Raw genomic sequence first — 105,968 nt, forward strand, 5'->3', positions numbered from 1 at the left:
CTGTAGACCTCGACGTCGACCTTGATGCCGGGGTGTGTCTTCTCGAACGCGCGGGTGAGCTCGTCCCAGTAGTTCTGGGAGCTGCTGGAGCGGCTGTCGCCGTAGTCCGCCGCGATGAGCTTGAGCGTGACATCGCCGTCGCCCGAGCCGCTGCCGCAGCCGGTGAGAGTGAGGATCATGCCGGTGGCAATTCCCGCCGCCGCCAGGCTCAAGTACCGCCGCTGCACCGTTGATTACCGCCCTTGTCCCGAGTTCTTTGTCTGCCGGGTCCATCTCGGCTTCGGGGGTCACCCTCCACCGGCATGAACTGCGAGTTTCTCTCGCTCGTCTCCATAAGGTCTACACCACCGGAAGTCTCGCTTCGGTATCGCCCTTCCCACGCGAAGATCACGAGACCGGGCGCCGACCAGGCCAAACAGGCGCATGAGGCCATTCATACGGTGAGTGGACTAGACCTTTTGTGGCGGAGCGCGCAAAACTGTTGCCGTGAGAAACGTCATCGCCCTGGATGTGGGCGGCACCGGGATGAAAGCCGCCCTCGTAGGGGCGGACGGCACTTTGCTGTACGAGGCGCGCCGGCCCACCGGCCGCGAGCGCGGGGCCGAGGCGGTCGTCGAGACGATCCTCGGCTTCGCCGCCGAGCTGCGCGACATCGGCCGGACGCGGTTCGGCGCCCCGGCGGCGGCCGCCGGAGTCGCGGTCCCCGGCATCGTTGACGAGGCGTCAGGCACCGCCGTCTACGCCGCCAACCTCGGCTGGCGGGACGTACCGATGCGGTCCCTGCTGTCCGAACGGCTCGGCGGGGTACCGGTCGCGCTCGGGCACGACGTACGCACCGGCGGCCTGGCGGAGGGCCGGATCGGCGCCGGCAAGGACGCCGACCGGTTCCTGTTCGTGCCGCTGGGCACCGGAATCGCGGGCGCCATCGGCATCGGCGGCCGGATCGAGTCGGGTGCCCACGGCAGCGCGGGAGAAATCGGCCACATCGTCGTACGGCCCGGCGGGCGGGAGTGCGGATGCGGTCAGCGCGGCTGCCTGGAGACGCTGGCCTCCGCCGCCGCGGTCGGCCGGGACTGGGCGGCGGTCTGCGGCGATCCGCAGGCCAGCGCGGCGGACGCGGCCAAGGCCGTGGAATCGGGTGACGAGCGCGCCCTCGCGGTGTGGCACAACGCCGTGGACGCCCTCGCCGACGGCCTGGTCACCGGGCTCACCCTGCTCGACCCCCGGATGCTGATCATCGGCGGCGGGCTCGCCGAGGCGGGCGACACGCTGTTCGCGCCTCTGCGGGAAGCGGTCCGCCGGCGCGTTACGTTCCAGCCGGTCCCCTCGATCGTTCCGGCGGCCCTGGGGGACGCGGCCGGTTGCCTGGGCGCAGGACTGCTCGCCTGGGATCTTCTCTCCACGGAGGTAACCGCCTGATGGCACTGCACCGTTTCGCGGGACGGCCCTCGGGCCCCCGGCGCACCATCCTGGCGGGCGCCCGGATCGCCCGGTCGTACGGCGTCGCCGACAGCGGCCGGATCACGGTCGAGGGCACGCGGATCACCGACATCCACAGCCGGGACCTCGACACGGGCGGCGACCTCACCCGGAGCCGGGACACCGAGGTCATCGACCTCTCGGGCCATCTCGTCGTCCCCGGCTTCATCGACATGCACGTCCACGGCGGAGGCGGCGGCTCCTTCTCCTCCGCCGACCCCGAGGAGTGCCTGCGGGTCGCCCGCACCCACCAGCAGCACGGCACCACCTCCATGGTCGCCTCGACCGTCACCGGCACCCTGGACGACCTCGCCCGGCAGGCCGCGGTGCTCGCCGAGCTCGTCCAGCAGGGCGAGCTGGCCGGTATCCACTTCGAGGGCCCGTTCATCTCCCCCGGCCGCTGCGGCGCCCACCAGCCCGACCTGCTGCGCGCCCCGGACCCGGCCGCGGTCCGCAAGCTCATCGACGCCGCGCACGGCACCGCACGGATGATGACCGTCGCCCCCGAGCTGTCCGGCGGTATGGAGTCCGTACGGATGCTCACCGACGCCGGCGTGATCGCGGCCATCGGCCACACCGACGCCTCCTACGACGCCACCCGCGAGGCCATCGACGCGGGCGCGACCGTCGCCACCCATCTCTTCAACGCGATGCCCGGCCTCGGCCACCGCGCGCCCGGCCCGATCGCGGCCCTCCTGGAGGACGAGCGGGTCACCGTCGAACTGATCAATGACGGCACCCATCTGCACCCCGCGGTACTCCAGATGGCCTTCCGGGACGCGGGCGCCGAACGCGTCGCGTTCATCACGGATGCGATGGGCGCGGCCGGGATGAGCGACGGGATGTATCCGCTCGGCCCGATGCAGGTCGAGGTCAAGGGCGGCGTCGCCCGGATCAGCGAGGGGCCGACGGCCGGGTCCATCGCCGGGTCCACCCTCACCCTGAACCGCGCCTTCCAACGTGCCGTCACCGTCGATAAATTGACGGTGGATCAGGCGGTGCAGGCGCTTTCGGCCAACCCGGCCCGGCTGCTCGGCATCGACGACCGGGTGGGCTCCCTGGCCGCCGGCAAGGACGCCGACCTGGTGGTGTTCGATGCCGGATACGACCTGGTCGGCGTGATGCGCCAGGGCGTCTGGCTGGTGCGCCCCGGCGGTGCCTGACCGGCCGCCCCGCAGGGGTGCGGCCGGCCCGGATGCCCGCGTGCGGTGAACGGCCGGTGGCCCAGTGATGGCCGGTTCTCTGTCGCACGGTGGTTGGCCTGGGTCTGGGCCAACCACCATCGGCGATGGCATGATCGCTCGCGCACTTGTCCGTATGCCACCGCCGAACGCGGTCGCCCGACCTCGGCCGTACTGCGGCCAACGACTGCCCGGCCAACGGCTGCCGCCCACCGGCAACGGCCGTCCGAGCACGGCGCGGGAGGGGGAACCATGATCCTCACGGTCACGCTGAACGCCGCCCTGGACATCACCTATCGTCTGCCCCGGCTCCGTCACCACACCACGAACCGGATCACCGAGGTCGCCGAACGCCCCGGCGGCAAGGGCCTGAACGTCGCCCGCGTCCTGGCCGCACTCGGCCACCGTACGGTCGCCACCGGCTTCGCGGGCGGCGGCACCGGCGAGGCGCTGCGCGCCCTGCTCACCCAGGAGAGCGAGGTCACCGACGCCCTGGTCCCGGTCGGCGGCGCCACCCGCCGCACCATCGCCGTCGTCGACGAGGCCTCCGGCGACACCACCCAGCTCAACGAACCGGGCCCGACCGTCTCCCCCACAGAATGGGAAACCTTCCTCGGCACCTACCGCGAACTGCTCGGCGACGCACAGGCGGTGGCCCTGTGCGGCAGCCTGCCCCCGGGCGTCCCGGTCGATGTCTACGCCCGGCTGACCCGCGTCGCCCGCACCGCCGGAGTGCCGGTCCTGCTGGACACCAGCGGCGAGCCGCTGCGCCGCGGCCTGGCCGCCCGCCCCGACCTCGCCAAGCCCAACGCCGACGAACTCGCCGCCCTCACCGGCAGCACCGAACCGCTGCGCGCCGCCCGCGACGCCCGCCGCCGGGGCGCCCATGCGGTGGCCGCCTCACTGGGCGCCAAGGGCATACTCGCGGTCACCGCGGACGGCGCCTGGCAGGCCGCCCCGCCGCGGCATATCGCGGGCAATCCGACCGGCGCCGGCGACTCGGCCGTGGCGGGACTGCTGTCGGGCCTGGTGGAGGACCTGCCGTGGCCGGACCGGCTGACCCGCGCGGTGGCCCTGTCGGCCGCCACCGTACGGGCCCCGGCCGCGGGCGAGTTCGATCCGGCGACGTACGAGGAACTGCTGCCGCGGGTCGTGGTGACGGATCATCCGACGGCGGCGTGACAAGCGGGGCGTGCAGCGGGCGGGAAAGAGCCGCGGCGGACCGCGGCGTGCGCTTACTTCTTCTTCGGCGGCGCGAGCCAGACCTTGTCGAGGTTGACGTCGCACTGGTTGCCGGTCTCGCAGGACAACTTGACCGTGTTGGTGCCCTTGTTGAGCTGCAGGATCGACCAGGTCTCGGTCCAGCCCTTGTCCCAGGCGCCTTCCGGGGCACCCGCGAAGTTCTTCATGGAGACCGGCCGGGAGTCGGCCTTGCCGTTCACGGTCAGCGTGAGGTTGGCGTCCTTGCCGGGCACGCCGTAGTCGACGTAGAGCGCGTACGGGCCGGCGTTGTCGACGTCCACGGTCCAAGTGGCCGAGGCGCCGGGGGTGTTCATCCCCGCGACGTAGGCCCCGTTCGCCGAGCGCGCGCCGGGGATGTCCTTGGCCGTGGTGGCGCCGCCGTCGAGCCGCAGGCTGCCCGCGTCCTGCTTGGGGAGTTCACCGGCGCTGGGCTTGGTGGCGGGCTCCTTGCTGGGAGCCACCGAATCGCCGGCCGTCGGGCCCGGCTTCTTCGAGGTGTCGTTCTTGTCGTTGTTGCCATTGGTGAGCATGGCGACGCCGATGCCTATGCACACCACCGCGACCACCGCGACGGCACCGATCAGCAGCCCGTTACGGCCGCGGCGCGGCTCCTGGTCGTAGCCCTGGGCCGGGACGGAACGCGTCCGCTCACTGCCGGGCAGCGTCTCCGGGGCGGCGTAGTGCGCGTTCTGCTTGCCGTACGGCGGCTGCTGGGTCTGCTGGCCGCCGTACTGCCGCTCACCGACCGCGCGCACCTGGTTGTAGGAGGTTCTCGGGACCCCCGGCTGGCGCGCCGCGCCGCCGGCCGCCGAGCCCGGTGCGCCGTCCTCGCCGCCGTCCGAGCGGTAGAGGTAGGCGAACGGGTCGTCGTTCTCCGGCGTGTCCGCGCCGTTGTTGCCGGCCGTCATTCCGTGTCACTCCCAAGCGATGTGTACGCGTCTGTCAGCGTCGGTACGCGTCCGCGTCGTGTGTGCGAACCGTCTCTTTCGGGCCCCCGTCGGCAGCGCGCCGCATCGGCGCAGCCTACCCCTTCGGGGCATCCGCACACCGGGCCCGGACCGCCACAAGATCGCTACAGAACGGTGAACGGCTGGTGGGCAGGGGTGGAATACGCCGGGTGTGAGATGTGCGGCACATGGCTGCGTGGTATGGCCTCGGTACGGCCGCGGTATGGCCGCCGTACGGCTCAGCCCGCCCGGCGGTTGGCCTTCGAACGGGACCGCTTCTCGATGTACATCCGCTGGTCGGCCGAGGCCAGGACCTCCTCGGCGGTCATCCCGCAGCTCGCCCAGCCGATGCCGAAGCTGGCGCCGACCCGGACCGCCCGGCCGTCCACCCTGATCGGCGGGATGATCGCGTTCCGCAGCCGCACCGCGAGGTCCTGGGCGTCGGCCGTGCCCAGGCCGTCCGCCAGCACCACGAATTCATCGCCGCCGAGCCGGGCGACCGTATCGCCGTCCCGGACGCCGCTGGTCAGCCGGCGGGCGACCTCGATCAGCACCGCGTCGCCCGTGTGGTGCCCGAAGCGGTCATTGATCGATTTGAAGCCGTCGAGGTCGCAGAAGAGGACCGCGAGCCCCTTGGAGCCGTCGTCCGGCACGCCGTCCGGGGGCGCGACGGTGTGCACATGGTGGTCGTAGGCGGGCGAACCCTTGCCGTCGAGGCCGTCGAACGGCTCCTTGCCGCCCCGGAAGCCGTGCGGGTCGACCGGGTCCGCCGAGACGGTGGCCGAGGAGGCGTAGGCGTCGGCCGCCGAGCCCGGCGGGCGCGAGCACAGCCGGGCGCCGAGGCGGGCCCGCAGCTCGGCGCTGTTGGGCAGGCCGGTCAGCGAGTCATGGCTGGCGCGGTGCGCGAGCTGCAGCTCGTGCCGTTTGCGTTCCTCTATGTCCTCGACGTGGGTGAGCAGAAAGCGGGGCCCGTCGGTGGTGTCGGCGACGACGGAGTTGCGCAGCGATACCCAGACGTAGGTCCCGTCCCGGCGGGCCAGCCGCAGCTCGGCGCGCCCGCCCTCGGCCGATGTCCGCAGCAGGGTCCCGATGTCCTCGGGGTGGACGAGGTCGGAGAAGGAGTAGCGGCGCATCGCGGAGGCCGGGCGGCCCAGCAGCCGGCACAGCGCGTCATTGGTGCGCAGCAGCCGTCCGTGCTGGTCACCGCCCATTTCGGCGACGGCCATGCCGCTCGGCGCGTACTCGAAGGCCTGCCGGAAGCTTTCCTCACTGGCGCGCAGGGCCTGCTGCTCGCGCTCCAGGCGGACCAGGGCGCGCTGCATGTTGGCCCGCAGCCGGGCGTTGCTGATCGCGATGGCGGACTGGAAGGCGTACATCTGCAGGGCTTCCTGGCCCCAGGCGCCGGGGCGCCGGCCGTTGCGCGGCCGGTCGACGGAGATCACGCCGAGCAGCTCGCCGCTGCCGTTGGCCGCGGCGTACATCGGCGCGAACAGCCGGTCCATCGGGTGCCACTCGTCGGGGAACCGCGGCGCGGGCCCGGCCGTGTGCCACTGCGGGACGTCGTCGTCGTCCAGCACCCAGCCCTCGGTGTACGGGATGAAGCGCAGCTCGCCCCAGCGCTCGCCCATCGACAGCCGGCGGTCCCAGGACGAACGGGAGCCGACCCGCCCGGCCATCAGCGCCTCGGCGCCCGCGCTGCCGGCCACCGCGGCGACCACGAGGTCACCGTCCGGGCGGACGAGATTGACCGCCGCCAGCTCATAGCCGAGCCCGGCGATCGCGCCGTCGGCAACCGACTGCAAGGTGTCCGCAAGGCTGCGTGCGGTGTTCAGTTCGGCGACCACTTGGTGCAGCTGCCGCAGGGTCGCAAGACGGACGTATGGCTCCGACTCGGTCTCCATCGCTCGCTCTCCCTGAGACCTCGACAGCAACTCCAGGATTCTTCGATCGCCCGATTCCACGCTCTCTTCCTCGCTCACTGAATCACAGTGAGCTGTTCACTCGGTACACAGGGTCAACAATTATCGCGCCCTGTGACTCAAGTCACAAGCTCCGAAGGTCCGTTGATGATCTTCGAAAGGGCCTGATGAGCGGCGTCTTTGCGCTCCCGCACCGTCGGACCCGCCCTTTCTGAACGCAAATCCGGGCCCTCGCCGTCCTGGCCGCCGGGCCCACCTGCGGCCTCCGTCATCGGACCTAGGGCCCGCGTGGTCCCAGGGCCCGATGCGGGGCGGGGGCGAGCGACGTTAGCGTTCATGGCGTGTTCACGAAAACCCCTGCCGATGCGGCGGCCTCCGGCCCCGCAGCCCATGCCACATCCGCCGTCGCCCTCGCCTCCACGCCGGGCGGCGCGCCGATCCCGCATTCTGTTGGGGTGAGTGACGACGAATTCCGCGCCGCCCTGTCCCGCCTCGCCGCCGGTGTGGTGCTGATCACCGCGCACGACCCGGACGACGGCCCGCGCGGCGAAGACGTCGGCATGACCGCCACCGCCTTCGATTCCGTATCGCTCGAACCGCCGCTGGTGATGGTGAGCGTTCGCAACGACTCCCGAATGGACGACCTGCTGGCGCTCCAGCCGCTGTGGGCGGTCTCGGTCCTGGCGGAGAACCAGCGGCATATTGCCGGACGATTCGCCATGAAGGGCCGGATCAGCGACCGGCTGCTCTTCCAGGACATTGCGCATGTACGGGGTGAAGCGGCCGGTGCGCCGCTCATCGACGGGGCGCTGGCGACCCTGGAATGCCGGACCGAGCAGCGGGTGGTGGCCGGCGATCACACGCTCGTCATCGGGCGCGTACTGGCCGCGTCGGTGCCGAGCGAGGAAGCGGGGCCGCTCACCTATTTCCGGGGGAAGTACCGGCACTTGGGATGAGGGCGGCGGGCCCGGGGCTCAGCCCCAATCGCGGCCCGAACGGCCGCGCTTGGTGTCGCCGCGCTGCTTCTTCTCCCGCAGCCGCCGCTCGTTGATACCCCGCGGAATCCGCGACTTACGGCGCGGCTTGGGCGGCGGGGCGGTGGCCTGGGCGAGCAGCGCCGCCAGCCGGACGGCCGCGGTCTCGCGGTTGCGCCACTGCGAGCGGTGGTCGGAGGCCCGTACGGACAGCACTCCGTCGACCAGCCGGCTCGCCAGCCGCTCCAGGGCACGCTCCTTCCACACCTCCGGCAGCGCCTGCGTTGCTGCGAGGTCGAAGCGCAGCTCCACTTGGCTGTCGCTGGTATTGACGTGCTGGCCGCCCGGACCGGAGGACCGCGAGAAACGCCATACGAGCTCGGCCTCTGGAAGGACGACCGAACCGCGGATGACATGAGGCCCGGACATGCGTCCTATGATCTCGCGCTTTCCGGACTCCCGTCACCCGCTTTTCGGGTCCCTCGCCGGGCGCCCGCATCAGGATTCGGCAAAGTAAGTAAAGGCACCTGGAACCTGGTGGTCCCCTGACGGCGTTGTGGTGGGTGACGGTAGCTTCGTCCGCAGTACGGAGCCCGACGCTTCGACGAGTCGACAAGGAAAGGGACTTCCCATGGCTGTAAGCCTGTCCAAGGGCGGCAACGTCTCCCTCACCAAGGAGGCACCGGGCCTGACCGCCGTCACGGTCGGCCTCGGCTGGGACGTCCGCACCACCACCGGCACGGACTTCGACCTGGACGCGAGCGCCATCGCGGTCAACCCGAGCGGCAAGGTCTTCTCGGACCAGCACTTCGTCTTCTTCAACAACAAGGCGACGCCGGACCAGACCATCGTGCACACCGGTGACAACGTCACCGGCCAGGGCGAGGGCGACGACGAGCAGATCAACGTCAACCTGGCCGGCCTGCCCGCCGACATCGAGAAGATCGTCTTCCCGGTCTCGATCTACGACGCCGAGAACCGCAGCCAGAACTTCGGCCAGGTCCGCAACGCCTTCATCCGGATCATCAACCAGGCCGGCGGCGCCGAGATCGCCCGCTACGACCTCAGCGAGGACGCGGCGACCGAGACCGCCATGGTCTTCGGCGAGCTCTACCGCAACGGCGCGGAGTGGAAGTTCCGCGCGGTGGGCCAGGGCTACGCCTCGGGTCTGGTGGGCATTGCGCAGGACTTCGGCGTCAACGTCTGAGTTCCGCTGGTAGTCGTCGGCCCTGCACGGCCGACGGAGGGCCGGTCCCCTTTGGGGGGGGGCCGGCCCTCGGCGTGTTTCAGGCGGCCGTCTCCGCGGCCGCGTCGGGTGGCATGGCCAGCACCGCCACCTCGTCCAGCGACAGCCCGAGCGTCCCGGCCAGCGCGGCAACCGTGAAAAACGCCGGTGTCGGCGCCCGGCCGGTCTCGATCTTGCGCAGCGTCTCGGCGGAGAGCCCCGCCGCCGCCGCGATCTCGACCATGCTGCGCTCGCCGCGCGCCGAACGCAGCAGCGCACCCAGCCGCTCGCCGCGTTCGCGCTCCCAGGGGGTCAGTGGAGTTCGCACCATGCCCGTGATACTAATACCGGTAAATAAATACCGGTAAACAAATACCGGTGTGGTTCAGCTGCTACCGGCTCGGCTTACCGCTGCCGGGATTGCCGACGCCGGGTTCGCCGGTGCTGGGAGGCCGTACTCATGGTGGAGATCAAGACGGACGCGTCGCTGGACGCGATGCGGGTGGCCGGGCGGGTGGTCGCCGACGCGCTGGCGGCGGTGCGCGCGGCGGCCGCCCCCGGGGTGCGGCTACTGGACCTGGACGAGGCCGCCCGTACGGTCCTGCGCGAGGCCGGGGCCACCTCGCCGTTCCTCGGCTACCGCCCCTCCTTCGCCGCCACCCCGTTCCCCGCCGTCATCTGCGCCTCCGTCAATGACGCGATCGTGCACGGCATCCCGGACACCTACCGGCTGCGGGACGGCGACCTGGTGAGCATCGACTGCGGCGCGGTCGTCGACGGATGGGCGGGCGACGCGGCCACCAGCTTCACCGTCGGCACGGCACGCCCCGAGGACGTACGGCTGATGGACACCACCCGGCAGGCGCTGGAGGCGGGCATCGCGGCGGCCGTCGTCGGCGCCCGGATCGGCGATATCTCGCACGCCATCGGCAGCGTCGGACGGGCGGCCGGTTACGGCATCCCCGACGACTTCGGCGGGCACGGCATCGGCCGCGCCATGCACGAGGACCCGGCGGTCCCCAACGACGGCCGCCCCGGCCGCGGCTTCCTCCTGCGCCACGGCCTCGTCCTCGCCATCGAGCCGATGCTGCTCTCCGGCGGCCGCGGCGCCTACTACGTGGCGGACGACGGCTGGACGCTACGGACCGCGGACGGCGGCCGCGCCGCCCACTTCGAGCACACCGTCGCGATCACGGAGGACGGGCCGCGGGTGCTGACGCTGCCGTAGGGCGGTTCCGCAGAGCGGTTCCGCAGAGCGGCGGGCCGGGGACCGGCGGGCGCTTCCGGCGGGCGCTTCCGGCGGGCGCTTCCGGCGGGTGTTTCCGGCGGGTGTTTCCGGCGGGCGCTTCCGGCGTGGCTACTTGCCGAGCGCCTGGGCGCCGGCCTGCGCGAACTGCTCGTCGGTGGCGCCGCTCGGCGCGCCCGCCACGCCGATCCCGGCGATCGGTGCGCCCTGCGACTGCACCGGGGCACCGCCCGCCAGGAAGAGCGTGCCGGGGATGTCCTTGAGGGTGGGCGCCTGCTCGAGGCGCTTCACCAGCTCGGACGTCGGGGCGTTCCAGGAGACCGCGGTGTACGCCTTCTTCGCCGCCGACTCGAACGACTGCGGACCCGCGCCGTCGCCCCGCAGCTGGACCAGGGTGTTGCCGTTACGGTCCACGACGGCGACGGAGACCTTCTGGCCCGCCTTCTCCGCGGCGTCCACGGCGGCCTGTGCGGCCTTGGTGGCAGCGGCGAGGGTGAGGTGGGTGGAGTGGGTGAGGTTCTTGGTGCCGGACTCGGTGGTAGGCGCGGCGGCGCCGGGCGACGGGGCGGCGGTCGCCGATACGGCGCCGAAGGTGCCCGCGCCGACCAGGGCGACGGCGGCGGCACCGGTGACGATCCGGGCGCGGAGGGACAGCTTCTTCATGGCCGGGGCTCCTTGTGAGGTGTGAGGGGGGAAGCGGTGGTCTGTTCCCATCCTCGGAGCGGGCCGGGTGCGCAGGGATCGGCGTACCGGCTGTCGTGGCCGTGCATGATGGTGGATACCGGTGTCAGCCGATCGGTTGATACGGGACACTCCCCGCCCGGGTTACGACTAGGGCCTCGCTATAGGAGAGCACCGCTAGGAGATCCAGGCCCCGTGCACCACGCGCACCCCTCCGCACCGCCCGCGCCGCCGGACCCGAACCCCGACGCCCGCTGGCTGGGCCCCGTCATGCACACGGCGTTCTTCCTCCTCCTGGCCGCCTCGCTCGCCCGCTTCCTGATCCATCACCCCGGCGAGCCCCGCACCCCCTGGATCATCGCCCTCAGCCTCGTCCTCGCCCTCCTCTACGTCCTCGGCCCGGCGCTCGGCCCCCGTACGGACGACGAGCGCCGCCCCACCGCCCGCCGCCTCCTGTGGCTGGGCGCGGTCGTCGCGACCTGGGTCGTCCTCGTACTGCTCGCGCCGAGCTTCGCCTGGTGCGCGGTGCCGCTCTTCTATACGGGGCTGCGCACCCTGCCCGCCGGGGCCGCGTCGCTGCTGGTCGGCCTGCTCACCGCGTTCGTCGTCGTCGCCCAACTGCGCCTGTCCACCGGCTTCGACCCGAATCTGCTGCTCGCGCCGCCGGCCGTCGCCGCCCTCGCCACCGCCGCCTTCGTCCACATGGAGCGCCAGGCCGCCCGGCAGCGGGCGCTGATCGACGATCTGCTCCGCACCCGCCGCGAACTGGCCGCCACGGAACGGCGCGAGGGCACGCTCGCCGAGCGGCAGCGGCTCTCGATGGAGATCCACGACACCCTCGCCCAGGGACTGTCGAGCCAGCAGATGCTGCTGCAGGCCGCCGACCGCACCTGGGACGCGGCCCCGGACACCGCCCGCGGCCATGTCCGTACGGCGACCGAGATCACCGCCCGCAACCTCGCCGAGGCCCGCCGTTTTGTGCACGACCTCGCCCCGGCGGACCTCGCCGACGGCGCCTCGCTGCCCGAGGCCCTGCGCGAACTCGCCGCCCGTACCGGCGCATCGGCCTCCGGCACCGGCACCGCCGCACCGCTCGCCGTACGCCTCCACCTGGACGGCACCCCCGCCCCGCTCCCCGACCGGGTGCAGTCCGCCCTGCTGCGCATCGCCCAGGGCGCCCTCGCCAACATCCGCGAGCACGCCGCCGCGACCACCGCCGCCCTCACCCTCACCTACCTCGGCGACCAGGTCGTCCTGGACATCGCCGACGACGGCCGCGGCTTCACCCCCGCCGCTCCGGCCGGGCCCGCCCCCGGCCGCGAGCGAGGCCACGGCCTGCCCGCCATGCGCGCCCGGGTGCGCCAGCTCGGCGGCACCCTCACCATCGAGTCCGCGCCCGGCGAGGGCACCGTCCTGTCCGCCGCCGTCCCTCTGGAGCCCGCCCCATGACCACGCCCGAGCCCGTACGGGAATCTGTCCGGGAGTCCGTACGCATCCTGCTCTGCGACGACCACGCCGTCGTACGCGCCGGGCTGCTCGCCCTGCTCAGCAGCGCCCCCGGAATCGAGGTCGTCGGCGAGGCCGGGGACGGCGAGGAAGCCGTGGCGACGGCCGCCGAACTCCGCCCCGACGTCGTCCTGATGGACCTGCAGCTCGGCTCCGGCATCGACGGCATCGAAGCCACCCGCCGTATCACCCGTCTCCGCCCCACCCCCCATGTCCTGGTCCTGACCACCTACGACACCGACGCCGATATCACCCGCGCCATCGAGGCCGGCGCCACCGGCTATCTCCTCAAGGCCGAACGGCCCGACGAACTCTTCGCCGCCATCCACGCCGCCGCCCAGGGCCGCAGCACCCTCTCCGCGCCGGTCGCCCACCGCGTACTGGCCCAGATGCGCAGCCCCCGCCCCGCGCTCACCGACCGGGAACGCGACATCCTCGGCCAGCTCGCGCGGGGCCTGGGCAACCGCGAGATCGCCCGCGCGCTGTTCATCAGCGAGGCCACCGTCAAAACACACCTGGGCCGCATCTACGACAAGCTCGGCGTGGACACCCGCGCGGGCGCGGTCGCGGTGGCCAAGGAACAGCGGCTGCTGCCCTGAGCCGTACGGGCAGCGGCTGCCGCCCGTAGCCGCCCGTCATTACCGGTCAGCGGCCCTACGGACCGGTCCGGGCGGTCCCCCTCCCGGCCGGCGTGACACCATCAAGACGTGATCGACCTCGGCTATTCCCTCTCCCGCCGCTTTCCGGATCCCTCGCAGCTGGACTACCGGGCCGCGGACGTGCGCACCCTGCGCCACGACCTCTTCTGCGGGGATGTCTACATCGCCGACACCAAGACGGACCGCGAGCTGTCCACCGCCTGGGGATGGGTGCCCGTTCTCGACTTCGCCTGGGCGCTGTGCGACATCGTCGAGCAGCTCGACAGCGACCCCCGCGGCAGCCGCTCATCCCGCCCCGTCCATGCCGAGCTGGACTTCACCGAATCCGCCGACCGGATGCTCTTCGAGCGCCGCTTCGGGTGGGTGGACATCGCCGCCGACTGGATGCCGGCCGACGAGGCTCCGCTCACCTTCAACCACGCCGCGCTCCGCCGCGAGGCCCGCGACTTTCTGCACGATCTGATCGCCGACCTCACCGATATGCACGACGGCCTCGGCGACAACCCGGTCATCTGGGACCTCCAGGCCCGCTTCCCCCGCGTCTGACCGGGCCGGCCGGTCACTCCACCCGTACACCTATCTGCGCCGCGAACGCCGGGGCCAGATCGAGGAGTTGGGCCGCGCTGATCACCGCGCCCGACAGCCGGTCGATGCCCCGCGCGATGTCGACCGCGGCCGCGCCCCGCAGATCGACGTCCTTCATCCGCGCCTCGCTGAAGTCCACCCGCGCCAGGGTGCAGTCGTCGAACGTCACCCGCTCCAGCTGCGCGCCCGAGAAGTCCGCCTCGACCAGCACACACCCTTCGAAGGCGACATCCCGCAGCTTCGCCTGGCGCAGATTCGGGAAGTCGATCTTCCCGCCGCGCACCACGACCCGCTCCAGCACCGCACCGTGCAGCTGTGTCCCGCCGAGCCGGGCGTCCGCCACCTCCACATCGCGCAGCGACGCCTGCGACAGGTCCGTACCGACCCCGCGCACCCCGCTCAGCACGCTGTCGATGATCCGGACCCGGCTCAGATCCGTCTCGTCCAGCCCGCACCGCCGCACCGCGCAGTCCATGAACCGCGCCCCGCGCGCCGCCTGCCCCGCCCAGTCGGCCTCCGCGAACTCCAGCCCGTCATAATCCCCTTCGGACTCCAGCTCTCCGCCGTCGTACGGCCGCAGCTCCGGCAACCTCACCTCGGGCCGCCGCACCGCCCGCACCGTCTCCCTACCGCGCGCCGCCACGCGATCACCGCCTTCCGCCGACTCGTCCCCGCTCCCGCGGCCCCGGCCGGCCGACCTGCCCGGCCGACCCGCTCAACGCCTGCACACCCCATCGTGGACCACACCACTGACAACGCACCCTGACCAGCGGAAACACCCGTTCTCCGCCCACATGTCACAGCCACGGCAAGCAGCCGTTCCAGGGCCGGACCGGGACACCGGCGTCCGCCCGCTCGCCCCGGCATGCGCATGCGCGGGCGCCGCCCCGGCGAGCGGGAGCACCGCGCCCAGGACAGCTGCGGCGGCAACGGTCAGCGCGGCCAGAACGCCGGCGCGGGAGCTCTTGCTCGTCATGGCGGTTCTCCTTCGGGTTCGGTACGTGAACCGTGCACCTGAGGCCCACCGTCCACCACGCTACGAACCGCCCCCGCCCGCCCGCTTCGGCCCAACAGCCACTCCCGTATGGCCGGAAGTACGAGCCGCACCCCGGCCGGAGAGGACCAATGGCCACCGGAGCGGGGGCCGGAAGTCCCGCGCCCCCCCGGGTCGCCTACCGCACCACCGCCATCCTCCGGTCGGTCTCGTTCAGGCGCCGCCCGCCCGACTCCGTGCACGTCACGATGTCCTCGATGCGCACCCCGAAGCGCCCCGGCAGATAGATGCCCGGTTCGATCGAAAAGCACATCCCGGCCACCAGCGGCAGATGCTCCCCCTCGACCAGGTAGGGCGGCTCGTGAGTGGTCACCCCGATCCCGTGCCCGGTCCGGTGGATGAAGTACTCGCCGTATCCGGCCGCCTTGATGACCCTCCTGGCCACCCGGTCGATGTCCTGGCAGGCGACCCCGGGCCGGACCGCCTCGAACGCCGCCTGCTGCGCCTCCCGCACGATGTCGTGCACCTTGCGCTCCTCGGCACCCGGCTCCCCGACATGCACGGTCCGCGTGGTGTCCGACCCGTACCCGTCCTTGAGCCCGCCGAAGTCGAGTACGACCATGTCGCCGTCCTCGATGACCCGCTCCCCCGCCTCATGGTGCGGATCGGCGCCATTGGGGCCGGACCCCACGACCGTGAAGTCCACCTGGCTGTGCCCGTGCTCGATCAGCAGCCGCGCGAGGTCCGCCGCCACCTCGGACTCCCGGCGCCCGGCGAACCGTACGCCCAGGATCTTCTCGTATGTCGCATCCGCGGCCGCCCCGGCCGCCGCCAGCCGTGCCACCTCGTGCGTGTCCTTGACGGCGCGCAGCATCGGCAGCGCCTCCGACAGCGCCCGGTACTCGGTCCCGGGCAGCGACCGCTGCAAGCCCAGCAGATGCATCGCCCAGGTCGCGTCCGACATCCCGTAACGCCCTTGCGGGTCAAGCCACTTGGCCAGCTCGTCGTACGGGTCCGCCCCGTCGGTCCAGCCCGTCACGTCCATCGCGCCGCCCCCGGCGGCCCGCTCCGCATCCGGCTGTTCCAGTACGGGCACCAGCAGCCGCGGCCGCTGCCCCGGCGCGATCACCAGGGCGGTCAGCCGCTCGGTGGCGGCGGGGGGCCGGTAGCCGCACAGCCAGACCAGATCCGGGCCGGGCGTCACGATCAGCCCTGTCATCCCGAAGTGGGAGGCGGCCTGCGCCGCCCGTGCCATGCGCCGCTCGTGGTCGTCCCACGTCATCGAAGTCACCATGCCGGCGAATTTACGCCGGGGCGCCCCCTGCGGCCCATCCAAATCCCCGCCCGTCGCCGCCCCTTCCTCCGCCATCACCCGAGCGCCGACGATGTCTCCGACCGCCCGGCCGGCGCCGCCCGGAACGCCTCTTCGGACAGGGCCTGGTCACCCACGAGAACGGGCCCGCCGGCGAAGCGGAAGGCCGGCACGGACGGCAGGCCGAGCCGGCGGAACCGTGCGAGCTCGCCACGCAGCCGCGCCCTGGCCCGTTCCTGCTCCCCGGGATCCTCCGTCACCTCCACCCCCACCTCGGCGGCCGGCCGCCGCAAGGTGCCGGCGTCGGCGATATGCAGCCCGTCCGTGTAGTAGGCCCGGAACAGCCGCTCGGCCATCTCCTCGGCCATCTCCTCGCCCTTCCCCTGGGCGGACGCCCTGGCGAGCAGCAGGTGAGCGTCGAAGGTGCGGGTGAACACGACACGCCGCAAATTCAGTTCCAGACCGTCCGCCGCGCCCGTGGACGTGTCCGCGGCGACCGCCCGCGCGAAAGCCTCACCGCGGTCCCGCTTGTGCTCCTCGAACAGCGGCTCCCCGGCGGCCGGCGCCTACGGACGCAGCTGGTACGGCCGGAACACGGTCGTCACCTCGCCGCCGCCGTCCCGATAGGACCGCACGGCCCGCATGAGACGGGTGAACCCGAGATACCCGTGCACACACATCAGATCGGCGACGGTCTCCACCTGCCACTGACGCCGACGCCGACACCCACGCCGACACCGACACCGACACCGACGGAGCGTCAGTCCGCGACGACGGCCGGCGTGCCGGCAACCCCCGAAAAGCCGAGGACCGCAACGAACATCACGATCGCGACGCCCAGCACACCGGCGAGCGCCACAACGACAGCAATCCACGCCCGCCCACTCGCCACCTCAGCGCCATCGCCGTCCCACCATTCGTCCTTGCTCATGGCAGCCCCTCGCCCCACACCCCGGCACCAGAAAGCCCCAGGCCAGACGAGCTGACCCGGGGCTTTCCGCGGAGCCCCCTGTCGGATTCGAACCGACGACCTTCGCTTTACAAGAGCGGTGCTCTGGCCAGCTGAGCTAAGGAGGCGTGCGTGAAGAAGTGTACCCAGGCGTGCCGGATGCCTGTCCCCATATTTCGGTGTCCGGCGGGCCGGGGAAATTCGTGACCGCAGGGCTACTGACACCGGGCGCCGCCGACGGTAGCGTCACGGCCAGTCCATCACGGTGGACTACACCACTCCTTTTACTCGGATCGTCCGGCACGTTCCTGCCGGTGGAGGGACACATCACCATGGCTACGGTCACGTATGACCAGGCAACCCGCATCTACCCGGGTTCCGACAAGCCCGCCGTCGACAAGCTCGACATCGCCATCGAGGACGGCGAGTTCCTCGTCCTCGTCGGCCCCTCCGGGTGCGGCAAGTCCACCTCTCTGCGGATGCTCGCGGGGCTGGAGGACGTCGACGGAGGCGCCATCCGCATCGGGGACCGCGACGTCACCCACCTTCCGCCCAAGGACCGGGACATCGCGATGGTGTTCCAGAACTACGCGCTCTACCCGCATATGACGGTCGCCGACAACATGGGCTTCGCGCTCAAGATCGCCGGGGTGCCGAAGGCGGAGATCCGGCAGAAGGTCGAGGACGCGGCGAAGATCCTGGACCTCACGGAGTACCTGGGGCGTAAGCCCAAGGCGCTCTCCGGCGGTCAGCGACAGCGGGTCGCGATGGGGCGGGCGATCGTCCGGGAGCCGCAGGTCTTCCTGATGGACGAGCCGCTGTCCAACCTGGACGCGAAGCTGCGCGTCCAGACGCGTACGCAGATCGCGGGCCTGCAGCGGCGGCTCGGCATCACGACCGTGTACGTCACGCACGACCAGGTCGAGGCCATGACGATGGGCGACCGGGTGGCCGTCCTCAAGGACGGGCTCCTGCAGCAGATCGACTCGCCGCGGAACATGTACGACCGGCCGGCCAATCTCTTCGTCGCCGGTTTCATCGGCTCGCCCGCGATGAACCTGGTCGAGGTGCCGATCACCGACGGCGGCGTGAAGTTCGGCAACAGTGTCGTGCCGGTGAACCGCGAGGCGCTGGCCGCGGCGGGCGAGAAGGGCGACCGTACGGTGACCGTGGGCGTGCGCCCCGAGCACTTCGAGATCGTCGAGCAGAACGGCGCCGCGGCGAAGTCGCTGTCGAAGGAGAGCGCGGACGCGCCGGCGGGCCTGGCCGTCACCGTCAATGTCGTCGAGGAGCTCGGCGCCGACGGATACGTCTACGGCACCGCGGAGGTCGGCGGCGAGGTCAAGGACCTGGTCGTACGGGTCAACGGCCGCCAGGTCCCGGCGAAGGGCACCCAGCTGCACGTCGTACCGACGCCGGGTGAGACGCATGTGTTCTCGACCTCTTCGGGTGAGCGGCTCAGCGACTAACGGAGAGCCGGGAAGAGCATCGGCGGCGGTGTCGGATTTCGGGTCCGGTACCGCCGCCGTGGTGCGTGGCGCTGCGCGGCGATCCGGCCGCCCCTGCCCCGGCGTCGTACGCCCTACACACGCGCCACCCGTATCCGTCGACAAATACCCCGGCAGAACCGGCTTTTCGTACCGATGCGTCAACCTCATAACCGCACCGACGAGCCAATTCGTCCCCCGATAAGGTGACCAAATGTCGCCAAATCATCACCCCTCGCTACCATCACGACCGTGAACTCCGCAGCCCGCCGCATCGGCCGAACTCTCGCCCTTGTCCTGCCTGTCGTCCTCGTCCTCTCCGGGACTCTCGCGGTCACCCGCGTCCCGTGGGCGTCGAAGGCCGCCGAATCGCAGGTACTGACCGCGTCCTCCGGGACGGCCTCCAAGGCCGGTCCCCAGGCCGCCCCCCGGGCGCCCCAGGACATCCTCCGAGCCCGCCTCCTGCGCGACCTCCAGGAAAAGAATCCCGGTGTCGCCCTCACCCACCTCCAGGAGGAGGTCACTTCCCGGCCCTCGCTGGCCAAGCACTGCACCTCCATCGCCCGCTTCCTCGGCCGCGCCGCGGTCGCCAAGTACGGTGCCGCACATCGCGCCCAGGCGTTCTCCCGCCCGGTCTGCGACACCTCCTTCGCCACCGGCGTCGCCGCCGCCCAGTGACCCCGGCCCGCACCGCATAGGGTGCGACCCATGGCAGACGCCCCACCTCCGCATCCCACGCAGGCCGTGGTCCTGGCCGGCGGCCAGGGCTCACGCCTTCGCCCGTACACCGACGACCGGCCCAAGCCGATGGTCGAGATTCCCGGGACCGGGACCCCGATCATCGGCCACCAGCTGAACTGGCTGGCCGAAGAGGGCGTCACCGACGTCGTCATCTCCTGCGGCCACCTCGCCGAGGTGCTCCAGGACTGGCTGGACAAGGCCCAACTGGCCTTGCGCGTCACGACCGTTGTCGAGACCGAACCGCTGGGCCGCGGCGGCGGACTCAAGTACGCCGCCGCCTCCCTCCCCCGCCCGGACGAGCCCTGGTACGCCACCAACGGCGACATCTGGACCCGCTTCCCGCTCCGCGAGATGGCCGCCTTCCACCACGAGCGTGACGCCGAGGCCACCCTCGCGCTGGCCCGCCCGCGGATCCCCTGGGGTGTCGTCGAGACCGATGCCTTCGGGCATGTCCTGGACTTCATCGAGGCCCCGCCGTCCCCGTATCTCATCAACGCGGGCGTCTACGTCTTCTCCGCAACCTTCGCGGACCTGCTGCCCGCCCGCGGCGACCACGAGCGCACCACCTTCCCCCGCCTCGCCCGCGAACGCCGGCTGGCCGGCTACCCGCTCCCGCACGGGGCCTACTGGCGCGCCATCGACACCACCAAGGACCTCACCGAGGCCGCCAGGGAGCTGGGCACCCAGCAGCCCTGAGGCCCCCGCCCGCCGCCGCTCATCCCCCCGCACGGGCCGTATACGCGACTGTCCCCGACCACCCTTGCGGTGATCGGGGACAGCTGCGCGGTCCGGGTGGCTCAGCCCAGGAGGCCGCCCAGCGTGCTGCCGCGACCGGAGTCGCTTCCGGAACCGGAGGGGCTGCTGTCCGTGCCGCCGCCGGTGGTGCCGCCGCCCGTGCCGCCGGAGCTCGGTGTGGCGTGGCTCGGGATCGAGGTGCGCGACGGGACGGTCTGCCGCGGCGGTCCGCTGGTGGTCGCGCCGCCGGGCTGAGCCGCGCCGCTGGTGGTCCCGGCGGACGGCAGGGTCGAGGCGGACGGCCTGCCTCGCTTGCCCGCCTTGTGCGAGGCGTCGGCGGAGGGTGTGCCGCGGTGCCGCAGGGTGCCGTTGCCGGTGTGGAGCCGGCCGGGCCGGGTGGCCCTCTTGCCGGGGCGGGGCAGCGGCGAACCCGGGAGGTTGTTGATCGCGGGCTCGCCGGGCCGCGGTACGGGCGCGACCGTCGCGGACCGTACGGCGCCACCGAGCAGCGACCCGATGAGCAGGGTCAGTCCGGCTACCACCGCGGTCATCACGGCACCGCGCCGCAGCACCCGGCGCCGCAGCTCACCGACCTCGACGCGCGGACCGAGCCGCCGCCAGGCCTCGCCCGCCAGCCGTCCGTCCATGGAGTAGACCGGGGCACCCGCGATGATCAGCGGGCTCCAGGCGGCGAGGTAGATGATGTCGGGCGCGTCGTAGGCGGGGACGGTGCGCCAGCTGACGGTCATCAGCAGCGCCGCGGAGAGCAGCGCGCCGATCGACGCGGCGAGCCGCTGCCACAGTCCGCAGATGGTCAGTACGCCGACGACGACCTGGAGGAAGGCGACCGTCAGGCCGGCCCCGACGGGATGCGAGACGGCGAAGTCGCGCAGCGGCACGGCCAGCGCCCAGGGGTCGAGCGACAGCAGCCACTTGACCATCGAGCCCCGCTCGCCGCCGTCGAAGTAGACGGGGTCGCAGAGCTTGCCCATGCCGGCGTAGACGGAGATCAGGCCGAGGAAGATACGCAGCGGCAGCAGGACGACGCCGAGGTTCATCCGGCGGCCGGGGTAATACGCATGCCGTACGGAGTCGCTGCCGCGCCGCTTGCCGTCGTAGCGGTCCCGGGCGTCGAAGCGGTCGTCGTCGAAGCGGTCGTCGTCGTAGCCGTCGCCGTCGTAGCCGTCGTCGGCGCGGCCGCCGTCGTAGGGGCGGTCGCCGTATGCGCTGCCCACGGGGCGTACGCCGCGCAGCAGATGGGTGTCGGATTCGAGGGGGCCTCGCTGGCCGACCACGGTCGAGGCGGGCGCGCCGTCGAGGCGGACCCGGGGCAGGACCTGGGTGGTCCCGACGTCCTCACCCTGGCCGCTGTCCAGGCCGATGCCCGCGTTGCGTACCGCGTGCAGGAGCTGGGTGGTGGCGCCGGCCGTGCCGCCGGGTGCCGTACGGCCGCTCCACACCACGGGCGCCCGCCGTCTGGCGGGGACGGACGACCCCCGGATCACGGGGATGCGCGCGGTGTCGGCCATGGTGTTGCCCACTGCGCCCGTTACGGGTCCGGCGAGCTGCACACGGAAACTGGCGTGGTTGACAATGACCTGCGCGGGATCGCACGGCACCTTGACCGAGCTCAGGATGGGCTCGTCATCGAAGCCCGGCGAGCGTCCCCCCGTAGGCGTGCGGGGTGTTCTGGTGTCCACGCTCATCTAACCGAGTGACCCGCGGTTAAGACACTGCCTTGACCGGTCCGATCTGTCCGAGACCCGTCAAAAGATCGGGGGATATCAGGAAGACGTACGGAGGGTCAGGCTTTGCCCCGGGCTGCGGTGTACCGCCTGCCGGCCCGGGGCATCCCTTGCTCAGGCGCGGCGGCGCGCCGCCTCCCACAGGACCACACCGGCCGCGACACCGGCGTTCAGCGACTCGGCGCCGCCCGGCATCGGGATCCGCACGCGGACGTCACAGGTCTCGCCCACCAGCCGCGACAGGCCCTTGCCCTCGCTGCCGATCACGATGACCACCGGGCCGTCCAGCGCCTCGACGTCCTGCAGCTCCAGCTCGCCGTCCGCGGCCAGACCGACGACCGTCAGCCCCGCCTTCTGGTACGACTCCAGGGTGCGGGTCAGGTTGGTGGCGCGGGCGACCGGCGTACGGGCAGCCGTGCCCGCCGAGGTCTTCCAGGCACCGGCCGTCATTCCGGCGGCCCGGCGCTCCGGCACGACGACGCCGTGGCCGCCGAAGGCGCACACGGAGCGGACGACCGCGCCGAGGTTACGGGGGTCGGTGACGCCGTCGAGCGCGACGATCAGCGGGTCGTCGCCCTTGTCGAAGGCGGCCGCCGCCAGGTCCTCGGGGTGCGCGTAGTCGTACGGCGGCACCTGCAGGACCAGGCCCTGGTGGTTGAGGCCGTTGGTCATCCGGTCCAGCTCGGGGCGCGGCGCCTCCATCAGGTTGATGGTGCCGCGGTCCGTGGCGAGCTGCAGCGCCTCGCGCACCCGCTCGTCGGAATCGATGAACTGCTGGACGTAGAGATTCGTCGCGGGCACGCCGTCCCGCAGCGCCTCGAAGACCGGGTTACGGCCGACGACGAGCTCCGCGGTGCCCTTGGCGCCGCCGCGGCGCGGGGCCGGGCGCTTGGACTCCTGCTTCGCCTTGGCGTTGGCGACGCGGTTCTTGACGTGCCCCTTGCGTGCGGAGGCGGGCGGGGTCGGGCCCTTGCCCTCCAGGCTCCGGCGCCGCTTACCGCCACTGCCGACCTGGGCGCCCTTCTTGTTGGACGTGCGGCGGTTCCTGCGCTGGCTGTTGCCGGCCATGGGTCACCTGTTTCTTCACTGCTCTCGACGTCTCGCGACGTGGAGTGGGTACGTACGTATGGATTGAGTGTCGCCCGCGGCCGCCGGGAAGGGCGAATCCGGCTGGTGGCCGGGGGTAGCGACAGGCTTCAGACAGGCATCGGACAAGCTTCAGGACAGCGACCAGCGCGGGCCGGACGGGGTGTCCTCGATGGCGAGGCCGGACTGCTGGAGCTGGTCGCGGATGGCGTCGGCGGTGGCGTAGTCCTTGCGCGCGCGGGCCGACTGCCGCTGGTCGAGGACGAGGCGCACGAGGGAGTCCACCACGCCGTGCAGGTCCTCGCCGCGGTCCGTGCCGCCGCCCGACCAGCGCTCGTCGAGCGGGTCCAGGCCGAGTACGCCGAGCATCGCCCGGAGCTCGGCGAGCCGGGCCACGGCGGACTCCTTGTCGTCGGCCGTCAGCGCGGAATTGCCCTGCCGGACGGTGGTGTGCACGATCGCCAGCGCCTGCGGGACGCCCAGGTCGTCGTCCATCGCCTCGGCGAACGCCGGCGGCACCTCGGGCGCGGGCTCGACGATCCCGGTCTTCTCGACGACCCGCTGGACGAAGCCCTCGATACGGGCGAACGCCGACTCGGCCTCGCGCAGCGCTTCCTCGCTGTACTCGATCATCGAGCGGTAGTGGGGGGTGCCGAGGTAGTAGCGCAGCACGATGGGGCGCCACCGCTTGACCATCTCGCTCACGAGCAGGGAGTTGCCGAGCGACTTGGACATCTTCTCGCCGCTCATGGTCACCCAGGCGTTGTGGGTCCAGTACGCGGCGAAGTCGTCGCCGAAGGCCTTGGCCTGCGCGATCTCGTTCTCGTGGTGCGGGAAGATGAGGTCGATGCCGCCGCCGTGGATGTCGAAGCGCGAGCCCAGGTACTTGTGGGCCATCGCCGAGCACTCCAGGTGCCAGCCGGGCCGGCCGCGGCCCCAGGGGGTCTCCCAGCTGGGCTCGCCCTCCTTGGCCGCCTTCCACATCGCGAAGTCGCGCTGGTCCCGCTTGCCGGTCTCGCCGTCGCCGGACGGCTGCTTGAGATGGTCCAAGTCCTGGTTGGACAGCTGCAGATAACCGGGGAAGGACTTCACATCGAAGTAGACGTTGCCGTCGACGGCGTAGGCGTGGCCGCGCTCGATCAGGCCGCGCATCATCTCGATCATCTCGGGGATGTGCCCGGTGGCGCGCGGCTCATAGGTCGGACGCAGGCAGCCGAGGGCGTCGTACGCCGTGTTGAAGGCGACCTCGTTCTCGTACCCGATCGCCCACCAGGGGCGGCCCTGCTCGGCCGACTTCTGGATGATCTTGTCGTCGATGTCCGTCACATTGCGCACGAACGTGACGTCATAACCGCGGTAATCGAACCAGCGGCGCATGATGTCGAAATTCAGCCCCGACCTGATGTGCCCGATATGCGGGGCGGCCTGCACGGTGGCACCACACAGGTAGATCGAGACACAGCCCGGTGTGAGCGGGGTGAAATCGCGAATCTGCCGGGCGCTGGTGTCGTACAGGCGAATGGTCACGGAACCAGGGTAGTCGGAACGAAGCAGTGCCTCGTGACCCCTCGGCCACGGGGTCACAGAACCGTGACACTCGCCCGGTTCACCCGAAATATCACCGCACCCCGGGGTCGGTCATATACCGCCGACGACCTTGCGCGGGGCGATCCGGACGACGACCCGCTCGGCGTCCTCACCCGCCGCCGGGTTGAACTCGGCGTACGGCTTGCCGGTGTACTTCAGCGACAGCTCGTCGATCAGCTGCTGCCCGCCCTCCGTGCTGAGCGAGGCGGTCCCGCGGACCTCGGCGTACGTATAGGGCGCGTCGAAGGGCTGGATGACGACCGAGACACGCGGATCACGCCTCAGGTTCCGCTCCTTGCGGCGGCCGACGGTCGTGGAGACCAGCAGGTCGTCGCCGTCCCGCTTCACCCAGACCGGGGACGCCTGGGGGCTGCCGTCGGGCTGGATCGTCGCGACGGTCACGAAGACCGGGGTGTCGAGGAGCTTCTTGAGGTCGTCGGAGAGGGTGGCAGTCACGGGCGGGGTCCTTCCTGCTGGCCGATCCGATGCATCCGTCTCCCGCTCAACACCCGTATGGTGCCCGGCATTCCCCCCGCCGGACCGGCAATCCTGCGCCCGAGGGCAAGCCCCGCGCCGCGCCCGCCTCCTCAGTCCGTAGGGACCTCTCAGGCCGTACGGACCACCAGCGCCGTGGCCACCGCCGCCAGCCCCTCCGCGCGGCCGGTCAGGCCCAGGCCGTCGGACGTCGTCCCGGACACCGAAACCGGCGCCCCGACCGCAGCCGACAACGCCTTCTGCGCCTCGTCCCGCCGCTTGCCGACCTTCGGGCGTACGCCGATGACCTGCACCGCGACGTTGCCGATCGCGAAGCCCTCGGCCCGTACGATCCGCGCCGCCTCGGCCAGCAGCGTCACCCCGGAGGCGCCGGACCACTCGGGGCGTCCGGTGCCGAAGTGCGCGCCGAGGTCGCCGACCCCGGCCGCCGAGAACAGCGCGTCGCAGGCGGCGTGCGCGGCCACATCACCGTCGCTGTGCCCGGCCAGGCCGTACTCCTCGCCCTCCCACAGCAGCCCGGCACACCACAGCTCGCGGCCGCGCTCGAAGGCGTGCACATCCGTGCCGATGCCGACGAGGGGAATGCCGGAGAGGCCGCCGGCCTCGGGGGTCGGCTCAGACGTAGCCATCGGTGGCCCTCCTACGGGCGAGTACGGCCTCGGCCAGGACCAGGTCCAGCGGCCGGGTCACCTTGAACGCTTCCTCGTGGCCGCGGACGACCACGACCGGCTCGCCGAGCCGTTCGACCAGCCCGGCATCGTCGGTGGCACCCTCGCCCTCGACGACGGTGTCATGCGCCTTGCGCAGGGTCTCCAGGTCGAACCCCTGCGGGGTCTGTACGGCGCGCAGCAGCGCCCGCTCCGGGGTGCCGACCACCGGCTCCGGGATGTCCTGCGGCTGCGGCTCGACCTGCTTGACGGTGTCGGCGAGCGGCAGCGCCGGGACGACCGCCGGGGCGCCGGCCCGTACCGCGGCGATCACCGCGTCGACCGTGTCGACGGGGACCAGCGGGCGCGCCGCGTCGTGCACCAGCACCACGTCGATGGTGTCCGGCAGCGCCGCGAGCCCGAGCCGTACGGACTCCTGGCGGGTCTCGCCGCCGGGGACCACCACCAGGTCGGTGCGGTCGCTGAGCGGGTGCTCGTCGAGGAGGCGGCGGACCTCGGGGGCACCGTCCGGCGGGGCGACCACGACGACCAGGGAGACGGCGCGCGAGGCGGCCATCGCGCGCACGGCGTGCACCAGCATGGGAGTGCCGCCCAGTGCGCGCAGCGCCTTGGGGGCGCCGGGGCCGAGCCGGACGCCGCGGCCGGCGGCGGGGATCACGGCGGCGGTGCGGATCGGACGGGAAGGATCTGGCATCAAGGGCTCCGGAGTCCGGGGCGGGCCCGGAATTGGCGCAGACAGGTTTGTTCCCTCGGCCGAGGTGGGTATGGCCTGGGAGGTGCCCCGGCTCGTAGAGCTCGGGGAAGTGCCGGGCGCGACGCCTTGACCGGACCCTTCCGTGACATCGGTCGAAGCGGCTGCCCGAGCCCGGCACGCCACAGGTGCGTATGACGGGCTTCCGTCACTTCTCGTCCGGTTCATACGTCGCAGATATGCCGCAGCGCCCGGCAACAGACCTCTCCTTGGGGGAGGCGGTCGTCACTCGGGCACCGCGGCATTGCTACGTCGAATCGCGTCATATCAAGCAGGGGCAATGACGTCTTGCCCGAACTGCTTGACGGACGTTGTGCGTCGTCAGGACGCGAGGACCTCGTCGAGCAGAGCCTCGGCCTTGTCTTCGTTGGTGTTCTCCGCGAGGGCGAGCTCGCTCACCAGAATCTGGCGCGCCTTGGCGAGCATCCTCTTCTCGCCGGCGGAGAGTCCCCGCTCACGCTCACGACGCCACAGGTCGCGAACCACCTCGGCGACCTTGATCACGTCACCCGATGCGAGCTTCTCGAGATTTGCCTTGTAGCGACGGGACCAGTTCGTCGGCTCTTCGGCATACGGTGCACGAAGCACCTCGAAGACCCGGTCCAGCCCGTCCTGACCAACCACGTCGCGTACGCCGACGAACTCCGCATTGTCCGCTGGCACACGAACAGTCAAGTCGCCCTGGGCGACCTTCAGCACCAAGTAGGTCTTGTCCACGCCTTTGATCTGGCGAGTTTCGATGGCCTCGATCAGCGCGGCCCCGTGATGGGGATAGACCACGGTGTCGCCAACCTTGAACGTCATGTGACAGGTACCCCTTCCGTGGCTATCCATGCTAACACGGGAACGGGCCGTTCTGAATGGCGTTTTCGCAGGTCAGGGCATATCTCGGGGCTTGACAACAGCGGTCGGAACGTGCTGCGAGGGGTCCTTCTGTGCGGGTATTCGCAGGTGGGAGGGGCTTCACAGGTGAGCGGAAACCCGCCCGTCACACACCCCGAAGACGATGATCAACGGGCCGAACATCCCGTTTTGCGGGGATCCGTATGAGCGACTTCAGCTACTCCGTTCGGTTGCTCGCGGGGGCTCCGGCTCGTTTCTTGAATTGATCATCGGCCGGCCGGCGAGCGTGGTGATCAATTTCCCGAGGCGCCCGCATTCCCTGCGAATACCGCTTTTCACCGGGGGAAACAGCGCGGCCGCCACCCGATCGGCGTCTTGGCTGCCTCTTGGGGACATCTTGAGGATTATTCAAGGACGTTCTCGGGACACGCCGGGAAGACTTCGGGATCTGCCCCGTGATCCTTCCCAGGCCCTTCCCGGGTCGTTCCCCGGCTCTTCCCGGATGTCTATCGGAGAACGGCCCGTACGGAGCGCGAGAAGGAGAACGGGAACGGTGCCGGGAAGGATCTACGGAACGCCTCCGGGCCGCGCGCGGCGCGGCGTGCGCAACGGCCCGCGGGGCGCCGCGCGCGGCCGTGATCGCGCTGGGGGCGGGTCGGGTGCGGCGGCGCGAGGACGGCTCGGTAACCTAGCGGCGCTGACACACCCTTAGGGCGGCTTTACGTGCTGGTCACCATGACGCGTACGCAATGCCGCTCCAGCCGCCCATCCGCGACCGGGCACGAAGTTCGGCCGCCGTAGCTCGTCAAGGAGATGCCGCCGCCGTGAGCCGCAGCCTTCGACGCGGCGTCCTCGCCGCTACCGCCCTTACGCTCTCCGTTGTCTCGCTTTCCGCGTGCGCGGCCGGTGGCGACGCGCAGACGCTGCAGGTCAAGCCGGACAACGCCGCGACCTCCGTCGGCGACATCAAGGTCCAGAACGCGAACGTGATCACGCAGCCCGACGTGAACGCCAAGGGCCCCGCCGCGATCACGGCGACGCTGTTCAACAACGGCAGCAAGGACCAGAAGTTGACCGCGATCACCGTCAACGGCACCGGCACGTCGGCCAAGCTGATGACCGCCACCGGCGCCGCGGGCCCGATCACCGTGCCGGCCGGCGGCTCCGTCGTGATCGGCGGCGCGCACAACGCCTCGGCCGTCCTGCCGAGCGGCCGCGACGCCGTCCAGGACGGGAACGTGCAGCCCCTGACGTTCGACCTCAGCTCCACCGGCAAGGTGCAGCTCGGCGCGTACGTCGTCCCGGCGAAGAACTACTTCGCGAGCTACGGCCCCAAGGTCGAGCCGCAGCCCTCCGGCTCGGCATCCCCCTCGGAGTCGGGCAAGCCGTCCACCTCGGCGAGCCCGTCCGAGTCGGGCAAGCCCTCGGAGTCCGGCTCGCCGTCGGAGTCGGGCAAGCCGTCCGGCCAGGCCTCGAATGCGGCCCACGCCGGCCACTGAGTCACGCCGGTGACGCCGGTGACCGAGCCGCCTCGGTCACCGGTTACCGCGCGCCGTAGTACGCGTCAGGGCGCCCGTCCGATCTGGAGGGGCGCCCTGACGCGTATCCGGCTAATCGACCATCGCCGGGCATGGCTTACGGCTCGAACTTGTAGCCCAGGCCACGGACCGTGACGAGGAACCGCGGTGCGCCCGGGTCGGGCTCGATCTTGGCGCGCAGCCGCTTGACGTGCACGTCCAGGGTCTTGGTGTCGCCCACGTAGTCGGCGCCCCAGACCCGGTCGATGAGCTGCATCCGGGTCAGCACCCGGCCGGCGTTGCGCAGCAGCATCTCCAGGAGGTCGAACTCCTTGAGCGGCAGGTCCACCTTGCCGCCGGAGACCGTGACGACGTGGCGGTCCACGTCCATCCGGACCGGGCCGGCCTCCAGGGCCTGCGGAGTGACCTCCTCGGGCTCGCCGCGGCGGCGCAGCACCGCGCGGATGCGGGCGACCAGTTCGCGGGAGGAGAAGGGCTTGGTGACGTAGTCATCGGCTCCTATTTCCAGGCCGACGACCTTGTCGATCTCGCTGTCCTTGGCGGTCACCATGATGACCGGGACATTGGAGCGGCCGCGCAGCTGGCGGCAGACCTCGGTGCCGGGCAGACCCGGCAGCATCAGGTCCAGCAGGACCAGGTCGGCGCCGTTGCGCTCGAACTCGTCCAGTCCGTCGGGGCCCGTAGCCGCGATGGCGACCTCGAAACCCTCCTTGCGGAGCATGTACGACAGTGCATCGCTGAACGATTCCTCGTCCTCGACGACAAGCACTCGGGTCACGGAAGGACCTCCGGGGCAGGGTGAGCTGGAAGCGGATCGTTGAAGGTCTCGTACGGGCGGTCCTCGTCGTCGAGGCCCTCCGCAGTGAGGTCGGCGGGCCGTTCGCGGTCGCGTACGGCACCGGCTTCCGGGAGACGCAGGGTGAAGGTGGAGCCCTGTCCCTCAGCGCTCCACACCGTGACCTCTCCGCCATGGGAGGCGGCCACGTGCTTGACGATGGCGAGGCCGAGGCCGGTCCCGCCGGTGGCGCGCGAGCGCGCCGGGTCCACTCGGTAGAACCGCTCGAAGACGCGGTCCCGGTCCTTCTCGGAGATCCCGATGCCCTGGTCGGTCACCGCGATCTCGATCAGGTCTCCCCCGGGCGCCGACACCCGGCGGCCGGCGATACCGACCCGGGTACGTGCCGGGGAGTAGTTGACGGCGTTCTCGACGAGATTGCCGAGGGCCGCGGCGAGCTGGCCGCGATTGCCCCAAACATGCAGGTCGGCGGTGCCTCCGGCGGCCATGGTGATCTGCTTCGTACCGGCCTGCTGGCGGCAGCGGTCGATCGCCTCGGCGACCAGCTCGTCCACCCGGACCGGCTCCGCGTCCTCCAGCGGGTCGTCGTTCTGCACCCGGGAGAGGTCGATGAGCTCCTGGACGAGGTTGGTCAGGCGGGTGGCCTCGTTCTGCATCCGGCCGGCGAAGCGCTCGACGGCCTCGGGGTCGTCGCTGGCGTCCATCACGGCCTCGGAGAGCAGCGAGAGCGCGCCGACGGGGGTCTTGAGCTCATGGCTGACGTTGGCCACGAAGTCACGCCGTACCGCTTCTATGCGGCGAGCCTCGGTGAGGTCCTCGACCAGGAGGAGGACCAGGCGGGAGCCGAGCGGGGCGACTCTGGCGGACACCGCGAGGGCGTCGCCCCGGCCCGTGCCGCGGCGCGGCAGGTCCAGTTCCACCTGGCGTATCTCGCCGTCCCGCCGGGTGTCGCGGGCCATCTGCATCATCGGTTCGACGGCGAGCTTGCCGCCGCGGACCAGCCCGAGGGCGTACGCGGCGGAGCTGGCCTTGACGACGGCATCGGCCTCGTCCAGGACGACGGCGGAGGAGCGGAGCACCGAGAGGACAGTGTCGACGCCGGGCGGCAGCACGGCGTCGGTGTGCAGGGACGTACGCGTGGGCTTGGCCTGGTCCCGCTCGCTCCAGCGGAACGCCAGCATGGCGAAAACGCCGGTGCACAACCCGGCGATCGCTGCCACTGCGGCAACGGCCGCGTCCACGTTCATGACTCCAGCGTATGCGGCAGGTCGGACACTTCCCCAGCCGTGCGAGCGTCTGCTCGAACACCCGTCGCCCAGAGTTCACCATGGCGTCGGTATTGGTTCACTCCGGAGGGCCGAAAGGGGCGCGTAGCGATAGACCGGAAGCCTCTGAGGAGCCCGATGCGACCGCCCGGCGCTCCCCGGGCGCCGACCGCCGGGCCACCCGTCCGACCTCGGGGCACCGGTCACGTCGCCCAGAGTTCACCTTCACGTCGGCGGCGGTTCACTCCGGGTGGGAGCGCAGGTCGCGATCTGCCCGCACGGTGAGGGTGTGGATGACGAGCCTACGGGGCACGGCAACCGGCTCCCCGGAGTACGGGCCGCGCGGGCCCGGGTCGTGGGAGCGTGGGAAGCCCCCGGACGTCCACCCATCCCCCACCACCACCCGATACCCCTCGATGCGAGAGAAGGTCACTGATGCGGGACGCGTACCACGAGGAGCTGGATTCGATCGGCGAGGGCCTGGTCGAGATGGCCCGGCTCGTCGGCTCCGCGATCGGGCGCGCCACCACGGCGATACTCGACGCGGACCTCAAGCTGGCCGAGACCGTGATCGCCGCCGACGAGAAGGTCGACGACCTCCAGCGCGACCTGGAGGCGCGGGCGATCGCCCTCCTGGCGCGACAGCAGCCGGTCGCCACCGACCTGCGGATCGTCGTCACCTCCCTGCGGATGAGCGCCGACCTGGAGCGCTCGGGCGACCTGGCCCAGCACGTGGCCAAGCTGGCCCGGCTGCGCTTCCCGTCGACCGCCGTACCGCGCGATCTGCACGCCACCATCCTGGAGATGGGGCAGCTGGCGCAGCGCCTGATGGCCAAGGCGGGCGAGGTCATCATCACCAAGGACGTCGATCTGGCGCTCCAGCTGGAGCAGGACGACGACGCGATGGACCTGCTGCACCGCGCCCTCTTCCAGCACCTGATGGACGACCGCTGGAAGCACGGCATCGAGACGGCCGTGGATGTGACCCTCCTGGGCCGCTACTACGAGCGCTTCGCGGACCACGCCGTCTCGGTTGCCAAGCGGGTCGTCTATCTGGTCACCGGTGAGCACGCCGACGAGATCGCCCCGCCGACGCAGGTCGAGGGCGCATAGCGGCGGCGCCGGGCCACCGTCCGCCACCGTGCGCCGTTGACGCGTGCCTCCACGCGCCGTTGACGCGCCTCGTCGTCCGGGCTTGCAATGAGCACCAAGGTGACCCCTAGGAGGCAATACATGGCACTCACGGCGGACTCCCTCAGCCTCACCCCGCCGCACGGCGCGCCCTCGGCCGTCGAGCACCCGCAACTCCCGCTGCTCAGCAACTGCAGCTGCGGCCCCGGCTGCGGCTGCGGCTGCCAGTCCGGCGGACCGTGCCAGTGCGGCGGCTGCAGCTAGCCACCGCGATGCGCACCGCGGCCCCGGTCGGCGTTCCCGCCGACCGGGGCCGCTGCCGTGTCCGGGCCGCGTTCGGACCGCGGGCGGGCCATGGTCCGGGCGACCGCCCCCCCCCCGCCGCCCGAAACATCACCTTCGGTCCCTTTTGTCACGAATGCATCGCAAAGTGACCACCCCCCATAGCGAGCGACGCCCCCAAAGCGTTGGCCCAAGCATGAAGCCCTCAAAGAACTCGCAGCGCTCACAGCACTCACAGCACTCACAGCACCCGCAGCACACGCGGCAGGTACCGCCCGCGCAGGACGAATACCGCGCCGGCGTCAACCCCGAGCTGCTCGGCGCGTACTGGCTCGACACTCCCGACCGCGACCACGTGGCGGCGGACTGCCCCTGGTGCCGCGAGCTCGCGGCCTCGGAAGCCGGGCGGAACACGACGCAAGCCCCCCACCCGCGAAGAAACCGCAGGTAGGGGGATTGCGCAGGGCCGGATACCGGGGACCCTTTGCCAAGCCCGGGGGTTCACAACATCCCGGACATCCCGGCATCGGGGGCCGCGGGATCCCCGCAGTGACGGCCCAGCGGCGGCCCGAGAAAGACAAGAGCCCCTCATCTGCACCAAAGGTACGGATGAGGGGCCTGATCGCGATTCCTACTTCTTCTTGCCCTGGTTCTTCACTGCCTCGATGGCGGCCTTGGCGGCCTCCGGGTCGAGGTAGGTGCCGCCGGGGTTGACCGGGCGGAAGTCGGCGTCGAGCTCGTAGGCGAGCGGGATGCCGGTGGGGATGTTCAGGCCGGCGATGTCCGCGTCGGAGATCCCGTCGAGGTGCTTGACCAGGGCGCGCAGGCTGTTGCCGTGGGCGGCGACCAGGACCGTACGGCCGGCGACGAGGTCCGGGACGATGCCGTCGTACCAGTACGGCAGCATGCGCGTGACGACGTCCTTGAGGCACTCGGTCTTCGGGCGGAGCTCCGGCGGGATGTCCGCGTAGCGCGGGTCGCCGCTCTGGGAGAACTCGCTGCCGTCCTCAAGGGCGGGCGGCGGGGTGTCGTACGAGCGGCGCCAGAGCATGAACTGCTCCTCGCCGAACTCGGCGAGCGTCTGCGCCTTGTCCTTGCCCTGCAGCGCGCCGTAATGCCGCTCGTTCAGGCGCCAGCTGCGGTGGACCGGGATCCAGTGGCGGTCGGCGGACTCCAGGGCCAGCTGCGCGGTGCGGATGGCGCGCTTCTGGAGGGAGGTGTGCAGCACGTCGGGGAGCAGACCGGCGTCCTTGAGCAGCTCTCCGCCGCGGACCGCCTCCTTCTCGCCCTTCTCGTTGAGGTTCACGTCCACCCAGCCGGTGAACAGGTTCTTCGCGTTCCACTCGCTCTCGCCGTGACGGAGGAGGATCAGCTTGTACGGTGCGTCGGCCATGACCTCGAGCGTAATCGACGTCCGGACAGGGCCCGGCCAGGGTCCAGGACCTGGGCTCCTCCGTGACGTTTGACGCTTCCCGTCAAACAAGTAGCGATGACAGCACCGCGGTATGTAGGTTGCGAACGTCGCCTGCACCACTTACAACGCGCCGCTTACCGCACACCGCTCACCGCACCACTCATCACCACCACCGCTCGCCTTGCGTGCGCCGCGCCACCGAGGGAACTGTCATGTCCGCATCCACATCTGCCCGCGCCCTCACCCGCCTCCGACAAGCCGCCGTGGAGAGCGTCTCCGGTCTCCCCCGCCAGTTCTGGTGGCTGTGGACCAGCACCCTGATCAACCGTCTGGGCGCCTTCGTCGCTACCTTCCTGGCCCTCTATCTGACCGTCGAGCGCGGCTACTCGGCCTCCTACGCCGGCCTGGTCGGCGCGCTCTACGGCCTCGGTGGCGTCGTCTCGTCGATCGGTGCCGGGGTGCTCACCGACCGGCTCGGCCGCCGCCCCACCATGCTGATCGCGCAGCTGTCGACGGCGGCTTCCGTTGCGCTGCTCGGCTTCATGGAGGACCCGGTCGCGATCGCCGCGGTGGCGGGCGTCGTCGGTATGGCGACCAATGCCTCGCGCCCCGCCGTCCAGGCGATGATGGCGGACATCGTCGCCCCCGAGGACCGCGTGCGGGCCTTCTCCCTCAACTACTGGGCCATCAACCTGGGCTTCGCGATCTCCTCCACCGCCGCCGGACTCATCGCCGAACACGGCTACCTGGCCCTCTTCCTGGGCGAGTCCGCCCTGGTCCTGACCTGCGCCCTGGTGGTCTTCTGGAAGCTCCCCGAGTCCCGCCCGGAAGCGGCCCCCCAGTCCGCCGCCGGCTCGGCCCCGGGGTCGGCCCCCACCCAGGTCTCCATGCTGACCGTCCTGCGCGACGGCCGCTTCATGACCGTCGTCGGCCTCAACCTCCTCCTCGCCCTCCTCTTCCAGCAGGCGTACGTCTCCATGCCGGTGTCGATGGGTCAGGACGGCTTCTCCAGCGTGGACTTCGGCCTGGTGATCGCGGTCAACGGCGTACTGATCGTGCTGCTGCAGATCCCGGTCACCCGCTTCATCGAACACCGCAGCCCCGCGGCGCTGCTGATCGGCTCGTCCCTGCTGGCCGGTTACGGGTTCGGGCTGACCGCACTGGCCGGCTCGGTCGCCATGTACGCGGTCGCGGTCGCCGTCTGGACCCTGGGCGAAATCATCAACTCCCCCACCCAGATGGGCCTGGTGGTACGCCTGTCCCCCCTCCACGGCCGTGGCCGCTACCAGGGCATGTACGCGCTCTCCTGGTCGATCGCCTCCCTGACGGCCCCGCTCCTCGGCGGCGTCGTGATCGACCACTTCGGCGCGGATGCGCTGTGGGGCGCCTGCGCGGTCGTCGGCACGGTGGCGGCGGTCGGGTACGGCGTGCTGCTGCGTCAGCTGCCGGAGCGGACCGGTGCGGGCACGGTCGCGGTAGCAGGGGCGGTCGCGGACCGGCAGCCGAAGTCCGCGGAGGCGGCGGGGGCGGGGCCGGAGACGGGGGCGTCTGCGGAAGCGGTGGCCTCCTCGGAGCCGGTGGCCTGACGCCACCCCTACCAGAGCGCCCCGCGCCTCTGATGCAGCCGCCTGGGGGCGCTGGGGGAAGCGGCATCCCGCCCCGGCATCCCGCCCGCCCTGGGCCGCCCCGCGCTCACTCGGCCGTCGGCCAGTCCCAGCCCAGCTGGAGGAACATGCCGAGCCGGTCGCTCACGGCGCGGATTTCGGCGATCTTGCCCCGGCGCAGGGTGAAGACCCAGATCTGTTCGACCGAGAAAGCCCGGTGGGTGGGTTCGGGCATGCGGGGATGGGCACCGGTGTGCCTGCCGCTGACGGTCAGCCGGGCGACCACGGAGTCGCCCTCGGCGATCAGCTCGTCGGCGACCACCGCGAGCTCGCCGAAGGCCGCCAGCTGTTGCCGGAAGCCCTCGAAGGCGGCACCGGGCCCGCTCTCCTCGCCATGAATGATCTTGTTGTGGTCGATGACATCCACCGCCATGCAGGAGGGGAAATCGTCGGTCCGGCGCTCGTTGACGGCGACGAAGAACCCCTCGACGACCTGCTTGTTCGCGGTGATCTGTGCCTGCTTCGACATCCCGCCCCACCCCTGTCTTACGTCGTAAGAATCGTTTCCCCGCTAGGCTGGACTTACGGCGTAAGAAAGTCAAGGGCGGCGACGACTCGGGCGAGGGTGAGAGACATGACGGGCAAGGCAGGCAAGCGGGCGCGGGGAGAACGGGCCGGTCTGTCACGGGCGTTGGTGCTGGACACCGCGCTGGACCTGGTGGACCGCGAAGGGCTGCGTGGCCTGTCGATGCGGCACCTCGGGGGCGCGCTGGGGGTGGAGGCCATGACGCTCTATCACTACGTCCCCAACAAGGAGGCGTTGCTGGACGGCCTGGTGGAGCGGGTCTTCGCCGAGGCGCTGCCGCCGTCGGCCGAGGGCGCGCCCTGGCAGGAGCAACTGCGCGGCTACGCCGCCTCGTTGCGGGAGGCGCTGCTGCGGCATCCGGGCGTGCTGCCGCTGGTGGTGACCCGCCCCATGGTGACCCCCGCGGGCCTGGACGCGGTGGAACGCGGACTGGAGGCACTGACCGGCGCGGGCTTTCCGCTCGGCCGGGCGGTCGACGCGCTCAACGCGCTGTCGCTGTTCGTCGTCGGGCACACGGCCGGCGAGGTCGGCGTCGGCAACGATGCCGACCCGGAGTGCCAGGCTCCCGGCTCGCCCGGATGGCTGGCGCGCCTCGATGCCGCCCGCTACCCGCTCATCACGGAGGCGGCACGGACCGGAGCCGGGGTGGACGACGCGGAGCGGTTCCGCTGTGCGGTCGAGGCGCTGGTCGCCGGGTTCGCCGGGTTCGCGGGGACGTGAAGGGCAGGGAGGCCACGGGGGGGCAGGAAGGGCGGGGAGTGCGGGAGGGGGCGGGCCCTGCGCCATAGGGCCGGCCGCGCTGTGTGGGTCGTGGCGGGTTACGCCGACGGCCGCCCCGTCAGATGCGCGAACGCCGCCAGATTACGGGTCGACTCCCCACGCGCCACCCGCCATGCGTACTCCTTGCGGATCGCCGTCGCGAAGCCCATCTCCAGCAGGGTGTTGAAGCTGCCGTCGGCGTTCTCCAGGACCGTGCCGAGGATACGGTCGAGTTCGTCGGGGGTGACGGCCGCGAGCGGCAGCTTGCCGACGAGGTAGATGTCGCCGAGCCGGTCGATCGCGTAACTGACGCCGTAGAGACGGGTGTTGCGTTCGAGGAGCCAGCGGTGCACGGCCTCGTGGTTCTCGTCCGGGTGGCGGACGACGAAGGCGTTGATGGAGAGGGAGTGCCTGCCGACGATCAGCGAGCAGGTCGTGGAGAGCTTGCGGGTGCCGGGAAGCTTGATGACGTACGTGCCGTCGGACGGCGACTCCCACTCCAGCTCGGCATCCCGGAGGGTGCTCTCGATGACCTCGGCCGGGGTCGTCGCCCCGCCGGTCGCACCGCGGCCCTCGCCCACATCATCCGTCTTCTCACCCATGCAGGGATCGTAGGTGACGACTTACCCGTGCAGGGATCGCAGGTGGCGGCGGCGTTCCTGGATGGCGGCGGTGTAGACGTCGCCGGTCGCCGCGGCGGCGGTGTCCCAGCCGAAGGACTGGGCGTGCCGGGCGGCCTCGGTGCCCATCCGGGTCGCCAGCTCCGGGTTCGCCACGAAGCGGCCGAGCGCGCGGGCGTAGTCGGCCGGGTCGTGGCCGGATATGAGGAAGCCGCTGCTGCCGTCGCGTACGGCCACCGGGAGGCCGCCGACCGCGGCCGCGATGACCGGAGTGCCGCACGCCTGGGCTTCTATGGCGACCAGCCCGAACGACTCGCTGTACGAGGGCATGACCAGCACCGATGCCGCGCGGTACCAGTCGGCGAGCTGCTCCTGGCCGACCGGCGGACGGAACTGCACGACGTCCGCGATGCCGAGCCGGGCGGCCAGCTTCTGCAGGCCCTCCGGCTTGGCCAGGCCGCTGCCGCTGGGCCCGCCGACCACCGGGACGACCAGGCGGGAGCGCAGCGCCGGGTCCTCGTCCAGGAGGGCGGCGGCCGCGCGCAGCAGGATGTCGGGGGCCTTCAGCGGCTGGATGCGGCCGGCGAAGAGGGGGATGACCGCGTCCTGCGGCAGGCCGAGGCGGGCGCGGGCGGCGGCCCGGCTGGCGGCGACCTCAGGGGCGGCGGGGGAACCGGCCGTCCCGGGCGTCCCGGCCATCGGGCGGAACCGCTCCAGATTGACCCCGGGGTGCACCACGGCAACCTTGCCGGGCTCGGCCTCGTAATGCCGTACGAGCTCATCCGCCTCCTCGGCGGTGTTCGCTATCAGGCGGTCCGCGGCGCGCACGATCTGCGTCTCGCCGATCACCCGGGCGGCGGGCTCGGGGGTGTCGCCGACGGCGAGGGCGGCGTTCTTGACCTTGGCCATGGTGTGCATGGCGTGCACCAGCGGGACGCCCCAGCGCTCGGCGGCCAGCCAGCCGACATGGCCGGAGAGCCAGTAGTGGGAGTGGACGAGGTCGTAGTAGCCGGGACGGTGGCCGGCCCAGGCCTGCATCACGCCGTGCGTGAACGCGCAGAGCTGGGCGGGCAGCTCCTCCTTGGCCAGGCCTTCGTACGGGCCCGCGTCGACATGCCGGACGAGCACGCCGGGGGCCATCTCCACGGCGGGCGGCAGGGTGCCCGTCGTGGCGCGGGTGAAGATCTCCACCTCGATGTTGATGGCGGCGAGCTTCTTGGCGAGCTCGACGATGTAGACGTTCATCCCGCCCGCGTCGCCGGTGCCGGGCTGATGCAGCGGGGAGGTGTGCACGCTGAGCATCGCCACGCGGCGCGGCCGGCGCGGGACGCCGGGCAGCCTGAGCAGCGCCTGTCCCGGGAACTGGCCTCCGCCACGCCTGGACGGCACGGGCGGACCCCCATGCCGGCTGCGGAGCCGGGATACGTACTGGCTCACTGCGAGCTACCTCCTAGGCCGGGCGGTCTGCACGCCTCCGAACCCCTCCAACAACGGAAGTCGCCCATCCATTTCCGTCCGGCACACTCTCCCTCCACTTTGCCAAAGCGTGACCTTTGACGGGATGGCTGCCCCGGGCCCGTACCCTCGATGCCATGGCCCGCCGCTCCTCCGCCCCACCCCGCCCCGTCGGAACGGTCACCCGCGGCACCACCAACCCCAACCGCCTGCGCCGCATGGACCGCTGGATAGCCGCCGAACACGGCGCCGAACTGCGCCACGCCGCCGACCCCGTCGCCGTCGACCTCGGCTACGGCGCCGCGCCCTGGACCGCGGTGGAGCTGCTGGGCAGGCTGCGTACGGTCCGGCCGGACGCGCGGGTGGTCGGCATCGAGATCGAACCGGCGCGGGTGGCGGCCGCCCAGCCGTACGAGCGCCCCGGGCTGGACTTCGTCCACGGCGGCTTCGAGGTGCCGCTGCCCGGCGGGCAGGGGCGCGCGCCCGTGCTGATCCGGGCGGCGAACGTGCTGCGGCAGTACGACGAGGACGCGGTGGCCGCCATATGGCAGCGGCTGTGCGCACGGCTGGCGCCCGGCGGTCTGCTGGTCGAGGGCACCTGCGACGAGATCGGGCGGCGGCATGTGTGGGTGGCGCTGGGCCCCGAGGGGCCCCGTACGGTCACCTTCGCCACCCGGCTCGGCTCCCTCCACGCCCCCTCCGACCTGGCAGAACGCCTGCCGAAGGCGCTGATCCACCGCAATGTGCCGGGCGAGCCGGTGCATGCCTTCCTGCGCGACTTCGACCGCGCCTGGGCGGCCGCCGCCCCGCTGGGCGCACTCGGCGCACGGCAACGCTGGCTCGCCGCCGTACGCGCCCTGGCGACCGACTGGCCGCTGGCCGGCGATCCCCGCCGCCGGCGCCAGGGGGAGGTCACCGTGCGGTGGGAGGCGCTGGCGCCACGGGGCTGAGCCGCACCGGGCCCGCGCCGGGGGCTGCTACGGCGCGCCGACCGGCTGCGCGCCCCGCGCCACCACGCCCGCCAGCTCCCGCAGCCGCTCCTCGGTGACCGACCCCTGCGGCGCGCTGTACGTCACCAGCGCCTGGTCCGCGTCCGTACTCAGCCGGAAGCTCTCGAACGTCACCAGCAGCTCGCCGACCAGCGGGTTCACGATCCGCTTCGTCCCCCGCAGGCATTCGCTCACCGCCTGCGCCTCCCACACGCGCCGGAAGTCCGCACTGCACTCGAGGAGTTCGGTGACGACCTCGCAGATCCGGGTGTCGTCGGGGTAGCGGCCGCTTTCGGCCCGCAGATTGCCGACCACCTCGTCGGCGATCCGCTGCCAGTCCGGGTGCAGCTCGCGCGCCGCCGGGTGCAGGAAGACCAGCAGCGCCGAATTGCGCCGGCCGGGCTCCAGCGCTTCGAGGTCGAAGCCGACCCGGCCGCCCGGCGCGTTCCAGGCGAGAATGTCCATGCCACGCCCGACGATCATGGCCGGAACCGTGCCCGCCATCGCGTCCAGCAGCTGCCGGATCTCGGGCCGTACGGTCTGGCCGGGCACCGCCCCCGGCACACACACGCCGTCCGCGGCGCCGCCCCGCCGCCTCGGCGCGGCCACATTGCGCAGATAGGTGACCTCCCCGTCCGTCAGCCGCAGCGCCCGCGCGATGGCGTCCAGCACGGAATCCGAGATCGCGGGTGCACGCCCCTGCTCGATCCGCGTGTAGTAGTCGACACTGATGCCCGCAAGCTGGGCGACCTCTTCGCGCCGCAGCCCACGCACCCGGCGGCGGTTGACCCCGTCCGGCAGGCCGAGCCTGGCGGGGTCGAGCGCCGCGCGGCGCGCCTTGAGGAACGAGCCGATCTCGATTTCCGCATGCAGCATTACTCCAGTATGCGACGCACCGCCGGTTGGGTGGTTCCGCCGGACCCAGGCTGTGACGGGCCTGGTGCCCTCCGTACGGGCGGCGCAGGGTGGTCCACGACGCGGGGTCAGGCACATCGAGCCACCGCGGCACCGCACTCACGCGGACGTACCCCTCGTCTCCCCACTCGTATAAGGAGCAGCTCATGCAGCGCAGGATCCTCGGCGGCACCGGCATCTCGGTCAGCGAGTACACGCTGGGCACGATGATGCTCGGCGCCTGGGGCAACACCGACCACGACGACGGCGTACGGATCGTGCACCGCGCGCTGGACGCCGGCATCAATTTCGTCGACACCGCGGATGTCTACGCCGCGGGCGAGTCCGAGGAGATCGTCGGCAAGGCGCTCAAGGGGCGCCGCGATGACGTGGTCCTGGCCACGAAGTTCTTCAACTCGATGGGTCCGGACGCCAACCACGGCGGGAATTCACGGCGTTGGATCGTCCGCGCGGTGGAGGACAGCCTGCGCCGGCTGGACACCGACTACATCGACCTCTATCAGGTGCACCGCCCCGACCCGGCCACCGACATCGACGAGACGCTCGGCGCGCTCTCCGACCTCGTACGGTCCGGCAAGGTACGGGCGGTCGGCTCCTCGACCTTCCCGGCCGAGCACATCGTCGAGGCCCAGTGGACCAGCGAGCGCCGCGGTCACGTCCGTCTGCGCACCGAGCAGCCGCCGTACTCGATGCTGGCGCGCAGCGTGGAGAACGCGGTCCTGCCGACCGCGCAGCGCTACGGCATGGGCGTACTGACCTGGGGGCCGCTCAGCGCGGGCTGGCTCTCCGGCCGCGACATCTCCGCCAGCTCCCGGGCCGGTCTCGAGTCCCAGAAGTTCGATCTCTCCCTGCCCGAGAACGCCCGTAAGGCCGAGGCGGTCGCCGCCCTGTCCAAGGTCGCCGACGAGGCCGGCCTCACCCTCCCGCACCTCGCGACCGCCTTCGTACGCTCCCACCCCGCGGTCACCTCCGTCATCATCGGCCCCCGCACCCTCGACCAGCTCAACAGCCTCCTGGACGGCTCCGAGGTCACCCTGAGCGCCGACGTACTCGACCGCATCGACGCCATCGTCCCGCCGGGCACGGACCTCAACCGCGCCGACAGCTACTACCTGCCGCCGGCGGTGGCGGACGCGTCGCTGCGGCGGCGCTGAGCCGCCGCCCCCTGACCGGCCCGCCCGTCGGGGCGGTCAGGGGCCGGGCGGGAGCCCACCGAACAGCCGCCGACGCCCAGGGCTACCGCCCCTTCCCCGTCGCATGCAGGGCGCTGAGGAGGGCGGTGACCAGCTCCTTGTCCCGGTCCTGGGTGAGGCGGCCGCAGGCGGCGGCGGGCGCGAGCCAGAGCATCCGGTCCACCTCTCTGCTCGGCTCGAACGAGCCGCCGGTGGCTTCGGCCGCCCAATAGCGGACTTCTTTGGGGCGGTTGTCGACCAGATAGCGGGCGGTCGGCAGTTCGGGTCCCAGTTCGCACGTCATGCCGGTCTCTTCCAGCGTTTCGCGCACCGCTGCGTCCCGGGCGTTCTCCAGGCGCTTCAGCTTGCCTTTCGGGTGGGACCAGTCCGACCACTTCGGGCGTCTGATCAGGGCGAGTTCGATGCCGTCGCCGGAGGGGGACCGTCGCCACAGCACGCACCCCGCCGCCCGGATCACCTCATCGGTCATACGGCCCGCCCCCTTTGGCGTGTGGCAGCCACACCCGGCCGAAGGCGAAGCGGGCCGCCTCCACCTCGTGACGCTGGTCGGCGTGCAGCACTCCCAGCGCGTACGCCGTGGCCGGGGCGATCCGGGGGGTGCGGGCGGCGCCGGCCGCGGCGGTGGCGGCCTCGGCGGCGTCGCGGTGGCGTTCCAGGGCGCGGCCGGCGTCGGCCAGGCGGGGATCGTCGTACCCCGGTGTGATCACTTCCTGAGCGTAACGGCTCAGCCGTACCAGCATCCGTACCTGGTGCCAGGGCGCGTCCTGGCGGTGGTCGGCGGCCAGCGCGTCGGCGTTGTACGGGTGGCCGGCGCGGGACAGCGGGAGGGCGGTGACGGCCTCCGCGAGACGCCGGTGGGCCTGTTCGGCGAGCTGGGGCAGCGCCTCGGCGGCCGGTACGTCGGCGGCCGCGCGGGTCAGCGGGGCCTCGGAGGCCAGTACCGCCACGGAGTCGGCGACGGCGTGGAAGCGGGAGGAGCCCAGCGCCTGCAGCGCGGCGGAGTGCGCGCGGGTGCGGGCGAGGGTGAGCTGCCGGTCCAGCAGCGCCCCGGCCCGCGCGGCGCCGGCCGACAACGCGCTCTCGGCGTCCGCATCGGCGGCGGAGGCGTTGGCGGCGGGGGCTACGGCCGGGGCCGTCAGCCGTTGCAGCGCGGACATCAGGCGGTCGCGACGGGCCGCGCAGGCGTGTTCGCGGGCCAGTGCGCCGGACAACCAGCCCAGTTCGCCGCGGAGTTGGTCGGCCCAGGCCTCGTCGGTCAGCGGCTGGAAGGTGTAGAGCGTGGCGCTGATCCGGCGTGCGGCGCTGCGCAGCAGACCGGCGGCCTCGCCCGCGCCCTGGGCGTCCGAGCCGCTCTCGCGGTGCAGTCGCAGGCTGCGGAGGAAGGCCGCGGACTGGCGGTGGAGGTATCCGGCCAGTACCTCGCCGGAGGTGTGCCCGCCCAGTCCCGGGCCGGCCGTCCCCCCGGTGCCCCCCGGCTCCCCCTGGTCGACGGCGCCGTACGGGCCGTACAGCTCCCCCTCCGGTCCGTCCACCACCGCGGCACGGGCTCCGGGGGCCCCGCCGAGCTCGTATCCGATACCGATGAGACCGGACGGCCCCCCGGCCGGCTGGTCATGTCGCTGGGCCACGCCGGCGCCTCCGGGCGTCAATGAGCATTTCCTGTACGTTGCGCAGCGGCGCGCCGTCCGCGTCCACCGCATGTCGGGTCCAGTCGCCGTCCGGGCCCAGGTGCCAGGACGAGGTGGAGTCCGAAGTCCCCGTTTCCAGAAGTCTGTTGAGGGTGGCGCGGTGCGCCGGGTCGGTCACCCGGACCAGCGCCTCGATGCGCCGGTCGAGGTTGCGGTGCATCATGTCCGCGCTGCCCAGCCAGACCTCCGGCTCGCCGCCGTTGCCGAAGGCGAACAGCCTCGAGTGCTCCAGGAAGCGGCCGAGGATGCTGCGGACGCGGATGTTCTCGCTCAGTCCGGCGACTCCCGGGCGCAGCGCGCAGATGCCGCGTACCCAGATGTCGACCGGTACGCCTGCCTGGGAGGCGCGGTAGAGGGCGTCGATGACGGCCTCGTCGACCATGGAGTTGACCTTGATGCGGACATAGGCCGGGCGGCCCGCCCGCGCGTGCCCGATCTCCTTGGTGATGCGCTGGATCAGGCCGTCGCGGAGGGACTTGGGGGCTACCAGGAGGCGCCGGTAGGTCTCGCGGCGCGAGTAGCCCGACAGCCGGTTGAAGAGATCGGAGAGGTCGGCTCCGACCTGCGGGTCGGCGGTCAGCAGTCCCAGGTCCTCGTACAGCCGGGCCGTCTTGGGGTGGTAGTTGCCCGTGCCGACGTGGGAGTAGCGGCGCAGCATCTCGCCTTCCTGCCGGACGACGAGGGAGAGCTTGCAGTGCGTCTTGAGGCCCACCAGGCCGTAGACGACATGGCAGCCGGACTCCTCCAGCTTGCGCGCCCACTTGATGTTCGACTGTTCGTCGAAGCGGGCCTTGATCTCGACGAGGACGAGGACCTGCTTGCCGGACTCCGCCGCGTCTATCAGGGCGTCGACGATCGGGGAGTCACCGGTGGTGGTGCGGTAGAGCGTCTGCTTGATGGCGAGGACGTCCGGGTCGGCGGCAGCCTGCTCCAGGAAGGCCTGTACGGAGGTGGAGAAGGAGTCGTACGGGTGGTGGAGCAGGACGTCACGGGTGCGCAGGGCCGCGAAGATGTCGGGGGCGGATGCCGACTCCACCTCCGCCAGGTCGCGGTTGGTGCCGGCCACGAACTTGGGGTACTTCAGCTCGGGCCGGTCCAGCGCCCCGATGCCGAACAGACCGGTCAGGTCGAGCGGGCCGGGCAGCGGATAGACCTCGGCCTCCGAGATCTTCAGCTCCTGTACGAGCAGGTCGAGCACGGCCGGGTCGATGGACTCCTCGACCTCCAGACGGACCGGCGGGCCGAACCGGCGCCGCATGAGCTCCTTCTCCAGCGCCTGGAGGAGGTTCTCCGCGTCGTCCTCCTCCACCTCGAGGTCTTCGTTACGGGTCACCCGGAACATGTGGTGCGCCCGCACCTCCATCCCCGGGAACAGCTCCTCCAGGTGGGCGGCGATGACGTCCTCGATGGGGACGTAGCGCTGCGGGGAGGCCTCCAGGAAGCGGGAGAGCAGCGGCGGCACCTTGACCCGTGCGAAGTGGTCGTGGCCGCTGACCGGGTTGCGTACGACGACGGCCAGGTTCAGGGACAGCCCGGAGATGTACGGGAAGGGGTGCGCCGGGTCCACCGCCAGTGGGGTGAGCACCGGGAAGATCTGCTGGCGGAAGAGAGTGAACAGGCGGGCCTGTTCCTTCTCGGTCAGCTCGGGCCAGCGGATCAGGTGGACGCTCTGTTCGGCGAGCTCGGGGGCGATGTCCTGCTGGAAGCAGGCGGCGTGCCGGGCCATGAGCTCGCGTGAGCGCGTCCAGATCAGATCCAGCACCTCGCGGGGCTGCAGGCCGGACGCGGAACGGGTGGCGACTCCGGTGGCTATCCGGCGCTTGAGACCGGCCACCCGGACCATGAAGAACTCGTCCAGGTTGCTGGCGAAGATCGCCAGGAAGTTCGCCCGTTCGAGGAGCGGGGTCGCCGGGTCCTCGGCCAGCTCCAGGACCCGTTCGTTGAACGCCAGCCAGCTGCGCTCGCGGTCCAGGAAGCGCCCGCTGGGCAGCTCCTCGCCGTCCGCGCCGGGCACACCGGTCTCCTCGTACGAGTCGAGGTCGGCGTCCATCTCGGGCTCCAGCTCGGGGAGTGTGCCCCGGACCGCGTTCGGTCGGTGCGCGGCGATGGAGCCCACCGACGGCTGGACCGAGGGCCCCGCGGCCTCGGGCGGGGCCTGCGTCGGCTTCGGGGACTGCGTCTCGGGCTGGACCTGGGCCTGAGCTCGCGACTGCTGGTTCATGCCTTCATTCTTCCGCGCTCCGGGGATTCCAGGCGCGTCGGACAGCGGCGGCGCGACGTGGAGCCTCCGGTTCGGTGCGTTCGGCACAGCGGGCTGCATTCAGCGATGCTCGCAAGCGATATTGAATCGCCGGTAACGCGGATATGGCGGACAGGCAAGCGGGGCGCTACTCCCAGGGGTTCGGGGCCGGGCCGGGCGCCCCGGGCCGGGTGGCGGGCGTGCGCCGGGCAGGGCGGGGACAGGCGCGGGGGCGGGTGCGGGGAGGACAGGCAGGGCCGGTACGCAATACCGGCGCGTAAGACCGGCATAAACTCCGCCGTTACGTATGAGAAATGCCCTCATGCTTAATTAAGCAAGACCTCACGGAAAACGGCCGGGACGACCCCGATTCCTCGCGTAACGTTTTCCCTGTCGCCGCCGGGAGAACAACACGGCAGCGGCACGACACCACCATCGCATTCCTCGGCAAACACCGAGAAATGCCGAACGACACCGAGCGACACCGAGCAACACCGAGCGACATCAAGCAACGGAGATATCCATGAGCTTCCGCAAGATTCTTCCCGTGCCGGCCCACCGCTGCGAGCCCGCCCACCGGGGCGTGCCCGCCCAGCACGGCGGCAAGACCACCACGCGTCCCGCCCCGGGCCGGGTCATCACCGTCAAGCACGGCGGCCGTCGGGTGATCGGCGGCTGACGCCGGCCCTTCCGGAGGCGGGCCTCGGTGTGGGGCCGGGGCCCGCCTCCGGGCTTCCCGTACGGATACCTGGACCCATGGAAGAGGAGCGGCGGCGCATGTCTCCGTACAACGACCGGGCGACGGTACGGCTGCGGGCCATCGACCCCGTACCGGCACTCCCGGCACCGGCACTCCCGGCACCGACATTCCCGGCACCGCAAATTCTCGCCCCGGAATTCACGGCGAGCGAAGAACAGTCGAAACGCGGGAAATGCGGCCCCGCAATTCCCGCCGAAACGGCCGACGGAATACCCGAGGCCATATCCGCCCGGCACGCCTTCCGCAGTTTCTGGCCACTGGTCAAAGGGGACCGGCGCTGGCTGGCTCTCATATGCGTCTGCGTCGTGGCTGCCGCCCTCGCAGAGACCGCCGCCATTCTCCTCTTCGGCGAATTGACCGACCATGCCCTGCAGAAAGGGTCGCTCGGCGCGTTCTGGGTGCCGGCCGGGGAGTGGCTGGGGGTGGCGGCCTTCGGGGCCGTCGTCGGGTATCTGGGCAACTCCACGGCCGTATGGGTGGCGGAGCGGTTCGTCATGCGGCTACGGGCGCGGGTTTTCGAGCACGTACAGGACCTGCCGCCGCACTTCTTCCAACGGCACCGGCAAGGGGATCTCGTCGAACGCCTCACCGGAGACGTCGAGGCCATCGAGCAGATGGTCGTCTCCGGCGTCGTCAGAACCGTCTCGGCGGTGTTCAGCACGGTCTTCTTCTTCACGGCCGCGCTCATTCTGCGCTGGGACCTGGCCCTGGCGACCTTCGTCCTGGCGCCCCTGTTCTGGCTGGCCGCCCGGCGGTTCGCCGCCCGCATCAAGACCGCGGCACGGCAGGAACGCGCCGCCGACGGGGCGATCACCTCGGTCGTCGAGGAGTCGCTGGGCAACGTCGTACTGACCCAGGCGTACAACCGGCGGCGGGCCGAGGAGAAGCGGCTGCGCACCGAGGCCCGCGCCTGGATGCGCGCATCGGTGCGCGGAGCCCGGCTGAGCGAGATGTACACCCAGCTCGTCGAGGTGATCGAGACGGTGTGTGTACTGGCCGTCATCGGGCTCGGCGCCTGGGAGATCTCCCAGGACCGGATGACGCTCGGGCAGCTGCTCGCCTTCGCCGCCTTTCTCGGCTACCTCTACCCGCCCATCCGGGCGCTGGGCCAGCTCGGGCTGACCCTCACCGCGGCCACCGCGGGCGCCGAGCGACTCCTGGAGATCCTCGCCGCCCGGCCCTCCGTCACCGATCCTCCCGTGGCCCACCTGCCCGAAAGGGTCGGCGGCGTCGTGGACTTCGCACACGTCTGGTTCCGCTACCCCGGCGCCGACACCGCACCGGGCCCGCCGTCCGCCCCGCACGCCCTGCGGGACATCTCCTTCACCGCCCACCCGGGCGAGCTGGTCCTCCTCACCGGCCCCAGCGGAGCCGGCAAGTCGACGGTGGCCAAGCTCCTGCCGCGCTTCTACGACCCGGCCGCCGGACACATCCGCCTCGACGGCACCCGCCTCGACGCCCTCCCCCTGGAATTCCTGCGCGAGCACATCACCCTGCTGCCGCAGAAGACACTCGTCCTGCACGGCACCATCCGGGAGAACATCGCCTGCGGGCGGCCGGACGCCACCGACGAGGAGATCGTCCGGGCGGCCCGGGACGCCGCCGCACACGACTTCATCAGCACGCTCCCCGACGGCTACGAGACCCGCATCGCCCCGGGCACCGCCCAGCTGTCCGGCGGGCAGCTCCAGCGCATCGCCATCGCCCGCGCCCTCCTGCGCGACGCCCCGGTACTCGTCCTCGACGAACCGACCGCCGGCCTCGACGCGCTGTCCGCCCGCCGGGTGATCGCGCCGCTGCGCCGCCTGATGTCCGGCCGAACGACCTTCCTGATCACCCACGATCTGCACCTGGCCCCGGACGCCGACCGCATCCTCGTCCTCGACCACGGCCGGCTGGTGGAATCCGGCCGCCACGACGAACTGCTGGCCCGCGCCGGTACCTACACCCTTCTGCACGGCCACACGGCCGCCCCCGAGCCGGGCGCCCGTAAGCCTGCCGCCCGGTCATGAACGGCCCGTGCGCCGGGCGCCGGTCCCCACCGCATAAATGCCCTGCGCCGACCCCTTCCCCCACCTACGCTGACCGCGTGCCCACACCTGACGCACCCACCGCGCCGCCACTGCTGCCCTACACCCCCGACTACCCGATACGCACCGAGCGCCTGGACCTGCGCCCGGTCCGTACCGACGACTTCGAGGCGATCCACGCCTACCAGCGGCTCCCCGAGGTCTGCCGCTATCTGTACTGGGGCCCGTTCGAGGCGGCCGAGTCACGCGCCTCCGTCGCCGCCAAGACGGCCCGCACCACGCTGCGCGAGAACGGCGACGTCCTGCAGCTCGCCGTCGTCGTACGCGAGACCGGACAGCTGATCGGCGACGTCACCTTCTTCTGGGCCGGCACCGAACACCGCCAGGGCGGCATCGGCTACGTCTTCCACCCCGACCACAGCGGCCACGGCTACGCCACCGAGGCGAGCCGCGCACTGCTGAAGCTGGGCTTCGAGGACCTCCAACTGCACCGCATCCAGGCCGAGTTGGACGGCCGGAACGCCGCATCGGCCCGGCTGCTGGAACGCCTGGGAATGCGCCGCGAGGGCCACCTGCGGGAAAACGAGTTCCTCGACGGGGAATGGACCGACGAGGTCATCTACGCGATGCTGGCGCGGGAGTGGCGGGCGCGGCGGGCGGCCACCGAGTAGCCGACGGCCGGTTCGGCGACAGACCGCTCACACGGTCCAGGACTCCGCCGGATCATCCAGCCACGCCCACTGTCCGCCCTCCGCCGTGACCGTGAGGCCGAACCGGGTGTGATCGGGCATGCCCCGACCCACCCACCATCGGTGGGCTGCCTCTACTTCGTCCCACAAGCGACGCGGCCCAGACTGGTAAACGGTGGCGCCCGGCGCGCCCTCCCACACGGCGGCCGCCCATGACCGGCTCATCAGGTCGAAGAACCACGCCTTCCCGGCCCCTGCGCCCGACTGGTTGATCACGTGGGCGCAGTCGGGCACTCGCAGCCCGATGACGAACCGTGCCGGCTCATAGCGGTTGCCCAGATCCGCCAGAGCGACCCCCGTACGGGACGCCTCGGCGTCACCGGGAAACACCGGAACATGCTCCCGGAACCGGTTCCAGTCCAAGCGCTGGTCCCTCAGCTTCATGAACTCGACCATGCGCAGGAACGGACCCGACGCGCCGCCGTCCTCTCCCACGGTCAGCCGAAGAAGGGCGTCCTGGTCGCTGTAGTGCGTGCCCCAAGGGGCAAGGATGACCCCGCCCGGTCGTGTCTGCTCCAACCACCGCGGTGGAACGGCTCGCACCCCTGCCGTGACGATCACTCGGTCATACGGCGCACCATCCGGCCAGCCGTCCGAACCGTCCCCTTGTGCCACCTCGGGCCCGAGCCCGGCACGCGCCAACGCGCCCCGGGCGTGCTCGGTCACGGCGGCGTCGATCTCGACGCTGACCACGTTCCTGCCACCCAAACGGCGGGCGAGGAGCGCGGCGTTCCAGCCCGTGCCGGTGCCGATTTCCAGCACCCGCATACCGTCGCTCACGTCCAGGTCGCGCAACATCGCGGCCACGACCGACGGCATGCTCGCCGAACTGGTCGGCACAGTCCCGGACTCGACACCCGTGTGCCGTCCGTCGTCCCACTGGGTGACCAAAGGGACGTTCGCGCCGGCGGCCCGCTCCCACCCTGCGGGGTCCTCGCTCCGAGAAACAGGCACGCTCCGACCGGTCGCCATATCGTGCGCCCAGATGAGCTCGGGCAGGAACAGCGATCGCGGCGTACCCCGGAACGCCTCCGCCCACTCGGGCACCAGCACTCCCGCTTCGAGGAGGGACCGCGCCAGCTCGTCACCGGCGCGGCCGTCCCGTTCAGATTTCCGGGTCACTTGCGGTGGGTCCCGTCACCGGGCGGCATCTCACCGTCCGGGGGCGGCGGCGGGGGCGGCTCCCAGGGCTGGCCCGGGTGTCCGTCGCCGCCGTCTCCGCCATGTCCGCCGTCAGCTGCCGCGGTGATGATCTGTACGTGCCTCATACGGCGCGCTCTCCCTCATCCGGTCAGACGGTGCTCTGTACTTGCTACTCCCTACCCAGCTCCATCCGCCAAGGCATCGTCCTCAACAGGACAGTTCTTCCGCGCGGAGTGGATGGCCTTCTAGTACTCCAGCTGTAGATGGTGATCTTCACGCTTGTGCGGCTTGCCGCCGGTAGTGGCTGGCTTTGGATCGGGCCTGGTGGCGGCGTCGCCAGCAGCAGATACGTCAGGCCATCCAGCCAAGAACTGGATGATGAGGCTCAATCGTGCATGGAGTCGCCTCGGACAGTGTCAGGACAACTCGCTTTGGCACAAACCCCGGAGAATCCTGCCGAAAACGATCACGATCCGCAGCCGACTACGGGGCGGTCGCAGCCCGGTGTCGTGACCAGAGCGGTTGTAGGGCGATGCCGAGGGCGAGCAGTACCGCGGCGGTGAGGGCCGTGGCACCGAGCCAGCCGAACGGCAGGCTCGACGCGACCGGCAGGGCCAGTAGCAGAGCGACCCCCTGCAGGACAGTGGAGGTCACCACCAGCTCCTGCACTGGCTGGCCCCTCCGCCCGCGGATCACCGTGACTCCCCACAGCAGTGGGAAGAGCAGGCAGACGATTGCGAGGAGGGCGAAGAGGGGCACGTCGAACACGGCCCCCATGTCCCCGCCGCCGGGTGAGTCGTCGCCCGGAACGGGCGCCGGATGTTCCACATTCCAGTTCGCGACCCGCGTCGCTTCCACGAACACGACGGAGAACGCCCCCGAGGCCAGCGCCGCCGCGCCCAACCAGGCCTGGCCCACTGCCCTGTCTCCTGCCACCATCCTGCTCCCCCCAGTAACCGCTCCGCCGGGTCGACGCGTTCGCTGCACCAGACCCTGCGTGATCGACAATAGCGGGGTACCGATGGCCAGCATCGCGATCCGACTGGCGACGCCACCACCAGGCCCGATCCAAAGCCAGCCACTACCGGCGGCAAGCCGCACAAGCGTGAAGATCACCATCTACAGCTGGAGTACTAGACCAAGAGCGAGGGCGGAGTCACGAGCTGGGCACGTTCGTAGAGTTCCCGTGCGGCATGATTTTTGAGGTGCGGGCGGATGAGCTTAGACATCGTTTGCATGCGTTGATCTGCCCGCCCTGACTGAACCAACGGGTAGTCGTCCAAAGCGAGGTTCCATGTCGCGCATGCCGCTTCCAGGTGACCGACTTCCAGTTGACGCTCGGCCAGGGTGGCGCGATGGCGTACGCGAGCACGACGGTAGACGCTGTAGCGCACCTTGTCCGATTCCTGCATGGCTTTGATGGAACCGGGAACATCGCCAAGTTCGTACCGGACCTGGCTGATGTGGTAATTCAGGGCTGCCGGATCATACGAGCCGAATGCCTTCCCTCTGGATTCCGCCTTATCCATGGCCACTTCGGCCTCTCGCAGGTACATCAGAGCATTGCTGCTTCCACCGATCTGCGCGTACGCGTGTGCCTGCTGCCCGGCAAGGAAAGCCCGCATTCGCGGACCGGCTTGGGGAGACGCGGCAGCGGCAGCATCGGCGAGCCGCTGTGCCTCCCTGCCGTGCCCTAGATCAACGGCCTGAACGCTCATCCCACGCAGCGTTGTGCAGTATGTGAGGTGGTCCTCTGCCGCTCCGGCAAGTTCCAACGCCTTGAGGTAATACTGCTGTGCAAGGCCGTGGACGCCTTCATCCACCGCCATGTACCCGGTGAGGTAGCTCAGGTCGGCAGCAGCCGACATCATCGCTTTGCGTACGGATTCGGAGGCGTCCGCCCGCATGTACGGGGCCACGGTGTTCACCAAGAAAGCCGCGGCCATAGGGCGGGCGTGACGCCCTCCGAATTGGTCATCGAGTTCTGATACTCGTTCGGTCATGGCAATGACCATGTCGACCTCTGGCGTTCCGATGCGCTGAGTCCGGCCGGTCTGAGCAGCTTCCATTCGGCCTACCACATCTGGCCAATTGGGCACGGTCAGCGCAACGGAAAAGAGACTTATACCGAGGATGCTGCGGCGCGAGGGATCCATATCTTCCCTACTGAGATCAATCAGCCCTTCAAGCGCGCCAGGAGTGGCGTCCGAGCTTCTGACGGGGGTCGGGAACCCAGCCTCGGCATGCGTGATCGGACGTCCCAGCTTGCGCGCCAGCGCCTCCAAGATCAGCGGTCTGACCGTCTCCTTGGGCAGGTGCCCTTGACGCCACTGGTGGGCCGACGGCTCGCGGTACTTGAGCGGGGTTCCTCGTTCGGTGCCGACACGGTTCACAGCCTGGACGAACTGCCGCAGGGTCCAGCCGGTCTCCCGGTAAAGCCGTTCAAGGTGCCGGTTCGGCTCCCGAGTACCCACTGCCCTCAACTCCCCTGCCTGTAGGAGCGCTTAAAGCTCTTAAAAGTCACCGCCTTTGCAACGGTACCGCTGGCTGTAGCGGAGCGGTTGCCTAGAGCGAGGACACGTTCTCCTCTCGCGACAGCCACCCCGAGAGTGGCGAGGCGACGAGAGGACCCCCGCGACCGCGCTGCATGCGGCCCGGGGGCGTGGCCCTCAACTACAAGGGAGTTGACGACATGTCCGACGCTACAGCGAGATTCTTACTCCTGCTGCTGCGGCTGCTGTTTCCGGCGCGGGGCCGCCACCGATCGGCCGGCGCACAGCCCGCCACACCTCGCGAGGCCGCACCGACACACGTAGCTCCCCGCGTGCCCGTCCGGCAGCCGGAGCTGCTGCGTGGCGAAGACTCGTACCTGATCCGTCCGTACATCCTCACGCCCGAGGAACGACGGGAACGACGGGCCCAGCGCGGACGGCGGCGGGCACTCTGGCTGGCCGTGCACGGGTACGACGCGGGGCCGCGCTGGATTCACGGGGTGGAGGTGGTGGGCTGATGGCCCACCTGTGCCGCCCCGTTCACCTCGGGGAACCGGCGCCGGAGCCCGTGCCGGTTGCCGGGTGCGATGTGTGCGGGGCGCTGGCCGAGCAGCGCGCGAGGGCGTACGCCGCGGGGGACAAGTCGAAGGCGACTGACTGCAACGTCGAGATGCGCCGCCACTCCCACCCGAAGGCGGTGCGCTGATGGCGACCGATGCGCATCCGCATGACCACGAAGCCGACCCGCGTTCGCAGGATCCGCTCGCACTGCCTCGTGCCGGTCTCGCCGACCCTCATGACTGCCTCGGATGCGCTCTGCTGAAAGAGCAACTGAGTGACGTTCTCCAGGCGCAGACCAGCCTCGCCTTGCGGGAGCTGCTCGGCGCCCTGCAGACGTACGAGGAATACGGGCATCCGGACGATGCACGTCCGCCCATTGGACCAGGGCGGGGCCGTCGTACCGAACGCACCGGCCCCTCTCGGTTCCCCCGACCGGCCAAGCCCTGAGCAGGGACAGGACGTGTCCCTCTTGAGCCGACGGGCTCAGCTCTCGCCCCGGTCCGTCCAGCGGGGAGCGTCCTAGGCGCTCCCTTCACGGATACCGCGCCAGAGCGGCGTGGTGAGGGAAGCAGGTCCCGCCCGGCCGAGCATCAGTCGCTCGGCCGGGCGGGACCGCCAACCACGACAGCCACGGCTCTAACCGTCAAAGTAGTGGGGGTAGTAGGTGTGCTTCATCGAGACCTGCTCAGGCGTGAGATCGGGCACTGTCATGTTCCCTGTGACCAAAGCATCGTGATTCGACCAACCGCCCATATCAATTCTGCGCCCTCCGCTTTCCAACATCCATTCATTACTGGGCAGCTTCGCAACGAGGTCGGCGTGCATGATGAAGGCGCGAGTCGCCTGGGTGGTGACCCACTGCGCCTTCTCTCGATCCTGCGCTGACTCTCGGCAGCATCGAGCTGAAATCTGCCAGAGCTTTGCCCACGGGACGCCTGGCGTCAGCGGGCCGACGTACGCAATCTGCTGGTCGTCTACGAGTTCCGACGCATAGGCGAACACGGGGCCGAACATGCTGAAGGCAGTTACCCGGCCATTACCCTTGCGAGCGGCTTCCGGCATGAAGGGCCTCCTGGGGAAATGGCTGGCGCCCGGACTGGTGAGCGCGGACGCCAGCGGTTCAACTTCCTAGCAACAGGGGCCGTCTCCACAACACGCCGGAGGATTGCACTCGGCCGCGGTACCCCATAGCCGCACGTCTGCATCAAACCCCTGCGCCTTGATGCGTCCGACGACTTCGGTCATCAGAGCCCTGGTACGGATCTTGCTGTTCGGCCTGTGGTGCAGGAAGTAGCCGAAGCTCTCTTTACACCACTTGGCGTATTCCTCGGTGTGGAGCATGAAGGTGTGCCAGCCGGCGTCCACCTGCTTGCTCGGGGCCATTTCGTCACCGGCATTGGTGATACCCATGACGTAGCACATGGCGATGGCCTCACTCTGGACGAGCTCAGCAACACAGCGCTCAAGTCCGTATTCGTCAGCACAGAATTCCACCAGGCGATCAAACAACTCCGGTGAGACGAGATCACGACCTTGCCGGGCCTTGACCGGCTGCTCTAACGCGACTGTCATGATGTTTCTTCCCTTCTACGGTAGGGAGGTTGGGCCCGGCTTCGGCAGGATGTGTGACCGTCCCGATATGCCTGGACTCAGCCCTCTTATAGGCCCGCCTTGCACGGGTTGAAGCACCTCAACAGCTCCTGGCCGTAGGGGGAAGCTGCTGGTTACGTCCCGTATTCAGTCAACGGCTGGGGGCCATCGGTTCTCAACGAGTGTGCCTAAACTTGCCCACGATCACCCGAGCGCCTCAATCGCCTCAATCGCCTCAATCGCCTGCGTGATGAGGGCACGCGCCCCTGCTCCATACTCCGCCTGCTCCGACAGAGTTGCGAATGTCTCTGCGTACAGGCCGATTTCGTGGCGCTGCAGGATGGTCAGGTGAGCTGAGACCAGCTCGACATTCGCCTGGGCGTCGTCAAAGAGGAAGAAGCCCTCTACGGGCCACAGTCCCGAGCGGTCGGCCGTGAGCGGAATAATGCCCAAGCTCACCGAAGGTAGCGTGGCCACGGTGAGCAGATGGCGACGCGGACGCGCACCGCATCCTCAACGTCATCGACGAGACGACGCCGGTCTCGGATCGAGGTCAGGAGCGCTCGAATGTACGCCTCGGTCTGCACAGGGCCTGGGATAAGCCAAGAAGAGTAGATGCGGTAGCGCAGCGTTCGCTCCCAGAGCGAGAGTACCGACTCCTGGACGCGCCGTAGTCCTGACCGCTCTAGTTGGCGCCACTCGACATACATGCCCTCGATGCCGCGCGCCGTGTCAATCAGATCGTTTGCCAGATGCGGAACTCCGCAATGCTCTGCATAGGCACGAATGTCGTCGTATGAAGGTGGCCTGGAGCCGTTTTCAATCTTCGAGCATTTGGATTCGTGCCAGCCTGTGAGCGCGGACAGCGCCCGCGCGGTGAGTCCCGAGTCTTTTCGGATCTCGCGCAGACGCCGGCCGAAGGAAACCCTCGCTTCCTTGACAGTGGAGGAGGAAGGTGGAGTGGACACCGCTTGAAGTCTGTCCCTAGTCATGCCAACCGATACTGGGCATGAGGGACAGCCTTCTCCCAAACAGTCTCGAACGCCGAAGAGAGGAAGGACACCAAGTGAGGCTCCTCGGTGTACTCGTGCTGTAGCGAGTCTCCACCCCCGTCGAAGTGGTTGATCAGCGCTACTTTGTCGTCGAAGACCCAGAAGTCGTTGCCCGGCAGGGGCAGGGCCGTCGCCTGGCGGCGTGGCAACCAGCCGACTTCCTCTCCCGCGTTGATGTTGAGGCCCTCGGTGACTGAGTGCTCGAAGCGGATGTAGTCGGAGACGGGTTCCGAGACGATGCGTGCGCGGCGCACCGTCACCCCTCTTCCTGTCGTCTCTTTCACGATGTCAAGCCAGTCACGCCAACGTTCGGCAGGGTCAAGGGCCTTCCCCGCAGCCCAATCGATGAACGCGGGATCTGACCGCATGTAGCCGTCCCGCATTTCCAAGTGGACTGCCGACCTCTGGCAGTTGCGGAACAACTCCTCAAACGTCGGGGCCTTCATCACCCTTCACCTCCAAGAAGAACTGCACCATGCGTCGGGGGATCTCAACCACCGTCTCGTGACCAGGAATGTCCATCTTGGACAGGCGCTCCTCGTCTTCGACCTTCACTCCCTGGACCAGGTACGTGTTCTCCACGTCGTCAAGGTAAATCGTGGGCGACCCGCCACTGGGGCTTTCGGGATCTTTACCGAGCTTGTGCAGGGCCATGGTGTCCTCCAAGGAGGGAGCTGACGATCTCTGCGACCGACTCTGTGACCGAGATTCCACATTCCACCGAACCGGCCGCGAACGAAAGTAACTTGCCCAAACTTGCCCGGCAGACACCGTCCTTCTGGTGGGGGCAGACACCAAAGAGCCTGACCCCGGGTGGTGGGGGCGGGTGGTAGGGGCGTTGAGCGGCCACCAACTCCGCGACGAGGTGACGATCCGCGACCTGGCCGAGCGCATCCTGTGGGCGAGGGACGGCACGAACTGCTCGCCGTGTGACACCCAAGTGCCCGACAGCCACTGACCGCCCGCCCGCACTACCGTGTTGGCCCCGCCGGCCCGTCATCGGCGGGGCCAACTCCCCTACCAGTTCTGCGAGGACGCCAACGTGTCTGCACCGCACAACGTCGACCAGGAGCGCCGGCTCTGGGACATCTACGCCGGATCCACGTCCGTACGCAGCGAGGTGTTCGACTCCGAACCGGGCTTCCGCTGGACGCAGTACCGCGACCACCCGGCCGCGCCGGGGCCGGAGCTGTTGGGCGTCCCCGAGAGCGTGCTGGAGCTCGGCTGCGGCACCGGTCGTGCCCTGGCCTGCCTCGCGCAGCGCGGAGCGAAGGCCACCGGCGTGGATCTGTCGCCGGTCATGGTCGAGCACACCACGCAGCGGTGGGGGCCGCTCGGTGTGCGGTTCGTGTGCGCGGAGGTGCTCGGCTACCTGGAGCACACGACCGAGACGTACGACGCCATCTACTCGATCTTCGGCGCTGTCTGGTTCTGCCCCCCGGAGCGGCTGTTCCCTCTCGCCGCCGCCCGACTGAACCCTGGTGGGGTGATCGTGTTCTCCCAGCCCCCGGCCATCCCCGGTGCGTACGGGCCCCAGGGCATGTACAAGGGCGGGTTCGCGGGGCCTGCCATGTACACCTACCGGTACAGCTACACCCCGGAAACCTGGGCGCACTTCCTGTCCGGTGCCGGCCTCGCCGACACGAACGTGACCGTGCTGGACGCGCCCGTTGAGGGGCACATCGGCACGCTGATCGGCCGCGCCGTACGGCTCTGACCAGCACGCACAGAGCGGCGCCCGTCCGGGGGCGGGTAGGCGGCGGGGATGGGTGTCGAGCGGCCCGAAAGGCCGCCGACGAACACCCCCTGCCGGTCCTCCCCCGTCACCCCGACGGCGGTCCCGTCCGGCTCAGGTCTCCGAGCGGTACATCAGGTCCGTCTCGTGGGTGACGAACCCCAGCCGCTCGTACACGCTCACCGCCGCCACGTTGTCCGCGTCGACGTACAGCATCGCGGTCGGCAGCCCCTGCGCCGCCAGGTGCCGCAGCCCGATCGCGGTCAGCGCCTTGCCGAGCCCGCCGCCTTGCGCGCCCGGTCGCACCCCGAGCACATAGACCTCGCCGAGGCCCTCCTCGGCATGCACCTTGGTCCAGTGGAAGCCCACCAGCCGGCCGTCCTTCTCCGCGAGGAAGAAGCCCTTCGGGTCGAACCACCCCTCGGCCTTGCGGTCGTCCAGGTCCCGCTGGGTCAGCGACCCCTGCTCGGGGTGGTGGGCGAAGGCCGCCGCGTTCAGCTCCAGCCAGGCCGCGTCGTCGGTTCCCGGCTGGAAGGTCCGTACGGACACCCCCTCCGCGAGCACCGGCTCCGGCAGCATCAGATCGCCCAGCGAGCACCGCATCTGCCGCAGCTCCCGGAACATCGTCAGCCCGAGGGTCTGGGCGAGGTGCCGGGCGGCCGGATGACCGCCGTGCGCCCACACCCGCAGCCGGCGCCCGGACTGCGCGAGCAGTTCGGAGCCCAGCGCCCGGCCGTGCCCGCGGCCGCGGTGGCCGGGGTGGACGACCAGCTCGGCGGCGGGTGCCTCCACCGGGTCGGTGTCCTCCAGCTGCCCGTATCCGACCAGCTCCTCCCCGTCGTCCGCCGGCATGTGGACCAGCACATGCCGCACCCCCGCACGCCGTCCACCACGCAGCTGCAGCCGCCCCTGCTCGGACACGGCAGGCTGCCCGTCCGTCCGCGCGGCCCGCTCGATCAGATCGGATACGGCCGCGGCCGCATCCGGCGTCAGCTCCTCGACCACCTGAATCCTGCGGCCGGACCGGCCCATCTCCTGTGCAGCGTCAGTCATGCGTGAAGCGTACGACCCTCCCGGGCACGGGAGCCGTGTGGTCCGGCGCGAGGAAGCGCACCGGGGTGACCTCCTGGGAATGGAGGACGAGGTCGAACCACTGCGCGAGCGACCCGCCGGCGAGGTGGAAGGCGGCGTCGTCGTCCGGGTCGTAGACAGGGCCGATCAGCCGCGTCCTGGCCGGGGAGCCGAGCCACTCCCGTACGGATTCCGGGGCGTCCGCGCGCAGATCCAGCAGGTAGGTATCCAGCCCGGCGCTCCCCAGGACCGTATCGGCGAACTCCGGCGGCGGGGCCGGTACCGGATAGGGGGCGTTGCCGTGGTGGAAGGTCAGGCCGATGGACACATAGCCCGCCCCGAAGTGCTCCCGCAGATAGCTGCCCGCGTTCCGGTGGGACTGCGGAGGGGTCGTGGGATAGGTCGTGTCTGCGCTGCCCTTGGCGGTGTGGGCGAGGCCGCCCCAGTAGACGATCTTGTCGCCGGAGTGCTCATGCCAGCGGATCGCGTTCTCCGCCAGGCCCCGGTCGGTCGCGGGGCGGTCCGGTGCGGGGCGGATGGTGTCCTCCGCGAACCGGACCGGGTCCTGCGGATGCCGGCGGTTGTGGTCGCGCATCCACCGGATGGCGTCGAGGATCTCCTCGGTCCGCCAGAACGCCCGGGTGCCGGCCAGCAGCGCCCGCGGGTCGCCCTCCCCCGTGGCGATATACGCGCTGAGGCCGGCCTTTACCGGGTCGTCCCCTTCCAGGGCCACCGAGCGGAACCCCAGGTGCTCGACCAGGAGCCGGACGACCCGGTGCGAGGAGGTGGCCAGTTCGTGCGCCTGGCGCGTCGCGGAGCCGACGGCGACGACCTTGGCATCGCGTACGGCGTCGAGCAGGGGCAGGAGGTCGGTGAGCGGGGCCTTGGGGTCCGTGGTGGTGAGGCGGTGTGCGTGCTGTCTGATCCACTGGGTCACCGGCTTGGTCATTGCGCCCTCCCGGGTCGGCGTAACGGTTGCGGAATGCGGCCCGGTCGTGGCCGGCGCCGCCAAGAGGAGCCTCGTACGTGAACCTTGGTTGAGGTCAAGAGATTCGACTGCCCTTAACCGTTCCCCCCTGTTGCGCTACGCGCGTTGACCATAAGCTGCCGACCGCTCAGGACCATCCAGGAGGGGAATCCATGCCACCCACACCTCAACGGCGCCGACTGGCACGCAGATTGACGGTCGGGGCCGCCGCGCTGGCCGCCGCTGTCGGGGTCGCGGCCACGGCGCTGCCGGCCGGGGCGCAGAGTGCGCCCACGCGGGCCGGCCGCACGGTCGACGTCCAGCTGCTGTCCTTCAACGACTTCCACGGCAACCTCGAACCGCCGCAGGGCTCGTCCGGCACGGTCGAGGAAATCCAGCCGGACGGCAGCAAGAAGAGCATCCCGGCGGGCGGCGTCGAGTACCTCGCGCAGTCCCTGCGGACGGCGCGCAAGGGGCACCCGTACTCCGTGACCGCAGCGGCCGGCGACCTGGTCGGGGCCAGCCCGCTCCTGTCCGGCCTCTTCCACGACGAGCCGACCATCGAGGCCATGAACAAGCTGGGCCTGGACGTCACCTCGGTCGGCAACCATGAATTCGACGAGGGCCGGGCGGAGTTGACGCGCTTGCAGAAGGGCGGCTGCCACCCGAAGGACGGCTGCTACGAGAAGGGCAAGAAGTTCCAGGGCGCCGGCTTCCCCTACCTCACCGCCAACGTCACGGACGACAAGACCGGCAAGCCGCTGCTGCGGCCGTACACCGTCTGGCGGCACAAGGGCGTCAAGATCGGCTTCATCGGTGTGACGCTGGAGGGCACCCCCGACGTCGTCACCGCCGACGGCGTCAAGGGCCTGAAGTTCCATGACGAGGTCGAGACGATCAACAAGTACGCCAAGGTGCTCAACAAGCAGGGCGTCAAGGCGATCGTCGCGCTGATCCACGAAGGCGGACTCCCCGCCTCCACCTCGTACAACTACCACTGCGACAGCCCCGGCCCCGGCGACGGCATCTCCGGCCCGATCACCGACATCGCCAAGCACGTCACCCCGCAGGTCGACGCCCTCGTCACCGGCCACACCCACCAGGCCTACGCCTGCACCATCCCGGACCCCTCCGGCATGCCCCGTACGGTGACGTCCGCGGCCTCCTTCGGCAAGCTCTACACCGATACGACCCTGACGTACGACCGGCGCACCCACGACATCGTGCGCACCAGCGTCAAGGCGCCCGGCGCGGCCAACCACGTCGTGGACCGCAACCAGCCCAAGGCCGCGGACATGACGTCGCTGATCGCCCGCTGGAACAAGCTCGCCGCCCCCGTCGCGAACCGCCCCGTCGGCCATATCTCCGCCGACATCGCGGGCCGCGGCACCGACGCCCCCGAGTCACCGCTGGGCGACGTCATTTCCGACGCCCAGCTGGAGGCCACCAAGGCCGCCGACAAGGGCGGCGCCCAGCTCGCCCTGATGAATCCGGGCGGCATCCGCTCCGACCTGGCCTTCAAGGCGTCGGGGGCCGAGGGCGACGGCGTGGTCACCTACGGAGAGGCCTTCACGGTCCAGCCGTTCACCAACATGACGAACGTCATCGACCTCACCGGCACCCAGCTCCTGACCGCCCTTCAGCAGCAGGTCAGCGGCCCGAACCAGGCCTCCCCCAAGATCCTCCAGGTGTCCAAGGGCCTGACCTACACCCTGGACATGACCAAGTCCGGCGCCGACCGCGTCGTCAAGGACTCGGTCAAGCTGGACGGCGTGGCCATCGACCCGGCCAAGACCTACCGCGTCGCGATGAACGAGTTCCTGGCCGGCGGCGGCGACGGCTTCCCGGTCCTCAAGGACGGCAAGAACAAGTACGTCGGCCCGTCCGACCTGGACGCCTTCACCGCCTACCTCACCGCCCACTCCTCGGCGTCCGGCCCGCTGGACCCGCCGAAGGCGGACCGGATCACGGTCGTGAAGTAGGCCACCGAAGAAGACCGTTCGGCCCCGGCCGACCGCCTAAAGAGGCGGCCGGCCGGGGCCGCTGCGCTTCGCGCCGCGTCACAGCAGGTGGTAGGCGAAGCCGAAGCAGGGGATGGCGATGGCGAGGCCGATGATGAGAATCATGGGCCCGATCACGTAGTTGCCCCAGTTCTTCCCGTCCTTGACGCGCGGCAGGGCGATGGTCAGGCCGACACCGGCAACGACGAGCGGTATCCCGAGAGCAAATCCGGGGAGCTCCAGGAAGTCGAGCCAGTCGAAGTGCGCATTCGGGTCGATGTGCGCGACCCCCGCCAGGATCACGCCGCCGACAGCTCGCGTCACAGCAACCCGAAGGAGAAGCCGAAGCCGGCGACGGCCATGGCGAGGCCGACGGCGCAGATCACTGGTCCGAACACGTAGTTGAACCAGTTCTTCTCGCCCTTGACGCGCAGGAGGGCGATGGTCAACGCGACACCGGCACAGACCACCAGGCACCCGAAGACCCCGAGGATCAACAGCAAGCCGGGGGCCCAGCCGGCGTCGTAATTCGACTTGACGTGCGCGACCCCCGCAAGGATCACGCCGCCGGGCTTACCGGACACGGGTCACTCGCCGCCCTTCTCGGCTTCCTTGACCAGGTCCTGCATGTCTGACTCGATTCCGGAGCCCGCTCCGTAGACCGCCGTGTTGAGGCCGGTGCCGAAGGCGTTCTTGTGCGCCGCATCGGCGAACTTGCCCCGATCGCTGAGGTGCTCGCCACCGAGGCTGCCGTGTTCCTCCATGTGCCCGAAGTGGGCGTCGCCGGCGGCGTTCCCGAGGGATCCGGTGGCAGCGTTCGTCCCCGCGTCCCACAGGGTGGTCTCGGCGTCCTTGCCGTTCCACATGTCGGTGGTGAGACCGCCGGCGATGTTACCGAGTGCACCATTGGCGGCGTTGCCCGCCCGGCCTTCGCCGCTTAGCACCTTGCCGAGCGCGCCCGTCAGCTTGGCGCCCTCCGCCAGCGACGCTCCGCCCGCTGTGAATGCGGCCGTGCCCAGGGCTTCCTGGTTGGCAGTGGCGAAATCTTTGCCCAGCGTTATCGGCTGACCGGTAAGAGCCTGGTTAAGCATCTGGCTGCCCGAGTCGGCGACGAAGTTCGTGGCGTAGCTCTCCATACCCTTCTTGAGGAAGTTGGCGCCGAACCGGGCCACCGCGGTGAGCATCTTCTCCAGTGTCGCCGCAGTTTCGGCGCTCAGCCCACCGAAGCGCTCCAGCAGGGCCGCGACCTTCTCCGCCGCCGAAGTGAACAGTTTGACCAGGTCCACGATCTTGGCGACCTTCGCGGCGACGGCCGTATTGGCGACGAGGTCGGAGAGGAAGCCGGTGAAGACGGACAGCGCGGCGCCGAGCACCTCCATCTCCGCGATCTGGACGCAGATGTCGATGATTTCTTCGTTGATCTTGTCGATCTCGTCGGCGAATTCCCGCAACCCGTCCGCGACATGGTGGAAGTTGTTCGCCGCGTCGGTGATGGCCTTCTTCTGGTCCTGCCAGTGCTTTTCGAAGGCGTCGCGGGCCGCGCCGTGCCAGCCCTGCTTGTCGACGCCGTCGATGGCGCCGTCGAGGGCCCGTACGACCTTGGTCAGTTCGGTGCCCATGGCGTCCCAGCCGTGGGCGATCGAGCGGAGTGTGTCGCCGTTGCCGCCGGGCAGTTCCACGCCGAATGCCTGGAGGATGTCCAGGACCTTGCCGTCTATCCAGCTGTTGATGTTCACCATGTCACGCCCCCCGGCCCCAGGCCGCGGACTGCAGGTGGCCGATGGCGACCTGGTCCGAGTCCTTGTAGTGGGACGCGTTGGTCCGCAGCCGGTCGGCGTCGCTGCTGAGTACGTCGGGAAGGTGCCCGAGCGCCTTGATGGTGCTGCTGAGCAGCTTCTGGTACTTCCCCATCGCGCCGTCGCAGGCACCGAGGATGCCGAAGGCCTCTCCGATCTCCGCCGATGTCGCCGCAAACGCATGGATCGGCGAGGCCAGATCCTTCGCTTCCCGCTCGAATTTGCCCGCCAGATCCGTCAGTGCCGAGGGGTCGACACCGAACTGCCCGCTCATCCCGCTTCCCCCTGTTCGAGTACGTACAACTGTCCAGGGATACGGCGGGCGGCAGCCGCCGGAAAAGGGCCTTAACGGGTTCAGGACGCGATCTTGGGGTGCGGTTTGCCTCCATGGCCTCCTCCACACCCGCGCCACACCAGCACCACACGCGGACTTGACCAAGTCCGGACCCGGCCGCGGCCGGAGAAATTCTCTGGTCACACGCGACGACGGCCCGGTGGGGAGCGTTCCCACCGGGCCGTCGTCGCGTGCGTACGCGTCTACCTCGCTCAGCCGCCGTACGGGTTCCCCTGCTGCGGCCCGGGGTACCCGCCGGGCTGCTGCGGCGGCGCGCCGTAGGGGGCCTGCGGCTGCTGCGGGGCCTGCTGGTAACCGGGCTGCGGCTGCTGCGGCGGAGCCTGCTGGTAGCCCGGCTGGGGAGCCTGCTGCGGGTAGCCGGGCTGGGGCTGCTGCTGCGGGGCCTGCTGGTAACCGGGCTGCGGCTGCTGCGGCGGAGCCTGCTGGTAGCCAGGCTGCGGCGCCTGCTGCTGATATCCGGGCTGCGGGGCGCCCTGCGGGTGCTGCTGCGGCGCCCCCTGGGGCGCGTACCCCTGCTGCTGCGCGATGGCGTGCTGCTGCTGCGGCGGAGCCATCCCCGGCTGCTGCCCCGCGAAACCCTGCTGCGGCGCACCGCCGACGGTGGCCAGCACCTGCTCCAGCTCGGTCCGCCACAGCCGGTGGATGTTCAGCCGGACCGGCGCCGCCTCGCCGGGGAGCGCCAGGCGGACCGAGCTCCACAGCGGGTTCAACTTGACGTCCGAGAACGCGCCCTGGGCCTGGTCCCGCGGGATCGCGTACGTGATTTCCTGCGGGCGGTTGTTGACGCGGTGCATCCGGTGCAGCACGATCGCCTGCTCCGTCACCGTGACGAAGTAGTACTTGATCAGCATCTGCCCGACGAACCCCAGCGCCGCCATCAGCCACGGGGTGGGCCCCGTGATCGACACGAACGTGGCCAACGCCCGGTCCCCAGGGTTCTGCTGGGCTATCGCCGCCGAAACCTGTTCCTTCATCGTGCCCTTGCGCATCGCCATAGCGGCTGTTCCCCAATTTCCGTGACAGTGGACCGCCAAGCGTATCCACAAGACCTGTGCCCCCATGGTGAAGCCGGACACCATGTGCCCGCCCCCGCCCCCGGAACCCGGCACATACTCTCCGCAAGCGGCACCGGCCGGCCCGGCGCCCCACAGGTCTCACTCCGTCAAGCGCCGCGGCCCGCGCCCCGGTCAGGAGAAGTCGGCGGCGTGCTCCCGCGCCCACTCGGCGAACGTCCGGGCCGGGTGACCGGTGACCCGCTCCACCGCGTCCGAGACGGGGAAGAACGGCGCCCCGACCGACCGGCCGAAGAGCCTGACCAGCTCCAGCGCGGCCTCCTTGGGAAGGTGCGGCCCGGCCATCGCCTCGGCGGCCTCGCCCTCGGAGATCCGCTCGACCCGGGTCTCGCGCCCGATCGCCTGCCCGATCTCGGCGACCTGGTCCGCCACCGTCTTCGGCTCCGGGCCGGTGACCGTATACGCCTGGCTCAGGTGGGCACCGCTGCGGTCCAGCAGAGCGACGGCGGCGACATCCGCGAGGTCGGCCTCATGGACGGGAACGCCCTGCGCGTCCGGGTGTGCGTCGCGCACCACGCCGGACTCCCGGATCGACGCGGCCCAGGCAAGGGTGTTGGTGGCGTAATTGCTGCCGCGTACGAAGGTCCATTCCAGACCGGAGTCGCGGACCGCGCGCTCCGGGGCGGCGTGCATCCGGGCGATGTGGTTCGTCTCGTCGTCCGGGGTGTCGGTCACCGCCATGGAGGAGTTGAGGACGACACGGCGCACGCCGGCCTTCACCGCGGCATCGAGCACCGCGGTGGCGGCCTGGACACCGCCCGCGGCGAGATTGAGGAACAGCGCATCGGCGCCGGTCAGCAGCGGTTCGAGCGCGACGGCATCGGTGAGGTCCGCGCGCACCGTCTCGGCCTCGGCCGGCAGTCCGGCGCGGGCCGGATCGCGGGTGAGCGCGCGGACGGCCACGCCCTCCTCGAGCAGCCGGCCGACAAGGCTGCGGCCGATATTGCCGGTTGCTCCGGTGACAACGATCAGGGGAGATGTGTTCCGGGGGGACTCGTTCATAAGTGACACCTTTACGGGAGATTCACCTGATTTACGGGAAAAGCCTTCCGGGGAAACGCCACCACAGGGGCGCCCGTACGGGGAACGCCCCACCACGCGGCGTTCTTCCCGAAGAGACACGAACAAACCGGACTTCAGCGGCTTCAGCGGCTTCAGCGGCTTCAGCGAGCCTCGGCGGGCTTCAGCGGGCTTCAGCGAACTTCGGCGTGGTCATCAAGAGATATGACGCTGGTTCAGCTCGCCCCACCGGCGCGACAAAATTTCGCCAAGCCCGCGCGACATCTTTCGCGTATGTCACATACCCCCGGTAGGACTTGCATTCAAGGGTCCCGCCCGTGGTGGGATGTGCGGATGCGAACCCCCACACGCATATCTACACCCTCACCGTCGTCCGCCGCTCAGCAGTACCCGCATTCCCCCGTATCGGGTGCTCCGGACGACACCACCGGCGAGACCCGCAAGCTGGAAAAGGTCAATCCCTACGCGGACCTGGCCGCCCTCGCCGACCCCGAGCCGGAGCCGGAACCCGAGCCGGACTACACGTCGGATTACGAGCCGATCCGCCGCACGTACCTCAACGAACGCGACGACAGCGACGACCCGTTGGGCCTCGGACTGCGTTCGGACGAGGACGAGGACGCGTGGACGCCGCCGAACCATCGCCGTATGAAGCGGGGCATCAGCCGCTTCGCCGCCATCCCCATCACGGTGAAGCTGCTGGTGGCCGTCCTGGTGTGTACGGCATTCCTCGGTCTCGGCGACCGGTTCGCCGTCCTGTACGCGCAGAACGCGGCCGAGGAAAAGCTCAAGGAATCGCTGCATCTGACGGCCACTCCGGAGGTCGATATCCAGGGGTTCCCGTTCCTCACCCAGGTCCTCGACAAGCACCTCGACCGCGTCGACGTCACCATTCCGGACCTCGCGGCCGACCGGGTCTCGCTGGCGAAATTCTCGGCGACCGCGAACGACGTGCGTATCGACGGCGATCTGCCCAGCTCCATCAAGGGCGCCACGATCGGCAGCATGCACGGCAGTGTGCTGCTCGCCTTCGACGACATGAATCGCGAACTGGGCGCCTCCCAGGTCAAATTCAGCGAAATGGGCCCCAACTCGGTCCGCGCCGTCGGCCAGCTCCCGATCGCCGGCCACCAATTGCGCGTACGGGCCGAGGCACACATTCGGCGGGCGGGCGACCGCGGCATCTCCACCGACATCAGCCGGATGCGTCTCGATATCGGCGATGTCGCCGTCTACCGCCCCGGCACCGGCAAGGAGGAGGGCCTGCGGCTGACCCGCAAGGCCGCCGCCGAGGTCAGCCGGCAGGCCGCCAAGGCGAAGGCGATGCTGAGCATTCCGGCGATCGCCGAGCGCATCGGCATCCCGAAGGCCTACATCGACGAGGCGCTGCGCAGCGAGGAGAAGCTGCACGAGCTGACCGGGTCGCCGCGGTTCGTCGAGAAGCTGATGAAGGTCAATCTCGTGGACGTGGTGATGGATCACCCCTGGCTGCTGCAGAAGGTCGGCATCGACCCGAAGGTCCTGGGCGCCCTGAGCGGTCTGACCAAGCCGCAGCTCGCGGACCAGCTCTCCCTCTCCTTCCAGCTGCCCAAGACGCCCGGCGATGTGCGGCTGCGCAATATCTCCGTCGAGCGGGACGGCATCCGGGCCGATCTGTCGGGATCGAACCTGCCCTTCGGGGACGCGGCGAAGAAGCAGCCGAAGAAGTAGAAGAAGGGGAAGAAGGAGAAGAACTAGCGGCGGGAGGCAGCCGGCGAGTTGAGCGGCGGGCCCTGCGGGCCCTACTGCGGCGGCTCCGGCATCTCCGGTGGTGGGGTGGCCGCTCCGGGCAGGGTCAGCACCGCCTCCGTACCGCCGAGGTCCGCGGACCGCAGCCGTACGCCGCCCCCCGCCTGCTCCGCCGTACGGGCCACGATCGACAGTCCCAGGCCGCTGCCGGGCAGGCTGCGCGCGGACGGCGAACGCCAGAACCGCTCGAAGACATGCGGGAGTTCGTCCTGGGGAATGCCGGGGCCGTGGTCGCGCACGGTCAGCTCGCCGGCCGCCAGCCGGACCTCGACGGAGCCGCCGGGCGGGCTGAACTTGACGGCGTTGTCCAGGAGGTTGACCACCGCGCGCTCCAGCCCGGCGGGCTCTGCGCGTACGAACCAGGGCTCCACGTCCGCGGTGATCATCAGGGACGGGCCGCGCAGTCGGGCACGGGCCAGCGCGGTGCCGACGACGTCGTGCAGGGCGACGACCTCGACGGCCGATTGCCCGCGCGCCGGACGGGACAGCTCCTGGAGGTCGCCGATCAGCGCCGCCAGCTCTCCCATCTGTGCCCTCACCGACTCCAGCAGGGCCGCCTTGTCCGCGGCCGGGATCGGGCGGCCGGACTGTTCGCTGCGCACCAGCAGGTCGATGTTGGTACGCAGCGAGGTCAGCGGCGTACGCAACTCATGACCGGCGTCGGCGATCAGCTGCTGCTGGAGGTCGCGGGAGGCGGCCAGCGCGGAGGTCATGGAGTTGAAGGAGCGGGAGAGCCGGGCGATCTCGTCCTCGCCCTCCACCGGGATCCGCACGGCGAGGTCTTCGGTGCGGGCGACGTGTTCGACGGCGTCGGTGAGGCGGTCGACGGGTTTGAGGCCGGCCCGTGCGACCGCGAGCCCGGCGGTCGCGGCGCCGAGCACCCCGGCTCCGGCGACGAACAGCAGCACCAGGGCGAGCTGGTTGAGGGGCCGGGTGACCTGGTCCAGGGGGGCGGCGACGGAAACGGCCAGCTGGTTGCCCGAGGAGGGGTCGACGGCCGCCCGGTCGTAGACCCGCATCTCTGCGCCGCTCCGGTCCTTCGTGGTGCGCAGGTCGCTGGCCAGCTGCCGCTGGGCCACCTGCAGATCCGCTTGCTGCACCGGGATCTTGGCCTTGCCCGGGAAGGTACAGACCTCGCCGCTCGCCCAGATCAGACGGATGGTGTACGGAGTGGCCTGGGAGCTCAGACCGGGCTGGGGCCGGCCGGTGCAGGCCGCGTACAGGTCCGCTACGGATTTGTCGTCCAGCTTGACCGAGCTCAGCGTCTCGTCCAGCTGATGGGTGAGCCGGTCGCGGGTGACCAGCCAGCACGCCGCGGCCGAGGCGGCGACCGCCACCGCCACGGCCACCGCCACCAGCATCGCCAGCCGGGAGCGCAGCGGCAGCCTGCCGTACCAGCGCGTCATTCCGCGCCGCCCTCCGCCCGCAGGACGTAGCCGACCCCGCGCACGGTGTGCACCAGCCGCGGCTCGCCCCCCGCCTCCGTCTTACGGCGCAGATACATCACATACACATCGAGGGAGTTGGAGGTGGGCTCGAAGTCGAAGCCCCATACGGCCTTGAGGATCTGCTCGCGGGTCAGGACCTGCCGCGGGTGCGCCAGGAACATCTCCAGCAGGGTGAATTCGGTACGGGTCAGCTCGACCGGCCGGCCGCCGCGGGTCACCTCGCGGGTCGCCAGGTCCATCCGCAGATCGGCGAAGGCCAGCGACTCGCCTTCTTCGGGCTGCACGCCGACCGCCGCCGCGTACGAACTGCGGCGCAGCAGCGCGCGGATCCGGGCCAGCAGCTCATCCAGCTCGAACGGCTTGACCAGGTAGTCGTCGGCGCCGGCGTCCAGACCGGTGACCCGGTCGCCGACCGTGTCCCGCGCGGTCAGCATCAGGATCGGTACGGTCACCCCGCTCGCCCGCAGCCGCCGGGCGGCGGTCAGCCCGTCCATCCGGGGCATCAGGACGTCCAGCACGATCAGTTCGGGGTCGTAGGCGGCGACCTTCTCGACCGCGTCCAGACCGTCGACCGCCTGCTCCGTCCCGTAGCCCTCAAAGGCGAGCGAGCGTTGCAGCGCCTCGCGGACGGCCGGCTCGTCGTCGACGATCAGGATGCGGGCGGGCTGATCACCGTGCTCGGCGGGGCTCATGTGCGTGGTTACCTCGGGTGGATGGGGGTACCTCCCCTGCCCTTAAGGCATGGGGGAGGGACGAACGGCTGTCTCCAGCCTTGCACTGCGGCTGGTCCTCAGCCTTGCACGGCGGAGGCGGGGACGGGCGGTCAGACGCCGCTGTTGCTGCCGCCGCTCCCGCCACCGCGCAGCGAGTCGAGATCCGCCTTGACGGTGTTGATCGGGATGGCGAAGCCGAGGCCGACGCTGCCGGCGGTGCTGCTGGAGGCCGAACTGGGCGAGTACATCGCGGAGTTGATGCCGACGATCTGGCCCTGCATATTGATCAGGGCGCCGCCGGAGTTGCCCGGGTTGAGCGAGGCGTCGGTCTGTATGGCCTTGTACGAGGTCTTCGACGAGCCGGTGTCGCCGTTGTACTGGTTGCCGCCGAACTCGAACGGCCAGCCGCCGCCGTCGCCCGGATCGCCCTGCTGCCTCTGCCCCTGCCCCTCTTCCTTGGGGACGGTGACATCGCGGTTGAGGGCGGAGACGATTCCGCTGGTCACGGAGCCGGTGAGGCCCTCGGGCGAGCCGATCGCCACCACCCCGTCGCCAACCGCGATCTTGTCGGAGTCGCCCAGGCCGGCCTTGGTCAGCCCCTTGGCGCCCCGCACCTTGATCAACGCCAGGTCCTTGTCGGGATCCGTCCCGACGACCTTGGCGGTCTTCTTGCTGCCGTCGCTGAAGGTGACGCTCACCGTGCGTGCGCCGGCCACGACATGGTTGTTGGTGACGATCTCGCCGTCACCGGTGATCACGACCCCGGACCCGGTGGACTCCCCGCTCGCGGTCCGCGCCTTGATCTCCACTATCGCCGGGCTGACCGCCTTGGCCACCCCCGAGACGCCGCTGCCGCTGCTCTGACCTGCGTTGACGAGCGGCGTGGAGGCGCCGCTCTGCTGCGCCTGCCGGGTGGCGCCGGCCAGCAGTGCCGCGCTGCCACCGCCGATGAGACCGGAGGCGAGTGCCACCGCCGCGATCAGCGCGACCGGCCGGCGCACCGTACGGCGCGGCGCACGGTGCGCGGGATCCGGTGCGTAGGGGGGTGGCGGCGGAACCGCCTGCCCGTGGTTCTCGCCGTATGCGTACGGCCGGTCCTGTGGCATCTCATCGCCGCTTCGGCGGTAGCTGTCGGTCATGGCTATGACTGTGCTGTGCATCCATGAGAATGGTCTGAGAACGTCCTAAGAGGCCCGACAGAAGTCGGTATGCCCGGGATAAGGGCGGCGGCTCAGCCCTGGCAGCCGCAGGACCGCCGTACCACCAGCCGCGACGGGAACTGCCGCAGCCGCTCGCGGCGCGAGCCGACCACTCGCAGCCCGTCGTCCAGTACGAGGTCGACCGCCGCACGGGCCATCGCCTGCCGGTCCGAGGCGACGGTGGTCAGCGGCGGGTCGGTCAGCCCGGCTTCCTTCACATCGTCGAAGCCCGCGACCGCCAGCTCGCCGGGCACATCGATCCGCAGCTCCCGGGCGGCCCGCAGCACCCCGATCGCCTGGTCGTCCGTCGCGCACATGATGGCCGGCGGCCGGTCCGGCCCCGCCAGCAGTTCCAGGGCGACCTGGTAGGCGTCATAGCGGTTGTACGGGGCCTGGAAGTAGCGGCCCGCCGGCGTCTTGCCGGACTCCAGCATGGCCCGCCGCCAGCCCTCGACGTGGTCGGTGACCGGGTCGCCGGATTTCGGGGTCTCTTCCGTACCGCCGAGGAAGGCGACGTAGGGGTGGCCGTGCTCCAGCAGATGCCGTGTCGCCAGCTGGGCGCCCCAGATGTCGTCCGTCATCACCGCGACGTCGTCTATGGCGTCCGGCCGCCGGTGCAGCAGCACCACCCGGGCGTCCCAGGCGTCGATCTCGGCTGCGGCGTGCTCGCTCGGGCCCTGGCTGATCAGGATCAGCCCGGACACCCGCATCCCGAGGAACGCCCGCAGATAGTGCACCTCGCGCTCGTCGAGGTAGTTGGCGTTGCCGACCAGCACCATTTTCCCGCGCTCGGAGGCGGCCTGCTCCACGGCATGTGCCATCTCCGCGAAGAACGGCTGCCGGGTATCCGGCACGATCAGGCCTATGAGGTCGGTACGGCGGGACGCCATCGCCTGCGCGACCCGGTCCGGCCGGTAGCCGAGCTCCTTGATCGCGGCGAGTACCCGCTCGCGCGTGGCCGGGGCGACCGGCCTTGGTCCGTTGTTGATGACGTAACTGACAACGGCGGTGGATGTACCCGCCAGTCTTGCCACATCATCCCGCGTCACCTTGGCCACGCGCGGCAGTCTACGCGGGTGGTCCTACCGGGGGGCAGGGCGTCCGGCACCGGATTCGGCACGGGTCACAACGGCCTTCCCGCCGCCGTCACCGTCCCGGGAGTTCCCCTTCGCGGCATCCCCGTCGACCGTGGCCTGCGGCTTCGCATGGGCCTCGGCCGCCCGCTCCGGCTTCTCCGGCGTCACAAAGCGATAGCCGACGTTACGGACCGTACCGATCAGCGACTCGTGCTCGGGGCCGAGCTTCGCGCGCAGCCGCCGTACGTGCACATCGACCGTCCGCGTACCGCCGAAGTAGTCATAGCCCCACACCTCCTGCAGAAGCTGGGCGCGGGTGAAGACCCGGCCCGGGTGCTGCGCCAGATACTTCAGCAGCTCGAACTCCTTGAAGGTCAGATCCAGTATCCGGCCCTTCAGCTTCGCGCTGTAGGTCGCCTCGTCCACCGAGAGATCGCCGTTGCGGATCTCCATCGGGCCGTCGTCGGTGGTGATCTGCTGGCGGCCCATCGCCAGCCGCAGCCGCGCCTCCACCTCGGCGGGACCCGCCGTGTCCAGCAGCACGTCGTCGATGCCCCAGTCGGCGGTGACGGCGGCCAGCCCGCCCTCCGTCACCACCAGCACCAGCGGGCAGCCGGGGCCGGTGGACCGCAGCAGCTGGCACAGGGACCGCACATGCGGAAGATCACGGCGGCCGTCGATCAGTATGACGTCGGCCCCGGGGGTGTCGATCAGGGCCGGGCCCTCGGCGGGGGCCACCCGCACGCTGTGCAGCAGCAGGCCGAGCGCCGGGAGCACCTCCGTCGACGGCTGGAGTGCGTTGGTCAGCAGCAGAAGCGAACTCACTTCCGACCACCTACCCGGTTTTCGGCGCATGCGGTGTGGTCAGCGTGCTTCGTCCTGTGCGGCTCACTGTCCGGCTTGCTTCGCTTGCCCATGACGTCTGGTTCCTCCTCGGTCCCTGCGACGGGGGCACCACCCGGCCGGGGCCGGGGGAGTCTGCGGCACTGCTTCGTACGGTGCTCTCGCTCACGCTTCGCATGCCCGCTTCGCGTGCGTGAAAGCACAAAAGGACCCGGGGGCTACGCTGCCCGGATCCTTCTTGCCCAGCAGAATAGCTCACCTGAGCTCCGGACCCGAGGACGATTTTGCACGTTCTTGTGTTCCGTCGATCACTTCGAGTGGTCATCGGGCGGCGCTGTTGACGGAACCCGGCGTCCGGACCGGGGCCGCCCGCACCCCTCGCAAAGGCCGAATTCCGGGGCCCCCGCGGCTTTCGCCCGCCCCCGCCGAGGCCCGCGCCCGCGCCGGCGCGCCCGGCTGCGCCGGCGCCCTTCAGCGGCCCGCACTTCGCCACGCCGCCGCCGGCTTTTCCCAGCATGCGGACATGATCGCGTACCCCTCCCGCCGCCACGGCGGCTCCGGCGGCCGCTGCGCCCTCGGCGGCCGCCAGGCCCGGGATCTCCCCGCCGCGGCCCACACCGCCGGCTTCTCCATGAGTGGTGCGGGTTCTCCACGAGTGGTGCGGGGCGGTAGCCGTGGCGCTCCGCCCAGCGGCCCTCTGCCGCCAGGGGGAGCACGGGGAGCGCACGGGTGCGCACCCCGGCACAGCGGCCCCGGCCGGCGCGCCGAGAAGCTGCCCGCCCGGATCGCGAACCGGATTACCCGGCAGACTTCCTGAGCACCTTGATCAGGCTGGTGAAGCTGTCTTCGCCGTGGCCGGCCGCCACCCCCCGGTGGAAGAAGGAGGCAAGGGCGGCGGGCACTTCGGTGTCCAGGCCCGCGTCGCGCAGGGTGCGCACCACGTGGTCGGCGCTGACCGCGTCCATGGCCAGCCGGTCCGCGCCGGTGTGGTGGCGGTCCGCGTCGATCTGGTCGCCCATGACCCCGATGAAGTACGACACATCCGCCGCCTTCACGGCGTGCGGCCGGAATTCCTCGGCCGAGATGCCGTTCTCCCGCATCAGCGCGACGGCGTTGAGGTAGCCGGCCATGGACGACCAGAAGAGGGACATCAGCGCCTGGTAGTAGACCTGGGCGAGCCCGGGATCCGCGCCGCGGTAGTCGGTGCCGGTGAGCACCTTCAGGGTGGGCCGGTGGGCGTCGAAGACATCCTTCGGGCCGCTGTAGTAGGTCTCGGAGCCCTCGCTGCCGATGAGCGGGGGCGGGACCTGTACGCCGCCGGTGAGGTAGCGGGCGCCCTGCCCCTCCGCCCACTTGGCGGTCGCGCGGGCCCTCTCCGGGGTGTCGGAGGTGAGATTGACCAGGACGCGGCCGGCCAGCGCCTCGGCGGCGGGTTCCAGAACGGCGTGGCACGCGTCGTAGTCGGTCAGGCTCACTATCACCAGCTCATGGGCGGCCAGCGCCTCGGCGGGCGTCGCGGCCCGCACCGCGCCCCGGGCCACCAGGTCGTCCGCCTTGCTCGCGGTGCGGTTCCACACCGTCACGGCGTGCCCGGCCTTCAACAACGCGGCCGCCATGGCCCGCCCCATCGGTCCGAGCCCGATGACCGTCACCGCCTGCTTACTGCCGTTACTCATGGGATTCCCCTCCGAAAGCGCCGAAAATACGACTAGAACGAACGCTCTATCTAGAGCCATGGGTAACGTAACACGACGCTAGAACGAACGCTCTACTCGATTAGGGTGGGGCCATGCACAAGACCCAGGACGCCCAGGACGGCACCGCGCTCGGCACCCGCGACCGCATCCTCGAAACCGCCGCCCGGCTGCTCCAGCACCAGGGTTACGAGGGCACCGGCATCAAGCAGATCGCCCGCGAGGCCAAGGCCACGCTCGGCTCCGTGTACCACTTCTTCCCGGGCGGGAAGCAGGAGTTGGCGATCGCGGCGATCCAGCACAGCGACCGGGAATTCGCCGAGATGCTGCGCGCGGTACTCGGCGCCGAGGAGGAGCCCGCCGACGCGGTCCGCGCCTTCGCCGACATCCTCGCCGACGCGCTGCGCGCCTCCGACTGGGCCGACGGCTGCCCGGTCACCACCACCGCCCTGGAGACGTCCGGGAGCAGCCCCGAGATCCAGCGGGTGTGCGCAGCGGCGTTCCAGGGCTGGCAGGGCGCGGTCCACGACAAGCTCCGCGCCGCGGGCATCCCCGACCCGGACGCCCGCGAACTGGCCGCGACGGTCATCAACACCCTGGGCGGCGCCGAGGTCAGCGCCCAGGTCCTGCGGGACGACGCGCCGCTACGCATCGCGGGGCGGCACCTGGCGCGGCTGATCGGCAGCTACCGCGCCAGGACATAGCGGCCCGGCCGGTCAGAAGCCGCGGAATATGCCGTCCTCGTCGACGGCGTCGGCGAACTCGAAGAAGTCCATGTTGGCGATGGAGAGATTGGCCTCGAGCGCATGGAGCTCGGCGGCGATGATGCGGAAGGTCCGGCCGCGCTCCTCTTCGTGGAGGTCGACGGCGAGGACGGGGTGCTCATCGGAGGACATGGTCATCCGGTCCGCCACGAAGAGGAAGTACGGGCCCTCCTCCGGCGCCGCTGCCACAAGCTGCTGGGGTGTGGCGTTCTCGTACGCCCGGTCGTCGACGTACTCCACATACGCGACGAGACCGTCCTCGGGGCTCGGCGTCTCGATCGCCTTCCGGACCGCCGCCCAGGCGGCCGGGTCGGCGAAATACGTGCGGATCAGTAAGGGGGCCTCGATGCGGGGCAGTTGAGTGTCCATACCCAGACGGTAAGGGCGGGCACTGACAATGCTGCCCCGGCACCTCGGCCCCTCACTCCGGCGCCGTCACCGCCTCCGCGAACTGGGCCGCGTACAGCCGGGCGTAGGCACCGTCCGCCGCCAGCAACGCATCGTGTGTGCCCTGTTCGACGATCGCGCCGGATTCCATGACGAGGATCAGGTCCGCGTCACGGATCGTGGACAGCCGGTGGGCGATGACGAAGCTGGTGCGGCCGGTGCGGAGCTGGGCCATGGCGTGCTGGATGAGGACCTCGGTGCGGGTGTCGACCGAGCTGGTGGCCTCGTCCAGGACGAGGATGGCGGGTTCGGCGAGGAAGGCGCGGGCGATCGTGATCAGCTGCTTCTCGCCGACGGAGACATTGCTGCCCTCTTCGTCGATGACGGTGTCGTAGCCCTCGGGGAGGGTGCGGACGAAGCGGTCGACGTGGGTGGCCTTGGCGGCCGCCATGACCTTGTCGAGGGAGGTGCCCTCGGGGGCGCCGTAGGCAATGTTCTCGGCGATGGTGCCGCCGAAGAGCCAGGTGTCCTGGAGGACCATGCCGATGTGGGCGCGCAGTTCCTCTCGGGGCATGGCGGCGATGTCGACGCCGTCCAGGGTGATCCGGCCGCCGCGGACCTCGTAGAAGCGCATCAGGAGGTTGACCAGTGTCGTCTTGCCGGCGCCGGTCGGGCCGACGATGGCGACGGTCTGGCCGGGGTGGACGGCCAGGGAGAGGTCCTCGATGAGGGGCTTGTCGTCGGAGTAGGAGAAGGAGACGGACTCGAAGGCGACGCGGCCGGTGACGTGCTCGGGGCGGGCCGGGCGCTCGGCTTCCGGGTCCTGCTCCTTGGCGTCGAGGAGTTCGAAGACCCGCTCGGCGGAGGCGACGCCGGACTGCACGAGGTTGGCCATGGAGGCGACCTGGGTCAGCGGCTGGCTGAACTGGCGGGAGTACTGGATGAAGGCCTGGACGTCGCCGATCGACAGGGCACCGGAGGCGACGCGGAGACCGCCGACGACGGCCACCAGGACGTAGTTCAGGTTGCCGATGAACATCATCGCGGGCTGGATGATCCCGGAAATGAACTGGGCCTTGAACCCGGCGGCGTAGAGCGCGTCGTTCTGCTCGCGGAAGAGCTCGGCGGACTCCCGCTGGCGGCCGAAGACCTTCACCAGGGAGTGCCCGGTGTACATCTCCTCGATGTGCGCGTTGAGCTTGCCGGTCGTCTTCCACTGCTGGACGAACTGCGGCTGCGCGCGCTTGCCGACCTTGGTGGCCACCAGGATGGAGAGGGGGACCGTGAGCAGGGCGACCAGGGCCAGCAGGGGCGAGATCCAGAACATCATGGCCAGGACGCCGACGATGGTCAGCAGCGACGTCACGATCTGACTGAGGGTCTGCTGCAGCGTCTGCTGGATGTTGTCGATGTCGTTGGTCGCCCGGGAGAGCACCTCGCCGCGCTGCTGCTTGTCGAAGTAGCTGAGCGGCAGCCGGGCGAGCTTCTCCTCGACCTGTTCGCGCATCCGGAAGACGGTCCGCTGGACGACGCGGGTGGCGATCCGGGCCTGGACGAAGCCGAAGAGCGAACCTCCTGCGTAGATCAGTGTGGTCCACAGCAGGACCGTGCCGACCGCGCCGAAGTCGATGCCGTGGCCGGGCACGACCGGCATCGCGCCGAGCATGTCGGCGAGCCCGCCCTGGCCATCGGCGCGCAGATGCGCCGCGGCCTGGGCCTTGGTGATCCCCTCGGGCAGCCGGCGGCCGACGATGCCGGCCATGATCAGGTCGGTGGCGTGCCCGAGGATCTTGGGGGCCGTCACGGTCAGCGCCACGCTCAGCACGCCCAGCAGCAGCCCGCAGGCGATGACGCCCCGCTCGGGCCGCATCTGGCGCAGCAGCCGCTTGCCGGAGCCCTTGAAGTCCATCGACTTCTCGGTGGGCTGGCCGCCCATCATGCGGCCGGGGCCCGCCATCGGGGCGGGCCCGCGTCGGGGTGCCGTCTTGGTCTCGGGGCCGGTGGAGGGCGCGGCGTCAGCCGCTCCGGTGGAGCCGGTGCGTGCACCGGACTCTTTGTCCGCGGTGGTCACGCCGCCTCCTGCTCGGTGAGCTGGGAGAGGACGATCTCCCGGTACGTTTCATTGCCGGCCATCAGCTCGGTGTGGGTGCCGGTGCCGACGACCCGGCCCTCGTCCAGCACGACGATCCGGTCGGCGCCGCGGATCGTCGACACCCGCTGCGCGACGATCACCACCGTCGCCCGGTCCGTCTCGCGGGAGAGCGCGGCCCGCAGCGCCGCGTCCGTGGCGTAGTCGAGGGCGGAGAAGGAGTCGTCGAAGAGGTAGATCTCGGGCTTGCGGACCAGTGCCCGCGCGATGGCCAGCCGCTGCCGCTGGCCGCCGGAGACATTGGAGCCGCCCTGCGCGATGGCGGCGTCCAGGCCGCCGTCCATCCGCTCGACGAAGTCGCGGGCCTGGGCGGTTTCGAGGGCGTGCCACAGCTCGTCGTCGGTGGCGTCGGGGTTGCCGTAACGGAGGTTGGTGGCGACCGTGCCGGAGAAGAGGTACGGCTTCTGGGGGACCAGGCCGATGGCCTTCGCCAGCGTCTCCTGGTCGAGGGTGCGCACGTCCTCGCCGTCCACCAGGACCGCGCCGCCGGTGGCGTCGAACAGCCGCGGTACGAGCCCGAGCAGAGTGGACTTGCCGGAGCCGGTGGAGCCGATGACGGCGGTGGTCTCGCCGGGACGGGCGGTCAGCGAGATGTCCTTGAGGACCGGCTCCTCGGCGCCCGGGAAGCGGAACTCGACGCCGCGGAGCTCCAGTTCGCCGTGCCGGCGCAGCTCGGTGACGGGATTGCGGGGCGGGACGACGCTGGTGTCGGTGCCCAGCACCTCCTGGATGCGCTCGGCGCAGACCTCGGCGCGCGGCAGCATCATCACCATGAACGTCGCCATCATGATCGACATCAGGATGTACATGAGGTAGCTGAGGAACGCCGTCAGCGCGCCGATCTGCATAGCGCCGCTGCCGATGCGCTGCCCGCCGAACCAGACGATGGCCACGCTGGAGAGGTTCACGATCAGCATGACCAGCGGGAACATCATCGACATCAGCCGGCCGGCGCGCAGCGAGACGTCGTAGAGATCGGTGTTGGCGCCGGCGAACCGCTCGCGCTCGTAGCGGTCGCGGACAAAGGCGCGGATGACGCGGATACCCGTGATCTGCTCGCGCAGCACGCGGTTGACGGTGTCGATCCGGGTCTGCACGCCGCGGAACAGCGGGCGCATCCGGCGCACGATCAGTGAGACGAGAATCCCGAGGACCGGGACGATGACCAGGAGCGTCCCGGAGAGCGTCACATCCTGGTTCAGCGCCATGACCACGCCGCCGACGCACATGATCGGCGCCGCGACCATCATCGTGAACGTCATCAGCACCAGCATCTGGACCTGCTGGACGTCATTGGTGGTGCGGGTGATCAGCGACGGCGCGCCGAAGGTGCCCATTTCCCGGGCGGAGAAGGACTGCACCCGGTCGAAGACGGCGGCGCGGACGTCCCGGCCGAGCGCCATGGCCGTACGGGCGCCGAAATAGACCGCACCGATGGCGCAGACGACCTGCAGCACCGTGACGGCGATCATGAAGCCGCCCAGGCGGAAGATAGCGCCCGTGTCCCCCTTCACGACACCGTTGTCGATGATGTCGGCATTGAGGGTGGGGAGATAGAGGTTTGCCAGGGTCTGGATCAGCTGGAGCAGCACGATCAGGGATATCGAGCGCCTATGGGGTCGCAGATGCGCCCGCGCGAGTCGGACCAACACGGATAGAGCGTAAGGGAAAAATTGCCTTCGGCAATCGAATATCCGGTTCCCCGCGGGCCGCACCGCAAGCCTCCGCCGGCGCTCGCCCGGAGCGGGGCCGGCCGCCGCGTACGCCATCATGGAGGCGGCAACGAAGGAGAAGGGGCCGTCGTGACAACAACTGGCACCGTGCGCTACTGGGCAGCGGCCAAGGCCGCGGCAGGTAAGGCCGAGGAGCCGTATGCGGCGAGCACGCTCGCCGAGGCGCTGGAGGCGGCGCGCGCCGCGCACGCCGCGAACCCGGAGTTCGCACACGTCCTGATGCGCTGCTCGTTCCTGGTGAACGGCACCGCCGTCGGCACCCGGGACCACGCAACGGTCGAACTGTCCCAGGGCGGCACCGTCGAGGTCCTGCCCCCGTTCGCCGGAGGGTGAGCACACGATCATGAGCGACAACCAGCCGCAGCAGTACCCCGGGTACCAGCCGCAGGATCCGTACGGGCCCGCATACGGGCCCCCGTACGGCGCGCAGCAGGCACCGCAGCCGTACGACCCCCCTCTGGAGCCCTCTGCGCAGCAGCAGTACGGGTACGGGCAGGAACAGGACCAGTACGGTCAGGCCCCGTACGGCACACCGCCTCCCGCGGAGAGCGCCCCCCTCCCCGCCCAGCACCACCAGGCCACCGCCGCGCCCCAGGAGCCGGCCGCCCGGCAGCATCCGCAGCAGGCGGCCCGGCCCGACGCCCCGCCCGCCCCCGCATCCACCGCGCACCTGGCCCCCAACCAGCGCGCCCGCGCCGAGGGCCGGTCGCCGATCATCGCGCCCGGCATGCAGCCGGCCGTGCTGACCGCCGTTCTCGCCGCCCTGCTCGCGCTGACCGCGCCGCTGGCCCGGCCGGTGCTGTGCGTGCCGGTGGTGCTGCTGCAGGCGGTCACGGCGGCCGGCTGGTTCCGGCTGAACGGCATGTGGCCCGCCCGCCAGGGCATCGCGCTCGCGTTCCTGGCCGGACTGACCACCGATGTCGCGCTGCTGGCCACCGACCGCGCGGCCGCGCCCGTGGTGGCCATCGGCACGCTCGGCGTGTGGTGCCTGTTCGTCCTCGTCCTCCAGCTGCGCAATCGCAGCAGCGCGGACGAGCGGATGTACGCACTGACCGCGGGCCTCGCCTCGACCGCGCTCGCGGTGCTCGCCTCCGGCCACCTGGCCGCGACGCCGCATGCGGTCGTGGTCGGCGCCGCCGCGGTCGCCGTCGCGACGCTCGCCCGTGCGCTGCCGCTGCCCTCCTTCGCCTCGGTGGCCGTCGCTCTGATGGCGGCCGCGGGCGCCGGTATCGGGGCCGGCCAGGTGACCGGCTTCGGGACGTCCGGCGCCCTGCTGGGCCTGGCGGCCGGCGGCTGCGCCCTGATCGGCCTGCGGGTCGCCAGCTACGACTACCCGTCGCGGTTTGTGCACATGACGGCCGGCGTGGCCCTGCCGCTCGCGCTCGCCGCACCCGCCGTCTACGTCCTGGGCCGCGCCCTGGGCTGAGCGAGGGCCACCGGGAGAGATCGCACCTCCCGGTGGCGGCCGGGCGCGCACGTCATGGGTCCTCGTCTAGGCTCCCCGGTGCGCAGGCAGGGGGCCTGCACCGTTTGCACCGATGACACGGCCGGGCGTCCGGCCCTTGTGTGGGGGTAATGGTTCGATGCGTGCACTACGCGTGCTGCTGTTCATCGTCGTCATACTCGGCGTGCTGTTCGTGGTCGGCGACCGCGTCGCGGTCAATTACGCCGAGGGCATGGCCGCGGACAAGATCCGCAGCAGTCAGGGACTGGACAAGACGCCAGAGGTCTCGATCAAGGGATTCCCGTTCCTGACCCAGATCGTCGGCCGCAATCTGACCGAGGTGGACGCCGAGCTCGGCGGCATGTCGGCCAGCGCCGAGGGGCGCACCCTGCGGGTGGAGAAGCTGACCGCGCAGTTCCACGACGTCGCGCTGGGCAGCGACTACACCTCCATCCAGAGCGCCGCCTCGGCCACCGGAAAGGCCCAGATCTCGTACGCGGACCTGACCAAGGCGGCGGGCGGCGACGTCAAGATCAGCTACGCCGGTGAGAAGAACGGCCGCAGCCAGGTGAAGATCTCGCCGAACGTCTCCGGCATCCCGTTCGTCGGCTCCCTCGACGTGACCGGCTCCCTCACCGTCAGCGGCAATACGGTCAAGCTGCGCGCCGACGAGATCCCGGCGATGTGCGAGGCCAGCCGGCTCTGCCGGTCGACCGTGCGCTCGCAGACGGACCACGAGTGGAAGCTGACGCAGCTGCCCGGCAACCTGAAGCTGGACAAGGTGGTGACGACGGCGGGGGGCATCTCCCTCACCGCCTCCGGGACGAACGTGAAGATTCCCAGCTGACGGGGCTGCCCGAGCCGACCGTACGTCCGCGCGGCGGGTCGCCCCACCGGCCCGCCCCACGTGCCCCACAGCGCCGTCCATTTCCTGAGACGGCACCGTCCGAACACCAGACCCCCCACCCGCGCACCGCGCGCCGTGTCCCCTTCGGCGCCCCCTCTCGGCACCCTCGCATCCCACATCGCGGACAATCACGTCTCGCCATATGACACGCCGGTGACATGCCCGGCCGTCCGTCCCTACGATCGGTGCCATGCAGAGCGCATTGAGCGGTCTCCGTCCGCGGAGACAAGCGGTACTCACGAAGCGGCGGGCAGTCGACCTGTGCCGCGTCGCCGCCATGCTCTGTCGCCCTGCCTGACGGGCACTTCGCACCCGTCGTCGCCCGCTCGGCCCCACGGGCCGTCCCCCGCGAGTCCCCCGCACAGCGCCGCGCACATCACCCCCTCGCGCAGACCTCCCGTCCGGCGAGGTGCCGCAGCGCGTATACGGCCTACCCGCGTGCAAATCTGCCACTGCCCCCCGCAACTGCCCCGGAGGAGAAGAAAATGAGCCGTAGCGACGTCCTCGTAGACGCCGACTGGGTCGAGGCCCACCTCGAGGACCCGAAGGTCGTGATCGTCGAGGTCGACGAGGACACCTCGGCCTACGACAAGAACCACATCAAGAACGCGGTCCGCATCGACTGGAAGAAGGACCTCCAGGACCCGGTGCGCCGCGACTTCGTCGACCAGGAGGGCTTCGAGAAGCTCCTCTCGGCCAAGGGCATCGCCAACGACGACCTCGTCGTCCTCTACGGCGGCAACAACAACTGGTTCGCCTCCTACGCCTACTGGTACTTCAAGCTCTACGGCCACGGCAGCGTCAAGCTGCTCGACGGCGGCCGCAAGAAGTGGGAGCTGGACTCGCGCGACCTGGTCGACGGCGCGCAGGTGCCCGAGCGCCCGGCCACCGAGTACAAGGCGAAGGCCCAGGACACCTCCATCCGTGCCTTCCGTGACGACGTCGTCGCCGCGATCGACAACCTCAACCTGGTCGACGTGCGCTCCCCCGACGAGTTCAGCGGCAAGCTGCTCGCGCCTGCTCACCTCCCCCAGGAGCAGTCGCAGCGCCCCGGCCACGTGCCCAGCGCCCGCAACATCCCGTGGTCGAAGAACGCCAACGACGACGGCACCTTCAAGTCGGACGACGAGCTCAAGGCCCTCTACCAGGAGGAGTCCGTCGACCTGGCGAAGGACACCATCGCCTACTGCCGCATCGGTGAGCGCTCCGCGCTGACCTGGTTCGTGCTGCACGAGCTGCTCGGCCAGACCAACGTCAAGAACTACGACGGTTCCTGGACCGAGTACGGCTCGCTGGTCGGCGTGCCGATCGAGCTCGGCGCCAACAAGTAGTCCCCCAGAGCTTTTCCCTTACCCCTCAAGGAAGTACCCCTATGTGTGGAGCACAGGCCGGCGGCCCCGACGCCTCGACCATCAAGCCCGGTGAGACCACCATCCAGGGCAGCGTGACCCGCGACGGCCAGCCCGTCACCGGCTACGTCCGCCTCCTGGACAGCACCGGCGAGTTCACCGCCGAGGTCCCCACCTCGGCAACCGGACAGTTCCGGTTCTACGCGGCCGAGGGCACCTGGACGCTGCGTGCGCTCGTCCCGGGCGGCACCGCCGACCGCACCGTCGTCGCCCAGCAGGGCGGCCTGGCGGAGGTCGCCATCGCCGTCTGAGGCGATCCGTACGGCCGGAGGGCCGCACCCCGGGGTTTGGACGCCTTGTGGGGGTGCGGCCCTCCGCGCTCCGCCGACCGGCTTCCACCCGGTGAGCCGCGGATTTACGGTGGAGTTATGTACGCGCACCGCCGGCTGCCGGCGCCGCAACGCCGCCATCGCAGGTACTTCATCCTGATGGGCGTGTGCCTGGTGCTGTTCGTGCTGGCGTGGAGTGTGGTGCGGCTGTGGTCCGTTCCGGTCGCGGTCGGGATGTGTGTCGTCGCCATGGTCATTCCGCCCGTCGCGGCGATCATCGGCAACCGCCGCGAGCCCGGCGAACGCTGGTGGGACGAGAGCGGCGACCCGGAGTCCGACCGCTGGTGGCGCGAGCTGGACGACCGGGACGACGAGCAGCACCCGCAGTAGCCCGGCGGCCTCTGCGAAGTCGGTGCACCAGGAGGTCAGTACACCAGCGCCTGCACGCCCTCCGGCATGATCTCGCTGACGAAGAGCTGGGAGCCGGCGATCCCCGCCTTGTCGATCAGGTCCTTCTGCTCGATGCCACGCCGCGCCGCGCACTGGGTGCACACCGTGATCGCCCCGCCGCCCGCGAGGATCCCGTCGATCAGCTCCGGCAGCGGCGCGGAATGCGGCAGTTCGAACTCGGCCGCCCGCCCCGGCAGCGCGAACCACGCCGACTCCCCGGTCAGCCACAGCGACACCTCGACGCCGCTGGCCACCGCCACCGCCGCCACCGTGAACGCCTGTGAGCACCGCTCGGGCGCGTCCGCACCCGCCGTCACCTTGATCACGAGCTTCTTCGCCATACGGCAAGAGTAGGCCTCGGATCACGGATGGGCGTGCCCCCTTGCTCCTCCAGAGCTCGGGGCGGACCTCACAGCGCCGCCGTCACCGGCGGCGACTAGACTCACAGGCGGTCCGTTACACCACACTCCGCCCAAGGAGCGCGCTCGTGCTTGAGGCAGTCTTCACCACCCTGCTCGTTCTGGTCGCCGTCGGCGTGATTGCCTTCGCCGGGCTGACCTGGAAGAAGCTGTACCAGGGCCAGCGCTGACCGTCCGCCCGTCTTCTACAGAGATCGCCTGAGCTCTCATGATCGAGATCCCGTCCGACCTGAACCCGGCCCTGGTGCCGCTCGCCTTTCTCCTCGGCCGCTGGGAGGGTGCCGGCGTCGCCGACTTCCCGGGCACCGAGAAGTGCAACTTCGGGCAGGAGGTCACCTTCAGCCACGACGGCCGTGACTTCCTCGAATACACCGCACACAGCTGGGTGCTCGACGGCGAGGGCAAGATGGTCCGCCCGCTGGAGTCCGAGAGCGGCTACTGGCGCATCGACGCGGACCGCAAGGTCGAGGTCGTGATGATCCGTGACCAGGGCGTGGCGGAGGTCTGGTACGGCGAGCTGGCCGACAAGAAGCCGCAGATCGACCTGGCCACCGACGCCGTCGCGCGCACCGCCGCGGCCGGCCCGTACAGCGGCGGCAAGCGGCTCTACGGCTATGTCAACAGCGACCTGATGTGGGTCGGCGAGAAGACCACCCCGGACGTGCCGCTGCGCCCGTACATGTCGGCGCATCTGAAGAAGGTCGCCGGCCTGAAGGAGTGGGCGGAGAGCCTGCCCGACGACATGCCCGACGGGGTCTCCTTCTTCCGCCCGGACGGCACGCCCTACGAGGGCTGACCAGCACCATCAGCATGACGCGCCCCGCGGGGGAAGTCCGGTGAGAGTCCGGCGCTGACTGTTCCTATACGAGTTGGCCGGTGTTGGCCGAACTATCGTGAACCGGACTGGGTCCGGTTGCGCCCCGAACGGTCTTGGGCGCGGGGAACAGCGCGAGCTGGTCGCTTCGGCTCCGGCAGGTCTTGGCGCCTTGGTGTGGCGTGCCTGTGGTCCTGGGCGGGCTCGCGGTCCCGCGCGCCCTGGGGCGGGGTACGGTCTGGCCGGTAGCTCTCCGCGCCGCCATCCTCTGGTGGTGGGCGGTCACACCTGGCCGACGCCGTAGCCCGTGTCCCAGGGCGCGTCTTCCGATGGCCACCGACGCGGCATGATGCCTGGTGGCGCTGGTCTTCGATTGCTGCTGGAGCGGTGTGTGCCAGTGCTGGCCGCCCCAGCGGGAGGTATAGGCCGGATCCACGGCGACCACGAGCAGGCCCCGGTGGTAGGCCATGCCGCGCAGGCGCTCGCGGAAGCGAGCGGTGGGAATTGCCGCTACCGTGCGGCGGAACCGCTTGCCTCGCTTGCCGCGCCCCATGGTCTCCCGCCCTGCGGCGCGAGCATCGGCGAAGCCGAGGTTCTCGATCGCGATACCGGCACAGCCGTGCCGCTCGGCCAGGCGCAGGAGTTCACTGATCGCGGCCCGTAGGCGCCCGTCGCGCTGGGAGGCCGGGCCGGTCAGGTCGGTGGTGACGGTGAACGGCTGACCGATGGGGTTGCCGTGGCGGTCGATGACGCAGGCGGCGAGGTGGTCGGCGTTGAGGTCCACCCTCAGCAGCCGCCCCCCTCTCGCGGCGAGCTCATCTGGGGTGGGCGGCACAGAAGCCGGGGTGGACCAGGACGCGTCCAGGTACCAGCGGTCGCGAACCGGGTCGTGCGCGATGTCGTAACGCACCGCACGGTGGGAGATTACGCGGTCCAGCCACTCATCCCGCCTGTGGTGGAAGCCGGCCGTGCAGGTCAGCCGATAGCGGCCCCGCGGGGCGTTGGCCAGGTGCCGCAGTGGTTCGGGCAGCACGAGCGCCACACTGCCGTCGGCCGGGTCCACGGTGATCGTGTAATTGCCATGCGGGGCACCGGACTCCCCGTCGGCGGTGAGGAACATGCGGGCCGCATCCCACCTGCGGCGCCACTGCTCCTTGGTGAGGCCCGCCTCGTCGAGACGATGCCGCACCTTCGCCAGCCGCCGGCCGCCCACCACGACCACCGCATGGCCGGCCTCGATACGCCGCTCCACGCCAGCCAGACGCCCGGTCAGCACGCTCAAGCGGCGTTGCTTCTCGAAGCGTTCGGCCTGGTCGGCGTAGCCGCGTACACCGTGCTCGCGGCCCCCGCACCCCGCCTTTAGACGGGCCGACAGCTTGCCCACCGCGCGACGCAGTCCAGCCCGCTCGTCGTACAGGCAACGCTTCGACAGCTGGTACTGGTCCTCGCTGACGCGCGTGATCGCTCCCGCCCAGCGCGAGGACGACACCGCCGTCAGCCCCCTCTTCCGCCCCGCCCGCCGAGTCTCCTTCGCTGGGACATCTCCGATACGGACCCGCTTGGCCAGATCAGCCCGCGCCAGACGGCCAAGGTGCTCCCCGACTTGTCGCAGCACGTCCACATCGCCAGCGGACACGCGCAACCGGTCCCGGATCCGAGCACCACACGGCGCAGCCACCGTGAACGGAGCGGCCAGCGTCCGCAACTCCCGCTTCCCCCGCGCCACGCCCCTCCCCTCCCATCGACACCCGCGAACACGAACATTCGCACTGCGAACAACAATCCACTCTTCCGTCGGCACCTGCTAGCAAACAACACCAGAGCCACCCATACGGGTGATCAGACGACCAAGCATGACCAACAGCCATGACAACAGTTGCCAACACATAGGCCGGGCAACCGGCCGGCGTATCCGCCGTCCCGCCGCCCTGCTCACCGCCCTCGCGCTGGCCGCCCTCACCGGCTGCGGCGCCCGGGTCTCCGCCGGGGACGAGGACGCCGCCGCGCCCTCCGGCCACTACCCGGTCACCATCGACAACTGCGGCGTCCGGACGACGTACGCCAAGGCGCCCCGGCGCGTGGTCACCAACGACGTGGGCATCGCCGACCTCATGTTCGCGCTCGGTCTGGAGGACCACATGGCGGGGTACGTCATGCCCGCCTGCCGGGGCGATGTGGACGCCGTCCCGTGGCGGGCCGCCTACGACAAGGTGCCCTGGCTGTCCAAGAAGGCCATCACCAAGGAGATCGCCCTGGACGCCAGGGCCGATTTGGTCTTCGCGGGCTGGAACTACGGCTTCGGCGAGGAGAGCGGTGTCACCCCCGCCTCCCTGAAGAAGCTCGGCATCGGCAGCTACGTCCTGACCGAGTCGTGCCGCAACGGCACCTCGGGCAGCTCGCGCGGGGTGATGCCGCCGCTGGAGGCCCTCTACACCAACCTGGAGACGCTGGGGAAGATCTTCGACGTTCGGGACCGGGCCGCCGCCTTGATCAAGACGTACCGGAAACAGATTGCCGAGGCGCAGGCCAAGGCCCCGAAGAAGGGCGAGCGGCCCTCGGTCTTCCTCTACGACGGCGGCGAGGACAAGCCGCTGACGTCGGGCGCATACGCCGGCCCGCACGACATCATCACCAAGGCGGGCGGCAACCACGTCATGAAGGACCTCAAGGACTCCTGGACGACGGTCGGCTGGGAGACCGTCGTGGAGCGCAACCCCGACGTCATCGTGATCAACGATTACGGCACCCCCAGCGCCGAACGGAAGAAGTCATTCCTTCAGTCCTACGCGCCCCTCGCGCAGGTCTCGGCGATCAAGCACAACCGCATTTACGTCATGGATTACGCCGATCTGGTCGAGAGCCCGCGCAATCCCGCCGCCGTCACGGCGCTGGCCGGCTATCTGCGGAACGTACGAAGAGGCTGACCGCCCTCCTACACTGGGGGCGTGGTAACCACCGACTGGCAGAGCGACCTCCGCAGGCGCGGGTACCGCCTGACCCCACAGCGCCAGCTCGTCCTGGAGGCCGTGGACAGGCTGGAGCACGCCACCCCCGACGACATCCTCACCGAGGTACGCAAGACGGCGGGCAGCGTGAACATCTCCACGGTCTACCGGACCCTGGAGCTGCTGGAGGAGCTCGGCCTGGTCAGCCATGCGCACCTCGGGCACGGCTCGCCGACGTACCACCTGGCCGACCGCCATCACCACATCCATCTGGTCTGCCGGGACTGCACGGAGGTCATCGAGGCGGACCTTTCGGTGGCCGAGCCCTTCACCGCCCAACTGCGCGAGCAATTCGGCTTCGAGACCGATATGAAGCACTTCGCGATCTTCGGGCGGTGTGCGGCGTGCACGGAGAAGGCCACTCGGAAGCAGCCCTAGGCGCGCCGTAGGCTGGCTCCATGAAGAGCCCTCTGCTGTCGCTGCCCGGTGCCGTCCCCGCCGAGGCCCCCGACGAAGGCGTCGCCGCGCATTACGGCGATCTCTTCCGGGAGCAACGCGCCCTCGCCGACGGCTCCGGCTTCGTGGATCTCTCACACCGCGGCGTGGTCACCGTCACCGGCCCCGAGCGGCTGAGCTGGCTGCATCTGCTGCTCACCCAGCACGTCAGCGAGCTGCCGCCCGGCCACTCCACCGAAGCGCTGATCCTCTCCGCGCACGGCCACATCGAGCACGCGCTCTATCTCGTCGACGACGGCGAGACGACGTGGCTGCACACCGAGCCCGGCAACCAGGAGGCGCTGATCGCCTACCTGGAAAGCATGAAGTTCTTCTACCGCGTCGAGGTCGCCGACCGCACCGACGAGATCGCCGTCGTGCATCTGCCGGCCGGCTCCATCGCCGAGGTGCCCGAGAACGCCGTCGCACGCGAGACCCCGCACGGCCGCGACCTCTTCCTGCCCCGCGCCGAGCTGGAGGCCTTCGCCGCCGCGCACGGTCCCGCGATCGGCATCCTGGCCCTCGAAGCCCTGCGCGTCGAGGCGCACCGCCCCCGCCTGGGCCTGGAGACCGACCACCGCACCATCCCGCACGAGCTGGGCTGGATCGGCACCGCCGTGCACCTGCAGAAGGGCTGCTACCGCGGCCAGGAGACCGTCGCCCGCGTCCACAACCTGGGCAAGCCACCGCGCCGCCTGGTCTTCCTCCACCTGGACGGCAGCGAGGTCCATCTCCCGCCGCACGGCACCCCCGTACGCCTGGCCTCAGAAGGCGAGGAAGGCCGCCAGCTCGGCTTCATCACCACCTCCGCCCGCCACCACGAACTCGGGCCGATCGCGCTGGCCCTGGTCAAGCGGAACGTCCCGGTGGACGCGGGGCTGATGGCCGGGGGGACGGCGGCGGCGCAGGAGGTCGTGGTCGAGCCGTAGCGGCGTGCGGCCCATCGGGGCGCGAGGAGGGCGCTAGACCTCCACCAGGACCGTGAACGGCCCGTCATTCGTCAGCGAGACCTTCATGTCGGCGCCGAAGCGGCCGGTTTCCACCCGGGCGCCCAGGGCGCGGAGTTGGGCGACGACCTCGTCGACGAGGGGTTCGGCGACCGGGCCGGGGGCGGCGGCGTTCCAGGTGGGGCGGCGGCCCTTGCGGGCGTCACCGTAGAGAGTGAACTGGCTGATCACCAGGAGCGGCGCCCCGTTGTCCGAACAGGACTTCTCGCCCTGCAGGATCCGGACCGACCACAGCTTGCGGGCGAGCTGTGCCGCCTTCTCGCGGGTGTCCTCGTGGGTGACCCCCACCAGCACACACAGCCCTTCACCGACGATCTCCCCGACCGTCTCGCCCGCCACCTCGACGCGTGCGCCGTCCACTCTCTGCACCACAGCTCGCATACGCGCCATCATGCCCCGAGGCGATCGGCGTTCGGACGGCCGTGCCCCTACAGGGGCCGTTCGGGTGCCCTCTCCCTGCACACGGACCGCCCAGAGTGGCACGATGCGTGCACGTGGTGCGTTTCATGGACAACATGCCCTGGATGCCGCACCGGACGAGGGGACGGAACGACTCATGAGCACTGCCGGATCCGGGCAGACACCCGGTCCCGTACCAACCGCCCGTACGACCCCGACCGCACCGCCGGCCGCCCGTACGAGACCGACCGCCCCGGAGACGCCCACCCCACTGACGCCCCCCACCGCCCTGACGACCACGACCACGGCAACGGCTCGTGTCGAGCCCGCCCGCACCGAGGATGGCCCCATGCCCCAGGCAGGCCAGGCACCGCACCCCCGCCCACCGCAGCAGCGCGACCGCTTCCGCCCCGTCACCCCGCCCGATCTGTCCGGTCTGGGGCTGCCGGAGCTGAGGGTGGTGCGGCGCGACTCGCAGCAGGAGGAGGCCGATCTGAGCTATCTGCGGCGGCTGCTGCAGGGCCGGATCGACATCCTGCGGGCCGAGATCGCCCATCGGACCGTGCCGCACCTGCCGCTGCTGGACCGCCTGCCGGAGATCCTGGCGGACGTCCCGTCGCGGCATCGCTCCTCGGCCCGGCATGTGACGCTGGGCACGCCGCACAGCGAGGAGTACCGGCAGCTGGCCGAGGAGATGCTCGGTGAGGTGGAGCTGTCCGACCTGAGCGCGCGGACGGACGAGGAGCTGCATGCGGCGATGGCCCGGCTGGTCCGCTACGAGCACCAGATCTCGCGGCGCCGCCAGTCCCTGCAGCGGACGGCCGACGATTGCAGTGCGGAGATTGCCCGCAGGTACCGTGAAGGCGAAGCACAAGTCGACGACCTGCTGTCCTGACCGGGCCACAAGCTCCCGGGGCGCGGGTCCACCTCCTGCGGAAGGCCGCCGATGCCCTCGCCCACCCCGATAGCCGGGCAGTCCCCGGAATCCTCTGTCTCCCCCGTCCTCGCCGAGGTCGTCCGTTCCGGCTTCGTCGAGGGCCGCCACCGCGGCTCCCTGGTGGTTTTGGCGGCCGATGGCAGTGTGGAGTGGGCACTCGGCGACATCGCCGCCCCGGTCTTCCCCCGCTCGACGAACAAGCCCATGCAGGCCGCGGCCGTGCTGCGGGCGGGCCTGGACCTGACGGAGGAGCGGCTGGCGCTGACCGCCGCGAGCCACTCCGGCGAGCCCTTCCACCTCGAGCTCGTCCGCACCATGCTCACCGAGCACGGCCTGAGCGCCGGGCAGCTGCAGACGCCGCCCGACCTGCCGCTGGACCCGGCGGAGGCGGAGGCCTACCTGGCCGCGGGCAACGTCCGCGACCCGCTCGCCATGAACTGCTCCGGCAAGCACACCGCGATGCTGGCCGCCAGCGCCCTCAACGGCTGGCCGCTCGACTCCTACCTGGACCAGGACCACCCGCTCCAGCAGCTGGTCCTGGAAGGCGTGCGCGCGGCGAGCGGCGAGGACGTCGCGCACATCGGCACGGACGGCTGCGGCGCGCCCCTGATGTCCTTGTCGCTGACCGGCCTGGCCCGCGCCTTCCGGCACTTCGTGCTGGCCGCTCCCGGCACTCCGGAGCGCCGGGTCGCGGACGCGATGCGCGCCCACCCCCAGTACGTCGCCGGCACCCGCCGCCCCGACACCTGGCTGATGCAGGCCCTGCCCGGCACCCTGTCCAAGATGGGCGCCGAGGCCGTCCAGGCGCTGGCTCTGCCCGACGGCCGGGCGCTGGCCTTCAAGATCGACGACGGTGCGACCCGCACCCTTGGCCCGGTGCTGGCACGCGTCCTGCGCCAGATGGGCATCGAGGACCCGGTCCTCGACCGCATCGCGGACGCTCCGCTGCTGGGCGGCGCCGCGCGGGTGGGGGAGATACGCGCGGCGTTCTGACGACGGGGCCCGTGCCGCGCGGGCGGCGTCGGGCACCCTGGCTCCGCCGGCCGGCGCGGGCTCGCGCGGCTCGCGCCGAACTGCCCACCCGGTCGGCCGAACTCACCCTGGATGTCGGCGAGTTGGGTGTGCTCTACCTGGGCGACACGTCCGCCACCCGGCCGGCGGCGCCGGGCCGGACCGGCGAGGAGCGGCCGGGCGCGCTCGGCACCGTCGACACGCCGCTGCACACGGCCCGGCGTCCGTGGCGCCCCGACATGTTCCGAGCGGGCGCGGTGGCGGCGGCCGGACGGCGGCCCACCGGGCGGGCGGGGCGGGATCGCCACCGAAACCGCGGCCAGGACCGCTGCCCCGTACCCCCTGGCCTGCATAAGGTGGCGAGGACAGACCACAGTGCACACGTGTCCCGGTGCACCCCGCGCACCGGGACACCACCACCACAGCAGGAGGCCGGCGACCATGAGCGACGCGAATTCCGAGCCGCAGGGGCCCGAGGCGATCGAGCACGCGCACGACCCCGAGGTGCTGCAGCTCGCGGCCAAGGTGTTCGACCTGGCACGGCACGGTGACACGGACACCGTTGCCGCATACGTGGACGCGGGCGTGCCCGCCAACCTGACGAACGACAAGGGCGACTCGCTGCTGATGCTCGCCGCCTACCACGGCCACGCGGACACCGTGGAGGTCCTGCTGCAGCGCGGCGGCGACGCCAACCGCGCCAACGACCGGGGCCAGACGCCGCTCGCCGGTGCGGTCTTCAAGGGCGAGGACGAGGTCATCAAGGTCCTGGTCGCGCACGGCGCGGATCCGGCGGCGGGCACGCCCTCAGCCATCGACACCGCGCGGATGTTCGAGAAGACGGAACTGCTGAAGCTGTTCGGCGAGCAGTGATCCGGTGACGCGGCTTGACCTCAAGATTGCTTGAGGTCCTAGCGTCGGGGCCTGACGGCAACACCGCCGCGCGCGCACTCACCGGCGCGCTCCCGCCACGAAGGGCCCCACATGTCCGAGCAGCGCCACACCCTCGCCGTGATCGTCGGCAGCACCCGGGAGGGCCGGTTCGCGCCCGTCATCGCGAACTGGTTCACCCGGCAGGCCGAGACCCACCCCCACATCGACGTCGACGTCATCGACCTGGACGCCATCCGCCCGTACGAGCTGCGCGGCGGCACCGAGGCGTACGAGTCCTTCGCCAAGCGCGTCGACCAGGCGGACGCGTTCGTCGTGATCACCCCGGAGTACAACCACTCCTTCCCTGCCCCGCTCAAGCACGCCGTCGACCTGCTGCGCGCCCAGTGGCAGGCCAAGCCGGTGGGCTTCGTCTCGTACGGCGGGATCTCGGGAGGCCTGCGCGCCGTCGAGCAACTCCGGCTGGTGTTCGCCGAGTTGCACGCCACCACGGTGCGCGAGACGGTCAGCTTCCCGCTCGCCGGCAACCTCTTCGACGACCAGGGCCGGCTGCACGACCCCGCACCGGCGGCGCGGGCCGCCGACGCCCTGCTGAAGCAGCTGACCTGGTGGGCGGTGGCGCTCCGGGAGGCCCGGCTGGCGCGGCCGTACGGGGTGTAGCCCGGCTACTCCCCCGCCGGGCCGATCGTCCGGTCGACAAGCGCCGAGATCAGCCCGTCCGTCTCCTCGGCCGGCACCACACCCGGCAGCGTGAGCTGTTCCAGCATCAGCCCGGTCATCGCGAGATAGATGAGCACCACGGCCGTACGGTCACCCGGCAGCTCGCCCTCCAGGTGGAAGCGGATGTCCTCGTCGAGCGTCTCGCGAATGACGCGGGCCAGCTCCGCCCGCAGCTCGGGCCGCCGGGTCGCCTCCAGGCGCAGCTCCAGCATCGCCAGATAGCCCGTCCGGTTCTCCGTCACCCGGCGGTTGATCCAGTGCATCAGCTCGGCCACCAGCGCCCGGCTCGGCGGTGCCGCCATCGCCGCGGTGACCTCGTCCGGGTCGGGGGCGATGCGCTGATGAATCTGCCCGGTGACCTGGGCGAGCAGGTCGTCCCGGCTGGAGAAGTAGTTGGACGCCGTGCCGCTCGGCACCGCCGCGGCCGCATCAACGGCCCGGAAGGTCAGCCCCCGCGCGCCCTCCCGCGCCAGGACCTCGATCGCCGCGTCCACCAGGGCCGTACGCCGCTCAGGATTGCGCACCATCTGCAACGCCTCCTCGCCTTCCCGATTCCCGGAAACCGCTTGCAACCACTACAGCAAGAGTACTACAAATGAAGCACTACAGCCGAAGTGGTTAATCGGTTGCGGCCTCGGCCTGCGCTGCGCGACCACACGGCACCGCATTCACCCCCGCACCCGCCCCGAGGAGACCTCCATGCGATTCACCAAGCTCGGCACCGCCCTGCTCACCGACGACGTCACCGTCAGCACGCGCTTCTACGCCGCCCACTTCGATGGTGGACGACGCCGCGGCCGAGGAAGCCGCCCTGCGCGCCAAGGGCGTCCCGATAGCCGAACCGCTGCGCGACGAGCCCTGGGGGCAGCGCCGCTTCAACGTCTGGGGCCCCGAGGGCACGCTGATCGAGGTGCTGCAGAACATCGACCCCGACCCGGAATGGCCGGCAGCACAAGGCCTGTGACGCCCTGTCCCTGTCGCTGTCCCTGTCCCTGACCCTGACCTTTCCCGCGGATAATGACCCTTCGGTCAGGGCGACTTCAGGGGCCACGGGGCATGAGCGCACGCAAGGGTCCGTACGAATGCGGTCTGGACGCCGCCGTGGACGTGATCGGCGGGAAGTGGAAGGTGCTGCTGCTGTGGGCGCTGGCGGAGAGCCCGCGGCGGTTCGGCGAACTGCGCCGGGAGCTGCCGAAGATCAGCGAAAAGGTGCTGGCCCAGCAGCTGCGCGAGATGGAGGCCGACGCCATCGTCCACCGCACGGTCTACGACCAGGTCCCGCCCAAGGTCGAGTACTCCCTCACCGACCTCGGCGCCTCCCTCAATGAGGCGCTGGCTCCCCTCGGCGCCTGGGGCCGCACCCACCTGTCCCACCTGGAAGCCACCTACCCGCAGCGCCATCCGGCCGGGGACTGAGCGCCCTCGCGGCGTACCGCTCCCGCGCGGCGCTCGCCGGCTCGGGGCGGGACCGCGCCGTGCCGCTCGATGCCGTCTGCCCCGGTGCTGAGGGTGGTTCATGGGCGGTTCTCCCACCATTGGTGACAACCGGAAGTTGTCGGTTGTGCTGGTTCGTTGTTGGATCGCGGGGTGGGCGCGGGGGTTGCATCGCGCTCATGCAAAGACTGATTCCCACGAGGGAAGCGGCGCGCACGGTCGCCTGCGCCGAGGCCCCCCAGCCCGTGCCGGAGCCCGGCGAAGCCTTGGTCGACCTGTGCGAGCGCCGGATACGCGGCAAGGCTGTCCTGGTGACAGGAGGAGCACGATGAGCGCCACCGAGTTCGCCGCCGCCCAGTGGACACGCGCCACCGGCGCGGGCGTCGACCCCCACGAGTACCGCCGCGTCACCGATGGCCTCACCTCCGTCGCCGACTGGGGACCGTCCTTCCTGCGCACCGGACTCGCCTACCTCCAGCGCGCGGAGGGCGCGGGATCGTCCGCCGTCTCGGCGGGTGAGCACCTGCTGATGGCGGCCCGGTGGTTCCACCTCGCCACGCTGGCGCCGTATGCGCAGGCCAGTCGTGCCGCCGTCGAAGCGGACCACGCCTTGAGCAGGGCGCTCAAGGTTCTGGAGCCCGGTGCGCGGCGCGTGAGCGGCGAGGGATTCACGGGCTGGCTGCGCGGTCCCTCCGACGCGCCCGGCACCGTGGTCGTCGTCCCCGGCCTGGACTCGGCCAAGGAAGAGTTTCTCGATCTGGTGTCCGCGCTGCTGGCCAGAGGGCTGGCCGTGTTCGCGATGGACGGCCCAGGGCAGGGCGTGCGCGCGGCCACGACGGCTCTTGTGCCGGACTACGAACAGGTCGTGGGCCGGGTCATCGACGCCCTCGGCGTCGCACGCATCGGACTCGTCGGCATGAGTCTGGGCGGCTACTTCGCGGCCCGGACCGCGGCGCTGGAGCCGCGCGTGGCGGCGGCCGCGACCGTCAGTGGTCCCTTCCGCCTCGACTGGGAGGAACTGCCCCCGCCCGTACGGGACATCATGGCCCGACGCACCGGCGGACCCGACGCGGCCCGCGCGTTCGCCCGCCACGTGGACCTCGCCGCCCTGGCACCCCGCATCGCGGCCCCGCTGCTGGTCGTGGACGGAGACCGGGACGTCATCCCCGGCGTGACGAACGGCGAGCCCCTGGCCCGTCTGGCACCGCACGGCACCTACCTGTCCGTCCCGCACGGCGACCACCTCCTCGGCAACGCGCGGCCCGACTGGCTGCCCTCCCTCAGCGACCACATCAGTCACGCACTGACGGGAGCACGGGCCTGAACCGCTTCTCTGACCGGCGGCGGCCAGGGCTTTCGGCGGCCCGGCCGGCGGGGCACGAACGACCAGGTCAGCGCCGCGCCTGCGCCCCCTGGCCGGACGTTCCGGCGGCGGCCGGCCGTTCCTGCAGCGCCCAGCCGTTCCCGTCCGGATCGCTGAAGTAGACGAACGAGTTCCACGGCTCGCCGGGCCCGTCCGCCATCGCCCCGTTCTCCACGTGCTGCACGGGGCCGGCCGGCACGCCCCGCTCCACCAACTGGGCGCGGGCCGCCGCGATATCGGGGACGACCAGCTGCAGCCCCTGCACCGACCCCGGCTCGGGCTCCGCGATGCCCGCACCCGCGGCGATGACGATGGAACAGCCCGACCCGGGCGGCGTCAGCTGCACGATGCGCACGTCCGTGCCGACGCGGGTGTCGTGATCGACGACGAATCCCATCTGCTCGCTGTAGAAGCGCTTGGCCCGGTCGATGTCGGACACCGGAACCGGCACCAGTTCGAGCTTCCAGTCCATGCCCATGGCGCGTCGTCCTTCCGTCGCGGCGACGCACAAAAGTCTAGGCAGCGGGCGGCGGATGCGCTTGTCCTCGCGCCTGCGCCCCCATCCGCGCCCCGTCTGCCCCGTCTGCACCCGCATCCGCACTCGCCTCCGTGCGCATGAACCCTTGACGGAGTGAGTACTCACTCCGTACCGTGAATGTCATGACGCCACGGAATCCAGGAACGCCGCAAGCCGCCGAGAAGCCGCACACGCCAGAGACCGCCCCCGCCGCCACCCCCCGTCGCCGCGCTCCCGGCATGAGCATCGACCAGCGCCGCATCATGATCGTGACGGCCGCGCTGCCGCTCGTCGCGGAGTACGGCGGGGCCGTCACCACCAGCCAGATCGCCCGCGCCGCCGGAATCGGGGAGGCCACGATTTTCCGGGCGTTCAAGGACAAGGACGAGGTGCTGGACGCCTGTGTCGCGGAGGCGGTCGGCACGGACCATGTGCTGCGCGAGCTCGCCTCCATCGACCTGGCCGAGCCCCTCGAGATACGGCTGACGGAGGCGGCCGAGGCGCTGCATGCCCATCTGGCGCGGGTGGGCGCCGTCGTCGGCTCGCTGCACGCCTCCGGGCACCGCCGCGGCCGCGAACCCGGCGGCTCCGCCCATCCGGCCGACCGCCCGCCGCCGGAAGGGCCGGCGCCGGACAGGCGGGCGCAGTCCGTCACCGCGCTGCGCAACGGCGTCATCGAGCTGATCGAGCCCGACCAGGACGCCCTGCGCCTGCCGCCGGCGAAGGTCGCCTCCGCCTTCCTCGGCCTGCTCTTCACCCGGATGCAGACCCCGGTCGCCGAGGAAGACGCCCCGCTGTCGCCCGAAGAGCTCATCGCCGTACTGCTGCACGGCACTCTCCACCAGCCCGGGAGCGCCCGATGACCATCAGCCTCAACCACACCATCGTCCCGGCCGTCGACCACCGCGCGGCCGCCCGGCACTTCGCGACGGTCATGGGGCTCGAGGAGCTCCCGCCGGCCGGGCGTGGGGGTACCTCCCGTTCGAGCGAAGCCGAGAACGGGGGAGGGCACTTCGCCCCGGTCCGCGTGAACGACACGCTCACCCTCGACTTCATGACCGTGCCGGACCCCGAAGGCCATCATCTGGCCTTCGACGTCGACCCCGAGACCTTCGACGGGATCCTCGCCCGTATCCAGGCGGCGGGCATGGCGTACGGCAGCCACCCCACCGAGCCGGACAACGGCCGGACCGACCATCCGCTGTGCGCCCGCGGTCTGTTCTTCACCGATGAATCCCGCAACCTCTACGAGATAATGTCCCCGGCGTGACCGGGCCCGGCGGGGCGTCGACGTCCCGGGCTCAGCGGCCCACGAACGTCAAGCTCGCCTCGTCGTACCGCGTGCCGGCGACCTGACCGGCCGGGGCGGCCGCGTCGATGGCGGCGAGTTCCTCGGTGGACAGCTCCACGGCCAGCGCGCCGAGGTTCTCCTCCAGGTACTTCTGCCGGCGGGTGCCCGGGATCGGCACCACGTCGTTCCCGCGATGCTGCACCCAGGCCAGCGCCAGCTGCCCGGCGGTGACGCCCTTCGCCGCGGCCAGTTCGTTCAGCTTGTCGACGATGGCCAGATTCTGCTCCAGGTTGCCGTCGGCGAAGCGCGGCTGGGTCCGGCGTACGTCAGACTCCGGCAGGCCCTGCACCGAGGTGTAACGCCCGGTCAGGAAGCCGCGGCCGAGCGGCGAGAACGGCACCAGCCCGATGCCGAGCTCCCGGCACACCGGTGCGATCTCGTGCTCCAGATCGCGGGTCCACAGCGACCACTCGCTCTGCAGCGCGGCGATCGGATGCACCGCATGCGCCCGCCGGATGGTCGCGGCACCCGCCTCGGACAGCCCGAGGTGACGGACCTTGCCGGCCGCGACGAGCTCGGCCATCGCGCCGACGGTCTCCTCGATCGGCACCTCGGGGTCGACCCGGTGCTGGTAGTAGAGGTCGATGTGGTCGACGCCGAGCCGGCGCAGCGAGGCGTCACAGGCCTGCCGTACGTACGCGGCGTCGCCCCGGATGGCGGTCGGCTCGCCGAGGCGGTTGGCGAAGCCGAACTTCGTCGCCAGCACCGCCTCGTCCCGCCGCCCGGCGACGGCCCGCCCGATCAGTTCCTCGTTGTGCCCCGCGCCATAGAAATCGGAGGTGTCCAGCAGACTGACGCCGAGGTCGAGTGCCCTGTTGATGGTGGCGACCGACTGCGCGTCGTCCGAGTCCCCGTAGCCGTGACTCATCCCCATGCACCCGAGCCCCTGCGCAGAAACCGCCAGCTCGCCGAGGTGCCGCGTGAGATTGTCCGTCATGCTGTTGCCTCCCGGCGCCGTTCCGCGAAGAGATCCGGGCCATCCCCGTGATCCCGTTCCAGACGGTAGGAGTTGGAGTGCTCTCCAAGTCAAGAAGCCATCGGGGGGCCGCCGTCGGGTGACGCGGCCGGAAGCGTTCCCGGGCGACCCGCAGATGCCTCCGGTCCCATCGCAGCGGTCGGCGTCGGCGCCATCGGGGTGGGCGACGGACGTACGACACGGATGGGGCGGCCACCTTGCCCCGCCTCGGGTAACCTTGCCGTCTCCAGCAGTGGACCGACCGAGGAGGTGAGACCGATTCCCCGCCAGATCAGGCAGGTGCTCCCGTCTCACGTCGTACGGTCCGCCGGACTGAGGTGACCGTCCGACACACGTGACCCGGAGCGCCCATCGGCGTCCCGAAAGGCTCACCACTCGTATGTCGACACACCGCACGTCCCCCGGCTCGTCCCCCCTCCCGCTCACCGCGGCGGCGGCCTCACCGGATCTCTCCCGTCCCGGCGTCATAGCCACGCTCCGCGCCGCCGGCTGTGTCTTCGCCGAAGACGAGACCGAGTTGCTCCTCTCCGCGGCGCGCACACCCGCCGAACTCGCCGCCATGGTGGAACGGCGAGCCGGCGGCCTCCCCCTGGAACACGTCCTGGGATGGGCGGAGTTCTCCGGTCTGCGGGTGGCCGTGGACCCCGGCGTCTTCGTGCCCCGCCGCCGCACCGAATTCCTCGTCGGCCAGGCCGTCGCACTGGGCCGCCGGCCCGGCGCCCCCGCCCCGGGCCCCGACCCGGAGTCCGACCCGGCCCCGGCCCCTGCGGTCGTCGTCGACCTGTGCTGCGGCTCCGGCGCGGTGGGCGCCGCACTGGGCACGGCCCTGGGCCGGGTCGAGCTGTACGCGGCCGACATCGAGCCCGCGGCGGTGCGCTGCGCCCGCCGCAATGTCGCCGCCTTCGGTGGCGAGGTGTACGAGGGCGACCTCTTCGCGCCGCTGCCGGCCGGGCTCCGCGGCCGGATCGACATCCTGGTCGCCAACGTCCCCTACGTACCGACCGAGGAGGTCGGCCTGCTCCCCGCCGAGGCCCGCGTGCACGAACCGCTGGTGGCACTCGACGGCGGCGCGGACGGGCTGGACGTACTGCGCCGGGTGACGGCCGCGGCGCCACAATGGCTGGCACCCGGCGGCCATCTGCTCGTCGAGACCAGCGAACGCCAGGCCGAGCAGGCCGTCGCGGCATTCGCCCGCGGCGGTCTGCTCCCCCGGGTGGCCGTCTCCGACGAGCTGTACGCGACGGTGATCATCGGGACGAGACCCCCGGCACCGACGAGCGCCCACGGCGCCAACGAGGCCCTGCGGCGATAAAGACCCAGCCCCCTTCGACGGCCAGGACTACCGTGGCGCCATGCCTTCGATGAGCATGAGCTACGAACGACACTGCGCCGAAATCGTCGCGCAGACCGGCCTGTTGAGGGCCCGTATCGAGAACGCGGACCTGACGGCGCCGGTGTCCGGCTGCCCCGGCTGGACCCTGGGGCAGCTGCTGCGGCACCTCGGCGCCGCGCACCGCTGGGCCGAGACGATCGTGCGGACCCGGGCCACGCAGCCGGTCTCCGACGAACAGATCAATGACGTCGCGGGCTTCCACGACACGGATCCGGCCGTCCTGGGCGCCTGGCTCGCCGAGGGCGCCGGACAGCTGGCGGACGCCCTGCGCGCCGCCGGGCCCGACGCCGAGGTGTGGACCGTGGCGCCCGGCGGCACCCCGGCGTTCTGGGCACGCCGGATGACGCATGAGACGGTCGTCCACCGCGCCGATGCGACCTACGCGGTCGGCGGGGAGTTCCGCGTCGACGAGGCGGTCGCCATCGATGCCCTCGACGAGTGGATGGGCTTCGCCTCGCTCCCCCAGGCCCTGGAGTCCGGCCCCGGACTCCGCGAGCTGCTCGGCCGCCCCACCAGCAGCCTGCACTTTCACGCGACCGACACCGCACCCCAGGCCGCGGCCGAGTGGGCGATCGACCTCACCGGCGACACCCCCGCCTGGCGCCGCGCCCACGAAAAGGCCGCTGTCGCGGTGCGCGCCCCGCTCACCGATCTGCTCCTCCTCATCTACGGCCGGCGCCGCCCGCACGACGACGGCATCGAGGTTCTCGGCGATGCACGGCTGCTGGACGTCTGGCTGGACGGCGTGAGCTTCTGGCTCAAGGAGTAAGACCCGGCCATCCCGGCCATCCGGTCACATCTGAACACCACCTCCGAGCGGTACGCGAGGGGGCCGGGTACCCCTGGAACCTCTCGCCACCCGGGACGACGGCGGCAGGCCCTAGAGGGCCAGCGCGATGGCGGCGCCGATGCCGCCGAGCCCCAGGGCGACGGCGGCCTCACCCCAGCCTCCCCTCCCCCAGCGGAAGGGACGGTCCAGGGCCAGCCGGCCGGGGCCGATGGCGGCGATGCCGAGGGCGACGATCGCGATGGAGACGTTGTATTCCACGCCGCCACTGGTCCCCCACAGGCCGTGTGCCGCGGTGACGGTCACCATGGCGTTGATCATCACGCCGATCAGCGCGGCGGCCGCCAGCGGGGTGAGCAGTCCTACGGCCAGGCCGAGGCCGCCGAGCAGCTCGGAAGCACCGCAGATCGCGGCGTAGACCCTTCCAGGGTGGTAGCCCAGCGCGGCAAATCCCCTGCCGGTGTCGGCCAGGCCGCCGCCACCGAACATCCCGAAAAGTTTCTGGGATCCGTGCCCGGCCATCAGCAGGCCGAAGGTGAGTCTGATGAGGAGCAGACCGCAGTCACCGGCGGACGCCACCGACTGCGCCGAGGCGCCGTTCGGGGACGGGGGAGAGGCGCGCAGTCGCTCAGCGAGGGGTCTCATCGGGAGCTCTCTTCTGCGCCGAGGTCCCCGGGCGGAGCCGACCGGCCGCTCAAGGAACCGGCGGATCGGGTTGTACAGTCACGCAGCGTTCACCCTCGCATGCGATGCGCAGGTGGCCACAACACTGCCGGACGTCAGCCAGGACGCGGCCGGGCAGGAATTCGGCCGGGGGATCGCCGCCATTTTCGCGTCGGGCCGGGCGCGCACGCCGGGCCGCCGACCGGGCCGCCGGTCATCCTCGCTGAGACAAACATCGGCTTAGGGTGCCAAATCGCCATTCCTTCCCTTCAGCCTCTCACGCCGCCCTGCACGCGAAGCAGTAGACACTGTCTACGTCCCCTGATAGACAGTGTCTATGCCCTCTCTGCCCACACCGTCCACGCCGTCCACACCGGCGCCCACTGACGACGATCACGACGCGGGGCTGCGCACCCGCCTGGTGGATGTCGGCGTCGACCTCGTCAACCGAGAGGGAATCCAGGCGCTGTCCCTACGCCGGATCGCCCGCCAGGCCGGGGTCTCGCACGGGGCGCCGCGGCGCTACTTCCCGACCCACCTGTCCCTGCTGTCCGCCATCGCGCGCCGCGGCTTCGCCGACCTGGGCGCCAAGGCCGCCGAGGCGCTCGGCGGCGAGGCAGGCCAGGAGTCCCCGCGCACCCAACTCTTCACGCTGGGCGGCGTATACCTCGACTTCGCCCTCACTCACCGCGGCATGTACGAGCTGATGTTCCGTCACGACCTGCTGGAGAGCAACCAGCTCGGCCTGCGGGAGACGAGCCTGCCGCTCTTCGACGTACTCGTCGGGCTCGTCACCCGGGCCCGGCCACAGTCGCAGGTGCCGCCGGCGGTCGTCGCGGGCGCGCTGTGGGCGAACCTGCACGGCATCGCCCAACTGTGGGGCTGGGGCAGCCTCCCCCTCGCCACCGGAGCCGACCACGTCGAACCGCTGCTGCGCGCCGCGCTCGACGCGCACCTCGGGCCGGCGGACCGGTGACCGCGACAGCGCACCCCGAGCGCCACCACCGGCCCACCCGTCATCGACGTCTCGTCCTCACCGGCAGCATCACCGGAGCCGCCATCGTCGCCCTCGACGGCACCGTGTTGACCGTCGCCCAGCCCACCCTGCAACGCGACCTGCACGCCTCCTTCATCCAGGTGCAGTGGACCAGCACCGGCTACCTCATCGCCGTGGCCAGCCTGCTCGTCTTCGCGGGCCGGCTCGGAGACCGGTACGGGCACCAAAAGATCTTCGCCGTCGGGATTGCGGGCTTCGGGGCCGCCTCGGCGGGGATCGGCCTGGCGCCGGACATCGGCTGGGTGATCGGCCTGCGGATCGTCCAGGGAATCTTCGGCGCGCTGCTGCAGCCGGCCACCCTGGGGATGCTGCGCGCCGCGTACCCGCCTGACAAGCTCGGCATGCCCCTTGCCCTGCGGACGAGCGCCATCGGACTGTGCGCCGCCGCCGGCCCGCTCATCGGCGGGGCCCTCACCGCCCATCTGGGCTGGCGGTCCGTCTTCTTCCTCAATGTCGTACCCGCGCTGGTCATCGGCGTCCTGGCCCTGCTCGTACGGATGCCGGCACCGCGCGGGGCCACCGCCGCCACCCGGCTCGACCTGCCCGGCGCCTGCCTGCTCGCGACGGCTCTGGTGTGCCTGGTGCACACCCTCGTGGGCATACCGGAATCCGGCTGGACGGCGACGACCGCCCTGGGACTTGTCGCGTTCACGGCCGCCGGCATCGCCTTCGTACGGCATGAACGGCGCACGAAGAGCCCGCTGGTGCCGCCGGACGTGCTCGGCTCCGCAACGGTCGGCTCGGCCCTGGCCATCCTCCTCGCCGCATCGGCATCGCTGTTCGGCGCGCTGTTCGTCGGCACCTACTTTCTGCAGGACGTTCTCGCGCTGGACCCGTTCGAAAGCGGTCTGCGCGTACTGCCCCTGGCCGCGATGATGGTGCTGAGCGCGCCCGCCTCGGCCGTACTCCAACGCCGGCACGGCCCCCGCCGGACGACCGCGGCGGCGATGACGCTCCTCGCCCTCGGCATCCTTCTCCTCTCCCGCCTCGACCCGTCCTCGACGACGCCGGAGATCAGCGGCGGCTTCCTCCTCCTGGGCGCCGGATTCGGCACGGTGATGGTCACCGCCACGGCCGTCATCGTGCGCCACGCCTCCGTGGCCGACGCCGGGGTGGCCGGCGGCCTCCAGCAGACCGCGATGAACGTCGGCCCGACACTGGGCGTCGCCATGGCGACCATGCTGGTGACCCTCACCGCACCGGCCGCCGCGGGCGCCCACCCCTCCCACGGCACCGGCCCTCACTGGACCGGCCAGACCTTCCTCCCCGCGATGGGCACCACACTCACCGCCCTCGCGGTCGTCGCCGCCATCGGTGCGCTGATCGCCGTCAAGCTGCCCGGCCGCAGCACCCGCCGACGCGATGCGCAACTCCCCGCCGTGCACGATGCCGCACCGTGAACCGCCCCCGCGGCCTGCCGCCGCATGCGCCGCAGAGCTTGTGCGCCCATGTGTCCGTTCCCGGAAGTGCGGAGTCTCGGGGATCCCGCGCAGAGGTGGTGTTGTTCACCTGGGCGGTTTCGTGTGGAGGATCTCGCGGGCCTGGTCCGCGGCGCGGGTGATGCTCTCGGAGACGAAGGCGACGAAGCGGGCGATGTTCTCCAGGCGGGCGGCGGCCGGGGTGTCGGGGCCGAGGATGCCGACGCCCTGCCGTGCGGTCTCGGCGAGCTGGGCGGTGCCGCGGGCGCTGGCGATCATGGACTGGTACCAGACGTCGTCGTCGACGACGTAGCGCTCGCGGCGGCGTTCGTCGCGTTCCCGGCGGATGAGGCCCTGGCTGTCGAGGAACGCGATCGCTTTGGAGATGGACGCCGGGCTGACCTGCAGGCGCTGGACGAGTTCGGACGCGGTGAGGCTGCCCGCGTCGCTGATGCACAGGCAGGCCAGCACCCGGGCCATCATCTTGGGCGTGCCCGACTGCATGAGGACGGTGGTGAACGTCTCCTCGTACTCGCGCACCGCCTCGGCGTCGCGTCCGTCGGCCTGCGGGGGCACCTGCGGCCCTCGGGGCGCGGCCTGCCGGCGCCGATGGGCGCGGTGTTCGGTGGCGCGGTGGGCGAGGTCGGCGCGGTAGGCGGTGGGGCCGCCGTTGCGCATCACCTCGCGCGTGATCGTCGAGGTCGGGCGGTCCAGGCGCCTGGCGATCTCCGCGTAGGCGAGGCCGTCGGCCAGTCCCAGCGCGATCTGCTGGCGTTCCTGCTGGGTGAGTCTGCCTCCCGGCATCGCGGTCTCCTTCGCGGTCTTTCGTGGCCCCTGATGTCTCCAGCATAGCGTTCACCTCCAATTCATTGCAACGAACGGGTGGAGGTTGTTGCATTAAGCTCAAGACCATTGCAATGAATTCACGGCTCTCACCTGCATTAATGATGATTACGCGCAACGGCTACGTTGCCGAATCAATGAATGCAACGTAGCGTTTCCATCATCAGAAACAGCGCACCGAAGGAGAGCACGATGCAGAAGTTCCCCACCCCCACCCCGATCTCGGCTGTCCTCGACATCCCCGCGGGACACATTCGGTTCATCGCCGCCGACCGGGCCGACACCACGGTCGAGGTCCTGCCCGCCGACGCCTCCAAGAGCCGCGACGTCAAGACGGCGGAGCAGACCGA

The 105,968-nt window shown here is 70.7% G+C and carries 114 protein-coding genes, 1 tRNA gene and 2 pseudogenes (1 of these 117 only partly in view); 55 read left to right on the plus strand and 62 right to left on the minus strand.

Features of this window, described 5'->3' with window-relative positions; genetic code table 11:
• Positions 1-227: the start of an extracellular solute-binding protein gene (locus ACZ4S3_RS27890; protein ID WP_467938805.1), read on the minus strand. The gene continues 1,042 nt to the left of window position 1, outside the view; 227 of the gene's 1,269 nt are visible here — the first part of the coding sequence; it begins with the start codon at positions 225-227; the stop codon falls past the left edge of the window.
• Between the two features lie 259 nt (positions 228-486).
• Here ACZ4S3_RS27890 and ACZ4S3_RS27895 point away from each other — a divergent pair, with 259 nt between their 5' ends.
• The 3 genes from ACZ4S3_RS27895 to ACZ4S3_RS27905 all read left to right on the plus strand — a co-directional run bounded on the left by ACZ4S3_RS27895 (position 487) and on the right by ACZ4S3_RS27905 (position 3,842).
• Positions 487-1,419: an ROK family protein gene (locus ACZ4S3_RS27895; protein WP_467938806.1), complete on the plus strand. Its 933-nt coding sequence runs from the start codon at positions 487-489 to the stop codon at positions 1,417-1,419.
• Positions 1,419-2,642, plus strand: coding sequence for an N-acetylglucosamine-6-phosphate deacetylase (gene nagA, locus ACZ4S3_RS27900; protein WP_467938808.1), 1,224 nt, complete (start codon positions 1,419-1,421; stop codon positions 2,640-2,642). Before ACZ4S3_RS27895 ends, nagA begins: the two co-directional genes overlap by 1 nt.
• A 270-nt stretch (positions 2,643-2,912) precedes the next feature.
• Complete coding sequence (locus ACZ4S3_RS27905; protein WP_467938810.1) at positions 2,913-3,842, plus strand: 1-phosphofructokinase family hexose kinase; 930 nt, start codon at positions 2,913-2,915, stop codon at positions 3,840-3,842.
• 53 nt (positions 3,843-3,895) lie between these two features.
• Here the strand turns inward: ACZ4S3_RS27905 and ACZ4S3_RS27910 are convergent, their stop codons facing one another.
• Together ACZ4S3_RS27910 and cdgB are read right to left on the minus strand one after the other, a co-directional pair.
• A complete protein-coding gene (locus ACZ4S3_RS27910; protein ID WP_467938812.1) occupies positions 3,896-4,810 on the minus strand; it encodes a carbohydrate-binding protein in 915 nt (304 codons plus the stop codon).
• Positions 4,811-5,088: 278 nt separating this feature from the next.
• Positions 5,089-6,750: a diguanylate cyclase CdgB gene (gene cdgB / locus ACZ4S3_RS27915; RefSeq protein ID WP_467938814.1), complete on the minus strand. Its 1,662-nt coding sequence runs from the start codon at positions 6,748-6,750 to the stop codon at positions 5,089-5,091.
• Positions 6,751-7,109: 359 nt separating this feature from the next.
• Between cdgB and ACZ4S3_RS27920 the strand changes: the two genes are divergently transcribed.
• The gene (locus tag ACZ4S3_RS27920; RefSeq protein ID WP_467938816.1) at positions 7,110-7,724 is read left to right on the plus strand and encodes a flavin reductase family protein; all 615 of its coding nucleotides are present in this window, start codon (positions 7,110-7,112) and stop codon (positions 7,722-7,724) included.
• Between the two features lie 18 nt (positions 7,725-7,742).
• On the opposite strand, the gene arfB is transcribed toward ACZ4S3_RS27920, so the two are convergent.
• Complete coding sequence (gene arfB / locus ACZ4S3_RS27925) at positions 7,743-8,171, minus strand: alternative ribosome rescue aminoacyl-tRNA hydrolase ArfB (RefSeq protein WP_467938818.1); 429 nt, start codon at positions 8,169-8,171, stop codon at positions 7,743-7,745.
• Positions 8,172-8,373: 202 nt separating this feature from the next.
• Here arfB and ACZ4S3_RS27930 point away from each other — a divergent pair, with 202 nt between their 5' ends.
• The gene (locus ACZ4S3_RS27930) at positions 8,374-8,949 is read left to right on the plus strand and encodes a TerD family protein (RefSeq protein ID WP_467938820.1); all 576 of its coding nucleotides are present in this window, start codon (positions 8,374-8,376) and stop codon (positions 8,947-8,949) included.
• A 79-nt stretch (positions 8,950-9,028) separates the two neighbouring features.
• On the opposite strand, the gene ACZ4S3_RS27935 is transcribed toward ACZ4S3_RS27930, so the two are convergent.
• Positions 9,029-9,298, minus strand: a complete 270-nt coding sequence (locus ACZ4S3_RS27935; protein ID WP_467938822.1) for a helix-turn-helix domain-containing protein — start codon at positions 9,296-9,298, stop codon at positions 9,029-9,031.
• A 129-nt stretch (positions 9,299-9,427) separates the two neighbouring features.
• On the opposite strand from ACZ4S3_RS27935, the gene map reads away from it, so the two are divergent.
• Entirely contained in the window at positions 9,428-10,195 is a 768-nt protein-coding gene (gene map, locus ACZ4S3_RS27940; protein ID WP_467938824.1) for a type I methionyl aminopeptidase, read from the plus strand.
• 129 nt (positions 10,196-10,324) lie between these two features.
• Here the strand turns inward: map and ACZ4S3_RS27945 are convergent, their stop codons facing one another.
• Positions 10,325-10,876 carry a GlcG/HbpS family heme-binding protein gene (locus ACZ4S3_RS27945; protein WP_467938826.1) on the minus strand — a complete coding sequence of 184 codons (552 nt, stop codon included), beginning with the start codon at positions 10,874-10,876 and terminating at the stop codon, positions 10,325-10,327.
• 288 nt (positions 10,877-11,164) lie between these two features.
• Here ACZ4S3_RS27945 and ACZ4S3_RS27950 point away from each other — a divergent pair, with 288 nt between their 5' ends.
• The 3 genes from ACZ4S3_RS27950 to ACZ4S3_RS27960 all read left to right on the plus strand — a co-directional run bounded on the left by ACZ4S3_RS27950 (position 11,165) and on the right by ACZ4S3_RS27960 (position 13,605).
• Positions 11,165-12,343 (plus strand): sensor histidine kinase, encoded by a 1,179-nt coding sequence (locus ACZ4S3_RS27950; RefSeq protein WP_467939034.1) that lies wholly within the window; start codon positions 11,165-11,167, stop codon positions 12,341-12,343.
• Positions 12,340-12,999 (plus strand): response regulator, encoded by a 660-nt coding sequence (locus tag ACZ4S3_RS27955; RefSeq protein ID WP_467938828.1) that lies wholly within the window; start codon positions 12,340-12,342, stop codon positions 12,997-12,999. Before ACZ4S3_RS27950 ends, ACZ4S3_RS27955 begins: the two co-directional genes overlap by 4 nt.
• Before the next feature lie 108 nt (positions 13,000-13,107).
• Complete coding sequence (locus ACZ4S3_RS27960) at positions 13,108-13,605, plus strand: hypothetical protein (protein WP_467938830.1); 498 nt, start codon at positions 13,108-13,110, stop codon at positions 13,603-13,605.
• Positions 13,606-13,618: 13 nt separating this feature from the next.
• On the opposite strand, the gene ACZ4S3_RS27965 is transcribed toward ACZ4S3_RS27960, so the two are convergent.
• The 5 genes from ACZ4S3_RS27965 to ACZ4S3_RS27985 form a co-directional block, all read right to left on the minus strand.
• Positions 13,619-14,263 carry a pentapeptide repeat-containing protein gene (locus ACZ4S3_RS27965; protein WP_467939036.1) on the minus strand — a complete coding sequence of 215 codons (645 nt, stop codon included), beginning with the start codon at positions 14,261-14,263 and terminating at the stop codon, positions 13,619-13,621.
• 553 nt (positions 14,264-14,816) lie between these two features.
• Positions 14,817-15,932 carry an aminopeptidase P family protein gene (locus tag ACZ4S3_RS27970; RefSeq protein WP_467938832.1) on the minus strand — a complete coding sequence of 372 codons (1,116 nt, stop codon included), beginning with the start codon at positions 15,930-15,932 and terminating at the stop codon, positions 14,817-14,819.
• A gap of 74 nt (positions 15,933-16,006) precedes the next feature.
• A complete protein-coding gene (locus ACZ4S3_RS27975; protein WP_467939038.1) occupies positions 16,007-16,495 on the minus strand; it encodes a DsbA family oxidoreductase in 489 nt (162 codons plus the stop codon).
• 215 nt (positions 16,496-16,710) lie between these two features.
• The gene (locus ACZ4S3_RS27980) at positions 16,711-16,881 is read right to left on the minus strand and encodes a hypothetical protein (protein ID WP_467938834.1); all 171 of its coding nucleotides are present in this window, start codon (positions 16,879-16,881) and stop codon (positions 16,711-16,713) included.
• Positions 16,882-16,953: 72 nt separating this feature from the next.
• Positions 16,954-17,027 (minus strand) — tRNA-Thr (locus ACZ4S3_RS27985).
• 204 nt (positions 17,028-17,231) lie between these two features.
• On the opposite strand from ACZ4S3_RS27985, the gene ACZ4S3_RS27990 reads away from it, so the two are divergent.
• From ACZ4S3_RS27990 to ACZ4S3_RS28000, 3 genes are all read left to right on the plus strand, one after another.
• Positions 17,232-18,368 carry an ABC transporter ATP-binding protein gene (locus ACZ4S3_RS27990; protein ID WP_467938836.1) on the plus strand — a complete coding sequence of 379 codons (1,137 nt, stop codon included), beginning with the start codon at positions 17,232-17,234 and terminating at the stop codon, positions 18,366-18,368.
• Between the two features lie 270 nt (positions 18,369-18,638).
• On the plus strand, positions 18,639-19,064 hold the full coding sequence (locus tag ACZ4S3_RS27995) for a hypothetical protein (protein WP_467938838.1): 426 nt from the start codon (positions 18,639-18,641) through the stop codon (positions 19,062-19,064).
• Positions 19,065-19,094: 30 nt separating this feature from the next.
• On the plus strand, positions 19,095-19,823 hold the full coding sequence (locus ACZ4S3_RS28000; RefSeq protein WP_467938840.1) for a nucleotidyltransferase family protein: 729 nt from the start codon (positions 19,095-19,097) through the stop codon (positions 19,821-19,823).
• 101 nt (positions 19,824-19,924) lie between these two features.
• Here ACZ4S3_RS28000 and ACZ4S3_RS28005 read toward each other — a convergent pair whose 3' ends face one another.
• The 7 genes from ACZ4S3_RS28005 to ACZ4S3_RS28035 all read right to left on the minus strand — a co-directional run bounded on the left by ACZ4S3_RS28005 (position 19,925) and on the right by ACZ4S3_RS28035 (position 26,998).
• On the minus strand, positions 19,925-21,562 hold the full coding sequence (locus tag ACZ4S3_RS28005) for a DoxX family protein (protein ID WP_467939040.1): 1,638 nt from the start codon (positions 21,560-21,562) through the stop codon (positions 19,925-19,927).
• Positions 21,563-21,721: 159 nt separating this feature from the next.
• Positions 21,722-22,675: a 23S rRNA (guanosine(2251)-2'-O)-methyltransferase RlmB gene (gene rlmB, locus ACZ4S3_RS28010; protein ID WP_467938842.1), complete on the minus strand. Its 954-nt coding sequence runs from the start codon at positions 22,673-22,675 to the stop codon at positions 21,722-21,724.
• Between the two features lie 150 nt (positions 22,676-22,825).
• Positions 22,826-24,220 carry a cysteine--tRNA ligase gene (gene cysS, locus ACZ4S3_RS28015; protein WP_467938844.1) on the minus strand — a complete coding sequence of 465 codons (1,395 nt, stop codon included), beginning with the start codon at positions 24,218-24,220 and terminating at the stop codon, positions 22,826-22,828.
• Positions 24,221-24,331: 111 nt separating this feature from the next.
• Complete coding sequence (locus ACZ4S3_RS28020; protein WP_467938846.1) at positions 24,332-24,736, minus strand: PPOX class F420-dependent oxidoreductase; 405 nt, start codon at positions 24,734-24,736, stop codon at positions 24,332-24,334.
• Positions 24,737-24,885: 149 nt separating this feature from the next.
• Positions 24,886-25,404, minus strand: a complete 519-nt coding sequence (gene ispF / locus ACZ4S3_RS28025) for a 2-C-methyl-D-erythritol 2,4-cyclodiphosphate synthase (RefSeq protein WP_467938849.1) — start codon at positions 25,402-25,404, stop codon at positions 24,886-24,888.
• Positions 25,391-26,137: a 2-C-methyl-D-erythritol 4-phosphate cytidylyltransferase gene (gene ispD, locus ACZ4S3_RS28030; RefSeq protein ID WP_467938851.1), complete on the minus strand. Its 747-nt coding sequence runs from the start codon at positions 26,135-26,137 to the stop codon at positions 25,391-25,393. Before ispD ends, ispF begins: the two co-directional genes overlap by 14 nt.
• A 378-nt stretch (positions 26,138-26,515) precedes the next feature.
• Positions 26,516-26,998, minus strand: coding sequence for a CarD family transcriptional regulator (locus tag ACZ4S3_RS28035; protein ID WP_003953493.1), 483 nt, complete (start codon positions 26,996-26,998; stop codon positions 26,516-26,518).
• A gap of 863 nt (positions 26,999-27,861) precedes the next feature.
• On the opposite strand from ACZ4S3_RS28035, the gene ACZ4S3_RS28040 reads away from it, so the two are divergent.
• On the plus strand, positions 27,862-28,536 hold the full coding sequence (locus tag ACZ4S3_RS28040) for a copper chaperone PCu(A)C (protein WP_467938853.1): 675 nt from the start codon (positions 27,862-27,864) through the stop codon (positions 28,534-28,536).
• A 136-nt stretch (positions 28,537-28,672) separates the two neighbouring features.
• Here the strand turns inward: ACZ4S3_RS28040 and phoP are convergent, their stop codons facing one another.
• Entirely contained in the window at positions 28,673-29,344 is a 672-nt protein-coding gene (phoP, locus tag ACZ4S3_RS28045; protein WP_467939042.1) for a two-component system response regulator PhoP, read from the minus strand.
• Positions 29,345-29,349: 5 nt separating this feature from the next.
• Positions 29,350-30,618, minus strand: a complete 1,269-nt coding sequence (phoR, locus tag ACZ4S3_RS28050; protein ID WP_467938855.1) for a two-component system sensor histidine kinase PhoR — start codon at positions 30,616-30,618, stop codon at positions 29,350-29,352.
• A gap of 453 nt (positions 30,619-31,071) precedes the next feature.
• Between phoR and phoU the strand changes: the two genes are divergently transcribed.
• The 3 genes from phoU to ACZ4S3_RS28065 all read left to right on the plus strand — a co-directional run bounded on the left by phoU (position 31,072) and on the right by ACZ4S3_RS28065 (position 32,500).
• Entirely contained in the window at positions 31,072-31,749 is a 678-nt protein-coding gene (gene phoU, locus ACZ4S3_RS28055; RefSeq protein ID WP_467938857.1) for a phosphate signaling complex protein PhoU, read from the plus strand.
• 120 nt (positions 31,750-31,869) lie between these two features.
• Positions 31,870-32,031 carry a hypothetical protein gene (locus ACZ4S3_RS28060; RefSeq protein WP_467938859.1) on the plus strand — a complete coding sequence of 54 codons (162 nt, stop codon included), beginning with the start codon at positions 31,870-31,872 and terminating at the stop codon, positions 32,029-32,031.
• 214 nt (positions 32,032-32,245) lie between these two features.
• Positions 32,246-32,500: a hypothetical protein gene (locus ACZ4S3_RS28065; RefSeq protein WP_467938861.1), complete on the plus strand. Its 255-nt coding sequence runs from the start codon at positions 32,246-32,248 to the stop codon at positions 32,498-32,500.
• Between the two features lie 180 nt (positions 32,501-32,680).
• On the opposite strand, the gene ACZ4S3_RS28070 is transcribed toward ACZ4S3_RS28065, so the two are convergent.
• Complete coding sequence (locus ACZ4S3_RS28070) at positions 32,681-33,442, minus strand: phosphoglyceromutase (RefSeq protein WP_467938863.1); 762 nt, start codon at positions 33,440-33,442, stop codon at positions 32,681-32,683.
• A 233-nt stretch (positions 33,443-33,675) separates the two neighbouring features.
• On the opposite strand from ACZ4S3_RS28070, the gene ACZ4S3_RS28075 reads away from it, so the two are divergent.
• Positions 33,676-35,049, plus strand: coding sequence for an MDR family MFS transporter (locus tag ACZ4S3_RS28075; RefSeq protein ID WP_467938865.1), 1,374 nt, complete (start codon positions 33,676-33,678; stop codon positions 35,047-35,049).
• A 106-nt stretch (positions 35,050-35,155) separates the two neighbouring features.
• Here ACZ4S3_RS28075 and ACZ4S3_RS28080 read toward each other — a convergent pair whose 3' ends face one another.
• Positions 35,156-35,596 carry an ester cyclase gene (locus ACZ4S3_RS28080; protein ID WP_467938867.1) on the minus strand — a complete coding sequence of 147 codons (441 nt, stop codon included), beginning with the start codon at positions 35,594-35,596 and terminating at the stop codon, positions 35,156-35,158.
• A 105-nt stretch (positions 35,597-35,701) separates the two neighbouring features.
• Between ACZ4S3_RS28080 and ACZ4S3_RS28085 the strand changes: the two genes are divergently transcribed.
• Positions 35,702-36,373, plus strand: coding sequence for a TetR/AcrR family transcriptional regulator C-terminal domain-containing protein (locus tag ACZ4S3_RS28085; RefSeq protein ID WP_467938869.1), 672 nt, complete (start codon positions 35,702-35,704; stop codon positions 36,371-36,373).
• Between the two features lie 98 nt (positions 36,374-36,471).
• Here ACZ4S3_RS28085 and ACZ4S3_RS28090 read toward each other — a convergent pair whose 3' ends face one another.
• Complete coding sequence (locus tag ACZ4S3_RS28090) at positions 36,472-37,014, minus strand: type III secretion system chaperone family protein (protein ID WP_467938871.1); 543 nt, start codon at positions 37,012-37,014, stop codon at positions 36,472-36,474.
• A 21-nt stretch (positions 37,015-37,035) separates the two neighbouring features.
• Positions 37,036-38,469 carry a D-inositol-3-phosphate glycosyltransferase gene (gene mshA / locus ACZ4S3_RS28095; protein WP_467938873.1) on the minus strand — a complete coding sequence of 478 codons (1,434 nt, stop codon included), beginning with the start codon at positions 38,467-38,469 and terminating at the stop codon, positions 37,036-37,038.
• Positions 38,470-38,624: 155 nt separating this feature from the next.
• On the opposite strand from mshA, the gene ACZ4S3_RS28100 reads away from it, so the two are divergent.
• A complete protein-coding gene (locus tag ACZ4S3_RS28100; RefSeq protein ID WP_467938875.1) occupies positions 38,625-39,437 on the plus strand; it encodes a class I SAM-dependent methyltransferase in 813 nt (270 codons plus the stop codon).
• A gap of 27 nt (positions 39,438-39,464) precedes the next feature.
• Here ACZ4S3_RS28100 and ACZ4S3_RS28105 read toward each other — a convergent pair whose 3' ends face one another.
• Positions 39,465-40,352: a helix-turn-helix domain-containing protein gene (locus ACZ4S3_RS28105; protein ID WP_467938877.1), complete on the minus strand. Its 888-nt coding sequence runs from the start codon at positions 40,350-40,352 to the stop codon at positions 39,465-39,467.
• A 185-nt stretch (positions 40,353-40,537) separates the two neighbouring features.
• Between ACZ4S3_RS28105 and ACZ4S3_RS28110 the strand changes: the two genes are divergently transcribed.
• Positions 40,538-41,545: an aldo/keto reductase gene (locus ACZ4S3_RS28110; RefSeq protein ID WP_467938879.1), complete on the plus strand. Its 1,008-nt coding sequence runs from the start codon at positions 40,538-40,540 to the stop codon at positions 41,543-41,545.
• An 82-nt stretch (positions 41,546-41,627) separates the two neighbouring features.
• Here the strand turns inward: ACZ4S3_RS28110 and ACZ4S3_RS28115 are convergent, their stop codons facing one another.
• Genes ACZ4S3_RS28115 through ACZ4S3_RS28125 form a run of 3 tightly spaced genes read right to left on the minus strand, consistent with a single transcriptional unit; the run spans position 41,628 to position 45,493 of the window.
• Positions 41,628-42,053: an NUDIX hydrolase gene (locus tag ACZ4S3_RS28115; protein WP_467938881.1), complete on the minus strand. Its 426-nt coding sequence runs from the start codon at positions 42,051-42,053 to the stop codon at positions 41,628-41,630.
• Positions 42,043-43,233: a CHAD domain-containing protein gene (locus tag ACZ4S3_RS28120; RefSeq protein WP_467938883.1), complete on the minus strand. Its 1,191-nt coding sequence runs from the start codon at positions 43,231-43,233 to the stop codon at positions 42,043-42,045. The genes ACZ4S3_RS28115 and ACZ4S3_RS28120 overlap by 11 nt, the downstream gene beginning before the upstream one ends.
• A complete protein-coding gene (locus tag ACZ4S3_RS28125) occupies positions 43,196-45,493 on the minus strand; it encodes an RNA degradosome polyphosphate kinase (protein ID WP_467938885.1) in 2,298 nt (765 codons plus the stop codon). The genes ACZ4S3_RS28120 and ACZ4S3_RS28125 overlap by 38 nt, the downstream gene beginning before the upstream one ends.
• Before the next feature lie 541 nt (positions 45,494-46,034).
• On the opposite strand from ACZ4S3_RS28125, the gene ACZ4S3_RS28130 reads away from it, so the two are divergent.
• The 3 genes from ACZ4S3_RS28130 to ACZ4S3_RS28140 all read left to right on the plus strand — a co-directional run bounded on the left by ACZ4S3_RS28130 (position 46,035) and on the right by ACZ4S3_RS28140 (position 48,972).
• On the plus strand, positions 46,035-46,190 hold the full coding sequence (locus tag ACZ4S3_RS28130; protein WP_467938887.1) for a hypothetical protein: 156 nt from the start codon (positions 46,035-46,037) through the stop codon (positions 46,188-46,190).
• Positions 46,191-46,288: 98 nt separating this feature from the next.
• On the plus strand, positions 46,289-48,283 hold the full coding sequence (locus tag ACZ4S3_RS28135) for an ABC transporter ATP-binding protein (RefSeq protein ID WP_467938889.1): 1,995 nt from the start codon (positions 46,289-46,291) through the stop codon (positions 48,281-48,283).
• A gap of 77 nt (positions 48,284-48,360) precedes the next feature.
• Complete coding sequence (locus ACZ4S3_RS28140; protein ID WP_467938891.1) at positions 48,361-48,972, plus strand: GNAT family N-acetyltransferase; 612 nt, start codon at positions 48,361-48,363, stop codon at positions 48,970-48,972.
• Between the two features lie 27 nt (positions 48,973-48,999).
• On the opposite strand, the gene ACZ4S3_RS28145 is transcribed toward ACZ4S3_RS28140, so the two are convergent.
• The 4 genes from ACZ4S3_RS28145 to ACZ4S3_RS28160 form a co-directional block, all read right to left on the minus strand.
• The gene (locus tag ACZ4S3_RS28145) at positions 49,000-50,172 is read right to left on the minus strand and encodes a methyltransferase domain-containing protein (protein WP_467938893.1); all 1,173 of its coding nucleotides are present in this window, start codon (positions 50,170-50,172) and stop codon (positions 49,000-49,002) included.
• Positions 50,169-50,318 carry a hypothetical protein gene (locus ACZ4S3_RS28150; RefSeq protein ID WP_467938895.1) on the minus strand — a complete coding sequence of 50 codons (150 nt, stop codon included), beginning with the start codon at positions 50,316-50,318 and terminating at the stop codon, positions 50,169-50,171. Before ACZ4S3_RS28150 ends, ACZ4S3_RS28145 begins: the two co-directional genes overlap by 4 nt.
• A 358-nt stretch (positions 50,319-50,676) precedes the next feature.
• A complete protein-coding gene (locus ACZ4S3_RS28155; RefSeq protein WP_467938897.1) occupies positions 50,677-51,312 on the minus strand; it encodes a hypothetical protein in 636 nt (211 codons plus the stop codon).
• Positions 51,313-51,326: 14 nt separating this feature from the next.
• A complete protein-coding gene (locus tag ACZ4S3_RS28160) occupies positions 51,327-52,667 on the minus strand; it encodes a tetratricopeptide repeat protein (RefSeq protein ID WP_467938899.1) in 1,341 nt (446 codons plus the stop codon).
• A gap of 218 nt (positions 52,668-52,885) precedes the next feature.
• Between ACZ4S3_RS28160 and ACZ4S3_RS28165 the strand changes: the two genes are divergently transcribed.
• Both ACZ4S3_RS28165 and ACZ4S3_RS28170 read left to right on the plus strand, forming a co-directional pair.
• Positions 52,886-53,203 carry a hypothetical protein gene (locus tag ACZ4S3_RS28165; protein WP_467938901.1) on the plus strand — a complete coding sequence of 106 codons (318 nt, stop codon included), beginning with the start codon at positions 52,886-52,888 and terminating at the stop codon, positions 53,201-53,203.
• Positions 53,203-53,391 carry a hypothetical protein gene (locus ACZ4S3_RS28170; RefSeq protein WP_467938903.1) on the plus strand — a complete coding sequence of 63 codons (189 nt, stop codon included), beginning with the start codon at positions 53,203-53,205 and terminating at the stop codon, positions 53,389-53,391. The genes ACZ4S3_RS28165 and ACZ4S3_RS28170 overlap by 1 nt, the downstream gene beginning before the upstream one ends.
• 491 nt (positions 53,392-53,882) lie before the next feature.
• On the opposite strand, the gene ACZ4S3_RS28175 is transcribed toward ACZ4S3_RS28170, so the two are convergent.
• The 5 genes and pseudogenes from ACZ4S3_RS28175 to ACZ4S3_RS28195 form a co-directional block, all read right to left on the minus strand.
• Complete coding sequence (locus ACZ4S3_RS28175; protein ID WP_467938905.1) at positions 53,883-54,308, minus strand: hypothetical protein; 426 nt, start codon at positions 54,306-54,308, stop codon at positions 53,883-53,885.
• Positions 54,309-54,374: 66 nt separating this feature from the next.
• Complete coding sequence (locus ACZ4S3_RS28180) at positions 54,375-54,818, minus strand: glycine-rich domain-containing protein (RefSeq protein WP_467938907.1); 444 nt, start codon at positions 54,816-54,818, stop codon at positions 54,375-54,377.
• Positions 54,819-55,040: 222 nt separating this feature from the next.
• A pseudogene (locus tag ACZ4S3_RS28185) lies at positions 55,041-55,828 on the minus strand (Scr1 family TA system antitoxin-like transcriptional regulator).
• Positions 55,825-56,337, minus strand: coding sequence for a DUF6879 family protein (locus ACZ4S3_RS28190; protein ID WP_467938909.1), 513 nt, complete (start codon positions 56,335-56,337; stop codon positions 55,825-55,827). The pseudogene ACZ4S3_RS28185 and the gene ACZ4S3_RS28190 overlap by 4 nt, the downstream one beginning before the upstream one ends.
• Positions 56,315-56,542: a hypothetical protein gene (locus tag ACZ4S3_RS28195; RefSeq protein ID WP_467938911.1), complete on the minus strand. Its 228-nt coding sequence runs from the start codon at positions 56,540-56,542 to the stop codon at positions 56,315-56,317. The genes ACZ4S3_RS28190 and ACZ4S3_RS28195 overlap by 23 nt, the downstream gene beginning before the upstream one ends.
• Before the next feature lie 127 nt (positions 56,543-56,669).
• On the opposite strand from ACZ4S3_RS28195, the gene ACZ4S3_RS28200 reads away from it, so the two are divergent.
• Positions 56,670-56,846, plus strand: a complete 177-nt coding sequence (locus tag ACZ4S3_RS28200) for a hypothetical protein (RefSeq protein WP_467938913.1) — start codon at positions 56,670-56,672, stop codon at positions 56,844-56,846.
• 84 nt (positions 56,847-56,930) lie between these two features.
• Positions 56,931-57,605: a class I SAM-dependent methyltransferase gene (locus ACZ4S3_RS28205; RefSeq protein ID WP_467938915.1), complete on the plus strand. Its 675-nt coding sequence runs from the start codon at positions 56,931-56,933 to the stop codon at positions 57,603-57,605.
• A gap of 132 nt (positions 57,606-57,737) precedes the next feature.
• On the opposite strand, the gene mshD is transcribed toward ACZ4S3_RS28205, so the two are convergent.
• Together mshD and ACZ4S3_RS28215 are read right to left on the minus strand one after the other, a co-directional pair.
• Positions 57,738-58,655, minus strand: coding sequence for a mycothiol synthase (mshD, locus tag ACZ4S3_RS28210; RefSeq protein ID WP_467939044.1), 918 nt, complete (start codon positions 58,653-58,655; stop codon positions 57,738-57,740).
• 13 nt (positions 58,656-58,668) lie between these two features.
• Positions 58,669-59,643, minus strand: coding sequence for an erythromycin esterase family protein (locus ACZ4S3_RS28215; RefSeq protein ID WP_467938917.1), 975 nt, complete (start codon positions 59,641-59,643; stop codon positions 58,669-58,671).
• Positions 59,644-59,834: 191 nt separating this feature from the next.
• Between ACZ4S3_RS28215 and ACZ4S3_RS28220 the strand changes: the two genes are divergently transcribed.
• Entirely contained in the window at positions 59,835-61,643 is a 1,809-nt protein-coding gene (locus ACZ4S3_RS28220) for a bifunctional metallophosphatase/5'-nucleotidase (protein ID WP_467938919.1), read from the plus strand.
• 78 nt (positions 61,644-61,721) lie between these two features.
• Here ACZ4S3_RS28220 and ACZ4S3_RS28225 read toward each other — a convergent pair whose 3' ends face one another.
• The 6 genes from ACZ4S3_RS28225 to ACZ4S3_RS28250 form a co-directional block, all read right to left on the minus strand.
• Positions 61,722-61,985, minus strand: coding sequence for a hypothetical protein (locus ACZ4S3_RS28225; RefSeq protein WP_467938921.1), 264 nt, complete (start codon positions 61,983-61,985; stop codon positions 61,722-61,724).
• Positions 61,982-62,245 (minus strand): hypothetical protein, encoded by a 264-nt coding sequence (locus ACZ4S3_RS28230; protein ID WP_467938923.1) that lies wholly within the window; start codon positions 62,243-62,245, stop codon positions 61,982-61,984. Before ACZ4S3_RS28230 ends, ACZ4S3_RS28225 begins: the two co-directional genes overlap by 4 nt.
• Positions 62,246-62,248: 3 nt before the next feature.
• Positions 62,249-63,400, minus strand: a complete 1,152-nt coding sequence (locus ACZ4S3_RS28235; RefSeq protein WP_467938925.1) for a WXG100-like domain-containing protein — start codon at positions 63,398-63,400, stop codon at positions 62,249-62,251.
• A 1-nt stretch (position 63,401) separates the two neighbouring features.
• Positions 63,402-63,731, minus strand: a complete 330-nt coding sequence (locus ACZ4S3_RS28240; RefSeq protein WP_467938927.1) for a type VII secretion target — start codon at positions 63,729-63,731, stop codon at positions 63,402-63,404.
• Positions 63,732-64,003: 272 nt separating this feature from the next.
• Positions 64,004-64,807: a hypothetical protein gene (locus tag ACZ4S3_RS28245; RefSeq protein ID WP_467938929.1), complete on the minus strand. Its 804-nt coding sequence runs from the start codon at positions 64,805-64,807 to the stop codon at positions 64,004-64,006.
• 192 nt (positions 64,808-64,999) lie between these two features.
• A complete protein-coding gene (locus ACZ4S3_RS28250) occupies positions 65,000-65,887 on the minus strand; it encodes an NAD(P)H-binding protein (RefSeq protein WP_467938931.1) in 888 nt (295 codons plus the stop codon).
• Positions 65,888-66,238: 351 nt separating this feature from the next.
• Here ACZ4S3_RS28250 and ACZ4S3_RS28255 point away from each other — a divergent pair, with 351 nt between their 5' ends.
• Positions 66,239-67,615, plus strand: a complete 1,377-nt coding sequence (locus tag ACZ4S3_RS28255) for an LmeA family phospholipid-binding protein (RefSeq protein ID WP_467938933.1) — start codon at positions 66,239-66,241, stop codon at positions 67,613-67,615.
• Between the two features lie 71 nt (positions 67,616-67,686).
• Here the strand turns inward: ACZ4S3_RS28255 and ACZ4S3_RS28260 are convergent, their stop codons facing one another.
• The 6 genes from ACZ4S3_RS28260 to ACZ4S3_RS28285 all read right to left on the minus strand — a co-directional run bounded on the left by ACZ4S3_RS28260 (position 67,687) and on the right by ACZ4S3_RS28285 (position 74,648).
• Positions 67,687-69,099: a HAMP domain-containing sensor histidine kinase gene (locus ACZ4S3_RS28260; RefSeq protein ID WP_467938935.1), complete on the minus strand. Its 1,413-nt coding sequence runs from the start codon at positions 69,097-69,099 to the stop codon at positions 67,687-67,689.
• Positions 69,096-69,833, minus strand: a complete 738-nt coding sequence (locus ACZ4S3_RS28265) for a response regulator transcription factor (protein WP_467938937.1) — start codon at positions 69,831-69,833, stop codon at positions 69,096-69,098. The genes ACZ4S3_RS28260 and ACZ4S3_RS28265 overlap by 4 nt, the downstream gene beginning before the upstream one ends.
• A gap of 131 nt (positions 69,834-69,964) precedes the next feature.
• The gene (locus tag ACZ4S3_RS28270) at positions 69,965-70,993 is read right to left on the minus strand and encodes a S1C family serine protease (RefSeq protein ID WP_467938939.1); all 1,029 of its coding nucleotides are present in this window, start codon (positions 70,991-70,993) and stop codon (positions 69,965-69,967) included.
• Positions 70,994-71,085: 92 nt separating this feature from the next.
• Positions 71,086-72,111 (minus strand): LacI family DNA-binding transcriptional regulator, encoded by a 1,026-nt coding sequence (locus ACZ4S3_RS28275; protein ID WP_467938941.1) that lies wholly within the window; start codon positions 72,109-72,111, stop codon positions 71,086-71,088.
• Positions 72,112-72,135: 24 nt separating this feature from the next.
• Entirely contained in the window at positions 72,136-72,954 is an 819-nt protein-coding gene (locus ACZ4S3_RS28280; RefSeq protein ID WP_467938943.1) for a response regulator transcription factor, read from the minus strand.
• Positions 72,955-73,769: 815 nt separating this feature from the next.
• On the minus strand, positions 73,770-74,648 hold the full coding sequence (locus ACZ4S3_RS28285; RefSeq protein ID WP_467938945.1) for an NAD(P)-dependent oxidoreductase: 879 nt from the start codon (positions 74,646-74,648) through the stop codon (positions 73,770-73,772).
• A gap of 113 nt (positions 74,649-74,761) precedes the next feature.
• On the opposite strand from ACZ4S3_RS28285, the gene ACZ4S3_RS28290 reads away from it, so the two are divergent.
• Entirely contained in the window at positions 74,762-75,370 is a 609-nt protein-coding gene (locus ACZ4S3_RS28290) for a TetR/AcrR family transcriptional regulator (RefSeq protein WP_467938947.1), read from the plus strand.
• A gap of 12 nt (positions 75,371-75,382) precedes the next feature.
• Here ACZ4S3_RS28290 and ACZ4S3_RS28295 read toward each other — a convergent pair whose 3' ends face one another.
• From ACZ4S3_RS28295 to ACZ4S3_RS28305, 3 genes are read right to left on the minus strand one after another with little or no spacing between them, the layout of a single operon-like run.
• On the minus strand, positions 75,383-75,799 hold the full coding sequence (locus tag ACZ4S3_RS28295) for a DUF6924 domain-containing protein (protein WP_467938949.1): 417 nt from the start codon (positions 75,797-75,799) through the stop codon (positions 75,383-75,385).
• Positions 75,800-75,851: 52 nt separating this feature from the next.
• Positions 75,852-77,888 (minus strand): ABC transporter ATP-binding protein, encoded by a 2,037-nt coding sequence (locus ACZ4S3_RS28300; RefSeq protein WP_467938951.1) that lies wholly within the window; start codon positions 77,886-77,888, stop codon positions 75,852-75,854.
• Positions 77,885-79,618: an ABC transporter ATP-binding protein gene (locus tag ACZ4S3_RS28305; RefSeq protein WP_467938953.1), complete on the minus strand. Its 1,734-nt coding sequence runs from the start codon at positions 79,616-79,618 to the stop codon at positions 77,885-77,887. Before ACZ4S3_RS28305 ends, ACZ4S3_RS28300 begins: the two co-directional genes overlap by 4 nt.
• Positions 79,619-79,786: 168 nt before the next feature.
• Here ACZ4S3_RS28305 and ACZ4S3_RS28310 point away from each other — a divergent pair, with 168 nt between their 5' ends.
• The 7 genes from ACZ4S3_RS28310 to ACZ4S3_RS28340 all read left to right on the plus strand — a co-directional run bounded on the left by ACZ4S3_RS28310 (position 79,787) and on the right by ACZ4S3_RS28340 (position 84,118).
• Positions 79,787-80,032 carry a MoaD/ThiS family protein gene (locus ACZ4S3_RS28310; RefSeq protein WP_467939046.1) on the plus strand — a complete coding sequence of 82 codons (246 nt, stop codon included), beginning with the start codon at positions 79,787-79,789 and terminating at the stop codon, positions 80,030-80,032.
• 10 nt (positions 80,033-80,042) lie between these two features.
• A complete protein-coding gene (locus ACZ4S3_RS28315) occupies positions 80,043-81,125 on the plus strand; it encodes a hypothetical protein (RefSeq protein WP_467938955.1) in 1,083 nt (360 codons plus the stop codon).
• Positions 81,126-81,282: 157 nt separating this feature from the next.
• Positions 81,283-81,990: an LmeA family phospholipid-binding protein gene (locus tag ACZ4S3_RS28320; protein ID WP_467938957.1), complete on the plus strand. Its 708-nt coding sequence runs from the start codon at positions 81,283-81,285 to the stop codon at positions 81,988-81,990.
• Positions 81,991-82,240: 250 nt separating this feature from the next.
• Positions 82,241-82,348, plus strand: a complete 108-nt coding sequence (locus tag ACZ4S3_RS28325; RefSeq protein WP_393538362.1) for a putative leader peptide — start codon at positions 82,241-82,243, stop codon at positions 82,346-82,348.
• Between the two features lie 187 nt (positions 82,349-82,535).
• The gene (locus ACZ4S3_RS28330; RefSeq protein WP_467938960.1) at positions 82,536-83,381 is read left to right on the plus strand and encodes a sulfurtransferase; all 846 of its coding nucleotides are present in this window, start codon (positions 82,536-82,538) and stop codon (positions 83,379-83,381) included.
• A 41-nt stretch (positions 83,382-83,422) separates the two neighbouring features.
• On the plus strand, positions 83,423-83,710 hold the full coding sequence (locus tag ACZ4S3_RS28335) for a DUF1416 domain-containing protein (RefSeq protein ID WP_467938962.1): 288 nt from the start codon (positions 83,423-83,425) through the stop codon (positions 83,708-83,710).
• A gap of 117 nt (positions 83,711-83,827) precedes the next feature.
• Positions 83,828-84,118, plus strand: a complete 291-nt coding sequence (locus ACZ4S3_RS28340; protein WP_467938964.1) for a DUF3099 domain-containing protein — start codon at positions 83,828-83,830, stop codon at positions 84,116-84,118.
• A 35-nt stretch (positions 84,119-84,153) separates the two neighbouring features.
• Here ACZ4S3_RS28340 and ACZ4S3_RS28345 read toward each other — a convergent pair whose 3' ends face one another.
• Complete coding sequence (locus ACZ4S3_RS28345) at positions 84,154-84,519, minus strand: DsrE family protein (RefSeq protein ID WP_467938966.1); 366 nt, start codon at positions 84,517-84,519, stop codon at positions 84,154-84,156.
• Positions 84,520-84,805: 286 nt separating this feature from the next.
• On the opposite strand from ACZ4S3_RS28345, the gene ACZ4S3_RS28350 reads away from it, so the two are divergent.
• On the plus strand, positions 84,806-85,393 hold the full coding sequence (locus ACZ4S3_RS28350) for a heme-binding beta-barrel domain-containing protein (RefSeq protein ID WP_467938968.1): 588 nt from the start codon (positions 84,806-84,808) through the stop codon (positions 85,391-85,393).
• A gap of 64 nt (positions 85,394-85,457) precedes the next feature.
• Here ACZ4S3_RS28350 and ACZ4S3_RS28355 read toward each other — a convergent pair whose 3' ends face one another.
• Positions 85,458-86,900 (minus strand): nuclease/transposase family protein, encoded by a 1,443-nt coding sequence (locus ACZ4S3_RS28355; protein ID WP_467938970.1) that lies wholly within the window; start codon positions 86,898-86,900, stop codon positions 85,458-85,460.
• Between the two features lie 364 nt (positions 86,901-87,264).
• Between ACZ4S3_RS28355 and ACZ4S3_RS28360 the strand changes: the two genes are divergently transcribed.
• The 3 genes from ACZ4S3_RS28360 to ygfZ are packed head-to-tail and all read left to right on the plus strand — an operon-like array spanning position 87,265 to position 89,780.
• Positions 87,265-88,335 (plus strand): ABC transporter substrate-binding protein, encoded by a 1,071-nt coding sequence (locus ACZ4S3_RS28360; protein ID WP_467938972.1) that lies wholly within the window; start codon positions 87,265-87,267, stop codon positions 88,333-88,335.
• Between the two features lie 21 nt (positions 88,336-88,356).
• Positions 88,357-88,794 (plus strand): Fur family transcriptional regulator, encoded by a 438-nt coding sequence (locus tag ACZ4S3_RS28365; RefSeq protein WP_467938974.1) that lies wholly within the window; start codon positions 88,357-88,359, stop codon positions 88,792-88,794.
• Positions 88,795-88,814: 20 nt separating this feature from the next.
• Positions 88,815-89,780 (plus strand): CAF17-like 4Fe-4S cluster assembly/insertion protein YgfZ, encoded by a 966-nt coding sequence (gene ygfZ / locus ACZ4S3_RS28370; RefSeq protein ID WP_467938976.1) that lies wholly within the window; start codon positions 88,815-88,817, stop codon positions 89,778-89,780.
• Positions 89,781-89,813: 33 nt separating this feature from the next.
• Here the strand turns inward: ygfZ and dtd are convergent, their stop codons facing one another.
• Positions 89,814-90,239 carry a D-aminoacyl-tRNA deacylase gene (gene dtd / locus ACZ4S3_RS28375; RefSeq protein WP_046926656.1) on the minus strand — a complete coding sequence of 142 codons (426 nt, stop codon included), beginning with the start codon at positions 90,237-90,239 and terminating at the stop codon, positions 89,814-89,816.
• 175 nt (positions 90,240-90,414) lie between these two features.
• On the opposite strand from dtd, the gene ACZ4S3_RS28380 reads away from it, so the two are divergent.
• From ACZ4S3_RS28380 to ACZ4S3_RS28395, 4 genes are all read left to right on the plus strand, one after another.
• Positions 90,415-91,152 (plus strand): RsiG family protein, encoded by a 738-nt coding sequence (locus ACZ4S3_RS28380; protein WP_467938979.1) that lies wholly within the window; start codon positions 90,415-90,417, stop codon positions 91,150-91,152.
• 51 nt (positions 91,153-91,203) lie between these two features.
• A complete protein-coding gene (locus tag ACZ4S3_RS28385) occupies positions 91,204-92,187 on the plus strand; it encodes an asparaginase (RefSeq protein ID WP_467938981.1) in 984 nt (327 codons plus the stop codon).
• Between the two features lie 459 nt (positions 92,188-92,646).
• Positions 92,647-93,078 carry an ankyrin repeat domain-containing protein gene (locus ACZ4S3_RS28390; RefSeq protein ID WP_467938983.1) on the plus strand — a complete coding sequence of 144 codons (432 nt, stop codon included), beginning with the start codon at positions 92,647-92,649 and terminating at the stop codon, positions 93,076-93,078.
• 111 nt (positions 93,079-93,189) lie between these two features.
• A complete protein-coding gene (locus ACZ4S3_RS28395) occupies positions 93,190-93,756 on the plus strand; it encodes an NADPH-dependent FMN reductase (RefSeq protein WP_467938985.1) in 567 nt (188 codons plus the stop codon).
• A gap of 5 nt (positions 93,757-93,761) precedes the next feature.
• Here the strand turns inward: ACZ4S3_RS28395 and ACZ4S3_RS28400 are convergent, their stop codons facing one another.
• The gene (locus ACZ4S3_RS28400) at positions 93,762-94,343 is read right to left on the minus strand and encodes a TetR/AcrR family transcriptional regulator (RefSeq protein WP_467938987.1); all 582 of its coding nucleotides are present in this window, start codon (positions 94,341-94,343) and stop codon (positions 93,762-93,764) included.
• 251 nt (positions 94,344-94,594) lie between these two features.
• Here ACZ4S3_RS28400 and ACZ4S3_RS28405 point away from each other — a divergent pair, with 251 nt between their 5' ends.
• From ACZ4S3_RS28405 to ACZ4S3_RS28415, 3 genes are all read left to right on the plus strand, one after another.
• Positions 94,595-94,780 carry a VOC family protein gene (locus ACZ4S3_RS28405; RefSeq protein ID WP_467938989.1) on the plus strand — a complete coding sequence of 62 codons (186 nt, stop codon included), beginning with the start codon at positions 94,595-94,597 and terminating at the stop codon, positions 94,778-94,780.
• Positions 94,781-94,872: 92 nt separating this feature from the next.
• Entirely contained in the window at positions 94,873-95,232 is a 360-nt protein-coding gene (locus tag ACZ4S3_RS28410; protein WP_467938991.1) for a winged helix-turn-helix transcriptional regulator, read from the plus strand.
• A gap of 346 nt (positions 95,233-95,578) precedes the next feature.
• A complete protein-coding gene (locus ACZ4S3_RS28415; RefSeq protein ID WP_467938993.1) occupies positions 95,579-96,574 on the plus strand; it encodes an alpha/beta hydrolase family protein in 996 nt (331 codons plus the stop codon).
• 67 nt (positions 96,575-96,641) lie between these two features.
• On the opposite strand, the gene ACZ4S3_RS28420 is transcribed toward ACZ4S3_RS28415, so the two are convergent.
• A complete protein-coding gene (locus tag ACZ4S3_RS28420; protein ID WP_467939048.1) occupies positions 96,642-97,085 on the minus strand; it encodes a VOC family protein in 444 nt (147 codons plus the stop codon).
• Positions 97,086-97,369: 284 nt separating this feature from the next.
• On the opposite strand from ACZ4S3_RS28420, the gene ACZ4S3_RS28425 reads away from it, so the two are divergent.
• Together ACZ4S3_RS28425 and ACZ4S3_RS28430 are read left to right on the plus strand one after the other, a co-directional pair.
• Positions 97,370-97,993, plus strand: a complete 624-nt coding sequence (locus tag ACZ4S3_RS28425) for a TetR/AcrR family transcriptional regulator (protein ID WP_467938995.1) — start codon at positions 97,370-97,372, stop codon at positions 97,991-97,993.
• Positions 97,990-98,400 carry a VOC family protein gene (locus ACZ4S3_RS28430; protein ID WP_467938997.1) on the plus strand — a complete coding sequence of 137 codons (411 nt, stop codon included), beginning with the start codon at positions 97,990-97,992 and terminating at the stop codon, positions 98,398-98,400. The genes ACZ4S3_RS28425 and ACZ4S3_RS28430 overlap by 4 nt, the downstream gene beginning before the upstream one ends.
• 31 nt (positions 98,401-98,431) lie before the next feature.
• Here ACZ4S3_RS28430 and ACZ4S3_RS28435 read toward each other — a convergent pair whose 3' ends face one another.
• Positions 98,432-99,418 carry an aldo/keto reductase gene (locus tag ACZ4S3_RS28435; RefSeq protein ID WP_467938999.1) on the minus strand — a complete coding sequence of 329 codons (987 nt, stop codon included), beginning with the start codon at positions 99,416-99,418 and terminating at the stop codon, positions 98,432-98,434.
• A 418-nt stretch (positions 99,419-99,836) separates the two neighbouring features.
• Here ACZ4S3_RS28435 and ACZ4S3_RS28440 point away from each other — a divergent pair, with 418 nt between their 5' ends.
• On the plus strand, positions 99,837-100,769 hold the full coding sequence (locus tag ACZ4S3_RS28440) for a putative protein N(5)-glutamine methyltransferase (protein ID WP_467939001.1): 933 nt from the start codon (positions 99,837-99,839) through the stop codon (positions 100,767-100,769).
• A 40-nt stretch (positions 100,770-100,809) separates the two neighbouring features.
• Positions 100,810-101,619 (plus strand): maleylpyruvate isomerase family mycothiol-dependent enzyme, encoded by an 810-nt coding sequence (locus tag ACZ4S3_RS28445; RefSeq protein WP_467939003.1) that lies wholly within the window; start codon positions 100,810-100,812, stop codon positions 101,617-101,619.
• A 111-nt stretch (positions 101,620-101,730) separates the two neighbouring features.
• On the opposite strand, the gene ACZ4S3_RS28450 is transcribed toward ACZ4S3_RS28445, so the two are convergent.
• Positions 101,731-102,282, minus strand: a complete 552-nt coding sequence (locus ACZ4S3_RS28450; protein ID WP_467939005.1) for a DoxX family protein — start codon at positions 102,280-102,282, stop codon at positions 101,731-101,733.
• A 355-nt stretch (positions 102,283-102,637) separates the two neighbouring features.
• Between ACZ4S3_RS28450 and ACZ4S3_RS28455 the strand changes: the two genes are divergently transcribed.
• A complete protein-coding gene (locus ACZ4S3_RS28455; protein ID WP_467939007.1) occupies positions 102,638-103,276 on the plus strand; it encodes a TetR/AcrR family transcriptional regulator in 639 nt (212 codons plus the stop codon).
• Positions 103,273-104,757 carry an MFS transporter gene (locus tag ACZ4S3_RS28460; protein WP_467939009.1) on the plus strand — a complete coding sequence of 495 codons (1,485 nt, stop codon included), beginning with the start codon at positions 103,273-103,275 and terminating at the stop codon, positions 104,755-104,757. Before ACZ4S3_RS28455 ends, ACZ4S3_RS28460 begins: the two co-directional genes overlap by 4 nt.
• 105 nt (positions 104,758-104,862) lie before the next feature.
• Here the strand turns inward: ACZ4S3_RS28460 and ACZ4S3_RS28465 are convergent, their stop codons facing one another.
• Complete coding sequence (locus ACZ4S3_RS28465; RefSeq protein ID WP_467939011.1) at positions 104,863-105,579, minus strand: GbsR/MarR family transcriptional regulator; 717 nt, start codon at positions 105,577-105,579, stop codon at positions 104,863-104,865.
• A gap of 231 nt (positions 105,580-105,810) precedes the next feature.
• On the opposite strand from ACZ4S3_RS28465, the pseudogene ACZ4S3_RS28470 reads away from it, so the two are divergent.
• Positions 105,811-105,968 (plus strand): annotated as a pseudogene (locus ACZ4S3_RS28470) (DUF4097 family beta strand repeat-containing protein); the annotation flags it as partial.

The sequence above is a fragment of the Streptomyces sp. NPDC028368 genome (assembly GCF_055565615.1).

Bases quoted from the DNA above. Each gene is read 5' to 3' on its own strand.
- ACZ4S3_RS28105 (WP_467938877.1), bottom strand. From the start codon at position 40,352: ATGCTGCATGCGGAAATCGAGATCGGCTCGTTCCTCAAGGCGCGCCGC.
- ACZ4S3_RS28390 (WP_467938983.1), top strand. From the start codon at position 92,647: ATGAGCGACGCGAATTCCGAGCCGCAGGGGCCCGAGGCGATCGAGCAC.
- dtd (WP_046926656.1), bottom strand. From the start codon at position 90,239: ATGCGAGCTGTGGTGCAGAGAGTGGACGGCGCACGCGTCGAGGTGGCG.
- ACZ4S3_RS28410 (WP_467938991.1), top strand. From the start codon at position 94,873: ATGAGCGCACGCAAGGGTCCGTACGAATGCGGTCTGGACGCCGCCGTG.
- ACZ4S3_RS28435 (WP_467938999.1), bottom strand. From the start codon at position 99,418: ATGACGGACAATCTCACGCGGCACCTCGGCGAGCTGGCGGTTTCTGCG.
- ACZ4S3_RS28445 (WP_467939003.1), top strand. From the start codon at position 100,810: ATGCCTTCGATGAGCATGAGCTACGAACGACACTGCGCCGAAATCGTC.
- ACZ4S3_RS28080 (WP_467938867.1), bottom strand. From the start codon at position 35,596: ATGTCGAAGCAGGCACAGATCACCGCGAACAAGCAGGTCGTCGAGGGG.
- ACZ4S3_RS28330 (WP_467938960.1), top strand. From the start codon at position 82,536: ATGAGCCGTAGCGACGTCCTCGTAGACGCCGACTGGGTCGAGGCCCAC.
- nagA (WP_467938808.1), top strand. From the start codon at position 1,419: ATGGCACTGCACCGTTTCGCGGGACGGCCCTCGGGCCCCCGGCGCACC.
- ACZ4S3_RS27955 (WP_467938828.1), top strand. From the start codon at position 12,340: ATGACCACGCCCGAGCCCGTACGGGAATCTGTCCGGGAGTCCGTACGC.
- ispF (WP_467938849.1), bottom strand. From the start codon at position 25,404: ATGGCTACGTCTGAGCCGACCCCCGAGGCCGGCGGCCTCTCCGGCATT.
- ACZ4S3_RS28155 (WP_467938897.1), bottom strand. From the start codon at position 51,312: ATGGTGATCTTCACGCTTGTGCGGCTTGCCGCCGGTAGTGGCTGGCTT.
- ACZ4S3_RS28100 (WP_467938875.1), top strand. From the start codon at position 38,625: ATGGCCCGCCGCTCCTCCGCCCCACCCCGCCCCGTCGGAACGGTCACC.
- ACZ4S3_RS28380 (WP_467938979.1), top strand. From the start codon at position 90,415: ATGAGCACTGCCGGATCCGGGCAGACACCCGGTCCCGTACCAACCGCC.
- ACZ4S3_RS27935 (WP_467938822.1), bottom strand. From the start codon at position 9,298: ATGGTGCGAACTCCACTGACCCCCTGGGAGCGCGAACGCGGCGAGCGG.
- map (WP_467938824.1), top strand. From the start codon at position 9,428: ATGGTGGAGATCAAGACGGACGCGTCGCTGGACGCGATGCGGGTGGCC.
- ACZ4S3_RS28175 (WP_467938905.1), bottom strand. From the start codon at position 54,308: ATGCCGGAAGCCGCTCGCAAGGGTAATGGCCGGGTAACTGCCTTCAGC.
- ACZ4S3_RS28035 (WP_003953493.1), bottom strand. From the start codon at position 26,998: ATGACGTTCAAGGTTGGCGACACCGTGGTCTATCCCCATCACGGGGCC.
- ACZ4S3_RS28395 (WP_467938985.1), top strand. From the start codon at position 93,190: ATGTCCGAGCAGCGCCACACCCTCGCCGTGATCGTCGGCAGCACCCGG.
- ygfZ (WP_467938976.1), top strand. From the start codon at position 88,815: ATGAAGAGCCCTCTGCTGTCGCTGCCCGGTGCCGTCCCCGCCGAGGCC.
- ACZ4S3_RS28215 (WP_467938917.1), bottom strand. From the start codon at position 59,643: ATGACCAAGCCGGTGACCCAGTGGATCAGACAGCACGCACACCGCCTC.
- ACZ4S3_RS28060 (WP_467938859.1), top strand. From the start codon at position 31,870: ATGGCACTCACGGCGGACTCCCTCAGCCTCACCCCGCCGCACGGCGCG.
- ACZ4S3_RS28125 (WP_467938885.1), bottom strand. From the start codon at position 45,493: ATGAACCAGCAGTCGCGAGCTCAGGCCCAGGTCCAGCCCGAGACGCAG.
- ACZ4S3_RS28180 (WP_467938907.1), bottom strand. From the start codon at position 54,818: ATGACAGTCGCGTTAGAGCAGCCGGTCAAGGCCCGGCAAGGTCGTGAT.
- ACZ4S3_RS28240 (WP_467938927.1), bottom strand. From the start codon at position 63,731: ATGAGCGGGCAGTTCGGTGTCGACCCCTCGGCACTGACGGATCTGGCG.
- ACZ4S3_RS28285 (WP_467938945.1), bottom strand. From the start codon at position 74,648: ATGAGTAACGGCAGTAAGCAGGCGGTGACGGTCATCGGGCTCGGACCG.
- ACZ4S3_RS27945 (WP_467938826.1), bottom strand. From the start codon at position 10,876: ATGAAGAAGCTGTCCCTCCGCGCCCGGATCGTCACCGGTGCCGCCGCC.
- ACZ4S3_RS28165 (WP_467938901.1), top strand. From the start codon at position 52,886: ATGTCCGACGCTACAGCGAGATTCTTACTCCTGCTGCTGCGGCTGCTG.
- ACZ4S3_RS28455 (WP_467939007.1), top strand. From the start codon at position 102,638: ATGCCCTCTCTGCCCACACCGTCCACGCCGTCCACACCGGCGCCCACT.
- ACZ4S3_RS28335 (WP_467938962.1), top strand. From the start codon at position 83,423: ATGTGTGGAGCACAGGCCGGCGGCCCCGACGCCTCGACCATCAAGCCC.
- ACZ4S3_RS28065 (WP_467938861.1), top strand. From the start codon at position 32,246: ATGAAGCCCTCAAAGAACTCGCAGCGCTCACAGCACTCACAGCACTCA.
- ACZ4S3_RS28385 (WP_467938981.1), top strand. From the start codon at position 91,204: ATGCCCTCGCCCACCCCGATAGCCGGGCAGTCCCCGGAATCCTCTGTC.
- mshD (WP_467939044.1), bottom strand. From the start codon at position 58,655: ATGGGCCGGTCCGGCCGCAGGATTCAGGTGGTCGAGGAGCTGACGCCG.
- ACZ4S3_RS28170 (WP_467938903.1), top strand. From the start codon at position 53,203: ATGGCCCACCTGTGCCGCCCCGTTCACCTCGGGGAACCGGCGCCGGAG.
- ACZ4S3_RS28130 (WP_467938887.1), top strand. From the start codon at position 46,035: ATGAGCTTCCGCAAGATTCTTCCCGTGCCGGCCCACCGCTGCGAGCCC.
- ACZ4S3_RS28400 (WP_467938987.1), bottom strand. From the start codon at position 94,343: ATGGTGCGCAATCCTGAGCGGCGTACGGCCCTGGTGGACGCGGCGATC.
- ACZ4S3_RS28345 (WP_467938966.1), bottom strand. From the start codon at position 84,519: ATGGCGAAGAAGCTCGTGATCAAGGTGACGGCGGGTGCGGACGCGCCC.
- ACZ4S3_RS27970 (WP_467938832.1), bottom strand. From the start codon at position 15,932: ATGGTGACTTCGATGACGTGGGACGACCACGAGCGGCGCATGGCACGG.
- ACZ4S3_RS27930 (WP_467938820.1), top strand. From the start codon at position 8,374: ATGGCTGTAAGCCTGTCCAAGGGCGGCAACGTCTCCCTCACCAAGGAG.
- ACZ4S3_RS27990 (WP_467938836.1), top strand. From the start codon at position 17,232: ATGGCTACGGTCACGTATGACCAGGCAACCCGCATCTACCCGGGTTCC.
- ispD (WP_467938851.1), bottom strand. From the start codon at position 26,137: ATGCCAGATCCTTCCCGTCCGATCCGCACCGCCGCCGTGATCCCCGCC.
- ACZ4S3_RS28115 (WP_467938881.1), bottom strand. From the start codon at position 42,053: ATGACCGATGAGGTGATCCGGGCGGCGGGGTGCGTGCTGTGGCGACGG.
- ACZ4S3_RS28265 (WP_467938937.1), bottom strand. From the start codon at position 69,833: ATGAGCCCCGCCGAGCACGGTGATCAGCCCGCCCGCATCCTGATCGTC.
- ACZ4S3_RS28430 (WP_467938997.1), top strand. From the start codon at position 97,990: ATGACCATCAGCCTCAACCACACCATCGTCCCGGCCGTCGACCACCGC.
- ACZ4S3_RS28085 (WP_467938869.1), top strand. From the start codon at position 35,702: ATGACGGGCAAGGCAGGCAAGCGGGCGCGGGGAGAACGGGCCGGTCTG.
- arfB (WP_467938818.1), bottom strand. From the start codon at position 8,171: ATGTCCGGGCCTCATGTCATCCGCGGTTCGGTCGTCCTTCCAGAGGCC.
- ACZ4S3_RS28450 (WP_467939005.1), bottom strand. From the start codon at position 102,282: ATGAGACCCCTCGCTGAGCGACTGCGCGCCTCTCCCCCGTCCCCGAAC.
- ACZ4S3_RS28440 (WP_467939001.1), top strand. From the start codon at position 99,837: ATGTCGACACACCGCACGTCCCCCGGCTCGTCCCCCCTCCCGCTCACC.
- ACZ4S3_RS28325 (WP_393538362.1), top strand. From the start codon at position 82,241: ATGCAGAGCGCATTGAGCGGTCTCCGTCCGCGGAGACAAGCGGTACTC.
- ACZ4S3_RS28110 (WP_467938879.1), top strand. From the start codon at position 40,538: ATGCAGCGCAGGATCCTCGGCGGCACCGGCATCTCGGTCAGCGAGTAC.
- phoU (WP_467938857.1), top strand. From the start codon at position 31,072: ATGCGGGACGCGTACCACGAGGAGCTGGATTCGATCGGCGAGGGCCTG.
- rlmB (WP_467938842.1), bottom strand. From the start codon at position 22,675: ATGGCCGGCAACAGCCAGCGCAGGAACCGCCGCACGTCCAACAAGAAG.
- ACZ4S3_RS28150 (WP_467938895.1), bottom strand. From the start codon at position 50,318: ATGAGGCACGTACAGATCATCACCGCGGCAGCTGACGGCGGACATGGC.
- ACZ4S3_RS28295 (WP_467938949.1), bottom strand. From the start codon at position 75,799: ATGGACACTCAACTGCCCCGCATCGAGGCCCCCTTACTGATCCGCACG.
- ACZ4S3_RS28360 (WP_467938972.1), top strand. From the start codon at position 87,265: ATGACCAACAGCCATGACAACAGTTGCCAACACATAGGCCGGGCAACC.
- ACZ4S3_RS28220 (WP_467938919.1), top strand. From the start codon at position 59,835: ATGCCACCCACACCTCAACGGCGCCGACTGGCACGCAGATTGACGGTC.
- ACZ4S3_RS28315 (WP_467938955.1), top strand. From the start codon at position 80,043: ATGAGCGACAACCAGCCGCAGCAGTACCCCGGGTACCAGCCGCAGGAT.
- ACZ4S3_RS28340 (WP_467938964.1), top strand. From the start codon at position 83,828: ATGTACGCGCACCGCCGGCTGCCGGCGCCGCAACGCCGCCATCGCAGG.
- ACZ4S3_RS28250 (WP_467938931.1), bottom strand. From the start codon at position 65,887: ATGAACGAGTCCCCCCGGAACACATCTCCCCTGATCGTTGTCACCGGA.
- ACZ4S3_RS28420 (WP_467939048.1), bottom strand. From the start codon at position 97,085: ATGGACTGGAAGCTCGAACTGGTGCCGGTTCCGGTGTCCGACATCGAC.
- ACZ4S3_RS27980 (WP_467938834.1), bottom strand. From the start codon at position 16,881: ATGAGCAAGGACGAATGGTGGGACGGCGATGGCGCTGAGGTGGCGAGT.
- ACZ4S3_RS28070 (WP_467938863.1), bottom strand. From the start codon at position 33,442: ATGGCCGACGCACCGTACAAGCTGATCCTCCTCCGTCACGGCGAGAGC.
- ACZ4S3_RS28195 (WP_467938911.1), bottom strand. From the start codon at position 56,542: ATGGCCCTGCACAAGCTCGGTAAAGATCCCGAAAGCCCCAGTGGCGGG.
- ACZ4S3_RS28260 (WP_467938935.1), bottom strand. From the start codon at position 69,099: ATGACGCGCTGGTACGGCAGGCTGCCGCTGCGCTCCCGGCTGGCGATG.
- ACZ4S3_RS28425 (WP_467938995.1), top strand. From the start codon at position 97,370: ATGAGCATCGACCAGCGCCGCATCATGATCGTGACGGCCGCGCTGCCG.
- ACZ4S3_RS28135 (WP_467938889.1), top strand. From the start codon at position 46,289: ATGTCTCCGTACAACGACCGGGCGACGGTACGGCTGCGGGCCATCGAC.
- ACZ4S3_RS28075 (WP_467938865.1), top strand. From the start codon at position 33,676: ATGTCCGCATCCACATCTGCCCGCGCCCTCACCCGCCTCCGACAAGCC.
- ACZ4S3_RS28255 (WP_467938933.1), top strand. From the start codon at position 66,239: ATGCGAACCCCCACACGCATATCTACACCCTCACCGTCGTCCGCCGCT.
- ACZ4S3_RS28415 (WP_467938993.1), top strand. From the start codon at position 95,579: ATGAGCGCCACCGAGTTCGCCGCCGCCCAGTGGACACGCGCCACCGGC.
- ACZ4S3_RS28350 (WP_467938968.1), top strand. From the start codon at position 84,806: ATGATCGAGATCCCGTCCGACCTGAACCCGGCCCTGGTGCCGCTCGCC.
- ACZ4S3_RS27910 (WP_467938812.1), bottom strand. From the start codon at position 4,810: ATGACGGCCGGCAACAACGGCGCGGACACGCCGGAGAACGACGACCCG.
- phoR (WP_467938855.1), bottom strand. From the start codon at position 30,618: ATGAACGTGGACGCGGCCGTTGCCGCAGTGGCAGCGATCGCCGGGTTG.
- ACZ4S3_RS28090 (WP_467938871.1), bottom strand. From the start codon at position 37,014: ATGGGTGAGAAGACGGATGATGTGGGCGAGGGCCGCGGTGCGACCGGC.
- ACZ4S3_RS28320 (WP_467938957.1), top strand. From the start codon at position 81,283: ATGCGTGCACTACGCGTGCTGCTGTTCATCGTCGTCATACTCGGCGTG.
- cdgB (WP_467938814.1), bottom strand. From the start codon at position 6,750: ATGGAGACCGAGTCGGAGCCATACGTCCGTCTTGCGACCCTGCGGCAG.
- ACZ4S3_RS28465 (WP_467939011.1), bottom strand. From the start codon at position 105,579: ATGCCGGGAGGCAGACTCACCCAGCAGGAACGCCAGCAGATCGCGCTG.
- ACZ4S3_RS28245 (WP_467938929.1), bottom strand. From the start codon at position 64,807: ATGGCGATGCGCAAGGGCACGATGAAGGAACAGGTTTCGGCGGCGATA.
- ACZ4S3_RS28270 (WP_467938939.1), bottom strand. From the start codon at position 70,993: ATGACCGACAGCTACCGCCGAAGCGGCGATGAGATGCCACAGGACCGG.
- ACZ4S3_RS27950 (WP_467939034.1), top strand. From the start codon at position 11,165: ATGCACACGGCGTTCTTCCTCCTCCTGGCCGCCTCGCTCGCCCGCTTC.
- ACZ4S3_RS28000 (WP_467938840.1), top strand. From the start codon at position 19,095: ATGGCAGACGCCCCACCTCCGCATCCCACGCAGGCCGTGGTCCTGGCC.
- ACZ4S3_RS28235 (WP_467938925.1), bottom strand. From the start codon at position 63,400: ATGGTGAACATCAACAGCTGGATAGACGGCAAGGTCCTGGACATCCTC.
- ACZ4S3_RS28290 (WP_467938947.1), top strand. From the start codon at position 74,762: ATGCACAAGACCCAGGACGCCCAGGACGGCACCGCGCTCGGCACCCGC.
- ACZ4S3_RS28405 (WP_467938989.1), top strand. From the start codon at position 94,595: ATGGTGGACGACGCCGCGGCCGAGGAAGCCGCCCTGCGCGCCAAGGGC.
- ACZ4S3_RS27905 (WP_467938810.1), top strand. From the start codon at position 2,913: ATGATCCTCACGGTCACGCTGAACGCCGCCCTGGACATCACCTATCGT.